Origin of the sequence: Hephaestia caeni, assembly GCF_003550065.1 — a bacterium.
GTDB classification, from domain to species: Bacteria; Pseudomonadota; Alphaproteobacteria; order Sphingomonadales; family Sphingomonadaceae; genus Sphingomonas; species Sphingomonas caeni_A.
The window spans coordinates 1,616,676-1,732,018 of sequence record NZ_QXDC01000002.1 but is presented as its reverse complement, the minus strand read 5'-3'; the positions used below and the strand labels follow the sequence as shown (position 1 = coordinate 1,732,018).

The window sequence follows — 115,343 nt, the reverse complement described above, 5'->3', positions numbered from 1 at the left end:
GCGGCTGATCGTGATGAAGGGAACCGGGCGCAAGGGCGATGCGCCGGGCTTCCGCGTCGGCGCGAAGACCGGGACCGCCGAGATGGCCGATGTCGGCGGCTATTCCCGCCACCGCAACGTCTCGACCTTCGCCGCGGCGTTCCCGATGGACAATCCGCGCTATGTCGTGGTCGCCACGCTGGTCGCGCCGCACGGGCTTCCCGAAACCTATGGTCGGTCCACGGCCGCCTGGAACGCGGCGCCCGCGGTGGCGCGGGTCATCCAGCGCATCGGGCCGCAACTCGGTGTGATCCCCGACATGAGCAAGGACATCGACGTTTCCGAACTGCTGCCGCTGCTATGGCAATCGCCCGCCGAGAAGGCGGCGGCAGGCCAGTGAGGCTCGGCGCGCTCACCGGCACTGGCGACGCCGCCACCGTCACCGGTTTCGCGATCGATCACCGAAAGGTGGCGCCGGGCACGGTGTTCGGCGCGTTCCAGGGCACGCGCGTCAACGGCGAGGATTTCATTCCCGCGGCGATCGCGGGCGGCGCGATCGCGGTGGTCGCGCGACCCGAAGCGCACGTCGAGGGCGCGATCCACATCGCCGACCACAATCCGCGCGCGGCGTTCGCCCGGCTTGCCGCGCGCTTCTTCGCACCGTTCCCGGAGACGACAATTGCCGTCACCGGCACCAACGGCAAGACCTCCACGGTTGAGATGGCGCGGCAATTGTGGCGGATGGCGGGGCATCACGCCGCCTCGATCGGAACGCTCGGTGTCGCCACTGCCAACGACAGCGTCTCGACCGGGCTGACCACGCCCGACATCGTCACTTTCCTGTCGAATGTCGCCGGGCTGGCGCGCGAGGGGGTGACGCATCTCGCGTTCGAAGCATCGAGCCACGGCCTGTCGCAATATCGCACCGAGGGCCTGCCCGTGCGCGCGGCGGCGTTCACCAACCTCAGCCGCGACCATCTCGATTACCACAAGGATATGGCGGAATATTTCACCGCCAAGCTGCGCCTGTTTTCCGAAGTGCTCGATCCCGACGGCACCGCGGTGGTGTGGGCCGACGATCCCCAGTCGGCGCGGGTGATCGATCTGGCGCGCGAACGGCGCAACCCGATCATCAGCGTCGGGGTCCACGGCGAGACGCTGAGGCTCGTCTCACGCGCGCCCACGCTGCTGGGGCAAGGGCTGATCGTCGAGGCCGCGGGGTGCGAGCACAAGATCAACCTGCCGCTGATCGGGGCCTATCAGGCGGCGAACGCGCTGACGGCGGCGGGGCTGGTGATCGCGACCGGCGGCGAGGTCGCGCCGACGCTGGCCAGTCTCGCCCGGTTGCAGCCGGTGCGTGGGCGGCTCGAGCGCGCGGTGATCGCGCGCAGCGGCGCGCCCGTCTATGTCGATTATGCGCATACACCCGACGCGATCGAAGCCGCGATCGCCGCGCTCAAACCCCATGCGACCGGCCGGCTGATCGTCATGTTCGGCGCAGGCGGGGACCGCGATGTCGGCAAGCGCGAGGCGATGGGGCGCGTGGCCGCGGCGCATGCCGATCTCGTGATCGTCACCGATGACAATCCGCGCACCGAGGCGCCGGCGGCGATCCGCGCCGATATCCTGAAGGGCGCGCCCGGCGCGATCGAGATCGGCGGCCGGCGCGCGGCGATCGTCGAGGCGATCCGGCTGGCCGGGCCCGACGACATCGTCCTGCTCGCCGGCAAGGGGCACGAACAGGGGCAGATCGTCGGCGATCTCGTGTTGCCCTTCGACGACGTGACCGTTGCGCGCGAGGCGGCGCGATGAGCCTCTGGACCTCCGCCGAGATCGCCGCCGCGACGGGGGGCACCGCTTCCTTGGATTTCGCCGCGAACGGTGTCACCTTCGATTCGCGCGAAGTGGGCAAGGGCGACCTGTTCGTCGCGCTCAAGGGCGAGACGACCGACGGACACAAATATCTCGATTCGGCCTCCGAGCGGGGAGCAGCGGGTGCGGTGGTCGGCAGGACGACCCCGCACCCGCATGTGCTGGTGGCGGACACCGTTGCGGCGCTCGACGATCTCGGCCGCGCGGGCCGCGCGCGCACCGGGGCGACGATCATCGGCGTCACCGGCTCGGTCGGCAAGACCGGGACCAAGGAGGCGTTGTTCGCCGCGCTCGATCGGCCCATGCCGGGCTGCGCGCACCGGTCGCTCAAGAGCTACAACAACCACGTCGGCGTGCCGCTCAGTCTCGCGCGGATGCCGCGTGAGACGCGGTTCGGCGTGTTCGAGATGGGGATGAACCATGCCGGCGAGCTTGCCGCGCTGACCCGGCTCGTGCGCCCCCACATCGCCATCGTCACCGCGATCGCGCCCGCGCACACGGCGTTCTTCCCCGACGAAGCCGCGATCGCCGATGCCAAGGGCGAGATCTTTGCGGGGCTAGAGCCGGGCGGCACCGCGATCATTCCCTATGACAGCCCGCATCGCGACCGCCTGATCGGCGCGGCGACGCCCCATGCCGCGCGCATCGTGACGTTCGGGCTGACACGCGGCGCCGACGTGCAGGCGATCGAGACGATGCGCACGGCGACCGGCGGCACCTTCGTCACCGCACGGCTGGGCGACGAGGAACTGAGCTATACGCTGGCGCAGCCCGGCGCGCATTGGGTGTCGAACAGCCTCGCGGTGCTGGCGGCGGTGCAGGCCGCGGGCGGCGACCTTGCGATGGCGGGGCTCGCGCTGGCCGAACTCGGCGGTCTGCCGGGGCGCGGCGCCCGTTTTGCCGCCAGCGTCGACGGCGGCGAGATATTGGTGATCGACGAGAGCTATAACGCCAACCCGGCCTCGATGCGGGCGGCGCTGGCGGTGCTGGCTGCCGAACCGGCGGCGCGCAAGCTCGCGGTGCTGGGCGAGATGCGCGAACTGGGCGACAAAAGCGATGCCTACCATGCCGACCTGGTCGAGCCGGTACTGGCGTCGGGCGCCCAATCGGTGCTGCTCGTCGGCGAGGCGATGGCGAGCCTTGCAAACGCGCTTGAGGGCCGCATCGAATTCGTCCATGTCGCCGACGCCGCAACCGCGCGCGATCGGCTGGCGACAATGCTGGCGCCCGGCGACACGGTGCTCGTCAAGGGATCGAACGGGGTGGGGCTCGCCAGCGTGATCGACGCGCTCGCGGGTGGGAAACTGTAATGCTGTATCTGATCGCGGAACATCTCGGCTTTCCGGGTGTCCTCAACCTCATTCGCTATTTGAGCTTCCGTTCGGGCGGGGCGGTGGCGACCGCCTTGTTCATCGGCCTGATCATCGGGCCGCGGTTCATCGGCTGGCTGCGCGTGCGCCAGGGCAAGGGGCAGCCGATCCGCAGCGACGGCCCGCAATCGCACCTCGCCAAGCGCGGCACGCCGACGATGGGCGGGCTGATGATCCTCACCAGCCTGACGCTCTCGATCCTGCTGTGGATGGATCTCAAGAATCCCTACGTCTGGGCGTGCCTGTGCGTGACGCTCGGCTTCGGCGCGATCGGCTTCCTCGACGATTACGACAAGGTCAGGAAGGCGAGCAGCGCGGGGGTTTCCGGCAAGATGCGGCTGCTGGGCGAATTCGCCGTCGCCGGTATCGCCAGCTATCTGATCGTGCTCCAGAACGGCACGCATCTCTATCTACCGTTCGTCACCGGTGTGTCGATCGATCTCGGCTGGTTCTACGTCGCCTTCGCGGCGTTCGTGATCGTCTCGTTCGGCAATGCGGTGAATCTCACCGACGGGCTCGACGGGCTGGCGACGATGCCGGTCATCATCGCGTCGGTCGCGTTCATGATCATCGTCTACCTCGTCGGCAACGTGAAGTTCGCCACCTATCTCGGCATCCCGCATGTGGCGGGCGCGGGCGAGCTGGCGATCTTCTGCGGCGCGATGGTGGGCGGGGGACTCGCCTTCCTGTGGTTCAACGCGCCGCCAGCGGCGGTGTTCATGGGCGATACCGGCAGCCTCGCGCTGGGCGGCGCGCTCGGCGCGATCGCGGTGACGGCGCACCACGAGATCGTGCTCGCGATCATCGGCGGGCTGTTCGTCGTCGAGGCGCTGAGCGTCATCATCCAGGTGTTCTTCTACAAGCGCACCGGCAAGCGCGTGTTCAAGATGGCGCCGATCCACCACCATTTCGAACAGCTCGGCTGGAGCGAGCCTACGGTCGTGATCCGGTTCTGGATCATCGCGCTGGTGCTCGCGCTCGCCGGGCTCTCGACGCTCAAGTTGAGATGATCACCAGCCCCGCCTGGCGCGGCAGAGGCTATGCGGTGCTCGGGCTGGCGCGGTCGGGGCAGGCGAGCGTACGGGCGCTGCTGGCAGCGGGCGCCGAAGTGGTGGCGTGGGACAGCGACGCGGCGCGGCGCGGTGCTCTTTCTCCCTCTCCCCTTCAGGGGAGAGGGCCGGGGAGAGGGGAAGCTACAAACGCATCGTCCGGTATTTCCCCTCTCCCAACCCTCTCCCCTGAAGGGGAGAGGGCTTTTGCGTTTGCCGACCTCGAAACGATCGACCTTGCAGGCTTCGACGCGCTGGTGGTGTCGCCCGGCGTGCCCATCAACCGCCATCCGCTCGCGGCGAAGGCGCGTGCGGCCGGCGTGCCGATCATCGGCGATATCGAGCTGTTCGCCGAGGCGCGCGCCGGACTGCCGCCGCACAAGGTGGTCGGGATCACCGGCACCAACGGCAAGTCGACGACGACCGCGCTGATCCACCATATCCTCGAGACGGCGGGTATCCCCAGCCTGATGGGCGGCAATATCGGGCTGCCGATCCTCGAACAGCAGCCGTTGCCCGAAGGCGGCGTCTACGTGCTCGAACTGTCGAGCTACCAGATCGATCTGACGCGGAGCCTCGATTGCGATGTCGCGGTGTTGCTCAACATCACGCCGGACCATCTCGACCGGTATAAGGATTTCAGCGCCTATCGCGCATCCAAGTTGCGGTTGTTCAAAATGATGCGTCCGCCGCACATCGGCGTGCTGAATTGGCATGTGCCGGTTGGTGAAGCGCTATATCGTACGCTGTTTGAAACCCATCCATGCGAGTTCTGGTCCAATTACGACGATAATGTGGAGGACCCCTACGACCTGTGGGGCGCCTTCGATGAGCACGGGCAGACCGCTTCCCGCGATCATTTGAGCACACAACAGGATTGGCCAACCCTGCAAGGGCCGCACAATGCGCAAAATGCGATCTCGGCCATTCTGGCGTGCGAAGCTCTCGGCGTTCCCGAGGAGGTGATCAGCGAGGCGTTGAAGACCTTCACCGGCCTGCCGCACCGGATGCAGCGTGTCGGCGTGGTGGCGGGCGTCACTTATGTCGACGACAGCAAGGCGACCAACCCCGAGAGCGTCGCGCCCGCGCTGGGCGCGTTCGACCGTATCCACTGGATTTTGGGGGGGCGCGCCAAAACGGACGATCTCGACGCCTGCGCGCCTTATTTCGATCGCATCGCGCGCGCCTATACGATAGGCGAGGCGGGGCCGCGCTTCGCCGAGATCCTGCGCCCGCACATGGCGGTGGACGAAAGCGGCACGCTCGACGTCGCGGTCGCGCGCGCGCATCGGGCCGCGATGCCGGGCGATACGGTATTGCTGTCGCCCGCCTGTGCCTCGTTCGATCAGTTTCGCGATTACGAAGCGCGTGGGGACGCGTTTCGTGACGCCGTGGAGGGGCTGACATGACCGATGGTCGCGTGACGCGCGCAGGGCTGTGGACGCGGATGAAGCCGCGCGCGGGGCGCGGCGATGCCACCCCGCTCGCGATGTGGTTCTGGGATATCGACCGCGTGCTGCTGCTGATCGCGCTGTGCCTGATGGCGATCGGGCTGATCGCGGTCGCGGCGGCGTCGCCGGCGAGCGCGGTGCGCTATTCGGGCGACACCCATCATATCGCGCCGCTTTACTATTTCTGGCGCCAGCTCGCCTGGGTCGCGATCTCGCTGCCGGTCATGTTCTTCGTCTCGATGCTGCCCGTCCAGACCGCCAAGCGCCTCGCGCTGATCGGCTGCGCGGTGTGCGTGGCGCTGCTAATGGCGGTGCCGTTCATCGGCGCCGAGGTGAACGGCGCGCGGCGCTGGTTTTCGGTCGGGATCGGGCAGTTCCAGCCGTCCGAATTCCTCAAGCCGTTCTTCATCGTCACGATCGCCTGGCTGCTCTCGCTGCGCGCGCGCGAAAAGGACTTGCCGGTGCTGCCGCTGACGCTGCTGCTGACCGGCGGCATCGGGTTCCTACTGATGCTCGAACCCGATTTCGGCCAGACGATCATCTTCGGGGCGGTGTGGCTGGCGCTGCTGATGATCGCGGGCACGCCGATGCGGCTGCTGGGGGCGCTGATCGGCTGCGTACCCGTGGGGCTGGTCGCGGCGTATATGTTCTACGATACCGCGCGGCTCAGGATCGACGCCTTTCTGTTCCCGAGCGCCGACCCCAACCAGATGATCGATCATTACCAGACCGACATGGCGCACGCGACGCTGACCGGCGGCGGCGTGTTCGGGACGGGGCCGGGTGGCGGGATCATGAAATTCCGCCTGCCCGAGGCACACACCGACTACATCTTCTCGGTGATCGGCGAGGAATTCGGGCTGATAAGCTGTGCGATCGTCGCGCTGCTGTTCGTCGCGCTGGTGGCGCGGGTGTTCGTCAAGCTGCTCGACGAACAGGACGAGTTCCGGTTGCTCGCGGCCGCGGGGCTCGCGATCCAGTTCGGCGCACAGGCGATGATCAACATGCTCGTCAATACCGGCATGGCGCCCTCGAAGGGCATGACGTTGCCCTTCATCAGCTATGGCGGATCGTCGATGATCGCGCTGTCGATCGGCATGGGATTGCTGCTCGCGTTCACGCGGCGCAATCCGTTCTTGACGCGATCGCCCTATAGCGTGCGATGGAGTGGGGCATGACACGCGAACGCCATTTCGTCCTCGCCGCCGGCGGCACCGGCGGCCATATGGTCCCCGCCGCCGCCCTCGCCGCCGAACTCGCCCGGCGTGGCCACCGCGTCGCGCTGGTGAGCGACGAACGTGGGGTGCGCTTTCCGGGCCTGTTCGAAGGCGTGCAGACGCACGTTCTGCCAGCGGGACGGTTGACGGGCGGGCCGATCGGCTGGATCAAGGCGGGGCGGAATATTCTCGCCGGGCGCGCAATGGCGCGCGAACTCTATCGCACCTTCAAGCCCGAGGCGGTGATCGGCTTCGGTGGCTATCCCGCGCTTCCGGCGCTGCTGGCGGCGTTCAAGGCCGGCATTCCGACCGCGATTCATGAGCAGAATGCGGTGCTGGGCCGGGTCAACCGCCTGGTCGCGCGCAAGGTCGATGCGGTCGCGACCTCTTATGCCGAGGTCGATCGGCTCGACGCCAAATATGCCGACAAGGTGCGCCTCGTCGGCAATCCGGTGCGCGAGGCGGTGCTGGCGCTGCGCGATCGGCCCTATCCGGTGATCGAGGAGGACGGCATCTTCCGCGTGCTCGTGACCGGCGGCAGCCAGGGCGCGAGCGTGCTGAGCAAGGTCGTCCCCGATGGGCTGTCGATGCTCCCGGTTGCGTTCCGCCGCCGGTTGCAGGTGACGCATCAGGCGCGGATCGAGGATATCGACAACGCGCGCGCCAAATATGCCGAACTGTCGATCGCCGCCGAACTCGCGACCTATCTTCCCGACATGCCCGAGCAACTCGCCTGGGCGCATCTGGTGATCGCGCGCGCGGGCGCCTCGACGATCGCGGAGTTGACCGCGGCGGGGCGGCCCGCGATCCTGGTGCCGCTGCCCTCAGCGACCGATGATCACCAGACCGCCAATGCCGAGGAGATCACGCAGGCGGGCGGCGCGCGCACGATCCGGCAAGACCAGTTCACGCCCGTCGAACTCGCCAAGCAGATGCAGAAGCTCGGGCTCGATCCGGTGGCGCTGACCAATGCGGCGGCGCGCGCGCGCGATTGTGGGCGGCCCGACGCCGCGCGCGACCTCGCCGATCTGGTCGAAACGCTGGGCGGGCCCGTGCGGGCGAGCGAGATCGGCGTGCCGCTGCCGACCGGCGCCGACGGAAAGCCGGCCTACGCATGAGGGGCGTCGCGATCGATATCGGCACGATCCATTTCGTCGGCATCGGCGGGATCGGCATGTCGGGCATCGCCGAGGTGATGCACAATCTCGGCTATCGCGTGCAGGGATCGGACGTAGCCGAGGGCTATGTCGTCCAGGGCTTGCGCGATCACGGCATCGCGGTCGAGATCGGCCACAGACCTGAGAATGTCGACGGCGCGGCGGTGGTGGTGGTCTCGACCGCGGTCAAGCGCGGTAACCCCGAAGTCGAAGCCGCGCTCGAACGCCGCATCCCTGTGGTCCGGCGCGCCGAGATGCTGGCCGAACTGATGCGTCTCAAATCGACCGTCGCGGTGGCGGGGACGCACGGCAAGACGACGACGACATCGATGATCGCGGCGCTGCTCGATGCCGGCGGGGTCGACCCGACGGTGATCAACGGCGGGATCATCAACAGCTATGGCTCGAACGCCCGGCTCGGCGCGTCGGACTGGATGGTAGTCGAGGCCGACGAGAGCGACGGCAGCTTCCTGCGGCTCGACGGGACGATCGCGGTCGTCACCAATATCGATCCCGAGCATCTCGATCATTACGGCGACTTCGATCACGTCAAGGCGGCCTATGTCGAGTTTGTCGAGAACGTGCCCTTCTATGGCGCGGCGCTGCTGTGCCTCGATCATGCCGAAGTGCAGGGGATCGTACCGCGCATCCGCGATCGGCGCATCGTGACCTATGGTTTCGCGGCGCAGGCCGATGTGCGCGGGATCAACGTGACCCCCGAAGGCGGCGCGAACCGCTTCGATGTCGCGGTGCGCGATCGCGACGGCAACGTGCGCACGATCGACGGGATCGAGCTGCCGATGCCGGGGCGCCACAACGTCCAGAACGCGCTCGCCGCGATCGGCGTCGCGCTCGAACTCGGCATCGACGATGCGAAGATCCGACAGGGCTTTGCCGGGTTCGGCGGGGTCAAGCGCCGTTTCACCAAGGTGGGCGAGGTGGCGATCGGCGGCGGCACGGTGCCGGTGATCGACGATTACGGTCATCATCCGGTGGAGATTCGCGCGGTGCTTTCGGCGGCGCGTGAAGGGGCGAAGAACCGGGTGATCGCGGTCGTCCAGCCGCATCGCTATTCGCGGCTCCACGACCTGATGGGCGAATTCCAGACCGCGTTCAATGATGCCGATATCGTGCTGGTGGCGCCGGTCTACGCGGCGGGCGAGGCGCCGATCGAAGGGATCGATGCGCAGGCGCTGGTCGACGGGCTCAAGCGGCGCGGGCATCGCTCGGCGGCGGGCGTGACCGATGCCGACGCGCTGGCGGTGCGGCTCGCCGAGATGATCCAGCCGGGCGATATGGTGATCTGCCTCGGGGCGGGCGACATCACCAAATGGGCCGCCGGTCTTGCGTCGGCGATCGAGGCGGCGCGCGCCGAGGTGGCGGCATGAGCGTCTGTTACGCCCTGCCGCCGCTGCGCGGTTCGGCCGAGCATCAGGGCAGCCTCGCCGATTTCATCTGGTTCCGCACCGGCGGGCCGGCGGAATGGCTGGTGCGGCCCGAAGATAGCCGCGATCTCGCGGTGTTCATGGCCGGGCTTGCGTCCGATACGCCGGTGCTGCCGGTGGGGGTCGGCTCCAACTTGATCGTGCGCGACGGCGGCGTGCCGGGCGTGGTGGTGCGGCTGCCCAAGGCGATGGCGAAAGTGTCGGTCGAGCCCGACAATCGCGTCCGCGCGGGCGCCGGGGCGATGGGGATCACCGTCGCCAGCGCCGCGCGCGATGCCGGGATCGCGGGCCTCGAATTTTTACGCGGGATACCGGGCACGGTCGGCGGCGCGGTGCGGATGAACGCGGGGGCCTATGGCCGCGACACGAGCGACATATTGATTGAAGCGACCGTGGTAACGCGCGACGGCGCGGTCGAGACGTGGCCCGCCGAGCGGTTGGGCTATACCTATCGCCATTCGGCCTTGCCCGCGGGCGCGGTGGTGGTCGAGGCACTGTTCGCGGGCGTGCCCGGCGACAAGGCCGTGATCGCCGCCGAGATGGATCGGATCGCTGCCGAACGCGAAGCCTCGCAGCCGCTGCGCAGCCGCACCGGGGGCTCGACCTTCAAGAATCCCGAGGGCCACAAGGCGTGGGCGCTGATCGATGCCGCGGGGTGTCGCGGGCTGCGGCGCGGCGACGCGCAGGTGAGCGAGAAACATTGCAACTTCCTGCTCAACCTCGGCGGCGCGTCGAGCGCCGATATCGAGGCGCTGGGCGAGGAAGTGCGCGCGACGGTCTTGGCGCATTCGGGGATCAGTCTCGAATGGGAAATCCAGCGCGTGGGGGTGCCGGCATGAGCCTTTCCCTCGCCATCGCGATCCTTACCGTCCCGGCCTTCACCGGGATGGAAGGGGCATTGTCATGACCCCCCGCCATATCGCGGTCCTCATGGGCGGCTGGTCGGCCGAGCGCGAGGTGTCGCTGATGTCGGGCGCGGGTATCGCCGATGCGCTCGAAAGCCTCGGGCATCGCGTCACGCGGATCGATATGGATCGCGAGGTCGCGCTTCGCCTGGCCGAGGCAAAGCCCGATCTGGTGTTCAACGCCCTCCACGGCACGCCCGGTGAGGATGGATCGGTGCAGGGGATGCTCGATCTGATGGGGCTCGCCTACACCCATTCGGGGCTCGCCACCTCGGTGGTCGCGATCGACAAGCAACTCACCAAACAGACGCTGGTGCCGCACGGCATTCCCATGCCGGGCGGGCGGATCGTCAAGAGCGCGGATCTGTACGAAGCCGATCCGCTGGCGCGGCCCTATGTGTTGAAGCCGGTCAACGAAGGCTCGTCGGTGGGCGTCGCGATCGTGACCGACGACGGTAATTACGGCAACCCGATCGGCCATGATGTGAAGGGTCCGTGGCAGGAATTCGATGAGTTGCTCGCCGAACCGTTCATCCGCGGGCGCGAACTGACGACGGCGGTGCTGGGCGATCAGGCGCTGGGCGTCACCGAACTTCGCCCCAAGAGCGGCTTCTACGATTACGACGCCAAATATACCGACGGCCTCACCGATCATCTCTTCCCCGCCGATATTCCCGATGAGATCGCCGCGGCGTGCAAGCGGATCGCGCTCGAGGCGCACCGGCTGCTCGGCTGCAAGGGGTGCTCGCGCGCCGATTTCCGCTGGGATGACAGCCAGGGTGAGGACGGGCTGTTCCTGCTCGAGGTGAATACCCAGCCGGGGATGACGCCGCTCAGCCTCGTGCCCGAGCAGGCACGGCATCTTGGCATCTCCTACACCGACCTCGTCCAGCGCATCGTCGACGACGCACTGTCGGAGGTGGCGCGGTGAGCCGGACGATCAGGCGCGGATCGCCACCCCGGCGTGGTGGGGCGAAGCGGCGCGTGCAGAAACCGCCGCGGCGCTCGTTCGGCGATCGCATCCTCGAATGGCTCCAGATCAGCGAGGAGACGCTGCGGCGGACGGTAACATGGGCGATCGTGCTCGCCGCGAGCGCGGTGCTGATCGTCGCGGCGACGTGGATCGGCGTTCCGGGCATGGTCGGCGCCGCGATCGCCGAGGGCGTTGGGCGCGCGGGCTTCCGTGTCGAGCAGGTCGAGGTCACCGGGCTCAAGCGGATGGACAAGATGACGGTCTATGCGGTCGCGCTCGACCAGCAATCGCGCGCGATGCCGCTCGTCGATCTCGAGGACGTGCGCCAGAAGCTGCTGCGCTACGGCTGGATCGAGGACGCGCACGTCTCGCGACGGCTGCCCGACACGCTGCTGATCCAGATCGACGAACGTACGCCCGCCGCGGTCTGGCAGGATAATGGGCAGTTGACGCTGATCGACGCGAACGGCGTGCTGCTGGAACCGGTGTCGCCTGCGGCGATGCCGCCGCTGCCGCTGCTGATCGGCGAGGGCGCCGCCGGGCAGGCGCCCGCCTATCAGGCGCTGATCGATGCGGCGCCCGCGCTGCGCCCGCGCATCCGCGCCGCGACGTGGATCGGCAACCGGCGCTGGAACCTGCTGTTCGACAGCGGCGAGACGCTCGCGCTGCCCGAGGAGGATGCCGCGCGCGCGCTCGTCAAGTTCGCCGAGCTTGATGGCGCCGACCGGCTGCTCGGCAAGGGATTTCTGCGGTTTGATATGCGCGATCCGACGAAACTGGTCGCGCGCAAGCCGGGAGAGGTGGTACGGCACGATGTCGCGCCGGCCGCGTCGCCGAGGCCCATTGCCTCCGACGCGCCCGTGGGCGGCGAGGACGGCTGAACGTGTTGCGTCAGGGGGAAGTCGAATGGCGAAGGCAGCGCCCGAGGATCTGATCACAACGCTCGACATCGGGTCGTCGAAAGTGTCGGCGATGATCGCGCAGAAGGCCGATGGCGGCGAACTGATCGTGCTCGGTACCGGCCAGCGCGAGAGCCGCGGTGTCAAGCGCGGCTATATCGCGGATATGGCCGCGACCGAGATCGCGGTGCGTGAGGCGGTCGAGCAGGCGGAGCGGATCGCGGGGATCAATATCGAGAACGTTTGGGTCGGCTTCTCCGCGGGCGGGCTGGTGTCCGACGTTGCCTCCGTCGAGGTCGAACTGGGCGGGCACCGGATCGAGCAGGCGGATATCGACGAACTGCTCCATGCCGGGCGCGAATCGATCGATCCGGGTGGCCGCATGGTGCTCCACGCCCAGCCGACGCTCTACACGCTCGACGGTCTCACCGGCGTCAAGAAACCGCTCGGGCTCCACGCGGATCGCCTCGGCGTGCATATCCATGTCGTCGCGGCGGACGGATCGCCGGTCCGCAATCTCGATCTGTGCGTCCGCTCGGCGCATCTCGAGGTGAAGTCGATCATCGCCGCGCCGCTCGCGACCGGCCTGGCGTGTCTTTCGGACGAGGAGCGCGAACTGGGCGTCGCGCTGGTCGAAATGGGGGCGGGCATCACCAACGTCTCGCTGTTCGCGGGCGGGATGCTGGTGGGGCTCCAATCGATCCCGATCGGCGCGGCCGACATCACCGACGACATCGCCTCCGCGTTCGGCACGCGGCGCGCGCAGGCCGAGCGGATGAAATGCTTCTACGGTTCGGCCAATATGAGCCCGCGCGACAATCACGACATGATCGACGTCGCGCCGATCTCGGCCGAGGACGAAGGCGAGGGATCGCGGATCACGCGCGCACAACTGATCGCGGTCATCCGCCAGCGGCTCGAAGTGTTGACCGGCGAGATCCAGAAAGCGCTCAAGGCGTTGGGTTTCGATGGGCCGGTCGGCCGGCAGGTCGTGCTGACGGGCGGCGGCGCCGAGTTGAAGGGCATTGCCGATTACGTCCAGCAGGCGCTGGGCCGCGCGGTGCGGGTCGGCCGTCCGCGCGGGCTGACGGCGCTGCCCGATGCGCATTCGGGGCCGGCCTTTTCGACGCTGGCGGGACTCGCCTTCTTCGCCGCGAGCGACCCGATCGACCTGCGATCGGCGGTGCCGGCGGACCAGATGATCCACAAACCGCGCGGGTTGGGTGCGGTGAGGCGGTTGATGGCTGCGGTTAAAGCGAATTATTAAGGATTTGTGTTCCGGCGCCCCTGTTTTCACTAGAGTCCCTGAAACGCATAGTGCAAAAGGCGTCGGGCATGTTGAATCCCCTGAGTAGCCGGGGAAGGGCGGAGAACACCGATGAGCATCGAATTCCTCACTCCTGAGGCCGACGAGTTGACCCCTCGTATCGCCGTGATCGGCGTTGGCGGCGCGGGCGGCAACGCGATCGCGAACATGATGCGCGCCGAGGTCCAGGGGGTGGATTTCCTGGTCGCGAACACCGACGCGCAGGCGCTCAAGCAATCGAGCGCGTCGAGCAAGATCCAGCTTGGCGCCAAGATCACCCAGGGGCTGGGCGCGGGCTCGCGGCCCGAAATCGGGCGCGCGGCTGCCGAAGAGACGATCGACGACGTCACCAAGATGCTCGAAGGCGCGCATATGTGCTTCATCGCCGCCGGCATGGGCGGCGGCACCGGCACGGGGGCGGCGCCCGTCATCGCCAAGGCGGCGCGTGACATGGGCATCCTGACGGTCGGCGTGGTCACCAAGCCGTTCTCGTTCGAGGGTAGCCGCCGGGCCAAATCGGCCGATGCGGGCATCGAGGAATTGCAGAAGTTCGTCGATACGTTGATCGTCATCCCCAACCAGAATCTGTTCCTGATCGCCAACGCGAACACGACCTTCAAGGAAGCGTTCCAGATGGCGGACGAGGTGCTCCAGCAGGGCGTGCGCGGCATCACCGACCTGATGGTGATGCCCGGCCTGATCAACCTCGACTTCGCCGACGTCCGTTCGGTGATGCAGGAAATGGGCAAGGCGATGATGGGTACCGGCGAGGCCGACGGCGACGCCCGCGCGCTCGAAGCCGCGCAGAAGGCGATCGCCAACCCGCTGCTCGACGGCGTGTCGATGCAAGGCGCCAAGGGCGTGATCATCTCGATCACCGGCGGCGAGGACATGCGCCTGCTCGAGGTTGACGAGGCGGCGAACCACATCCGCGAGCTGGTCGATCCCGACGCCAACATCATCTGGGGCTCGGCGTTCAATCCCGATCTCGACGGCAAGATCCGCGTTTCGGTGGTTGCCACCGGGATCGACGCCGACGCCGCGCTCCAGCCGCCCGCGCAGGATAGCGCGCGCGTCTTCTCCTTCTCGACGCCGAAGAAGACGGCGCCGGCCCCCGCGCCCGATCCGGTGGCGGACGAACCGGCGGCCGAAGCGATCGACTCGCCGGTCGAGGAGGCTCCGATCACCGAGGAAGCGCCGATTGCCGCCGAGGCCGCGGCGGAGGAGCCGGTGCGCGATGGCGACGCTGATACGGCGGCCGATCCGCTGTCCGACACCGCGGATATCACGGCGGCTGACGACGAACTGGTGCTCGGTAGCGATACGATCGTCCCGGAAGCGCCCAAGAGCGGCAGCGAGGCCGATGCGTTGGCGAACGAGCGGCCCAACAACCGCCGCCGCTGGCTCTCGGCCGGCTCGGCGGCGGGCGAGAGCGTGGCCACGGCGAGCGAGGGCAACAGCCCGGTCGTCGAAAAAGGGGAGGCAGCGACATCGCCTGCCCCCAAGGTGAAGCTCGGCGGCACATTGTTCGAGCGCATGTCGAGCGTCAGCCGCGGGACGCGCGGCGAGGATGCCGCCGAGGACAAGGATGCGCTGGATATTCCGCGTTTCCTCCACCGCCAGAACAATCAATAATCGCGTCCGCGCCGGTCGATCGCCGGCGCGGCTCGCTTCGTCGCGGCTGCGGCCGTGGGTCAGTGCATGTTAAGCATCGTCGGACCCTAGCTGGGACTTCATGAAGCTTCCGCCTCTCGTTTCCGAAATCGCCCTGCTGGCGGGAATGTCGGCAGCGGTGGTGGTGCCCGCGGTCGCGCAGACGACGCACCCGACGGGGCGCACCGCGACCGGGCTGGCAACGATCGCGCCGCCGACCCCCGATGCCGACGAACTCGCCGATCAGATGCGCGCGCTCGCCAAGAATCCGAAAGACGTTGGGGCGCTGATCCGTGCCGGCGAACTGACGCTGGTGCTGGGCGATCCGACCGCCGCGGCGGTCTTGTTCTCGCGCGCCGAGAAGATCGCGCCCGACAATGCCCGGATGAAGGCGGGCATGGCGACGACCCTGGTGCGGATGGAGCGGCCCGCGGAGGCGTTGCGGCTGTTCGCGGAGGCCGAGCGTGGCGGTTATGGCGTCGAGAAATTCGCGGCAGAACGCGGCCTCGCATACGATCTGATCGGCGCCCAGGCCTATGCGCAGCGCGATTATCGGCTGGCGCTGGATCAGGGCAAGAGCGACGAGACGGCGCGGCGCTACGCGCTCTCGCTCGGCATTTCGGGGCAGAAGGACGCCGCGATCGCGGTGCTCGATCCGCTGCTGCGCAAGCAGGACAGGGCGGCATGGCGCGACCGGGCCTTCATCCTGGCGATGAACGGCGAGGCCGACGAAGCGGAGAAGATCGCGACCGCGATGATGCCGGGGCCGGTCTCCGAAGGGTTGCGGCCCTTCTTCGAGCAGCTTGCGGGCCTGTCCGCGGTCAATCGCGCGTTCGCAGTTCATTTCGGGGAATTGCGGCCCACGGCGGCCCGGATCGCCGACGCGAAACTTGCCCCGACATTGCCCGCGCTGACGGCCGAGGCAGCGCCGACGCGGCTGGCTTCGGCCGAGCCGTCACCCGTCGCACGATCGACGCGGCACGACCGGTCGGCGACAGAACAACGCAAACCGCCCGCAACCGCGCGACTCCGGCCGGGGCGGACCGCGCTGGCGGCGACACCGACGCGGGCCCCGGCGGCGACCTCAACGCCGGAGGCGAGTGCACCGGTGACGGTGGCCGCGCGCGAACCGGGGGATGATCGCGCTACGGTGCGTGCCGCAACGCCCGAACCCTGGCCCGCTCCGATCCGCATGGCGGCCAACGACGCCGCAGCGCCAATTGCGAATCGCCCGAGCGCTCCATCGACGGCGTCGTCTCCTTCGTCCCGGACGGCCGCTGCGCCGACACGGGCTGAGGTTGATTCGGCGGCATCGGCGACGCCGTCGGTGATCGGTGGTGAGGATTCGATCCTCGCGAAGATCATCGCCGGCATCCACGTTCCCGAGAGCGAGCTTGGCACCGCACCGACGCCGGGCGCGCCCGCGCCCGCGCCCGTATCCGCGTCTGCGCCGAACAACGAAGGCAGCGCGGTCGCCAAGGCACAGGCCGCGCTCGATGCCACGGCGGCAAAGGCCGAGGCCGATCGTCTCGCCGCGATCAAGGAAGCCGCAGACCGCAAGGCCGAGCGCGCAGCGAAGGCGGAGGCCGATCGCAAGGCGGCGGCGAAGAAGGCCGCGGAGGAAAAGGTCGCGGCAGACAAAAAGGCGGCCGCGGAAAAGATCGCGGCGGCCAAGAAGGCGGCCGAAGCGAAAAAGGCCAGGGCCGAGCCGGCGCGGTTCTGGGTTCAGGTCGCGGGCGGCGCCAACGAAGCCATGCTGGCGCGCGCTTTTTCCCGGGTCGTCGACAAGGCGCCCGCGCTGATGAAGGGCAAGCAAGGCTGGTGGACGCCGCTCAACGCCACCAATCGCGTGCTCACGGGGCCGTTCAAATCGAGCGCCGAAGCGCAGGGGTTCGTTAACAAGCTTGCAGGCGCCGGCGTGTCGGCCTTCTCGTTCACGAGCAAGGACGGGCAGAAAGTGACGAGATTGTCGGCCAAATGATCCGGCGGCGCGCATGACGCCGGCGCCCTGGGCCTCGCACCCCGATGCCAGCCGCGGTCGTCTTCATGGGGAACGTGTGGAGACGCGCGGCCCGCGCGATGCCTTCCAGCGCGATCGCGATCGGATCATCCATTCGATCAGTTTCCGCCGGCTGCGGCACAAGACGCAGGTGTTCCTGTCGCCCGACGGCGATCATTTCCGCGTCCGGTTGACGCACAGCCTCGAAGTCGCGCAGATCGGGCGGACGATCGCGCGGGCGCTTGGGCTCAACGAGGATCTGACCGAGGCATTGTGCCTCGCACACGATATCGGCCATCCACCCTTCGGCCACGCCGGCGAGGATGCGTTGCAGGCGGCGATGGCGGGCGAGGGTGGCTTCGACCACAACGGGCACACGCTGCGCACGCTGATGGTGATCGAGCAGCCCTATCCGCTGTGGGACGGGCTCAATCTGACCTGGGAGACGCTGGAAGGGCTCGCCAAGCACAATGGCCCGGTGGGCGATCCCGGCTGGGCGCTGGCGGCGGCGGATGCGATGGTGCCGCTCGAGCTTTCGACGCATGCCTCGCTCGAGGCGCAGGTTGCCGCGATCGCCGACGACATCGCCTATGACAATCACGATATCGACGACGGGCTGCGTGCCGGGCTGCTGACGCTCGATCAATTGCTCGACGTGCCGTTTGTCGCGCGCGGCTGGGAGAGGGTGCGCGCACGCTATCCGCAGGTCGAGGAAACGCGGCTGGTGCGCGAGTTGGTCCGCTCGCAGATCGGCACGATGGTCAACGATGTGATCGAGGAAACCCGCCGGCGTATCGGCGCCGCGAAGGTCGAAACGGTAGCGGACGTGCGTGCCGCCGGGATGACGCTCGCCTGTTTCTCGGCGGCGATGCGCGACGAGGAGCGCGACCTCAAGCGCTTTATGTATGCCAGCCTCTACCATCACCCCCGCCAGCTTGCCGCCGCCGCATCGGCGCGGGTGATCGTCGCTGGGCTGTTCGAGGCGTATCGCGAGGCACCGACGCGGATGGCGACGGGCTGGCACGAACGCATCGAGGGCGCCGAGCCGTGGCGCAGCCGGCACATCGCCGACTATATCGCTGGCATGACGGACCGCTATGCGATCGCCCGGTATCGCGAGGTCGTCGGCCCGATCGACCTGCCCGAAGGGTTCTGATCGCGGTCATCAGGAAGGAAGGCGGAGCCGGATACGGCGCCGGGCTTTGCGCCCGGTGCGCGCATGAGGTAAGGCGCGCGCTTTCCCGACGCTGGATGGATTATGACACTCTACACGCGCTTCGCCGCGCATCTCGATGCGGCGCTGGATTCGCTCGTCTCTGAAGGCGCTTTGCCGGCGGGGCTGGAGCGACGCGCGGTGACCGTGGAGCCGCCGCGCGATCCCACGCACGGCGATCTCGCCACCAACGCGGCGATGGTGCTCGCCAAGCCCGCGGGCACCAATCCGCGCGCACTGGCGGAGCGCATCGCGGCCGAACTCGATGCGCTGGAGGAGGTCGCATCGGTGGCGGTTGCGGGGCCGGGGTTCATCAACCTGCGGCTGACCGACGATACGTGGCGCGCCGAGCTCTCGGCGATCCTCGATGCCGGTGACGATTACGGCCGGATCACGAGCGCGGCGCCGACGACAGTGAACGTCGAATATGTGTCCGCCAACCCGACCGGGCCGATGCACATGGGGCATTGCCGGGGCGCGGTGGTGGGCGACGCGCTCGCCAATCTGCTCGAATTCGCAGGCCACAAGGTAATCCGCGAATATTATGTCAACGACGCCGGCGGGCAGGTCGATGTGCTCGCGCGGTCGGTGCATATGCGCTACCGCGAGGCGCTGGGCGAGGATGTCGGCGCGATCCCCGAGGGGCTCTATCCGGGCGACTATCTTGTGCCGGTGGGACAAGAGCTTGCGCGCGAATTCGGTGACGCGTTCGCAGATAAGCCCGAGGCCGATTGGCTGGTGTTGTTCCGCACCCGCGCGGTGGCGGCGATGATGGCGATGATCCGCGCCGATCTGGCGCTTCTCGGCATCCACCATGGCGTCTTCGCGTCCGAGGCCGCGTTGCAGGCGGCGGGCAAGCCCGAGGCGGCGGAGGCCGATCTGCGCGCCCGCGATCTGGTGTACGACGGCGTGCTCGAGGCGCCCAAGGGCGAGACGCCCGAGGATTGGGAGCCGGTCGAACTGCCGCTGTTCCGATCGACGCGGTTCGGCGACGATCAGGATCGGCCGATCCGCAAGTCGAACGGGCAATGGACCTATTTCGGCGCCGACCTCGCCTATCATTACCAGAAGGCCGAGAATGCCGACGCGCTGATCGACATCTGGGGGGCGGACCATGCCGGCACGGTCAAGCGGATCGTCGCCGCGGTGCAGGCGCTGACCGGGGGGCGGACGCGCTTCGACGTCAAGCTGGTGCAGATGGTGCGGCTGCTGCGCAACGGCGAACCGGTGAAGATGTCCAAGCGTTCCGGTAACTTCGTGACGCTTGCCGATGTCGTGCGCGAAGTCGGCAAGGATGTCGTCCGCTTCACGATGCTGACGCGCAAGGCCGATGCGCAGATGGATTTCGACTTCGCCAAGGTGGTCGAGGCGTCGAAGGATAATCCGGTGTTCTACGTCAACTACGCGCATGCGCGGATCGCGTCGCTGCATCGGCGCGCCGAGGAGGCCGGGATCGACTGTCCGGGCGCCGATCTGTCCCATCTCGATACGCAGGAACTGGCGCTGGTGAAGCTGGCGGCGCAGTTTCCGCGCATCGTTGAGACTGCCGCCACCGCGCGGGAGCCGCATAGAATAGCATTTTATCTCTACGACTTGTCGGCAATGTTTCATGCGCTATGGAATGTCGGCAACGATGCCCCCGAACGGCGCTTCCTGATCGTCGATAATGCCGCGCTGACGTGTGCGCGTCTTTTCTTGGCCGATGCGATCGGGCAGATTATCAGGAATGGCCTCGCCATCATGGGGGTAGAGGCGGTTCGGGAGATGAACTGATGGCCACCAATGGCGACCTGACCGACGAGGACCGGCTGCCCTGGCTGGAAACCGTGGACGAGGAATATGAGGCAGGACCGTCGGTGCTGCGCATCGCGGCGCTGGTGATCCTCGGCCTCGCGTTGATCGCGGGCGTCGTCTACGCCGTCTACTGGTTTCAGAACCGGCCGTCGGGCGCGTCGGGCAGCGGCGCCCTCATCCGCGCGCAGGAAGGCGACTACAAGGTCAAGCCCGACCAGCCGGGCGGCATGAAGCTCGACGGTGAGAACTCGCAGGCGCTGGCGACCAGCGAGGGCGCCAATACCGGCGACGGCGCGATCGACCTGAACGCGGTGCCCGAGGCGCCCGTCACGGGGAGCGCGGCGAGCAAGACGCAGCCGGCGGCACGCGACGGCAAGGCGATCGCAGTGCCCGAATCGGGTGGGAAGTTGCAGGCGAAGGCACCGGTGACGGCGCCCAGGGCGGCGGCTGGCGGTGGTGCGGGCAGCGCGCTCGTCCAGCTCGGTTCGTTCCCGACCGAAGGGCAGGCCAAGACGGCGTGGACACGCGTGTCGAAGCGCTTCGCCTATCTCGCGCCGCTCGGCCAGTCGATCGAGAAGGCGACCGTCAACGGCAACACCGTCTATCGCCTGCGCGTCAACGCCGGGAGCGCCGACCAGGCCAAATCGGTGTGCGGCAAGCTCAAGGTCGCGGGCGAGGCTTGTTTCATTCCCAGGGACTGAGTAGCCCGCAGGGCCATGAAGCCCGTGATCTTCGGCCTTGCGGGGCCGGCCCTTACCGACGACGAGCGCGCCTTCTTTCGCGAGGCCGCGCCCGCCGGCTACATTCTGTTCAAGCGTAATATTGAGAACCGGGCCCAGGTGCGCGCGCTGACCGACAGCCTGCGCGATCTGGCGGGGCGCGACGATCTGGCGATCCTGATCGATCAGGAAGGCGGCCGCGTCGCGCGGATGCAGCCGCCCGAATGGCCCGCTTTTCCGGCCGGCCCCGCGTTCGACAAACTCTATGAGATCGCGCCGGTTTCGGGGATCGAGGCGGCGCGGGCCAACGCGCGAGCGATCGCGCTGACGCTCGCCGAGGTGGGGATCGCGGTCGATTGCCTGCCGCTGCTCGACGTCGCGCATGCCGACACGACCGACGCGATCGCGAGCCGGGTGCTGGGGCACGAGCCGATGCGCGTCGCGGCGATGGGCCGCGCGACGCTTGAGGGGCTGCGCGACGGCGGCGTGGTCGGAATCGTCAAGCATATGCCGGGGCACGGGCGCGCGAAGGTGGACAGCCATTTCGACCTGCCCGTCGTCGAGGCGAGCGCGGAAGAACTGGAGACGGACCTCGCGCCGTTCCGCACGCTGGCATGGGCGCCGATGGCGATGACCAGCCACATCGTCTACACGGCATGGGATGCCGAGCGCCCGGCGACGCTGAGCCCGATCGTGATCGAGGAGGTGATCCGCGGCCGGATCGGCTTCGACGGCCTGCTGATGACCGACGATATCGACATGAAGGCGCTTTCGGGCAGCGCGGGCGAAAAGGCGGCGGCGGCGGTGGCCGCCGGATGCGACGTCGCGCTGGATTGCTGGGGGCGGATGGACGAGATGGTCGAGATCGCCGAGCGGCTGGGCGACATCTCCGACCGATCGCGCGCACGGCTCGACGCGGCGATGGCGACGCGTGGGGCGGGGGTCGATGATCTGGAGGCGCTGATCGCCCAGCGCGACGCATTGCTGGCGCTGGCGTAACGCCGATTCGCCCGATCACACCGTTCAGCTTACTTCCCCGGCGAAGGCCGGGGTCCAGATGCGACCGACCCGATACTAGGCCCCGGCCTTCGCCGGGGAAGTGCTGATGATGGGAGGAGGAGAGAGACGGGGTGAAGGGGACGGTGCCGGCGTATATGAAGCGCTTCTGTCCGGCCGAAGTCTGTTCTACCATCGCCGCGATGGATGACGACACGCTGACGATCGATATCGACGGCTGGGAGGGGCCGCTCGATCTGCTGCTTGCGCTCGCGCGGGCGCAGAAGGTCGATTTGCGGCAGCTTTCGATCCTCGATCTCGTCCAGCAATATCTCGATTTCGTCGAGCAGGCGAAGCGGCTCAAGCTCGAACTCGCGGCCGATTATCTGGTGATGGCGGCGTGGCTCGCGTTCCTCAAATCGGCGCTGCTGCTGCCGCGCGACCCCGAGCAGGAGCCGAGCCCGGAGGAACTTGCGCTCCGCCTGCAATTGCGGCTCGAACGGCTTCAGGCGATGCGTGAGGCGGGCGCGCGGCTGATGGCGCACGACCGGGTGGGGCGCGACGTGTTCGCGCGCGCCGCGCCCGAGGGGCTGCGCACGGTGCGCAAATCGGTGTGGCAGGCCGAAATCTACGATCTGATCGCGGCATACGGCCGGGTGAGTGCGCGCACGCGGCCGGTGATGCATATCGTCGCCGAGCGCCCGGTGATGACGCTGGAGGCCGCGATCGAGCGTGTGTCGCGGCTGGTCGGCCAGCGGATCGACTGGGCGACGATCGAGAGTTTCCTGCCCGAAGACGCAACCGGCGGGTTCCGCAAGTCGGCGCTGGCGTCGAGCTTCCTCGCGGCGCTAGAACTGGCGCGGCGGGGGAAGGTGGAATTGCGGCAGCAACAGGCGTTCGCGCCGCTCTATGTCCGGGGGACGGCATGAACCCGCCCGACGATGGGGTGCGCGCGGTCGAGGCGGTGCTGTTCGCGAGCGAGGCGCCGCTGACGCTCGACGCGATCCGGGCGCATGTCGGCGACGGTATCGATGTGCGCGCGGCGCTGGCCGCGCTCGAAGCCGATTATGCCGGGCGCGGCATCGAACTCGTCCGGCGCGGCGAGCGCTGGCATTTCCAGACCGCGGGCGACATGGCGCACGTGCTGCGGCGCGATCGCGAGGAAGCGCGCAAGCTCTCCCGCGCCGGCATCGAGACGCTGGCGATCATCGCCTATCATGAGCCGGTGACGCGCGCCGAGATCGAATCGATTCGCGGCGTCCAGATCTCGAAAGGCACGCTCGACGTGCTGATGGAGGCGGCCTGGATCCGCCCGGCGGGGCGGCGCGAGGTTCCCGGACGCCCGCTGACCTATGCGACGACGGCGGAATTCCTCAGCCATTTCGGGCTCGCGAGCCGCCGCGACCTGCCCGGAATCGACGATTTGCGCGCGGCGGGGTTGCTCGATCTGGTCGATCTTGCTTTTGAGCAAGCCGAGGTAGCGCCCGAGGACGATGCCCCCTAGATAGGAACGGCGTTTAGGAGACGAATCATGGGTAGTTTTAGCCCGATCCATCTGCTGGTACTCGCCGTGGTGGCGATTTTGCTGCTGGGTGGTGGCCGCTTTTCGAGCCTGATGGGCGATGTTGCCAAGGGCGTGAAGAATTTCAAGAAGGGCATGGCCGAAGAGGATGACGATACGCGGAAAGACCGTGGCCGTGACCGTATCGCGACCAAGAAAGCCGCCGACCCCGCCTTCGAGCGTGACGGCGAGACGCTGCACGAAGATCGCTGAACCTTCCGCCCGCGCGCCGATCGGCGCGCGGACTAGCCAGGCTCGCTGAATGTTCGATGTCGCGCCCACCGAATTGCTGTTGGTCGCGTTCGTCGCGATCATCGTCATCGGCCCCAAGGATCTGCCGAAGGCGATGCGCTTCGTCGGCCATTGGGTCGGGCGGGCGCGCGGTGTCGCGCGCCAGTTCCGCTCAGGCTTCGACGCGATGGTGCGCGAGGCCGAACTCGAGGAAATGGAAAAGCGCTGGAAGGAAGAGAATGAGCGCATCATGCGCGAACATCCGTCGCCCGACCCCGCCTTGCCGGCGCCCGACACGACCGAGGGTTCCGGCGACGATCCTGCCGGGGCCGGGGAAGGCAGGACCGGCGGGGATGGAGCCGGCGAGGAGGATGGTGCGCCGGTGATGGTCGAGAAGCCGCTCGTCCACCCGAGCGAGGACGATGCGACGCCCGCCGATAAGGCCGCGCAGTGAGTACCGAATCCGTGACCGATGAGCCGCTGAGCGACGAGGACGAACTGGAAGATTCGCGCGCGCCGTTGCTCGATCATTTGATCGAGCTGCGCCGGCGGCTGCTCTATTGTATCGCCGCGCTGATCGTTACCTTCGGTGTGTGTTTCTATTTTTCCGAAGCGATTTTCGGCTTCCTGCTCCAGCCGCTGCTCAAGGCGGGGCAAGGCAAGGTGATCTACACCCAGATTTTCGAGGCGTTCTTCGTTCAGGTGAAGGTGGGGTTCTTCGCCGCGATGATGGTGTCGTTCCCGGTGATCGCCAACCAATTGTGGCAGTTCGTGGCGCCGGGGCTCTATCGCAAGGAAAAGCGCGCGCTGCTGCCGTTTTTGCTGGCGACGCCGGTGCTGTTCATCGCGGGTGCGGCGCTGGCCTATTTCATCGCGGTGCCGATCGCGCTCCATTTCCTGCTGAGCTTCCAAGGCGATGTCGGCGGCGTCCAGCGCGAGGCGTTGCCGGCGGTGGGCAATTACCTGTCGTTCATCATGCAGTTCCTGTTCGCGTTCGGGCTCGCTTTCCTGCTGCCGGTGCTGCTGATGTTGCTCGAACGCGCGGGGATCGTGACGCGCAAGCAACTGGTGAGCGCGCGGCGCTATGCGATCGTGGGCGCCTTCGCGGTGTCGGCGGTGCTGACGCCGCCCGACGTCGGATCGCAACTGTTGCTCGCGGTGCCGCTGTGCGGGCTCTACGAACTCGGGCTGATCGGGATCTGGTTCACCGAACGGCGGCGCAAGCGCGAAAAAGAAGCCGAGTCGGCGGCCTGATTTTTTGATCCGCTCACGCGGACGCGTCACCGGCCCGCTGATTTTTTGATCCACTAACGTGGATAGCGGCGCCGGCCCGCTCCCCCACCCGGCCACCCACAGGATCATGCTGGATGGGTGGCCGGGTGGGGGAGCGGGCCGGCGCCGCTATCGGGTTCGGCGACGCCGAACCCGATTCGAGCAAATGGCTTATTTGGCGTCGTTGGCGGTGCCGGCGACGGTATCGCCGGCCGAGGACACGTCCTTGCCCATGCCTTCGACGGTATTGCACGCGCTTACCATGAACATCGTGGCCAAAAACGCGAGCCCAGCGATCTTACGCATATCAGTCTCTCCTGACCCCAAGGGCACCAACGCCCTCTGCGACCAAAAAAGCGCGGCACGGCGAGAATCGTTCCATCATGCCAACGGAATAGTCCGTCGCCCGGTCGACGCGATACGATGTTGGCGGGGGCCTTGATGCAATTCGGGCTCGGACATGGCTACCGGGGGGAGGTGCATGTCCGAGCCCATTGACTTGGATAGCGAGAGCGGGGGGGGGCATATAGTCACTATCCGAAGTGTAGAACGCCCACCCCATCGCCCGGTTCCCCGCGTGACGCATTATTTTTTATCGGCGCTTTCATCTGCCTGGAACGAGGCGATTTTCAATCGCGGCCCAGGATCGCGATCGAGATTTCGAACGCCCCCGACATCTCTTCATGGTGGAGTTGCGAGCGCAACTGGCGCGACAGGCCTTCGAGCACGCGGCCGTAGCGCTCGTCGATCGCGGCCTGGAGTGCGTCGCAGGCGATCAGCGCGGGGGAACTGACGCGCAAGATCGCGCGGCCCTCGGCGTCGTCGTCGGCGCGCGCGGAGATGCGGATCTGCGCGTCGGGCATGCACAGCATCGCCAGTTCGACGATCTCGGTGATGATGAAGGCGACGGCGATCGCGGCGTCCTGGCCGATCAGGAACGGCTCGACATCGAGCACGATCCCCATGCGCGCCGATTCGTCGGGGGCGGTAGCGCGGATATTCGACGCCAGCTCGCCGATCACCGATCGCAGGCTGAGTCCGCGATTCTCCTCCATCTCGGCGAAATGGTTGCGGTGGACGACCGCGAGCGCATCGACGCGCCGCTGGATCGAGGCATAAGCGGTGACGACCTCCGCCGAGCGCGCGCCGCGGGCGTGGAAATTGATCAGGCTGGAGATGACCTGAAGGTTGTTCTTGACGCGATGATGCACCTCGCGCGTGAGCTTGGTCTGGCGGATCAGCCCTTCGGCGAGATCGGCTTCATGCAGCGCCACGGTGCGGCTGATGGTGCGGAAGGCTTCGCCGAGTTCGCGAATCTCCTGCGAGGGGATCGAGCGGATCACGTCCATGTCGATCGTCTCGCCGGGCCGGTAGGCCGAGACGTTCGCGCGCAGCCGCCGCAGCGGATAGACCATCAACCGATCGACGACGAGCCAGGTGATCCCCGCGGCCGCGATCCACATCACGATCGGCAGCAGCATCGCGATCAGCAGCGGCGAGGAAATCGGCGCGTTGCGCACCGACATTTGCAGGAACAGGTCGCCGATCCCGATTGAGGCCCGCACCCGCTCACGCCGGTCGAGCGGACCGCGCTGGGCGAGGTCCTGAAGCACCAGCGCGGGGCCGCCGTGATCGAGCGCGGCGGCATAAGGCGGGGTGAACCCCGTCGGCCGCCCGATCGATGCGAGCATCCCGGTCGGAAAGAAGGCGCTCGCGGTCGTCGTCCCGCTGGTGCCCGCCATCGACATCACGAGCCCGCGATCGGGGATGATGCGGGTCGAGATCGGCCCCGCGGCGGCGGGGGCGGCGATCGCGAGATCCTCGCCGAGATTGCTGCCGCACAGCACGCGGCCCAACCGGTCGACGATCATGAAGCGCCCGCCCGCGGCGAGCTGCTGCGCGAACACGCCCTGCGCGCGCGCGCAACTGGGCGCGTCGCCCGAATCGGTGTCGAGCGCGTTGAGCGCGACGCGCAGCGCGGTCATGTCGCCGATCAGTTCGATGCCGAGCGCGCGCGCGCTTTCCGCCGCTGCGACGCGCAATTGCGCGCGCACTTCCTCGTCGGCGGTGCGATTCGTCTGAAGCGTGGCGACGACGGCGATGATCGCCAGCGGCAGCAGCGCCGCGCTCAGGATCAGGAAGAGCTTGGCGCCGGTCGGCAATCCGGCGAGACGCGACGCGACGGCGAAGCGTTCGCGCCCGTCTCTGGAAGCGCGCATTGCCCCGGAGTTTATCCCAGTTTGGCCAGCAGGTCGAGCATCTCGGACGGAATCTCTTCGTCGATCGTGCGCCGATAAACCGAGCGCAGTGCCGCGCCCATATCCTGTTTCTTCGTCTGCACCCTGGATTTCGATACCGGCTTGTCCGGTTTTCCTTTCGGCGCGCTACGGTCCGAACCCAACGTCATCCCCCTCAGGCTGCCGGCGCCATGCCGGCCCAATCATTGATCAATGTGAATCATGACGAACACAACGAACACGACGACGCCGTCATGGTATGCACGCGGAAAACCATTGAAACCAAAAACGGCCTCGTTGGTTCCCGAACAGGCGCAAGTTTCATACCTATATCATCAACCGCGCGTTCGAAACCGATTGCATTGGGGGGTGGTCACTCCCACAACAGCAATGCTTTTGCTAGGAGATTCCGCAGATCATGTCGCTTGGACAGCAACTCGCACCGCATCTTCCCTTTCTGCGGCGCTACGCCCGTGCGCTCACGGGCAGCCAGAGCCACGGTGACAAATATGTCCGCGCCACGCTTGAGGCGATCGTCGCGGCCCCCGAGCAGTTCCCGCAAGAGGTCGATCCGCGGCTCGGGCTCTATCGCACCTTCCAGGCGATCTGGGGCTCGGCCAATATGGATGACGGCGCCGCCGATACGGCCGGCGAGGGTGACGCCGCCGAGGCCGTGGCGCGCGCGCGACTGGCCCGGATGACTCCGCGATCCCGGCAGGCGCTGCTGCTGACCGCGATGGAGGGCTTCACCCCCGAAGACACCGCCTATCTGGTCGATGTCGACGCCGACGAGGTGGAAACGCTGGTGGGCGAGGCGCTTACCGAGATCGAGAAGCAGACGCGCGCGCGCGTGCTGATCATCGAGGACGAGCCGATCATCGCGATGGATATCGAAACGATCGTCCGCGATCTCGGCCACGACGTGACCGGCGTTGCGGTGACGCGCGACGAAGCGGTGGCGCTGGCGATGGAGGACCGGCCGGGGCTGGTGCTCGCCGACATCCAGCTTGCCGACGACAGTTCGGGGATCGACGCGGTGAAGGACATCCTGAGCGAATTCGCGGTGCCGGTGATCTTCATCACTGCCTTTCCCGAGCGACTGCTCACCGGCGAACGGCCCGAGCCGACCTTCCTCATCACCAAGCCGTTCCAGCGATCGACCGTCAAGGCGGCGATCAGCCAGGCGCTGTTCTTCGACCAGGCGACCGTGCCGGCGGGATAATCTTGCCGAACCGGTACGGAGCCTAAACGAGTTTCGGGAGTTGGTGGTGCATGGCTGACGAAAACGACCACATCCATCTCGACGGTGAAGAAGCGCGTGCGGGGGCCACGCCGCACGTGACGCGCTACGTCCTCGGCATCTCGCTGGTGCTGTTGATCGTGATCTACGCCTGGATCGTGCTCGCCTGACCGCGCATCCCGCCTGGCACGTGCCGCTGGCATTCGCTGCGGCATCATCCTACCCTTCATCGCCGGATCACCGGCGGCGCACCGCAACGAACGGACCTAGATGACTGATTCCGACAAGCGTGAGCCAAAACCGGGGGAGGGCGAGCATGTCGCGCTGTCCGATCCCGAGTTCAAGGACCAGCTTGCGTTGGTGATCCCGCATCTGCGGGCCTTCGGGCGGTCGCTGTCGGGCAATCGCGACGTTGCCGACGATCTGGTGCAGGAAACGCTGATGAAGGCCTGGGCGGCGCGCAAGCGTTTCCAGGCCGGCACCAACATGCGCGCCTGGACGTTCATCATCCTGCGCAACCTCTATCTCTCGCAGATGCGCCGCGCGCGCTTCAAGGGCGAATGGGACGATCTCGTTGCCGATCGCATCCTTGCCGCCCCCGCGAGCCAGGACCGGCATGTCGAGCTGGGCGACATGCAGCGCGCGCTGCTGCACCTGCCCCAGCCGCAGCGTGAGGCGCTTATCCTCGTCGGCGCGGGCGGATTCGCTTACGAGGAAGCGGCGGAGATTTGCGGGGTCGCGGTCGGCACGATCAAGAGCCGGGTCGCACGCGGCCGGGTCGCACTCGAGACGATCCTCACCGACGGATCGCTGTCGTCGCGCCGCGATTATGAAAATGTGGGCGGCCGGAGCGCGCTCGACACGATCATGGGGGAGGTCGACGATCTCAGCCGCGATCGCGGCTGAGACTCGGCAAGAGCGGCGGTTGGAGTGGTGGCGAGATCGGCGGTCAGGCAGGCCGGTTGTGGGCGCCGCCGCATTCGAGCGCGCGCAGCAATGCCTTCATATCGGCCGGAAGATTGCCCGCCTCGGTGCCGAACGCATTGCGCAACGCATCACCGACGCCGTCGCCCGCGCGCGGCCGTCGCACAGGCAATCCTCGCGAAACGATCGGCTTGCGATTAAGGGCGGCCATCTTGGTCATGATGATAAAAACGGTCAAATCGACCGTTGGTTTCTTGGTTTTTCTTGGAAATCGGCCAAATGGGCGCGGAGTGTGGCATGAAGGCATCGCCAGCGATCGTCGACGCCGTCGGCCGGGCGCGCACGCACGCGCCCTTTCTATCGCTGCTGCTCGATCGTGAGCCGGCGCTGGCGGCGATCCTCGGCGAGGGCGGGTGGCCGGGGCTGGAGGCCGCACGGGCCGAGGATGACGGCCAGCCGGTGGGGACGCGGCTGCGGATCGCGCGGCGCCGGCTCGCGCTGCTGGTCGCGATCGGCGACCTCGCCGGACACTTCGATCTTTCGGCGGTTACCGGCGCGCTGACGGGCTTTGCCGATCACGCGCTCGACCTCGCGATCCGGACCGCGATCGCCGAGCGCACCCCCGGCGCCGAGCCGGTTGGCTTCGCCGCGATCGCGCTCGGCAAACAGGGCAGCCACGAACTCAATTATTCGTCGGACATCGATCCGATCCTGCTGTTCGACCCCGAGACGTTGCCGCACCGCGCGCGCGAGGAACCGGGCGAGGCGGCGGTGCGGATCGCGCGGCGCGCGCTCGAACTGCTCCAGGCGCGCGACGCCGACGGCTATGTGCTGCGCGTCGACCTCAGGCTGCGGCCGTCGCCCGAGGCGACGCCGATCGCGCTGCCGATCGGGGCGGCGCTGAGCTATTACGAATCGCAGGCGCTGGCGTGGGAACGTGCCGCCTTCATCCGTGCACGCGCCTGCGCCGGGGATATCGTGCTCGGCGAGCGCTTCCTCGACGGCGTGCGCCCGTTCGTGTGGCGCCGCGCGCTCGATTTCGGAGCGATCGGCGAGATCATGGCAATCTCGCGTCGCATCCGCGATCACCATGCGCAGGGCCAAGCGTTCGGCCCCGGTTACGATCTCAAGCGTGGGCGCGGGGGGATTCGCGAGTGCGAATTCTTCGCGCAGATCCATCAATTGATCCACGGTGGCCGCGATCCCGCGCTGCGCGTGCCCGCGACGCGCGATGCGCTCGCAGCGCTCGCCGGGGCGGGCCGGATCGGTGCCGACCAGGCGCGGGCGCTGATCGATTCCTACACGCTGTTCCGCACGATCGAACACCGCGTCCAGATGGTCGATGATCGCCAGACGCACAGCCTGCCCACCGGCGACGCGCTGGACCGCGTCGCGCGGCTGCATGGGCTGCCCGATGGCGAGGCGCTGCTCGATCTGCTGCGGCCGCATGTCGAGGCGACCGCGCGCATCTACGATACGCTCGAAGCCGATGACGACCGGGTGATTTCGCGCGATCCGGCGCGGGTCGCCGAGCGGCTCGGCGCGTTGGGCTATCCCGATCCGCCCGAGGCGGCGGCGCGGATCGAGCGCTGGCGGGCGGGCACCTATCCGGCGTTGCGCAGCCCGGCGGCGCGCAAGGCGCTGGAGGACGTGCTCGGCGGGCTGGTCGAGGCGCTGGGCGAGGCGCCCGACGCCAATGCGGCGCTGGCGCGGCTCGACACGATCCTGTCGCGGCTGTCGAGCGCGATCAATTTCTTCCGGTTGCTCGAAGCGCAGCCCGCGCTGGCGCGGTTGCTGGGCGCGATCCTGTGCCACGCGCCGCCGCTTGCCGAGGCGTTGGGGCGCCGCCCCGAATTGTTCGACGGGCTGCTCGATGCGTCCGCGCTCGATCCGCTGCCCGACGTGCCCGCGCTCGCTGCCGAGATGACCGCGCGCGAGGCCGGCGACGATTATCAGGTGCTGCTCGATCGGATCCGGCGCGTGGTCGGCGAACGGCGTTTCGCGCTCGGGACGCAGATCGTGGCGGGGGTGAGCGATCCGATCGAGGTGTCGGCGGGGTATGCGCGCGTCGCCGAGGCGGCGATCGAGGTCGGGGCGGCCGCCACCGTCGCCGAATTCGTCGCGCGCCACGGCCGTGTGCCCGACAGCGAACTCGTCATCCTCTCACTCGGGCGGTTGGGTGGCGCGGCGTTGACGCACGCGTCCGACCTCGATCTGATCTATGTCTTCACCGGCGATTATGCCGCCGAATCGGATGGCCCCAAGCCGCTCGGCGCGGTTCATTATTATAACCGGCTGGCGCAGCGCGTGTCGGGGGCGCTGTCGGTGCCGACCGCGGCGGGGCCGCTCTACGAGATCGACACGCGGCTGCGGCCATCGGGCAACCAGGGGCCGCTCACGGTCTCGCTCGATGGCTTCGCGCGCTACCAGCGCGAGAGCGCGTGGACGTGGGAGCATATGGCGCTGACGCGGGTGCGGCCGGTGTTCGGATCGCAGGGCGCGCGCGCGGCGGTGATGGCGGTGGTCGCCGACGTGCTGGCGGGCGACCGGCCGCCGCGCGACATCGTCGCCGACGCAAAGGCGATGCGCGACGACATGGCCGCGCACAAGCCGCCGGCCGGGCCGCTCGATGCCAAGCTGCTGCCCGGCGGGCTGGTCGATCTCGAATTCGCGGTCCATGTACAGCAACTCGTCCATCGCACCGGGTTCGATCCGCATCTCGGGCGCGCGATCGATGCGCTGGCGGCGGCCGGGCTGATGCCGCCGGCGATGCGCGCCGCGCACGATTTCCTCTCGCGCCTGCTCGTGACGACGCGGCTGCTTTCGCCCGACGCGCAGCCGCCGGCGCCGGCCACGCGGGCGCTGATCACGCGCACGCTGCGGCTCGATAGCTGGGACGCGGTGGTTGCGACACTCGACGCGACACGGCAGGAGGTACGCTCCTGCTGGCAACAGATCATTGGAGACGCCTGATGGCCCTCGACCCCGGCGCGCAGATTCCTGACGTCACGCTGACGATGCCCGATGGCGGGCCGGTGCGCTTGCGCAATTTCGTCGGCGCGCCCTTCGTCCTCTATTTCTACCCCAAGGACGATACCAGCGGCTGCACGCGCGAGGCGCAGGAATTCAGCGCGCGGCTCGATGCGTTCAAAGAGGCGGGCGCGGTTCTTCTCGGCGTGTCGAAAGATAAGCCTGCAAAGCACCAGAAATTCATCGAAAAATATGATCTGGCGGTGCCGCTGGCGTCCGACGAGGAAGGGGTGGCGCTGGCGGCGTTCGGCACCTGGGTTGAGAAGTCGATGTACGGCCGCACCTATATGGGAATCGATCGCTCGACCTTCCTGTTCGACGCCGACGGCAAGCTGGTGCGCGCGTGGCGCAAGGTGCGCGTGCCGGGGCATGTCGAGGAAGTGCTGGAAGCGGTGCGCGCGCTGGCGCGATGACGCAGTCGATCGCGCACGCCGCGCGGGCGGTGCTGTTGACCGCCGATCCCGCGGCCAAGGTACGGGTCGCGCGCGCGACGGCGCGGGCATGGCGGCTGGGGCGGGTGCGCCACGATTTCGATGCGCCGATGCCCGCGATGCCGGCGCGGCCCGCCGAGCCCGAATTGCTGCCGCCAAACCGGATGCCCAAGCGCGGCCGCGGCGGCTCCGAACGCGGGCGGATCGCGCTGCTCCACGCGCTGGCGCATATCGAATTCGTCGCGATCGATCTCGCGTTCGACATGGCGGGGCGGTTCGGTGGCGGATTGCCGCGCAGCTTCGTCGACGACTGGATCGGGGTGGGCGCCGACGAGGCGATGCATTTCGCGCTGCTCGACCGGCGGCTGCGGGCGCTGGGCAGCCGGTACGGCGCGCTGCCCGCGCATGACGGTTTGTGGGATGCGGCGCGCGAGACGGCGCACGACGTGCTGGCGCGGCTGGCGGTGGTGCCGATGGTGCTCGAGGCGCGCGGGCTCGACGTGACTCCGGCGACGGTCGATCGCTTTCGCGCCGCCGGCGACGAGGCGAGCGCACGCATCCTCGAACGCATCGTGCGCGACGAGATCCGGCACGTCGCGGCGGGCACAAGATGGTTCGAATCGGGATGCGCGGAAAATCGATTCGCTCCCGAAACGCACTGGCAAATGCTTGTGGCGCGACACTTTCGCGGGTCGCTGAAGCCGCCGTTCAACGACTCGGCGCGCAGTGCTGCCGGTCTGACGCGAGATTATTATCTGCCTATTGCGGATTTATAGCGCTATCGCCCACAACTCGCCGTTGTTCACGGCAGGGCGGGGATACCGGTCGGAACGAAGGAGCGGGTGCATCTCACCGCAGCCGCAACACACGGTCGCCGGGGAATAATGAACACGATCTCGATTTCGTCCAACGCGGGCTGGCGCGCCAGGTTCCGGACTTTTTTCACCACACGCGATTTTATCCTGCACGACGGGCGCGATCTGCGCCGGTTCAGCATCGGCGGCAAGACGCAGGCGGCGCTCGCCTCGGTGCTCGCCGTGACGCTGGGCTTTTCGGCTTATGGGGTCGCACAGGCGGGGATGTCGGCGGCGACCGCGGCGGGGCTCGGTGATCCGACCTCGCCCGAGGAGCGGGTCGCCGCGCTTCAGGCCGAACTCGCCGAGGTGAAGACCGCGGCGAAGGCGCATGTCGGCAAGGTCGAGCAGCGCCAGGATCTGATCGCGGCGGTGCTCGCCGGCAGGTCGAGCCCCGAGGAGATCGAGGCCGCGATGGCGGACAACGAGGAGCTTGCGGTGCTGACGCCCGAGCTTCGCGCCTCGCTCGGCCGCGTCGAGCAGCGCCAGGCGGCGCTCGCGGCGAAAGCGCAGGAGGTCGCCGAGCTGCGCTACAAGACGACCGCTGCCAAGCTTCGCAAGCTCGGCCTCAATCCGCAGCGCTTCACCCCCAGGGCAGAGGGCATGGGCGGGCCGTACGAACCGATCGACGGCAAGGCCGCGACCGCCGAGGCGCGATCGGATGCGCAGTTCCGGTCGCTGTTCATGACGTGGAAGAAGCTCGATTCGCTCGAACATGGCGTGATCGCGATTCCCTCGGTCCACCCGATCAGCGCCGATCTTCGCTATTCCAGCACCTTCGGGGTGCGCAGCGACCCCTTCCGCGGCAGCGCGGCGATGCACGCCGGTGTCGATATTCCCGGCCCGATCGGCACGCCGATCTATGCGACCGCCGACGGCATCGTCGAGCGCGCGGGGCGTGCCGGCGGCTACGGCAATCTGGTCGAGATCGATCACGGCAAGGGCATCGAGACGCGCTACGGCCACCTGTCCAAGATCCTCGTCCAGCCGAACCAGCGCGTGAAGCGTGGGCAGGTCGTGGCGCTGATGGGATCGACCGGGCGCTCGACTGGCAGCCATCTGCACTATGAGGTCCGCATCGACGGCCGCGCCGTCAACCCGATCCCCTTCCTCCAGACCGCCGATTACCTGACGGCGTTGCAGGACAAATCGGTGCAGGCAGTGCCGACGCTGGCGAGCGCCGTCGAGGTCGAAGACTGAGGATCGTTTTTGAGGAATCGCGAAAGGGCGATTTCAGAAGCGGCACCAGCCCGCTCCCCCGCCCGGCCACCCATAGAATACTGCCGTTGGGTGGCCGGGCGGGGGAGCGGGCTGATGCCGTAATGCGCCAAGAGGTGCATCGCAAACCAACCCCGGGATCGGTTGCCGATCGCCCCGCGGCGCCCTATCTCCGGGGTATGACCAACGCATCCGATATCGCGCTCACCCCCGCCGCTGCGGCGCGCGTCGCCGCGATCGCCGAACGGCAGGGCAAGCCGGCGATCCTCAGGCTTTCGGTCGAGGGCGGCGGCTGTTCGGGCTTTCAATACCGGTTCGGGCTGGCCGAGGGGATCGACGACGACGATATCCGCGTGGATACTGACGGCGCGACGCTGGTGGTCGATTCGATCAGCCTTGATCTGGTGCGCGGCTGCTCGGTCGATTTCGTCGATTCGCTGGGGGGCACGGCTTTTCGTGTCGAGAATCCCAACGCGGCGAGCGGGTGCGGCTGCGGCACCAGTTTCGCGGTTTGAGTTTTTGATCGCCGCACCTGGCCGGTGCGGCCAACGGGGCAAAAACCTTGAAGCTGGTCACCTATAACGTCAACGGCATCAAGGCGCGGCTGCCGCGGCTGCTCGAGTATCTGGCCGAGCAGAAGCCCGACATCGTCTGCCTCCAGGAATTGAAATCGAGCGACGAGACCTTTCCCGAGGCCGATATTCGCGGCGCCGGCTATGGGGCGGTGTGGCACGGGCAGAAGGGGTTCAACGGTGTCGCGGTGCTCGCGAAGGGCATGGATCCGGTCGAGCGCCAGCGCGGCCTCGCGGGCGATCCCGAGGATGCGCATAGCCGCTATCTCGAGGTCGATGTCGACGGATTGACGGTCGCGTCGATCTATCTGCCCAACGGCAATCCGCAGCCCGGCCCCAAATTCGACTACAAGCTCAAATGGATCGATCGGTTGCGTGATCGCGCGCGGGCGCTGCTCGCCGAGGAACGGCCGGCGGTGCTGGCGGGCGATTACAACGTCATCCCCAATGACGACGATACCTATTCGGTCAGCGCTATGCAGGACGACGCGCTGATGCAGCCCGAAAGCCGCGCGGGTTATCGCGCGCTGGTGGCTGAGGGGTGGACCGACGCGCTCAGGACGCGGCATCCGGGCGGCGGGGTGTGGACCTTCTGGGATTATCAGGCGGGCGCGTGGCAGCGCGACGCCGGCTTCCGCATCGATCACTTGCTGCTGAGCCCACAGGCGGCGGACCGCCTGAGCGATGCCGGGGTCGACAAGGAATATCGCGGCCGCGAGAAAGCGAGCGATCACGCGCCGACCTGGGTCCGGCTGCGGTAGCGCTGATCGAGCATCTTACCTGAAGGCCATCGTCATGCCGGACGTGTTCCGGCATCCAACTATCCACGAGCGTCGGCTTTCGAGGCACGTTGGACCCCGGAACAAGTCCGGGGTGACGGAACGCAGGTTTCGAGCGCGGTGTAACGGACGCGCGGCTCGGCGTTAGCGCGGTGCGCGACCGATCCCGAGGTCGGCAGGGCCGAAGGCGTGAGGAAGCAGATCCGACAATTTGTGCGTCTCGATCACGTCGCCGGTCATGCCGGCGCAATGGACGAGCACGTCGCGGCCGCCCATCTGCGCGGCTTCGTTGAGGATCTGGCGGCAGCGGCCGCACGGACGGATCGGTGCCTCGCCGGTCGCGCCGCCTTCGCCGATGACGCCGCCGACCACGCCGATTTCGACCACGTCGGCGAGCCGCCCTTGGGCGTTGGCGCTCGCCAGCGCGACCGTCTCGGCGCACAGCGACAGGCCGTAGCTCGCATTCTCGAAATTGGCGCCGGTGATGATGCTGCCGTCGGTGAGGCGCAGCGCCGCGCCGACCGCGAAGCGCGAATAGGGCGCGTGGGCGTGGCCCGCGGCGGCGCGCGCTGCGGCGATCAGCATGTCGATGTCGCTCATGGCGCCACCACGTCCCAGGCGACCGGCCCTTCCACGCCTTCGACCCGGCGGATGTCGGATGCCTGCCAGACGCGCCAAGGACGGGTGGCGTAATCGGGAGCGAAGAAATTGCGCGCGCTCCAGATCGGGCGCGCGAACGAGCGGGCGGGCTGATAGGCCTTGGCGACCGCCTTGGAAATCTTGAGCAGCATCGGCTCGCCTGTATGCGTTTCGGCGATGCGAAGGAAGGTTTCGAACGCGGCGATCGCGGTGGCGCGATCGGGGCGGGTCGCGCATTCGTCGGTAAAGGCGATGTCGAGCACCGCCGGCAGCGCGTCGGCGCTGCGCGGCACGGTGGTGACGAAGGCGTTGGCCTGCGCGCGCGCGGGCGTGCAGAACGACCAGCGATGGATCGCGCCGCGGCGTAGCCCCGCCGCGGCGGCGCCGCGCCAGTTGGCGGCGAAGCGCGGATCGCGCACCGCGCCGTCGGTCGCGCGGACATAGGCGAAATCGGCATCGCGCGCGGCGACGGTGTTCCACGCGATCTCGCCTTGTGCCGCCGAGACGTGGAGCCCCTGGATCGGGTAGGTCGCCGGGTTGGGGCGCCAGTGGATCGCCTTGGTCCACAGCGCGGCGGCGCCGATCGCCAGCACGATCACCACCATGCCGATGACCCCAACTCGGCTTTTGAGCACGCGCATCACCCCCTGATGTGCAGCACGCACAGCAACGTGAACAGCCGCCGCGCGGTATCGAAATCGACCCCGATCTTGCCGTCGAGCCGCTCCCGGAGCAGTTCGGCGGCCTCGTTGTGGATCGCGCGGCGGGCCATGTCCACCGTCTCGATCTGCTGCGGGGTCGCGGCACGGATCGCCTGGTAATAACTGTCGCAGATCGCGAAATAATCGCGGATTGGGCGCTTGAAGCGACCAAGCGCGATGACGTGCGTTTCGAGATGGCTGCGATCCTCGCGATCTATCTTGAGCGCAAGACGCCCTTCCTCGACCGCGAGCGTGAGCCGATAGGGGCCGGCATAGCCGTCAACCTGCGGTCGCTGCGGCGCGAAATGATTGCCTTCGAGCAGATCGTAGATCGCGATCCGGCGCTCCTGTTCGACATCCGCGCTGCGCCACAGAATGGTACGCTCGTCGAGTTGCACGTCGATGATCCGGGGATCGGCCATGCTGTCGCCTATCGGCGAGCGGACGAGGGGAATCAATCGGTTCCACATTATCCACAGCATGGCGCCGTCATCTCGGCCTTGAGAGCCCAGCCAATCGGACTACAAGGACGGCATGGCCACCATTGCTCTTGCTCATCCGGCGCCCGCCGCCGACGGCCCCGCGCTGCCGCAGAATGTCGAGGCGGAGGCTGCGTTGCTCGGCGCGATGATGATCGACAACCGCGTCGCCGACGATGTGCTCGACCGCATCGAGGAAGAACATTTCTACGAGCCCGTCCACGGCCGTATCTTCGGTGCGATCCGCACGCTGCGCGCCGGCGACATGCTCGCGACCCCGGTGACGCTCCGGCCGATGTTCGAGGCCGACGAGGGGATGAAGGAGCTGGGCGGCCCTGCGTATCTCGCGCAGCTCACCGGATCGGGTGCAGGGCTGATCGGCGCCAAGCAGTTCGCGCAGCAGATCTACGATCTCGCGATGCTGCGCGCGTTGGTGTCGGTGGGGCGGACGCTGGTCGATCGCGCGCTCGATACCTCCGAGGAGGTCAATCCGCGCGCGCAGATCGAGGCCGCCGAGGAGGAATTGTTCAAGGTCGCGGCTGATGGCGGCGCGGCGAACGCGGTCAAGACCTTCGCACAGGCGACGACGCTGGCGGTCAAGATGGCGGAACGCGCGCTCGATTCGGGCGGCAACGTTTCGGGGATCACCACCGGGCTCGATTCGGTCAACGCCAAGATCGGCGGGTTGCATCGTTCCGATCTGCTGATCCTCGCCGGCCGCCCCGGCATGGGCAAGACGTCGCTGGCCACCAACATCGCCTTCAACGCCGCGCGCCGCTGGATGCGCGACATGGAGGACGGGATCGCGCCCGAGAAATCGGTGGGCGCCAAGGTCGCGTTCTTCAGCCTCGAAATGTCGGCCGATCAGCTCGCGACGCGCATCCTGGCCGAGCAATCGCGGATCAGTTCCGAGGCGCTGCGCATGGGCAAGATCAGCCGTAGCGAATTCGGCCAGCTCGCCGCGGCGGCGGCGCAGCTCGAAAGCCTGCCGCTGTTCATCGACGATACCGCCGGCATCTCGATCGGCGCGCTCCACACGCGGATGCGGCGGCTCCAGCGGCGGCACAACCATGAGATCGGGCTGGTGGTGGTCGATTACCTCCAGTTGCTCTCGGGCTCGGGGCGCGGCGGCAGCGACAATCGCGTGCAGGAAATCTCCGAGATCAGCCGCGGATTGAAGACGCTGGCCAAGGATCTCAACGTGCCGGTGCTGGCGCTGTCGCAGCTCAGCCGCGCGGTCGAGCAGCGCGAAGACAAGCGCCCGCAGCTTTCGGACCTGCGCGAATCGGGCTCGATCGAGCAGGACGCGGACATGGTGCTGTTCGTGTTCCGCGAGGATTATTATGTCGGCTCGAAAGAGCCCAAGCGCCCGACCGAAGGCGACGACGCCAAGATTTTCGAGGATCACGCGCGCTGGGCGACCGACATGGAACGCGTGTTCGGCCTCGCCGAGTTGATCGTCGCCAAGCAGCGCCACGGCGCAACCGGCAAGGTGACGCTCAAGTTCGAGCCCGAAGTGACGCGGTTCAGCGATCTCGCGGTGAGCGACTACCGCAATTCGGCGAGCTATTGAGAGGGACGACGCCAACTCGTCATGCCAGCGCAGGCTGGCATCCATGCCTGTTGCGGTTCAAGCTGCCAATTATGAGGCGTGGCTACGTTTACATCGTGACCAACGAGCCAAGTGGCACGCTGTATATTGGCGTGACGAGCAACATTGCAGCACGCGTCCACCAGCATAGATCGGGCACTGGATCTGACTTTTGCAAGAAATATAGGCTGACGCGGCTCGTTTTGGTTGAGCCTTACGACACGATTGAGGAAGCGATCGCTCGTGAGAGAGCGCTGAAGGCGTGGAAGCGGAGTTGGAAGCTCAACCTGATTGGGCGATCCAATCCGGACTGGTCGGACTTGTATCCGACATTGCACCTCGATTGAGAGAGACATGGACCCCAGCCTTCGCTGGGGTGACTGCGAATTAGAGGAACGGTTCCTCGCCCGGTTTGTCGGGGACGTGGATGCCGCATTCGACCTTGTCCCAGCCGCGCCAGCGGCCCGCGCGCGGGTCTTCGCCGGGTTGGACCTTGCTCGTGCACGGCGCGCAACCGATCGAGGGATAGCCATCGGCCACCAGCGGGTGCGCAGGTAGCGCGTGCGTCTCGAAATAGGCGGCGATGTCTTGCCGTGCCCAGCTCGCGAGCGGGTTGATCTTGAGCCGCCCGACATCGTCGGTGGTGTCGATCTCGAAGCGGGGCAGGCCGGCCCGCGTCGTCGACTGGAAGCCCTTGCGGCCGGTGAAGCTCGCGTCGAACCCGGCGAGCGCGCGGGCGAGCGGCTTTACCTTGCGGATCTCGCAGCAGCCGTCGGGATCGTACGACCAGCGCAGCCCGGTTTCGTCGCGCGCGCCAAGGTCGGCCGGGTCGGGCGTGAGGTTGACAAGGTTGAGGCCGAGCCGATCGGCGAGCAGGTCGCGATAGGCGAGCGTTTCCGCGAAATGCTTGCCGGTGTCGAGGAACAGCACCGGCAAATCGGGCGCGGCCCGCGTCACCAGATGCAGCAGCACGGCCGATTCGGCGCCGAACGACGAGACGATCGCGGCGCTGCCGACGAGGCCGTCGGCGATCACCGCCGCGAGCATCTCGCCCGCGTCGTTGCCGCGGAACAGATTGTTGAGCCGGATCGCATCGGCCTGGCTGAAACGCGGGCCGGTGTCGATCACGTCGCGCGCGCGACTAGCCATGCCGCAATTTCCACACCGGCACCGCATCGTCGGCGGCGTGCTGATAGACGTGCGGGTAGATCGTCAGCAGCCGTTCGACGGTGTCGGGATCGAGCGGGGCATCGGGGGCGAAACTGTCGAAGCCGCAGCGGCGCATGAACAGCAATTCGTCGACCAGCACGTCACCGGTCGCCTTGATCTCGCCGGTATAGCCCGATTCGCGCAGGATCCGCGCCGAGGAATAGCCGCGCCCGTCGCGGAAGCGCGGGAAATCCACTTCGACCAGCCGAACGCGATCGAGGACGGGGAGCAGGCGGCGCACGTCGTCGCCCGCCTCGATGCGGACCGAGGCGGAATCGTCCTGATCGAGGAATGAATCGAGCGACACGGCGGGCTCGTCGGCCGGGGTGTCGGTGCGAAAACGCAAGGCGTCAGCCATACAACACCTCCGTCATGCCAGCGAAGGCTGGCATCCATGTCTGTATCGATCGGCGATTCAGTTGATCCCTCTCGCGATAGAGATGGGCTCCAGCCTTCGCTGGGGTGACGATGGACGGCTTACCCATAAATCGCCTCCTTGAACGGCTCCATGCCGACGCGGCGGTAGGTGTCGAGGAAGCGCTCGCCGTCGGTGCGCAGGCCGCGATAGGTCTCGATCGCCTTCTCGACCGCGTCGACTACGCCGTCCTCGTCGAAACCGGGGCCGGTGATCTTGGCGAGCGTGGTATCCTCCGCGCCCGATCCGCCGAGCAGGAGCTGGTAGTTTTCGGTGCCTTTCCGATCGACGCCGAGGATGCCGATATGCCCGGCATGGTGATGCCCGCAGGCGTTGATGCAGCCCGAGATCTTGATCTTCAGCTCACCCAGATCCTGCTGCCGCTCGAGATCGGCGAAGCGCCGGGCGATCTTCTGCGCGACCGGAATCGAGCGCGCATTGGCGAGGCTGCAATAATCGAGGCCGGGGCAGGCGATGATATCGGTGACGAGATCGAGATTGACGTCCGCCAGTCCCGCCGCGACGAGCGCCTGCCATACCGCGTAGAGATCGGCCTTGCGGACGTGGGGCAGCACCACATTCTGCGCGTGGGTGACGCGGGTTTCGCCGAAGCTGTAGCGTTCGGCCAAGTCGGCGACCACGTCCATCTGATCGGCGGTGATGTCGCCGCCGATGCCGCCGATCGCCTTGAGGCTGATGTTGGCGATCGCATAGCCGGGCGCCTTGTGCGCGGCGGTCTGGCGATCGACCCAGAGCGCGAAATCGGGGTCCGATCGATCGATCTCGTCGGAGAGCCCGGTCTCGAACGGCGGCGGCGCAAAATACGCGGCGATGCGATCGAATTCGGCGCGCGGGGGATCGTTGCCGAGCGTCGCGATATGCGCGAATTCCTCTTCCACCTGCCGCGTGAATTCCTCGACGCCGAGATCGTGGACGAGGATCTTCATCCGCTGCTTGTGGATGTTGTCGCGCCGCGCGTGCCGGTTCCACACGCGCAGGATCGCCTGGCAATAGCTGAACAACCTGTCCGCCGGGCAGAACGCGCGGATCAGCTCGGCGATGAAGGGGGTGCGCCCCATCCCGCCGCCGGCATACACTTCGAACCCATCCTCGCCCGCGTCGTTGCGTACGAGGCGAAGCCCCACGTCGTGCCAGCGGATCGCCGCGCGGTCGCCCGGCGCGGCAGTGAAAGCGAATTTGAACTTGCGCGGCAGATAGCTGAATTCGGGGTGGAAGGTCGTCACCTGGCGGAGCAGTTCGGCCCAGGGGCGCGGATCGGCGATCTCGTCGGCGGCCGCGCCCGCATATTGATCCGCCGAGATGTTGCGGATGCTCTCACCCGAGGTCTGGATCGCGTGAAGCTGGACCTTGGCGAAATCGGCAAGGATGTCGGGCACCTGCTCGAGCTTGATCCAGTGGAACTGCATGTTCTGGCGCGTGGTGAAATGCGCATAGCCGCGATCATAGGTGCGCGCGACATGCGCCAGCATCCGCACCTGTGCGGGGTTTAGCGTGCCATACGGAATCGCGATCCGCAGCATATAGGCGTGAAGCTGGAGATAGAGCCCGTTCTTCAGCCGCAGCGGCTTGAACTGGTCTTCGGTCATATGGCCGGCGATGCGGCGCTTCACCTGATCGCGGAATTCCTCGACGCGCGCGTCGACGATCTGCTGGTCGTATTGGTCGTAGCGGTACATGTCAGATCACCCAGTTGCCGGCCTGCGGGTCGGCGGGCTTGAGCGTGAGATCGGGGCGCACGGTCGGCCCCAATGCGCGGATGCGGTGCTTGATATGCGCGGGGCGCGGCCCGTCGGCGGTCGCCTCGGCGTCGATGACGACGGGGCCGTTGACGCGGCGCGCGCCTTCCTCGGCCGATCCGATCGCATCGCCTTCCTCGCCGACATCGACGGCGTCCTCGATGTGGATCGACCAGTCGCGGCCGGTCCACCACGTCACCGCGCCGGTCTTGAGATCGTTGCCGGTGAGGAGCTTCACGCCACGGTCTCCGCGATTCGCGCCCAGCGGGCGAGCTTGTCCTCGGCGTCGGACAGGTCGACGACCTCGCCGACGATGATGATCGCCGGGCTCTGGACGGCCTCGCGCGTCACCATCGCGCCGAGATCGGCGAGCAATGTCCTGAGCGCGCGCGCGCCGTCGAGCGTGCCCTTTTCGAGCACCGCGACGGGCATGTCGGGGGCGACGCCGTCGGCCATCAATTTGTCGGCGATGTCGCTCGCGGTGGCGACGCCCATGTAGATGACGAGGGTGCGGCCCCGCCCGGCGAGCCCCGACCAATCCTGATCGGTGAGCCCCTTGCACTGCCCCGCGACGAAGCTGACCGCCGAGCTGTAATCGCGATGCGTGAGCGGCAGCATCGCCTCCGCCGCGCAGCCGAGCGCCGCCGACACGCCGGGGATGACTTCGACGGGCAGGCCGGCGGCGCGAACCGCCTCGACTTCCTCGCCACCGCGACCGAAGATGAAGGGATCGCCGCCCTTCAATCGCACCACGATCGAGCCGACCTTGACGTGCGCGACGATCAGCGCGTTGATTGCGTCCTGCGGCACGGTGTGGCGCGCACGCTGCTTCGCGACCGAGATGCGTTGCGCGGAGACCGGCGCGAGATCGAGCACGCGCGGATCGATCAACCCATCATGAACGACGACATCGGCCGACCGCAGCGCCTCGACGGCACGCACGGTGAGCAGGCCGGGATCGCCCGGACCGGCACCGACAAGAATGACGCGCCCACGCGCGCCAGGATCGAGAAGACTTGGCATGGCGGCGAATCTGGCGTGCGCGGCGCCGCGTGCCAATTCATGCTTGCTTGGGGGAGAGGTAGCGGAGCTTTCGACGCCAACATTCGTGCTCCTGCTTCCGCAGAAGCGCCGCCTGCCTCACTCGGCCAGCACGCGATCGTCGAACAGGCCGAAGGCGAGCGTCGAAGCGTACAGCGCGACCGCGCGGTCGCGGGGCATCGTCGAGGCCCATTTGCGCATGTCGAACGCGGCGTTTTGCAGCGCCATCAGCGTCTGCGCGGCGATCAGTGGATCGATCGCGCGCACCGATCCGCCCGCGATGCCGTCGGCGATCGTGCCCGCATAGCGGCGCGCGATCCGGTTCGATCGGTCGACCATCGCCTGCCGCACGCCGGGCGGCAGGCCGTGGAGCGCGGTGGTGCGCAGCAGCGGCCCGCGTTCCGAGAACTGGACGTCGAGCAGCGTCGCGATGATGCTCGACAGCCGCCGCCAATGGGTGCCGCCGCGTTCGTCGGCAAGGCGTTGCGCCTCGGCGATCGTGTCGAAGCTGCGCTTGTAACAGGCGATGACGAGATCGTCCTTGGCGTCGAGATGGTGGTAGAAGCTGCCCTTGGTGACGTTCAATTCGCTCGCGATCCGCTGCACCGAGGCGCCGCGATAGCCGAGTTCGTTGATCAGCCGCGTGGCGGCGCGCAGGAATTGCTCGCGCCCCGGCTCGGCCTGATCGTGTTCGAGATCGATCAGGTCGGGCGCCCAGTGCTCGCCCGATGCGGCGATGCCGTGCGCGAACACCTCCATCAGCCGCATTTCGACGCGATCGTATTGATCGAGATCGTAGCGGACCAGCCAGACCGGCAGCCAGAAGGTGTTCTCGAGCAGGACGTGCGCGCGCGCGCCGAACAGATCGTGGCGCGCCTTGTCGGTGTCGTCGCCCCACAGCGCGCGCGTCTTGCGGAACACCTCGCGCCAGCCCGCGAGCAGCGGGTCGCGATACGGTTCCTCCATCGCGCGCAGATCGGAAAGCACCGCGAACGCGGTCTCCTCGCCGCGCTCGATCCGGGCGAAGCGCTCCATGTTGATCGCGAGATAGCGCGAGACGCGGGCCTCGGGGGTCGGCTCTTGCTGCGCCTCGTCGAGCATCGCCATCAGCGTATCGAGCGTGTGCTCGAAACAGGCAGCGGCGAGATCGTCCTTGCGCTTGAAATAATACGTGACGCTGGTGGTGTTCAACCCGACCCGCCGCGCGACATCGGCGAAGGTCATGCCCTTCGCGCCCCCTTCGTCGCTCTGCGTTACCGGTTGCGCCCCCTGCATCACGCCAGATTACCAGCTTCGTTTCGAAGAAACAGTAGCTTTTTGCACCCCGCCTATATTGGCACGCTCGAACACCTCAGGCGACGCTGGGGGCCGGTAAGGCGACTTTACCGAATATCGGGTATGGACTAGGCTGCGGCTGAGGCGACACGGGATAGGGACGGCGGTATGGATTTCACGCTTTCGGATCGCGAGACGCACTGGCGTGATCGCGTGCGCGATTTCATCGATCGCGAAATCCGTCCGCGCCAGGCCGAGCACGATGCCGAGGCGCATGAAGGTGCGCGCTGGAAAGTGCTCGGTGTCATCGAGGAGGTCAAGGCCAAGGCAAAGGCGGCGGGGTTGTGGAATTTCTTCATGCCGCCGCAATCGGGCCGCGCGCATGTTGACGATTCGTTCGTGTTCGAGGGCGAGCAACTCACCAATCTCGAATATGCGTTATGCGCCGAGGAGATGGGCAAGATCGGCTGGGCGAGCGAGTGCTTCAACTGCTCGGCGCCCGATACCGGCAATATGGAAGTGTTCCATCGCTACGGCACGCGCGCGCAGAAGGAACGCTGGCTGCGGCCGCTGATGAACGGCGAGATCCGTTCCGCCTTCCTGATGACCGAGCCCGCGGTCGCCTCGTCCGACGCGACCAATATCCAGACCAGCATGGTGCGGGCCAAGGATTCCGGGGGCGACCATTATGTCGTCAACGGCCGCAAATGGTGGTCGAGCGGGGTCGGCGATCCGCGCTGCAAGGTCGCGATCCTGATGGGCAAGACCGATACGGCGGCCAACCGCCACACCCAGCAATCGATGCTGATCCTCGATATGGAGACGCCGGGTGTCGCGATCGAGCGGATGCTGTCGGTCTATGGCTATGATCACGCGCCGCACGGGCATGGCGAAGTGCTGCTCAAGGACGTGCGCGTGCCCGCCGAGAACGTGCTGCTCGGCGAAGGACGCGGGTTCGAGATCGCGCAAGGTCGGCTGGGGCCGGGGCGCATCCACCATTGCATGCGCACGATCGGGGTCGCCGAAACCGCGATCGAGGCGATGGCCAAAAGGCTGCTGACGCGCGTCGCCTTCGGCAAGCGCATCGCCGATCATTCGGTGTGGGAACAGCGGATCGCCAAGGCACGGATCGATATCGAGATGACGCGGCTGTTGTGCCTCAAGGCCGCCGACATGATGGACAAGGCCGGCAACAAGGCGGCGCAGCAGGAGATCGCGATGATCAAGGTGGCGGCGCCGATGATGGCGCTCCAGATCCTCGACGATGCGATCCAGGCGCATGGCGGCGGTGGGGTGAGCCAGGATTTCGGCCTCGCGCACGCCTGGGCCGCGATGCGGACGCTGCGTTTCGCCGACGGGCCCGACGAGGTCCACAACCGCGCGATCGCGCGGCACGAGTTCGGGAAATATGCCGCATTGCCCGATGCGGTGGCCGCGAAGGACATGGCGCGGCGGTGATCCGTCACCCCAGCGAAGGCTGGGGTCTATTTCTGATCGAAGTGCCGCCCGCGAAAGACAGGGACCCCAGCCTCCGCTGGGGTGACGAGGTAGGTGATGAAAGCAGCCGTTCTTTTTGAAGCCGGGCAACCTCTTCGCATCGAAGACGTGGCGATCGCCAAACCCGGCCCGCACGAGGTGCTGATCCGCACCGCCGCGGTCGGCGTATGCCGGTCGGACCTCCATTTCGTCGATGGCGCCTATCCGCATCCGATGCCGACGATCCCGGGACACGAGGCGGCCGGCGTGGTCGAGGCGGTGGGCGACGAGGTGCGCACGGTCAAGCCCGGCGATCATGTCGTTTCTTGCCTGTCGGCTTATTGCGGGCATTGCGAATTTTGCGTCACCGGGCGGATGTCGCTGTGCATCGCGCCCGACACCAAGCGCGCCAAGGGCCAACCGCCGCGGCTGAGCATGGGCGACCAGATCGTCCACCAGATGCTCAACCTGTCGGCTTATGCCGAACAGATGCTGATCCACGAACATGCGTGCGTGGCGATCGATCGCGACATGCCGCTCGATCGCGCCGCGATCCTCGGCTGCGCGGTGACGACGGGCGCGGGCGCGGTGTTCAACGCGACCGACGTGACGCCGGGCGAAAGCGTGTGCGTCGTCGGCTGCGGCGGCGTCGGGCTGGCGGCGATCAACGCGGCGAAAATCGCGGGTGCGGGCAAGATCATCGCGGTCGATCCGGTCGCCGACAAGCGCGCGCTGGCGGAGAAACTGGGCGCGACGCACGTCGTCGATGCGCTGTCCGAGACAGCGGCCGACGAGGTGATCGAGATCACGCACGGCGGCGTCGATCACGCGATCGAGGCGGTCGGGCGACCGCAATCGGCGGCGACCGCGGTCAAGGTGCTGCGGCGCGGGGGCACCGCGACGATCCTCGGGATGATGCCGCTGGCCGAAACGGTGGGCCTGTCCGCGCTCGATCTGTTGTCGGGCAAGAGGCTGCAAGGCGCGCTGATGGGGGCGAACCGCTTTCCGGTCGAGATCCCGCGGCTGGTCGATTTCTATCTGCGTGGTGCGCTCGATCTCGACACGATCATTGCCGAGCGGCTGCCGCTCGAGCAGATCAACCACGCGTTCGACGAATTGCGTAAGGGCGACGCCACCCGATCGGTGGTGGTGTTCTGATGGACCCGCTTCTTCATCGTCATTCCCGCGAAAGCGGGAACCCATCTCCCGATGGTCACGCCAGGCGTCGACGGCAGGAGATGGGCCCCCGCTTTCGCGGGAATGACGGGATATGACGGGCGAGATCGACACCGTCGCGGTTGCCGAAAAGGATCGACTCGACGAAGCGGCGCTCACCGCGTGGATGGAAGCGCACGTCGCGGGTTTCCGCGGGCCGCTCACCTATGCCAAGTTCGCCGGCGGGCAATCGAACCCGACCTATCGCCTCGACACCCCCTCGGGCCGCTATGTGCTGCGGCGCAAGCCGTTCGGGCCGCTGCTGCCCTCGGCCCACGCGGTCGATCGCGAATATCGGCTGATCGCGGGGCTGCACCCGACCGGCTTCCCGGTCGCGCGGCCCTATGGGTTGTGCACCGACGAGAGCGTGATCGGCGCGGTGTTCTACGTCATGGGCTATGCCGACGGGCGCAACCTGTGGGACGGGACGTTGCCCGATTATGGCCCCGCCGAGCGCACCGCGCTCTACCATGCGATGTGCGATACGCTGGCGGCGCTGCACGGCACCGATTTCGTCCGCGCGGGGCTCGGCGATTACGGCAAGCCGGGCAATTATTTCGAACGCCAGGTCGCGCGCTGGACCAGGCAATATCGCATGAGCGAAACCGAGCACATGCCCGAGGTCGAGCGGCTGATCGACTTTCTCGCCGCGACGATCCCGCCGCAGACGCGGACGTCGATCGTCCACGGCGATTACCGCATCGACAATATGATCTTCGATAAGGTTGAGCCGCACGTCATCGCGGTGCTCGACTGGGAATTGTCGACGCTGGGCGATCCGCTTGCCGATTTCTCCTATTTCCTGATGAGCTGGGTGACCGATCCCGAGGGCCGTTCGGGGGTCAGGGGGCGGACGGGGGCGGAGACCGGCATCCCGACGATCGAGGCGATGACCGAGCGCTATTGCGTGGCGACGGGGCGCGACGGCGTGCCCGATCTCGATTGGTATTTCAGCTATAACCTGTTCCGGCTGACGGGGATCGTCCAGGGGATCAAGAAACGGATCGTCGACGGTACCGCCTCGAGCGCGCAGGCCGAGAAATCGGCGGGGCAGGTCTATCGGCTGGCGAAGGCGAGCTGGGATTTCGCGGTGAAGGCGGGGGCGGAATAGCAACCGTCACCCCAGCGCAGGCTGGGGACCATGTCTGTTGCGACGGCTCGCAACGGCGCGGCAGATCGAAAGAGACATGAATGCCAGCCTGCGCTGGCATGACGGAGGTGCAAATGCGGTTTACCGGAAAATCGATCATCGTCACCGGCGCGGGGTCGGGGATCGGGCGGGCGACCGCGCGGCTGTTCGCGGGCGAGGGCGGGCAGGTGGTCTGCGCCGACAAGACCGACGGCGCCGACGAGACGGCCGCGATGATCGTGCAGGATGGCGGCACCGCGCAGGCGATTCGGATCGACGCGGGCAATGAGGATGATGTGGCGCGCGCCGTCGCGCTGGCGTGCGAGCGGTTCGGCGGGCTCGACATCGTCTACGCCAATGCCGGGATCGGCGGCGGCATTCCCGGTCTGTTCGAGGATACGCCCGAGACCTGGGCCGAGGTATTGCGAGTCAATCTGATTGGCCCGTTCCTCGCGATCAAGCACGCAGCACCCCGGATCGTCGCGCGCGGCAAGGGAGCGATCGTGTGTACGGCAAGCGTCGCGGGCCTGCGTTCGGGGGCGGGCGGCCCGGCCTATTCGGCCTCGAAGGCGGGCGTCATCAACCTCGTCCAGCTTGCGGCGCAGCAATTGTCGGGCTCCAATGTCCGCGTCAACGCGATCTGCCCCGGCCTGATCGAGACCGGGATGACCAAACGCGCCTATGATTACGCGCGCGAGCACGGCAAGGAGGATCGGATCGGCGGCCTCAACCCGCTGCGGCGCGGTGGCGAGCCCGAGGAGATCGGCCGGGTCGCGCTGTTCCTGGCCTCGGACGAGGCAAGCTATATCAACGGACAGGCGATCGTCGTCGATGGCGGGCTGTCATCGAGCCATCCGGTGACGCGGCAGGAATTCGGCAAGACTGCGATATGACCACGCGGCTGCACGCGATGTCCGAACGGGATGACGCGGCGAGCGAATCCCGCTAAGCGCGCCACCCGACATGCCGGTGCACATCCTTCACCTCCATTCGGCCTTCGACCTCGGCGGCAAGGAAGCGCGCGCGGTGCGGCTGATGAACGCATTCGGCGATGCGGCGCGGCACACGATCGTGTCGGGGGTGCCCGACGCGCTGTCGGCGCGCGACGCGATCGCGCCCGGCATCAAATACGAGATCGCGCAGGATCCGCCGCCGCTCACCGGCCGGCCCTCGGTCAAGCGGTTCGAGGCGCTGACGCGCTACATGCGGCGGTTCGATTTGATACTGACCTATAATTGGGGTGCGGTCGATGCCGTGATGGCGCGCTGCACCTTCACCAAGGGGATGCCGCCGCTGATCCATCACGAGGACGGCTTCAACGCCGACGAGGCCGATCACCTCAAGGTCGAACGCAACATGTATCGCCGGATCGCGCTGGGCGCGGCGGCGGCGCTGGTCGTGCCCTCCGATCTGCTCGAACGGATCGCGATCCAATATTGGAAGCAGCCCGCCGCGAAGCTGCACCGCATCCCCAACGGCATCCCGACCGCGCTTTATGCAGTAAAGCCCGATCCCCGGGCGATCCCCGGCTTCCGCCGCAAGCCGGGTGAACTGGTGGTGGGCTCGCTCGCGGGGCTGCGCGCGGTGAAGAACCTGCCGATGCTGCTGCGCGCATGCGCGGGGGTGCCGGGCAAGCTCAGGATCGTGATCGTCGGCGAAGGCCCGGAACGCGCGGCGATCGAAAGTGCCGCCGCCTTGCTCGGGCTCGGCGATCGCGTGCATTTGCCCGGTTTCCTGCCCGAACCGCATCGCTTCGTCGGGTTGTTCGATATCTTCGCCTTGTCGTCCAAAAGCGAGCAATTCCCGATCTCGGTGATCGAGGCGATGGCGGCCGGGCTGCCGGTCGCGGCGCCCTCGGTCGGCGATGTCGGGCAGATGGTGGCGGAGGCGAACTGGCCGTATATCGCGCCGCATGTCGATGCGGTCGAGTTGCGCGACATGATCACCATGCTCGCGCGCGACAAGGCGGTGCGCAAGACGGTGGGGGCGCATAATCAAGCGAAGGCGCAGGCGACGTTCGACGAGGACGTGATGATCGCGCGCTACGCCGCGTTGTACGCCGGCGCGATCGGCCGGCCGGGTGTTTTCGGCTGAACGTCGAATCAAACTCTGACCCGTGAAAGTATTCGCGTCCCGGCGGCGCGCCGTTATAAGCGTCGGCAGTTTCATTTGGAGGTATGCGTGTTCAAAGGCGTGAAGCCCATCATCTACAACGGTCGTGAAGTCTGGCCGCTGATCGAGGGGGGCAAGGGCGTTTCCGCGACGAATCACGCCAGCGCGGGCGCCTGGGCGGCGGCGGGCGGCATCGGCACCGTCTCGGCCGTCAACGCCGACAGCTACGATCCCGACGGCAAGATCATCCCCCAGGTCTACAAGGCGCTGACGCGGCGCGAACGGCATGAGGAACTGATCGATTTTGCCGTCGAAGGCGCCGTCCAGCAGGTGCAGCGCGCGCATGAGATCGCGGGCGGCGAGGGCGCGATCAATATCAACGTGCTGTGGGAGATGGGCGGCGCGCAGCGGGTGCTCCACGGCGTGCTCGAACGCACGCGCGGGCTGGTCGCGGGCGTGACCTGTGGGGCGGGCATGCCCTATAAGCTTTCCGAGATCGCGGCGTCGTACAACGTCAATTACCTGCCGATCGTCAGCTCGGCGCGCGCCTTTCGCGCGCTGTGGAAGCGCGCCTATTCGAAGGCGTCCGAATGGCTGGCGGCGGTCGTCTACGAAGACCCGTGGCTCGCTGGCGGACACAACGGCTTGTCCAACGCCGAAGACCCGCTGAAGCCGGAAGACCCGTACCCGCGCGTCAAGGCGCTGCGCGAGACGATGCGCGAGGGCGGCATTTCGGACGACGTGCCGATCGTGATGGCGGGCGGCGTCTGGTACTTGCGCGACTGGAACAACTGGATCGACAATCCCGAACTGGGCACGATCGCGTTCCAGTTCGGCACCCGGCCGTTGCTCACCAAGGAAAGTCCGATCCCGCAGGGGTGGAAGGATAAACTGCTCGACATCGACGATGACGAGGTGCTGCTGCACCGCTTCTCGCCGACCGGCTTCTATTCGAGCGCGGTGCGCACCCCGTTCCTACGCAATCTCGAGGCGCGATCGGAACGGCAGATCCCGTTCTCGACGCAGGAAGCGGGCGACCATACGTTCCAGCTCGACGTCGGCGTGAAGGGCAAGAATTTCTGGGTGACGCGCAACGATCTGCTGCGCGCGCGGACATGGTTCGGCGAAGGCTTTACCGAGGCGCTCAAGACGCCCGACAACACGCTCGTCTTCGTGACCGATGCCGAGAAGAAGGAAATCCGCAAGGATCAGGCCGATTGCATGGGCTGCCTCAGCCAGTGTCTGTTCTCGTCATGGGCGGATACCGACACCAATTCGACCGGCCGCCTCGCCGATCCGCGCAGCTTCTGCATCCAGAAGACGTTGCAGGATATCGCGCACGGTGGCCCGATCGAGAACAACCTGATGTTCGCCGGCCACGCCGCGTCGAACTTCAAGCGTGACCCCTTCTATTCGAACGGGTTCGTGCCGACGGTGAAGCAGCTCGTCGATCGCATCCTGACCGGGGATTGATGCCTGTTTGAGAGTTGGCACCGAGGAAAAACCGCTGTTCAGTCGGTGGCCGTGCCGACCACCGCACCCGCGACGCCACCGACGGCCGCGCCCTTTTCGACGCTGTGGCCGGTCGCCGCGCTGACTGCGGCACCGCCGGCGGCGCCGATCGCCGCGCCGCGCGCTGTCGCGCATCCGGCGAGCACCACCGCCGACAGCAGGATCACGCTCACGTTCCGATTGAATCGCATCATTGGTCTCCCTTGATCTCGATCAGAACAATGTCGCGGGCGCGGCATGGGTTCCGCTTCCCGTCGATCGGTTCTACCGGCTCAGCAGCTTGGCGAGCGTTTGGCTGGTGCTGGCGCGGACGGCCTCGTTCTCGCTCTCTTTTTCGAGGGCATCGCGGATCTTCTCGACCTCGGTATCGGTCTTGTGCTCGATCCCGATGAAGCCGTTGCGTGCGCCGTCGAGCGTGCGGATAAGCTCGTCGAGCTTGGCCTGCATCGCCGCGGCGTCGCGATTCTGCGAATTCTGGATCAGGAATACCATCAGAAAGGTGACGATCGTCGTCGCCGTGTTCACGACGAGTTGCCAGGTGTCCGAATACGCGAAGATCGGCCCCGTGACGGCCCACACGAAGATGAAGACGGTCGCGAGGATAAAGGCCGCCGGCCGGCCGGCGAACCCGGCGATCCTGCTTGCGATGACGGTGAAGAAGCGATCGAACATGGCGTGTGGCCGAAGGCCCCCTCCCGCTGCCGGAAATGGCACAGCACCGTAACGATGTAGCGGGATGTTGGTTGCGCGTGGCTTGTCGTCAGATCCAGCCTTCGAGCACCTGATCGGGGGGGCGATGGCCGTCGACCCAGACGCGGATGTTGGCAATGACCTTGTCGCCCATCGCCGCGCGGCCCTCGATCGTCGCCGAGCCCATGTGCGGCAGCAGCGTCACGTTGGGGAGCGCGAGCAGCCGCGGATCGACCGCGGGTTCGCGTTCGTAGACGTCGAGCCCGGCCCCCGCGAGCCGCCCCTGTTCGAGCGCCTCGATCAGCGCGGCCTCGTCGATGATCTCGCCGCGCGCGGTGTTGATCAGATAGGCGTGGCTGCCCAGCAGCGCGAGGCGCCGCGCGTCGATCAGATGCTGGGTCTGTTCGGTATGCGGTGCGTTGATCGAGACGATGTCGGCGATGCGCAGCATGTCGTCGAGATCGGCATGCCAGATCGCGCCCAATTGCGCCTCGAGCACCTGCGGCAGCCGGTGGCGGTTGTGGTAATGGACCGAGAGCCCGAACGCGCGCGCGCGCGCGGCGACCGCCTGGCCGATCCGGCCCATGCCGACGATCGCGAGTCTTTTGCCGCCGATCCGCCGCCCGAGCATCCCGCCCGGGCTCCAGCCCCTCCAGTCGCCGGATCGGATCAGTTTCTCGCCATCGACGAGCCGGCGCGGCACCGCGAGGATCAGCGCCATCGTCATGTCGGCGGTGTCCTCGGTGAGGACGCCGGGGGTGTGGGTGACGATGATGTCGCGCGCGCGCGCCGCCTGCAAGGCGATGTGATCGATCCCCGCGCCGTAATTGGCGATGAGGCGCAGCCGTTCGCCCGCGCCTTCGATCAGCCCGGCGTCGATCACGTCGGTGACGGTGGGGACGAGGACGTCGCACGTCGCCATCGCCTCGGCGAGTTGGTCGCGCGTCATCGGCACGTCGGCGCGGTTGTTGGTGGCGTCGAACAGCGCCTCCATCCGCTCCATCACCGCGTCGGTGAGTTCGCGTGTGACCACTACCCTTGGCCTGGCTTGTCTCGTTTCGGGCATGGCATCGGCTTGGCGCGAGTAAGCGCGTGCGTCAACGGTGGTTGAAGGCGGGTCGGGCTTCGTCCTAGGGTCGGCGCGACGCGTGCATCAGGGGACAGTGAATGCGATTGTGGGCCTGGTTCGTTTTTCTCGTGACGGTGCTGGGCCTTGCAGTGATCGCGACCCAGGATGTCGCGGCGCAGAAGCGCGAGCCGCCTTATTATGCGTCGATCGCTGCGAGCAAGGCGCGGATGCGCACCGGCCCCGCACGCACCTATCCGGCGACCTGGCTCTATGTGCGTGCCGATCTGCCGATCAAGGTGGTCGCGGTCTATCGCGACTGGCGCAAGGTGGAGGATCCCGACGGCACGCAAGGATGGATGCTCGTCAACCTGCTGTCGTCGCAGCGCACCGCGATCGTCCGCGATGCGATCGCCGAACTGCGGGCGGCGCCAAACGCCGGCGCCGCGGTCAACTGGCGCGCCGAGCCGGGCGTGGTCGGGCGGATCAGCAAATGTTCGGCGAGCTGGTGCTGGTTCACTGTTGGCCGTCGCGGCGGGTTCGTGGAGAAGAGTCACCTCTGGGGTGTCGATGAGGGCGAGGCGGTGGACTGATAGCGCACCGCGCGATTGTTCTCCTCCCCGGCGAAGGTCGGCGTGCAGACCCTAGCTCACCAGTTCCACCGCGATCGCGGTCGCTTCGCCGCCGCCGATGCACAGCGAAGCGAGGCCGCGCTTGCCGCCGGTGGTCTCCAGCGCGGAAAGCAGCGTCGCCATGATGCGCGCGCCCGACGCGCCGATCGGATGGCCCAGCGCGCAGGCGCCGCCGTGGATGTTGAGCACGTCGTGCGCGATGCCGAGATCGCGCATGGCGATCATCGCGACGCACGCGAACGCCTCGTTGACCTCGAACAGGTCGACATCGCCGACTTGCCAGCCGGCCTTGTCGAGCGCCTTCTGCATCGCAGAGACGGGGGCGGTGGTGAATTTGGCGGGCGCGTGCGCGTGGGCGGCGTGGCTGATGATGCGGGCGACGGGCTTGATCCCCAACCGATCGGCGACCGACTGGCGTGTCATCACCAGCGCCGCCGCGCCGTCCGAGATCGAGGAGGCGTTGGCGGCGGTGATCGTGCCGTCCTTGGCAAAGGCGGGCTTGAGCGTCGGGATCTTGGCGGCGTCGGCCTTGGCGGGCTGCTCGTCGAGTGTAATCGTGGTGCCGCCCTTGCGCGTCGCCACCTCGACGGGGACGATCTCGCGGTCGAACGCGCCCGATTTCTGCGCCTGCTGCGCGCGCTCCAGACTGGCGATCGCGAACGCATCCTGATCGGCGCGGGTGAACTGATATTCGGCGGCGGTTTCCTCGGCGAAGCTGCCCATCAGCCGGCCGGGCTCATAGGCGTCCTCGAGTCCGTCGAGGAACATATGATCCTTGAGCACATCATGCCCCAGCCGCGCGCCCGAGCGGTGCTTCATCGAGAGATAGGGCGCGTTGGTCATGCTCTCCATGCCGCCTGCGATCAGCAGATCGACCGAGCCCGCCGCGAGCGCATCGGCGGCCATGATCGCGGCCTGCATCCCCGATCCGCACATCTTGTTGACCGTCGTTGCCTCGACATGCTGCGGCAGCCCGGCGCCTAGCGCCGCCTGCCGCGCGGGCGCCTGGCCGAGCCCGGCGGGGAGCACGCAGCCCATGTAGATGCGCTCGATCGCCTGTGTGTCTACGCCCGCGCGTGCCACCGCCGCGCCCACCGCCGCCGCGCCGAGATCGGTCGCCGACGCGCCGGCAAGGCTGCCCTGGAAACTACCCATCGGGGTGCGCGCGTAGGACAGGATGACGATCGGATCGGTGGGCATCGGCGGCTCCGTTTATGATCTGCTGTGCGCGATTTAGGGGTGTACGGCAGCGTTTACAAAGGTTCCTCGTTCGTCATGCCGGACTTGTTCCGGCATCCAACCCTCCACGAGCGCCAGCGCTTGAGGCGCGTTGGACCCCGGAACGAGTCCGGGTGGCGGAAACAGCGTCCTTGAGGTGGGTTTTGACGCGAGAAACCAGCCTGACCGAAGGTCGATCTCGTGCTAACATCAATGTCAACAAGCGCGCGAGAGGATGCGGCGATGATCGAGATGCACGACCTTTTGGCACGGCAACGCGCGGCGTTCATGGACGAACTGCCGGTGGGAATCGCGGTGCGCAAGGATCGGTTGCGGCGTGCTGCGGCGATGATCGCGGATCATGCGACGCGCTTTTGCGACGCGCTCTCCGAGGATTTCGGGCATCGCAGCCGCGAGCAATCCTTGGTGACCGACATCGCGGGCTCGGTGGCGCCGATCAACCACGCGATCAAGCATGTCGACGCCTGGGCGGCGCGCGAAAAGCGGAAGGTGCAATTCCCGCTCGGGCTGCTCGGCGCGCGCGCGTGGGTCGAATACCAACCCAAGGGGGTGGTGGGCGTGATCGCGCCGTGGAATTTCCCGGTCAATCTGGTGATGAGCCCGCTTGCCGGGGTGCTCGCGGCGGGCAACCGCGCGATGGTCAAGACCAGCGAATATACCCCGCGCGTCGCCGCCTTGTTCGAGGAACTGGCGGCGCAGTATTTCGCGCCCGAGGAACTGGCGTTCGTGTCGGGCGGGCCGGAGGTCGGCAAGGCGTTTTCCGAACTGCCGTTCGATCATCTGCTGTTCACCGGCGCGACCGGGATCGGTCGGCACATCCTCCACGCGGCGGCCGACAATCTGACCCCGGTGACGCTCGAACTCGGGGGCAAATCGCCGGTGATCGTCGGGCGTTCGGCCGATTTGAAGCAAGCCACCGAGCGCGTGGCGCTGGGCAAGATGCTCAACGCCGGGCAGATCTGCCTCGCGCCCGATTATATGCTCGTGCCCGCCGAGGAGGAGCCGCGCGTGATCGAGGGGATCAAGACGGCGGCGTCGGCGATGTATCCCACATTGCTGGCCAATCCCGACTATACGTCGATCGTCAACGACCGGCATTTCGAGCGGCTGTCGTCGTGGCTCGAAGATGCGCGTGCCAAGGGCGCGACGATCGAGACCGTCAACCCGGCGGGCGAGGATTTCGGCGGCACCAACGCGCGCAAGATGCCGCTCCATATCGTCCGCGATGCGACCGACGACATGATCCTGATGCAGGAGGAGATTTTCGGGCCCATCCTGCCGGTCAGGCGCTACGACACGATCGACGGCGCGATCGGCGAGGTGAACCGGCGCGCGCGGCCACTGGGCCTCTATTATTTCGGGCGTGATGAGAAGGAACGCCGCCAGGTGCTCGATCGCACGATCTCGGGCGGGGTGACGCTCGACGACGTGGTGTTCCACGTCTCGATGGAGGATCTGCCGTTCGGGGGCGTCGGGCCGTCGGGCATGGGCGCGTATCACGGGCGCGACGGCTTTCGGACGTTCAGCCATGCCAAGGCGGTGTTCAAACAGGCGAAGCTCGACGTCGCCAAACTCGCCGGGATCAAGCCGCCTTACGGGCCGGGAACGATCAAGGCGGCGCGGCGACAGATGAAGGGGTGAGCGTCAAAACGCTTCTCCCGTCATGCCGGACTTGTTCCGGCATCCAGCCCTCCACGCACGCAGACCTTTGAGGGGCGTTGGACCCCGGAACAAGTCCGGGGTGACGGAGGGGCTATAGGGCGCGACCTGTCCGCTCGATCCGGTAGTCGATCGGTTTGAAGCTGCCGCCGTTGCTGGCGAGCGCCGCTTTGGTGTCGACGCAGGGAAAGGTGGCCGCCTCGACCTGCGCGAACAGCCGGGCCTCAAGGTCGCGCTGTGCTTTGTGTTGCCAGGGATAGATCGATGAGAACGGCATGAGCATCGCACGACGCGCAAGCCCCTGAGCGGTTCCGTGCACGCTGCGGCGGGAGGAGCCGATTTCAACGTTTTGCGCTTGCCTGAGGAGCGAAAACACGCTTCGCTCGTTGCAGGTGCGAACAGGGATCGGTCGCGCGCGTGCTGGCGCCGCGACGGCAAAACGGAGTATTCGTGGGGTATAGGGGTTTCGCGATTTCGGCTTTGGCGGGCGTGTCGATGGTCCCGCTGGCGGCGTTCGCGCAGGTCACCCCCGATCCGGTCGAGCCCGGCCAAGCGGCCCCCGCCATGCAGACCGCGCCCGAGGACGGCACCACCGAGGCCGCCGCCCCGATCATCCCCGACGCCACGTTCGAAGACGCGCTGCCGCCGCTGTCGGACGATCTGAACGCGCCGCTCGAGGCGATGCCGACACTCGATCAGCCGCAGACGACGCCGCCCGGCGAGATGGTGCAGCAGGTGCCCGGCACGCCCGAGGCCGCCGCTTCCGACGCGCTCGGTGCGGCGCCGGCGCAGGATCCCGAACTCGCGCAGCCATTGCCGCCGCTCTCGACCTTCGATGCGACGCCGCCGGCCGAGGTCGCCGACGAAGGCGCGAACCAGAAAGCGGTGGAAATCCGCTACGGCGTGGTGGTGAAGGGCCTCGACGAGATCGATGCCGAGGATCAGTTCCGCTCGCTCTCCGCGCTCGAGGAAGGTGACGGCAAGGCGGCGAACGCGGCGATGATCGCGGCGCGCGCGCGCGAGGACGAGGCGCTCGCGGTGCGCATCATGAAGGCGCGCGGCTATTACGATGCGAGCGCGATCTCGACGATCGACCAAGTGCCGAACCAGCCCGGCCGCGTCAGCGTGACGCTGTCGGCGACGCCGGGACATCTCTACAAGCTGGGCGAGATCGCGGTGAAGGCGGCGCCGACCGTGCCGCCCGATCTGATCCGCACCAACCTGCCGCTCAAGGCCGGCGACCCGATCGAGGCCGATCGTATTCAGGGCGCCGAGGCCAATGTCAGCCTCACGCTGCCGCAGATGGGCTATCCGTTCGTCAAGCTCGGCACGCGCGACATCCTGCTCGACGGCGAGACTTATGTCGGCGATTACACGCTCCCGGTCGATACCGGGCCACGATCGTCGTTCGGGACGATCTCGACGCGCGGCGATCTCGCCTTCGATGCCGAGCATGTCGACGTGCTCAAGCGGTTCGAGGCGGGCGACCTCTACGACAGCCGCAAGGTCGATGACCTGCGCGACGCGTTGGTGGCGACGGGGCTGTTCTCGACCGTGTCGGTGATCCCGCGGCGCAGCCACGAGCCCGGGCCGGACGATACCGAACGCGTCGATTTCGTCGTGCGGCAGAACGCCGGGCCGCCGCGCACGCTGGCGGGCGCGATCGGCTACAACACCGGCGAAGGCGCGCAGGTGCGCGGAAGCTGGACGCATCGCAACCTGTTCCCGCCTGAGGGCGCGCTGATCGTCGATGGCATCCTGGGCACGCAGCAGCAGGGCGCGGGCGTGACCTTCCGGCGATCCAATGCGGGGCGGCGCGACAAGACCTTCTCGCTGATCGCGCGCGCGGATCATTCCAATTACGACGCGTTCGATGCCTTCACCGGCACGCTCTCGGCGCGGTGGAGCTACGATTCGACGCCGATCTGGCAGAAGAAGTTCACCTATTCCTACGGCGTCGACCTGATCGGCACCAACGAAAGCGTCTACGATTTCGCCGCCGGCGAACGGAAACGCGGCACCTACGGCATCCTCGCGCTGCCGGGGCAGGTGCAGTTCGATACCTCGGACGATCTGATGAACCCCACGACGGGTTACCGGCTCAAGCTGGTGCTGAGCCCGGAGACGTCGGTGCGCGGGGCGGTGCGCCCCTATGCGCGCACGCTGGTCGAGGCGAGCGCTTATTATCCGGTGTCGGACAGCCTGACGATCGCCGGGCGCGTGCGCGCAGGCTCGATCTTCGGGATCGACCGCGACGATCTGGCGCCCTCGCGGCGCTATTACGGCGGCGGCGGCGGATCGGTGCGCGGCTACGGCTATCAACGGCTGGGGCCGTTCGATCCCAACGGCGATCCGGTCGGCGGGCGCAGCATCAACGAATTCGCGCTCGAGGCGCGCTATCGGTTCGGCAATTTCGGGATCGTGCCGTTTGTCGATGCCGGCAATGCGTACGAAAGCACCTTCCCCAAAGGCTCCGACCTCAGGTTCGGCGCGGGGATCGGCGCGCGCTATTATACCAATTTCGGGCCGCTTCGGATCGACGTGGCAACGCCACTCAATCCGCGGCCGGGTGACGGGCGGATCGCGCTCTATATCTCGATCGGGCAGGCGTTCTGATGGCCGGGGACGACGCGATCGGCGATAGTGAAGGCGCGACCGAGACGGTGGTCGTAGAGAAGCGGCCGCTGTGGTTCCGCCTGCTCAAATGGATCGGCGTCGCGATCCTGGGGTTGCTGGTGCTGGCGGCCGCGATCCTGCTCGGGCTCAATACCGGGCCGGGCAAGCGCTTCCTGGTCAACCAGATCGGCGCCTATACCACCGCGACCGGGCTCAACGTGCAGGTGGGGCGGATCGAGGGATCGATCTACGGGAAGATGGAGCTGCGCGACGTGCGCGTGCGCGACCCCAAGGGCGTGTTCCTGACCACGCCGCAGCTCGCGATCGACTGGCGGCCGTTCGAATATCTGAACAACCATATCGACGTGCGCGCGCTCACCAGCCCGCTGGTAACGTTGCAGCGCTCGCCCGAGTTCATCGTGCAGCCGACCCAGGAAAACGCGCCGCTGCTTCCCGACATCGATATCGACGTCAACCAGCTCAAGATCGATCGCTTCATACTCGCCCCGAGCTTCACCGGCGCCAAGCGCATCATCCGCATCGCCGGCGACGCGCATATCGCCGATCGGCGCGCGCAATTGAATGTCGACGCCGCCACGCTCAATGCCGCCGATGCGGTGGGCGGTGATCGGCTCAAGCTCGTGCTCGATGCGGTGCCCGACGACAACCGGCTCGCCGCCGACGTGCGGCTGGTGGCGCCCGCCAACGGCGCGGTCGCGGGCTATACCGGGGTCAAGAAGCCGCTGACGTTCACGCTCGCCGGGCGCGGCGACTGGAAGGCATGGGCCGGCAAGGCCAGCGCCACGCTCGGCGGCGCGTCGCTGCTCGACCTCGATCTCGCCGCGCATGAGGGCGCGATCAAGGTGCGCGGCAATGCGCATCCGGGGCTTTACATGGCCGGGCCGGTCGAGCGGCTGACCGCGCCGCAGCTCGACATCGCGCTCGATACCACGCTCAACGAACGCAAGGCAGACAGCCAGCTTCGGCTGCGGTCGGCCGCGCTGGCGGTCGCGGCGCAGGGGCTGATCGATTTCGGCAATAGCCGGTTCGACAATTTCCGTGTCGATGCGCGGCTGCTGACCCCCGGCGCGATCGCCGAAAACCTGAATGGCCGCGACGTGATGGCGAGCCTCGCGCTCGATGGGTCGATGGCGACACCGACGGTCAATTATGTCGTGCGCGCCGCCGCGATCGGCTTCGGCGATACGGTGGTCGAGCAAGTCTATGCGAGCGGGCTGGCGCGGGTCGATGCCGATCGCATCCTGATCCCGATCGACGCGCGCGCGCGCCGCGTGAGCGGGCTCAACGCGGCGGCCGGCGGGCTGCTCACCAACGTGCGGATCAACGGCGATCTCGCGATCACGGGGCCGCAGATCCTCTCCGACAATCTCAAGATCCGCTCCGACAAGATCGACGCGACCGCGATCATCGCCGCCAATGTCTCGACCGGGCGTTATACCGGCGCGCTAAAGGGGCGGGTCAACGATTACCGGATCGAGAGCATCGGGATCGTCAACCTGACGACCGACGCGCATCTGGTGCCGGGCGCGAAGGGCGGGTTCGGGATCGCGGGGCATGTCGTCGCGCGCACGTCGCAGATCTTCAATTCGGGCGTGCGGAGTTTCCTGGGCGGCAACGCCCTGGTCTCGACCGACGTGGGCTACAGCCCCGAAGGGATCGTCACCTTTGAACGGCTGCGGCTGAGCGCGCCGCAATTCCGCATCACCTCGGGCAGCGGGCGCTACGATCCGGCGGGCGGCATCCTGTTCAACGCCAATGCCACGTCGACCCAATACGGCCCGATCACCGCGCGGGTGACGGGCACGACGACATCGCCGCAGGTGGTGTTGCGCGCGCCGCGACCGGGCGTGGGCGTGGGGCTGGTCGATCTCGAGGCGCGGGTGCGTGGGCGCGATGGTGCCTATGCGGTACTCGCGACCGGCGGCACCAATTACGGGCCGTTCAGCGCCGACGTGCTGGTGCGGCCGGGGAACGCGCTGACCGTGGACGTCAACAAGTTGCTGTTCGCGGGCGTGGACTTCCACGGACGGGTGCAACAGACCGCGGCCGGACCATTCGCGGGCGCGCTCGATTTCGCAGGCTCGGGGCTGAACGGTCGGGTGCAGCTTGCCGCGGCGGGCGACGTCCAGCGCGCCGATGTCAACGCGCGCGCTTTTGCCGCCAAAATCCCCGGCGCGGTCGATTTTACGATTGGCCGCGCGATCATCACGGGAACCGCGATCCTCTACCCCGCCGCGCCGTCGATCGTTGCCGACGCGCAGGTGGCGGACCTGCGCTACGGCGTGACGACGATCGCCGAGGCGCGCGCCAAGGTGAACTACAAAGGCGGAAACGGCACCGCGCAGCTCGTCGCCAACGGATCGAACGGCGTGCCTTTCCGCATCGCCGCCAACGCGCGGCTCAACCCCAACGATTATCTCGTCGCGCTCAAGGGCATGGCAAGCGGGATCAATTTCGCGACCGCCAATCCTGCACACATCACCGCCGCCGACGACACCTATCGGCTGGCGCCGACGCGGATCGATTTCGACAAGGGATCGCTGCGGTTAGCGGGCAGCTACGGCAGCGGGATGGCGGTGCAATCGCGGCTCGACAAGCTCGATCTGTCGATCCTCAACGCCTTCGTGCCCGATCTCAACATCGGCGGCGCGGCGACGGGCAGCTTGGATTTCAGCCAGCCCGATGCGGCCACCTTCCCGCAGATGGATGCGCGGCTCAACATCGCGAACTTCACGCGATCGGGGATCGCGGCGGTGTCGACCCCGGTCGACGTGGTGCTCAACGGCCGACTGTTGCCCGACGGCGGCGATGCGCGCGCGCTGTTCAAGCGCGGCCCGACCACGATCGGGCGGATGGTCGCGCGGCTGTCGCCGCTGCCGCCAGGCGCGGGATCGTGGAGCGAACGGCTGATGGGCGCGCCCCTATCCGGTGGCATCCGCTACAGCGGCCCCTCTGCGGTGCTGTTCAGCCTTGCCGCGCTGCCGGGCCAGCAACTGACGGGGCCGATCGCGGTCGGGGTCGATTTCTCCGGGCGGCTACGCGCGCCCGATTTCAACGGCGTGGTGCGCGCGGACAACCTCACCTACACCAACGAGACCTACGGCACGCGGCTGACGAATATGAAGCTGCAAGGCCGTTTCACCTCGAGCCGGTTCGAGATCACGACGCTGCAGGCGCGCGCGGGCGAGGGCAGCGTCTCGGCGCAGGGATCGGTGGGCTTCGCCGCCGACAGCGGCTTCCCCATCGACATCACCGCGCAGCTCGACAATGCGCAACTCGCCAAGAGCGATGCGCTGGGCGCGACCGCGAGTGGCACGCTGCGCGTCACCAACGGCGCCGAACGCGGCGGGCTGATCGCGGGTGACCTGACGATTCCGGAGGCGCGCTACAAGATCATCTGGCAAGGCGCGGCGGACGTGCCTGAACTCCAGGGCGTGCGCCGCAAGGGTGCCGCGCCGCAGCAGGAATCGGCGCAAGGCGGCGTGCCGAGCCGTTTCCGCCTGCGCATCAACGTCAAGGCGGACAACCGCATCTTCGTCTCGGGCATGGGGCTCGAATCCGAATGGAAGAGCGACCTGCGCGTGCGCGGCACCACCAGCGACCCGCGGATCAGCGGCACGCTCGAAATGGTGCGCGGCACCTATTCGTTTGCGGGCAAGCGGTTCGATGTCGATCACGGGATCGTGCGTTTCGAGGGCGGCGCGCTCACCAACCCGCAGATCGACATTGCCGCGACCACCGAGCAGGAAGACATCAAGGCGACGATCGCGATCACCGGCAGCGCGCAGGATCCGCACATTGCCTTTTCCTCGACGCCGGAAATGCCGCAGGACGAGGTGCTGAGCCGGCTGCTGTTCGGCAACTCGCCGGAGAATCTGTCCGCGACCGAGGCGATCCAGCTTGCCGCCGCACTCAATTCGCTGCGTGGCGGCGGGGGTGGGCTCAACCCGCTCGGCACGCTGCGCTCGGCGACCGGGATCGATCGGCTGCGCATCCTCGGCGCCGATGAGGCGGGCGGGCGCGGCACCGCGCTGGCGGCGGGCAAGTATCTGACCGACGATATCTATATCGAGATCATCACCGACGCGCGCGGTTTCACCGCGACCCAGCTCGAGATCGCGCTGTCGAAGGCGCTGAGCGTGCTGTCGCAGACGGGCTCGTTCGGCGGCTCGAACGTCACGCTGCGCTACAAGAAGGATTATTGAGGCTACGTCACCCCGGACTTGTTCCGGGGGCCAACGCGCCCCAATCGGTAACGCTCGCGGATGGTTGGATGCCGGAACGAGTCCGGCATGACGAGGAGCCAATTATCTTTGCGTTGCACATCAAAACTGAATATACGGTATGGATGGCTAGCGAGCATGTCGATGTGATCATTGTCGGCGCCGGGCTTTCGGGCATCGGCGCGGCGCGCCATTTGCAGACCGAATGCCCCGATCGCAGCTATCGCATCCTCGAAAGCCGCAGCGCGAGCGGCGGGACGTGGGATCTGTTTCGGTATCCGGGTATCCGATCCGATTCGGATATGTACACGCTCGGCTATGCCTTCAAACCGTGGACCGAGGCGAAGGCGATCGCTGACGGGCCGTCGATCCTCAACTATATCCGCGAGACCGCGCGCGAGAACGGGATCGATCGGCACATACGTTATGATACGCATGTCGAGGCGGCGTCGTGGTCGAGTGCGGACGCGCGCTGGACGGTGAAGGCGCGCGGGACAGGCGGCGAGGCGATCGAGATCACCTGCAATTTCCTTTTCATGTGCGCGGGCTATTACAATTACGCGCGCGGCCATGCGCCCGAGCTTGCGGGTGCCGATCGCTTCCACGGCCGCATCGTCCATCCGCAATTCTGGCCCGACGACCTCGATTACGCGGGCAAGAAGGTCGTCGTGATCGGATCGGGCGCGACCGCGGTGACGCTGGTGCCCGAATTGGCGAAGCAGGCCGCGCAGGTGACGATGCTCCAGCGCTCGCCGACCTATGTGGTGTCGCGCCCCGCCGAGGATGGGCTCGCCAACTGGCTGCGCGCCAAATTGCCCGCCAAACTCGCCTATGGGCTGGTGCGCTGGCGCAACGTGCTGTTCGGCATGTATTTCTACAAGCTCGCGCGGCGCAAGCCCGCCAAGGTGAAGGCGCGCATCATCGATATGGTGCAGGCCGAGCTTGGCCCCGAATACGATGTCGGCACGCATTTCACGCCGCGCTATAATCCGTGGGACCAGCGGTTGTGCCTCGTGCCCGACGCCGATCTGTTCGTCGCGATTCGCGAAGGCCGCGCCGCGGTCGTGACCGACACGATCGACACCTTCACCGAAACCGGGATCAAATTGACCTCGGGCACCGAGATCGCGGCCGATATCGTCGTCACCGCGACAGGGCTCGAAATGCAGTTGCTCAGCGATGTCGTCTTCACGATCGACGGCGTGGCGACCGATATCGCCAAGACGCTCAACTACAAGGGCATGATGTTCTCGGATGTGCCCAACCTGGCGTCGTCGTTCGGTTATACCAATGCCTCGTGGACGCTGAAGGCGGATCTGACGGCGGGCTATGTCTGCCGGCTGCTCAACACGATGAAGGCGCGGGGCATGCGGCAGGCGACGCCGCGGATCGGCGACGAGGTGGGGGAGGAGCCGTTCCTCGATTTCACCTCGGGCTACGTCCAGCGCGCGCTTCACAAACTGCCCAAGCAGGGCGATCGCAAGCCGTGGAAGCTGCACCAGAATTATGCGCTCGATCTGATGGCGCTCAAATTCGGATCGATCGACGATTCGATGGAATTCTCCAACCCAGACCCGGCCTCCGCGCGCGCCGCCTGACCGGGCGGTGATTCGAGCGTTCCGGCGTGCGTTCCGGCTGTCGCACGGGGCGCTTCGGCGCGATCCGTTACACCAAATACTTGCCTTGTTCGTTCGAACGAACTAACGGCCGCCGCCATGATTCAGAACAGGCTCCTCGAAACGGCGGTGCGCGAGTTCGGGCGCAAGGGGCTGGACGGCGCGAGCACGCGCGGGATCGCCAAGGCGGCGGGCACCGCGATGTCGTCGATCACCTATCATTACGGCGGCAAGGAAGGGCTCTATCTGGCCGCGGCCGATTATATCGTCTCGCAGATGGACGATGGCGTGTCGATCGAGGGGGGTAGCCGGCCGAAGACGCCCGACGAGGCGCGGTTGGCGATCCACAAGGCGTTCGCCGGCTTTATCGATAAACTCGCCGGCCCGCGCAGCGAAGCCTGGGCGCCGTTCATCGTGCGCGAACAGATGAATCCCACCGCCGCGTTCGATCGGCTTTGGGCGGGGCCGATGGGGCGCAATCTGGGCACGCTCGTCACGCTCGTCCGCATCGCCACCGGCGCGCCGGACGATGCGGCCGCGCGGCTGGCGGTGGTGACGCTGTTCGGCCAGGTGATCGTGATCCGCGCCGCGCGCGCGATGTGCGGGCGCCTGCTCGGCGGGCCGCTCGACGATCCCGATTTCATCCCGTCCTTCAAGGCGCGCATCGCCGCCAACACCGACGCCGTTCTCGACCGGCTGATTTCCGAACAGGGGCAATCATGAGTGACGATGCGCAACTGCACGATGGCGACCGCCGCGACGATGGGGCGGAAGGCGAGGGCGCGAAGAAGCCGTCGCTGTTCAGGCGGCCGCTGTTCTGGATTATCCTGATCGTGGTGGTCGCCGCGATCGTGATCGGCGGGCTGCTCTATTATCTCAACGCGAGGCAATATGAATCGACCGACGACGCCTATGTCGATGCGCACATCGTACGGCTGGCGCCGACGGTGGGGGGCACGCTGAAGGCGGTCGCCGATCTCGACAATCGCCATGTCGAGGCGGGGCGGCTGCTCGCGGTGATCGAGCCCTCCGGCCCCGAAGCGCAGCTCACCGAAGCCGAGGCGGGCGTCCAGCAGGCGATCGCGCAGGCCGAGCAGGCCAAGGCGCAGGTGATCGCCGCCAGGGCGGCACGCGATCGCGCGACGGCGCAGGCCCGCGCACCGGTCGCCAGCGCGCAGAAGGCGGCGAACGATCTGACGCGCTATCAGGCGTTGCAGAAGCTCGATCCCGCCGCGGTCGCCGGGCAGCAACTCGATCAGGCGCGCGCGCAGGCCCGCACCACCGCGGCCGAGGCGGCGGCGGCGCGGCAGGCGATCGAGAGCGCGGGCGCCGATGTCGCGGTCGCCGAGCGGCAGGTAAAGGCCGCCGAAGCGGTCGTTGCGGCGCGGCGTGCGCAGGTCGAACAAGCCAAAGTGACGCTGGGCGATCTCAAGCTGACGGCGCCGGTCTCGGGGCAGGTCGTCAACCGGCAGGTTAATGTTGGCAGCTATGTCGCACCCGGATCGCAGTTGATGGCGATCGTGCCCGACAAAATGTGGGTGACCGCCAATTTCAAGGAGACGCAGCTCACCCTGATGCGCGTCGGCCAGCCGGTATCGATCAAGATCGACGCCTTCCCCGATGTCGCGTTCGAAGGGCATGTCGATTCGGTGCAGCGCGGCGCGGGGCAGGCGTTCGCGATCCTGCCGTCGCAGAACGCGACCGGAAATTTCGTCAAGGTCGTGCAGCGCGTGCCGGTGCGGATCGTGTTCGACACCAAAGACGCGCCCGATCCGCGCGATTATCCGATCGGCCCCGGCATGTCGGCGATCCCGACCGTCAAGGTGCGCTGATCGGTGGCGAGCGCCGCGGTGCATCAATGGACGCCGACGCGTTCCGCGGCGGGGCCGTACAGCCCGTGGCTGATCGTCTCGATCATCAGCCTGCCGACCTTCATGGAGGTGCTCGACACCTCGATCGCCAATGTCAGCCTGGCCCATATCGCGGGCGGGCTTTCGATCACCAACGATCAGGCGACATGGGTGCTGACGAGCTATCTCGTCGCCAATGCGGTGGTGATCCCGATCAGCGGCTGGTTGAGCGACGCGATCGGCCGCAAGCGCTATTTCATGATCTCGATCGCGCTGTTCACGATCTCGTCGCTGCTCTGCGGGCTTGCGCCCAACCTGACGACCCTGGTGTTGGCGCGGGTGTTCCAGGGGATCGGCGGGGGCGGGCTGGCGCCCGTCGAACAATCGATCCTTGCCGATACCTTCCCGCCCGAAAAGCGCGGCATGGCGTTCGCGGCGTTCGCGATCGTGGTCGTGGTGGGGCCGGTGTTCGGGCCGACGCTGGGCGGCTACATCACCGAATATTCGAGCTGGCACTGGATCTTCCTGATCAACGTGCCTGTCGGCATCGCCGCGCTGGTGCTCGTCGAGATTTTCGTCGACGAGCCCGAGCAGATCAGGAAAGACCGCGCGAACCTGCTCAAACGGGGTCTCAGGATCGATTATATCGGCGTGCTCCTGATCTTTCTGGGGCTGGGCTTCCTCGAGATCACGATGGATCGCGGCGAGCGTGAGGGCTGGTTCACCAGCGGGCTGATCGTCTCCACCGCGACGATCTCGGTCGTCTCGCTGCTCGCGCTCGTGGTGTGGGAGCTTAATCACGACGATCCGGTGATCGATCTGAAGCTGCTCAAAAACCGCAATTTCGGGCTGACGTGCCTCGTGATGGCGACGACGGGCATGATCCTGTTCGGCACCACGCAGTTGATCCCGCAGATGTTGCAGCAGGTGCTGGGCTACAGCGCGCTCGATGCCGGGCTGGCGCTGACGGCGGGCGGGCTGGCGACGCTGGTCGCGGTGCCGTTCGCAGGCAGGCTCTCGGACAAGGTCGACGTGCGATACCTGCTGTTCCCCGCGCTGCTCGTGCAGGCGGGGGCGTTGTGGAACATGGCGCATCTCACCGCCGATATCTCGTTCGCCGACGCGGCGATGGCGCGGCTCTATCAATCGGTCGGGCTGCCGTTCCTGTTCGTGCCGATCAACGCGATCGCCTATGTCGGGCTGGCGCAGACCAAGACCGCGCAGGCATCGAGCCTGCTCAACGTCTTTCGCAATCTGGGCGGCACGTTCGGCATTTCGGTGTCGCAGACGCTGCTCGCCGGATACCAGCAGGTGCATCAATCGTATCTGGTCGAACGGCTCAATCCGCTCGACCCAAATTATACCCAGTGGCTCGGCAACGCGCAGGGCATGTTCGGCGACGCGATGACGCCACTGGCCGTGCTCTATCAGCAGGTCCAGCGGCAGGCGACGATGCTCGCCTTTCTCGACGTGTTCCATGTGCTGATGATCGTCGTGCTGGTCGTCGCGCCGGTCGCGCTGTTGATGCGCAGCCCGAAGCGCGGCGGGGGCGGTGGAGGAGGAATGGCGCATTGACCTGGAAACTCGCCCTAGGCCTGATCCCGGCGCTGCTCGTCGGCGCGTGTACGGTCGGCCCCGATTATCATGCGCCCGAAATCGCGGTGCCGCTCGCCTATCAGGAGGCGCCCGCCGCGGCCGGCGCGAGCGCGCAGATCGATCCGGCCCATTGGTGGAAGGCGTTCGGCGATCCCGAACTCGACGCGCTGATCACCCGCGCGCTTGCCGACAATCCGACGATCGCGGTTGCGGCGTCGCGCGTGCGCCAGGCGCGGTTGCAGGAGATCGCCGCCGGCGCGCGCGGCTTGCCGACCGTCGATGCGAGCGGCAACGCGACCCATGTCCATTTCAGCAAGAACGCCGGTTTCTCGTCGCTGGCGCGCCAGTTCGGCGGCGGGGATTCGGGGAATGGCGGCGGGATCGCGCTGCCCGGCGACGGCATCACCACTTATGCGCTCGGTTTCGACGCGAGCTGGGAACTCGATCTGTTCGGCGGCGCGCGGCGCGGCAGGGAAGCCGCGGCAGCGCGGGTCGATGCGGCGGTCTGGAACCGGCGCGATGCGGCGGTGACGCTCGCCGCCGAGGTCGCCGACGCCTATTTCGCGCTTCGGCTCGATCAGGAGCAGGTGCGGATCGTCGAACAGGAACTGGCGCATCAGCGCCGCGCGCTAGAGATTGCAGGGCATACCGCCAAGGTCGGGCTGGTGCCCGATATCGACGTCACCCGCCAGCGCGGCAGCCTGACCGCGACCGAGGCGCGGCTCGAGCCGCTGCGCGCCGATATCCGGGTGCGGATGCACGCGCTCGGTATCCTGACCGGGCAGGTGCCCGGCGCGCTGACCGCGGAGCTGGCGGCGGCGCCCGATGCGCTCGCGGCGGCGCCCGTCGTGCCCGCCGGGCTGCCGTCGGACCTGCTGCGCCGGCGCCCCGACATTCGTGCCGCCGAGCGCCAGCTCGCCGCCGCGACCGCGGATATCGGCGTCGCGGTCGCCGATCTCTATCCGAAATTCAGCCTGACGGGAGCGGCGCAACTGATCTCGACCTCGCTCGCCTCGCTGTTCGAAAGCGACAGTATCCAGGCGACGGGCTCGGGCGCGGTCAGCTTCCCGCTGCTCGATTGGGGGAAGCGCAAGGCCAATGTCGGTATCCGGCGCGAGGATCGCGAACAGGCCTATCAGATGTATCGCACGACGGTGTTGCAGGCGCTAAGCGACGTGGAAGACCCGCTGGCCCGGATCGCGGCCGAGCGCAATCGCGGGGCCGCACTGCGCCGCGCGCTGAGCGACAAGCAGGCGGCGGAACACGCCACGCAGGCGCGCTATCGCACCGGCTTCGTGGCGCAGGACGCCTTGCTCGACGCGCAGACCGACATCCTGGCGACGCGCGAGCAGATCGCGGCAAGCGACGCCAAATTGCGGCAGGACACCGCGTCGCTGTTCAAGGCGCTGGGCGGCGGCTGGAGCATGGGCGGCGACGAACGGGCGCAGGCACCGCCCGATACCCACGTGAACTGACGCCCGGCGCGGGTTCCGTGATCGGCCCGGCGGCGGTCAGTCGCGGGCGCAGACTGCAAAATACATAAAAAAACCTCTCGAAATCGAGAGGAACGAATCGGCGACATCCGGCTTAGGGCAACGCGCTCCCGCAGTGCCTGGAGGTGGCGGCGATGGGTGCCCTGACGGCGCGAGAAATATGATCCGGGAGCGGCCGATTTGCTGAGAAATCAGCGGAAATCAGCCTCTTCCCGGATCAGAACGGGTTACCAGGGGCGGATTTCCTCGCCGTGGGTGACCACGAAAAACATGCTCGCCATTATGATTTCTCCCTCAGATTCACGCTCAACAGAGCGTTAGGAATTATTACCTGAATCTTAAGGATAAAGCAATCGATCCGCCGTGTCGCGGGCATCCCCGGACGGGGGTTCGTTTTTCGGGTGGTCATTTTTGCGGTTAAAGGTTCCTTCAGGGGTGTGCCGCTAGGCCCGCAGGATGATCCGCTCGCACGCCCGCGAATCGACCATCGCCGGAACGGCGCATCGCAAACACGCTTTGCTGGCGTCGGCGGCCCCGACGCCGGTGGAGCTGGAAGCCGCGACCGCGCACGCCGGGCACGCACCACGTCCTCGTTATTCGGGCATCTGCCTGTCGCCGTCGCGCGGTGCGGTGCGGGACAAGGCGATCGATCTGCCGTTCGTGGGCTGGCGGCTGCTGTGCCTTGGGGAGATCACCAATTTTGCCGCCATCCGCCGGCTGGTGGGCGCCCCGCGCGCCGATCATCTGATCGACGATCTCGTCGCGCGGGTCGCGATCCGCATCGACGGAGCGCACGCCGTGCCGGTCGGCAGAACGTTGATGGAAGTCACGGTCGACGTCTGCGGGCTCGCCGAGGCGGAAGCCGTTCTTGCGGACCTGGCCGCGGCGTTCGAGGTGCCGGTCGTCGTCGACGGCGAGCCGCATCGCATCGATCTGCTGTGGGGCGCGGCGATGGGGCAGGTGCGCCATCTCGAAGAGACGCGCCTGATCGAGGAAGCCGAAGAGGCGATCGCGGTGGCGCGCGCGGAGCAGCGCACGGTGCTGCGCGATCTGTCGCGGGGCACGCCGGCGTTCGACCGGCTGACGCTGACCCGCGATTTCAAGGATGCGCTCGCGCGTGGCGAGATGTTCCTGCAATATCAGCCCAAGCTGCATTTGCGCCGCCAGCAGGTCGCGGGCGCCGAGGCACTGGTGCGCTGGCAGCACCCGACCCGTGGGTTGATCCTGCCCGGCGATTTCATCGAAGTGGCGGAGGAAGCGCGCGAGATCGGGCCGCTGACGCTGTGGACGCTGCGGCAGGTGATCGAGGACCAGCAGCGGTTGGCGCGCCACGGGCACGATATCGTGCTGTCGATCAACATTTCTGGCCAGTTGCTCGCCGATACCGCGTTCGTCGAGGAAGCGTGCCAATTGGTGTCCGAATCGGGCGCCAGGATCGGCTTCGAGATCACCGAAACCTCGGTCATCCGCGATCCCGATACCGCGATCGGCCATTTGCGCCGCTTCGCCGAGATCGGCATCCCGATCGCGATCGACGATTATGGCGCGGGGCTGTCGTCGCTTGCCTATCTCAAGCAATTGCCTGCGCGCGAGTTGAAGATCGACAAGATGTTCGTGCTGCAACTCACCAGCAGCAACCGCGATCCGCTGATCGTGCGCTCGACGATCGATCTCGCGCACGCGCTCGAGATGGAGGTGACCGCCGAAGGGGTCGAATCGCAGGCGGCGCTGGCGCTGCTGTCGGTGATGGGGTGCGACATCGCGCAAGGGTTCCTGATCAGCCGGCCGATTTGCTTCGATGCGCTGCGCCAGTTCCTCGACGGCGGCAACGATCCCGAGCGGCTGGTCGATCCGCGCGATACTTTCGTCCGCCCGGCGAGCTTCTGGAAGCGGGCCTGACGGGCGCTTTAGCGAGGTCTTAACGCCCCTGTGCGACGATGGCGCCATGATCGGCGCGTCTTTACGGGCATTGCTCGCACTTTTCGCAATATTGACGGCAACGGTCGTGATCGCGCCCGCTTATGCCGAGCGGGTCGCCGCGCCGTCGCGGCCCGACCCCGCGGGTGCCGCCGTGGAGACGCTGATCGCCTCGGCAAAGGGAGAGATGCTCGCCAATCCCGAGCAGGCTGCCGTGCAGGCACTGGCGGCCGAAAAGCGCATCCGCAGCGATCCTGCCGTTCCCGATCGGGCGATCGCGCTTGCGACGGCGCAATGGTTGCAGGGGGAGGCCTATGTCCGCCTCAACGAGATCGATCGCGCCAGGCCGTTGATCGATCGCGCCTGGGGCACCGTCAGCAAGCGCGCGCCCTCGTCCAAGCTCGCCGGTGACATCATGCTGTCGCGCGGCGGCGTGCATTCGGCGATTCCAGACGTGGCGGCGGCGCTTGCCGACTATCACAAGGCGTTCGAAATCTATCGTGCGATCGACGATCGCCGCGCGGAAGCGGTCGCGCTGCTCCAGATCGCCTCGCTCTATGTCCAGGCAAGCGATCATGCCACCGCGCTGCGCTATTACGATCAGGTTCTCGACATCTATCAGGGCGATCCCAACCTGCTGCTCGCGCTCTACAACAGCCGGGGGAACGCGCTGAAGCAGATGGAGCGGGGCGCCGACGCGCTGGTCCAGTTCCAGCAGGCGCTGGCACTCGCCGAGAAGATGGGCAGCCGGTCGCAGCAGGGGCGCATTCTGCGCAACATGGCGCGCACCGAGATCGAACTTGGCGATCTGAATGCGGCCGCGCGCGCGATCGATCGCGGGCTGGCGCTGGCGGGTTCCGACGGCGACACCACCGCACGCGCGCAATTCCTGGGCATTTCGGCGACGCTCGCGCAGCGGCAGGGCCATGTCGAGCGCGCGCGGCGGCTGATCGACCGGGCGCTCGCCGATGTCGATATCGACACCTCGACGCTCGCCTATCGCGACCTTCATGAGACCGCGTACCAGATCTACAAGGCGAGCGGCGACGAGCAGGAGGCGCTCGAACATCTCGAAGCGCTCAAGCGGCTCGACGACCAGACCGCGCAACTCGCGGCCTCGACCAACACCGCGCTGATGGCGGCGCGGTTCGATTATACCAACCAGAACCTGAGGATCGCGCAGCTCAAGGCCGAGGAGCTTCGCCGCAGCGTGAAATACGAGCGCGAAAGCGCGCGCTTTCAGCGGATCATCTTCGTCGGCGTCGCGGTGGCGACGCTGATCCTGGTGACCTTGCTCACCATCGGCCTGTTCACAATCCGCCGGAGCCGCAACCAGGTGCGCGCGGCCAATGTCGACCTCGGCGCATCGAATACCGCGCTTGCCAAGGCGCTCGCGGCGAAAACCGAATTCCTGGCGACGACCAGCCACGAGATCCGCACCCCGCTCAACGGCATCCTCGGCATGACCCAGGTAATGCTTGCCGATCGTCGGCTTGCCGCCGAGACGCGCGACCGGATCGAAATCGTCCACGGCGCCGGGATCACGATGCGCGCGCTGGTCGACGATATCCTCGATGTCGCCAAGATCGAGACCGGCAATATGACGATCGAGCACGCCGAGATGGATGTGCGTGCGGAACTGCGCGATGTCGCGCGGATGTGGGAGGAGCAGGCGCGCGCGAAGGGGATCGATTTCGTGATCGATCTGAACGATTGCCCGGTGCGCGTGATGGGTGATGCCGCGCGGCTGCGCCAGATCGTGTTCAATCTGCTCGCCAACGCGCTCAAATTCACCGCCCGGGGCCGGATCACTCTCGCCGCGCGCGCCACGGATGGCGATGCCGGGCGCCGCACGCTGATCAGCGTCGGCGATACCGGGATCGGGATCGAGGCCGACAAGCTCGATACGATCTTCGAATCGTTCCACCAGGCCGATACGTCGACCACGCGGCGCTTCGGCGGCACCGGGCTGGGGCTGGCGATTTGCCGCAGCCTCGCGCGCGCGATGGACGGCGACGTCCGGGTCGAGAGCGTGCCCGGCGAGGGATCGACCTTCACGGTCGATCTGCCGCTGGTCGAGGCGGAGGGCGATACGGCCGAGGCGCAGTCCGACGCCGACGATCGCGGCTTGCTGATCGTCGAGCGCAACCCGATCACGCGCAGCATGATGCGCGCCTTGTTCGAACCGTGCGTGCCGTGGATCGAGGTCGCGGGCTCGATCGCCGATGCCGAGCGGTTGCTCGCGACGCGCCCGATCGGCCTCGCGATCGTCGATGACGATACCGCCGCAGAGGCCGGTCCGCTGGCGACGGTGATGGCCGGTTTCAACGCCACCGCGATGTCGTATCGCACCAAGACGGTGCTGCTCTGGCGTGCTAGCGATGCACAGGATATGGCGGTCGGCGAGATTGGTGTTGATACAATCATTGACAAGCCGATCGCCGGAACCGCACTGCGCGATCGGCTGTTTCCCATATCGGGGCGGCATGAAACAGAATTTCGTGACGGGGCTGTTGTATCCCACGCGGCATGAGAAGATAACCTCGCAGGAATGAGTTCAGTACCGAAACAACCCGCCCGTACCTTGGACGGACGCGCGTGAACGTCCTCTTCATCGAAGATGACGCGATGAACCGTCGCGTCGTCAAGGACATGCTCGACGTGGCCGGTGCCGCGATGGTCGGTGCCGAGGATGCCGAACAGGGCCTCGCGCTGGTCGAACAACAGGATTTCGACGTCGCGCTCGTCGATCTGCGGATGCCGGGCATGGACGGGCTGAGCGCGATTCGCCACATCCGGGCGCGCGGAGACGCCAAGGCGGCGATGCCGATCATCGTCGTCACCGCCGATACCGCCCACGATCTGCGCGCGCGCTGCCTGGAGGCGGGCGCGGATGAGGTGCTGTTCAAGCCGGTCGCGATGGATTCGCTGTTCGACGCGATCGGCCGGCTGATGGCGCGCGGCGCACCCGACGGCGGCGTGATCGGCTGAGCGGGGTGAAATTTGCTCCGCTGACATGGAGGCCACCCCGGCCCGCTTCCCAAACCCGTTCGTCCCCGGACTTGATCCGGGGTTGTCGAAGCACCGTCCTCCGCGCCGCAAGCGATCAGCGGGCCCATCGCAGAACGGCCCCCTTCGACTGCCTGCTAAGGCAGGCGCTCAGGACAGGCTTCGACAAGCTCAGGGCGAACGGATCAAGGTAAAGTCATCGCACTCTAAAATACCTGCGCGCCCTTGCGGTGGGCGAGCGCGCGGGTGACCTCGGCGACGCCGGCGAACAGGAAGCTCAGCCCCAGGATATAGCCCGGCAAGGTCATCGACGACCATGAGATCGTCGCCAGCACCAGCAGCGCGAGCAACAGGTTGAGGATGCCGAGCGCGATCATCCAGCCGCGATGCACCGGCGAGTGGATCGCCCAGGCGAGTTCGAGCAGGCCGCGCAAGCCCAGCCAGAAGACGACGAGCAAGGTGAGCGACAGCGCCCCTGTCATCGGCTCGAACGCCATGATCGCGCCGATGATCACCGAGACGGCGCCGAAGGCGATCGCATAGCCGCGCCCCTCGCGGATGCCGCCGAAAATCCCGGCGCCGATCGAGACGAGCCCCGTCGCGATGAAGAACGCGCCGATGATCAAGGTCGCGGCGATCGTTGCGGAGAAGGGCCAGACGAACGCCGCCACGCCGAGGATCAACGAGAGGATGCCGTAGGCGAGCAGCCAGCCCCAGCCGGCGCCCATCGGCGGCGCGTCGTGTGTCATCGTGTCGTCCATCGATCGTCCCCTCCCTGTTACGACGCCAACGACGCGGATCATCCACAGGTTCCACGGGGGGCGGGTGGCCGAACACGGTTCCCCGAATCGGCATCAGCCTGCATAGTGCCGGCCATGCCCCATTCCGCCTTCGTCCCGCTTCGCATCTTTTCGTCCTATACGATGCTCGACGGGGCGATCGAGCCGAAGCAGATCGCCAAGCGCGCGCAGGAAATGGGTTTCCCGGCGGCCGCGCTGACCGATCGCAACGGGCTCTATGCGGCGATGGCGTTTTCCGACGCGTGCAAGGCGTCGGGGGTTCAGCCGATCATCGGCACGATGCTGGGCGTGTGCCGGCCCGACATGCCCGAGGGCGTCGAGGCGCCGCTCGACTGGCTCGCGCTCTACGCGCAGGACAAGACCGGATACGACAATCTCTGCGCGCTCGTCAGCCGCGCGCATCTCGACCGGCCGATCGAGCAGCCCGCGCATGTGTCGTTCGACGACCTGCAAGGGCACACCCAAGGGCTGATCGCGCTCACCGCGGGTCGGGAAGGTGCGCTTGCCCGCCTGTTCGCCGAGGAACAGCACGATCGCGCGCTGGCCTATGCCGATCGGTTGCAGGCGTTGTTCGGCGACCGGCTCTATGTCGAGCTGACCCGCCGGCTCGATGAGATCGAAGGCCGCGCCGAGCCGCTGCTGCTCGATCTCGCCTATGATCGCGGCCTGCCGCTGGTCGCGACCAATCCATGCTGTTTCGCCGACAAGGATTTCAGCGAGGCGCATGATGCGCTGCTGTGCATCGCCAGTTCGAGTTACGTCGCGAGCGACGATCGGCCTCGGTCCTCGCCCGATGCGTGGATGAAGCCCGCGCGTGAGATGCGCGAGCTGTTCGCCGATCTGCCCGAGGCGATCGCCAATACGATGGTCGTTGCGCAACGCTGCGCGGTGGCGGCGCCCCGGCGCAAACCGATCCTGCCGAGCCTCGCGGGCGATCGCGAGGGCGAGGCGGCCAAGTTGCGCGAGGATGCGCGCGCCGGGCTCGAGATGCGGCTCGCCAAGATCGAGGCGCTCGCGGGCCAGCCGCTCACGCCCGAGGAACGTGAGGCCTATTTCACGCGCCTGGAATTCGAGGTCGGGATCATCATTCAGATGGGCTTTCCCGGCTATTTCCTGATCGTTGCCGATTTCATCAAATGGGCGAAGGATCACGATATTCCGGTGGGGCCGGGGCGTGGCTCCGGCGCGGGGTCGGTGGTTGCCTGGTCGCTCACGATCACCGATCTCGATCCCTTGAAGCTCGGGCTGCTGTTCGAGCGCTTCCTCAACCCCGAGCGCGTGTCGATGCCCGATTTCGACATCGATTTCTGCGAAACCCGGCGTGGCGAGGTGATCCGCTACGTCCAGGAGAAATACGGCCGCGATCAGGTCGCGCAGATCATCACCTTCGGAAAGCTGAAGGCGCGCGCGGTGCTCAAGGATACCGGCCGCGTGCTTCAGATGAGCTACGGCCAGGTCGATCGGCTCGCCAAACTGGTCCCCAATCTACCCGCGGATCCGTGGACACTCGAACGCGCGCTCAACGGGGTGAGCGAACTGGCGGCCGAATATAAGGGCGACGAAGGCGTCCGGCACCTGCTCGATCTCGCGATGAAGCTCGAAGGCCTGCCGCGCCACAGCTCGACCCATGCCGCGGGCGTCGTCATCGGCGATCGCCCGCTGAGCGAGCTGGTGCCGCTCTATCGCGATCCGCGGTCGGACATGCCGGTGACGCAGTTCGACATGAAATATGTCGAGGGCGCGGGGCTGGTGAAGTTCGACTTCCTCGGGCTCAAGACGCTGTCGGTGCTCAAGATGGCGGTCGAGCTGCTTGCCAAACGCGGGATCGCTGTCGATCTCGAAGCGCTGTCGTGGGACGATCCCAAGGTGTTCGCGCTGCTCCAGCGCGGCGATACGGTGGGGGTGTTCCAGGTCGAATCGGAAGGGATGCGCCGTACGCTCTCGGCGGTGAAGCCGACGGTGTTCGAGGATATCATCGCGCTCAACGCGCTCTATCGGCCGGGGCCGATGGACAATATCCCGATGTTCGGCCGCCGCAAGAACGGCCATGAGGAGATCGAATACCCGCACCCGCTGCTCGAAGGCATCCTCAAGGAAACCTACGGCATCTTCGTCTATCAGGAACAGGTGATGCAGGCCGCGCAGATCCTGGCGGGCTATTCGCTCGGCGGCGCCGATCTGCTGCGCCGCGCGATGGGCAAGAAGATCAAGGCCGAGATGGACGCGCAGCGCGCGATCTTCGTCGAAGGGTGCGCGAAAACCAACGATATTCCCGAGGCCAAGGCCAACGAATTGTTCGATTTGATCGACAAGTTCGCCGGTTACGGTTTCAACAAGTCGCACGCCGCCGCCTACGCGCTGCTCACCTACCAGACGGCGTGGCTCAAGGCGCATCACGCGCCCGAATTCTACGCCGCGTCGATGAGCTTCGACATGGCGCTGACCGACAAATTGAGCGTGTTCGTGGACGATATGCGGCGCCTCGGCGTCGCCTGCCTCGCCCCCGATCTCAACGCGAGCGAGGCGGATTTTTCGGTGGAGGCGACCACTGCTTCAAGCCCCTCTCCTTCAGGGGAGGGGTTGGGGAGGGGGAGTGCCGCAGGCGATGCGCTCGGTGAGACATCCCCCACCCCCAACCCCTCCCCTGAAGGGGAGGGGCAAACATTTACCGTCCGCTACGCCCTCGCCGCGCTCAAGGGCGTGGGCGAGCGGGCGATGGAGGAACTCGTCGCCGAACGCCGCGCGGGCGGCCCGTTCACCTCGCTCAGCGATCTCGCGCGGCGCGTCGACCCAAGGCTGCTCAACAAACGCCAGCTCGAAACGCTGGCGGCGGGCGGGGCGTTCGATTCGATCGATCCCAACCGGCCGGGCATCGCCGCGGTCGCCGAGACGGTGCTCGCCACCGCTGCGCGGCTCCACGAACAGCGCGCAAGCGGGCAGGGCGGCCTGTTCGGCGGCGAAGGCGCGGTCGCGGAAGCCGAGATCAGGCCGCTGGCCACCGCGCGCTGGACGCTGGCCGAGCGGATGGAGCAGGAGAAGGAGGCGTTCGGCTTCTACTTCTCGGCGCATCCGGTCGATCGGCACCGGCTGCTCGCCAAAATGCACGGCGCGCGCAATTATGCCGCGCTGGGCGAATTGCCGATCGCCGAGGGGCAGCGCACCGGCGCGACGATGGCGGCGCTGGTCGAGGACGCGCGCTGGCGCACCTCGGCGCGCGGCCGGCGCTATCTGATGGCGACGCTGTCCGACGCGACCGGGCAGTTCATCGCGACCTGTTTCGACGATGCGGTCGCCGCCGATCTGGAGGCGGCGGCGAAGAGCGGCGGCTGCGGCCTGCTGACGGTCGAACTCGATCGCCGCGCAGGTGAAGAAACCCCGCGCGTGACGGTGAAGCGCCTCCAGCCGTTCGCCAGCCTGGCGACGACGGCGCGGATGACGATCGAGTGCGTGATCGATGACCCGGCGGTGATCCGCCAGCTTGCCGAGTTGGTGGCGGGTGCTCGCGGTGGGCGCGGCGAAATCCGGGTACGCACCTCGCTGCCCGGCGGCGGATCGGCCACCGTGCTGCTCGGCCGCGATTTCCTGCTCGATACGGAACTTGCGGGCGACCTCGAAGCAATGCACGGTATCGCGGCGCTGGTGTTCAAGACCTCCGAAGCGAGGCTTGCGCTGGCGGGCTGACCCCTCGCCGTCGAGGGGCGGGAGGGGAGGATATGCTGGGAGCCATGCAGGATTTCGAGCTGCGCGTGCCGCGTCTGCTCGATCATGCCGCGCGCGAACATGCGCATCGCGAAATCGTGACGCGCTGGGCCGATGGACGCGAAAGCCGGACCGATTGGGCCGGGATCGCGTCCGATGCAAGGAAGCTCGCGCAAGCGCTTGAAAGGCTGGGGTGCAAGCCCGGCGACCGGATCGCGACGCTGGCGATGAACCACGGCCATCACCTCGCCGCCTGGTATGGGGCGATCGGCATGGGCGGGATCATCCACACGATCAATCCGCGGCTGTTCGACGATCAGCTCGCCTATATCGCCAACCATGCCGAGGATCGCGTGCTGCTCTACGATCGCGCCTTCCAGCCGATCGTCGACCGGCTGCGCGCGCGCTGGACCTCGATCGAACATTATATCGTCATGGATGATGACGGCGCCGCCGGCTTCCGCGCGCTCGTCGATGCCGAGGACGGCGATTACGCCTGGGTCGAGGGCGACGAACGCGATCCGTGCATGCTCTGCTACACCAGCGGCACCACGGGCAATCCCAAGGGCGTGCTCTATTCGCACCGATCGTCGGTGCTCCACGCGCTCGCCGAGATCCAGCCCGCGGTGTTCGATCTCGATACCCGATCGGTGGTACTGCCCGTGGTGCCGATGTTCCACGCCGCCGCCTGGGGGCTGCCCTTTGCCGGCGCGGTAGTGGGCGTGAAGTTCGTGTTCTCGGCGGTCAACGACGCGCAGGTGCTGTGCGACCTTATGAATGACGAGAAGGTTACGCATTCGGCGGGCGTGCCGACGGTGTGGATGGCGATGTTCCAGCATATCGATGCCACCGGCCGCGCGCCGGCGCATCTCGATCTGGTGACGATCGGCGGATCGGCCGCGCCGCGTGCAATGATCGAACGGCTGATGCGGATGGGCGTGCGCGTCAACCATGCCTGGGGAATGACCGAGACGTCGCCGATCGGCACGATGGGCGCGCGCAGCCCCGATTGGGACGATCTCTCGTTCGAACAGCAGCTCGATCAGGTGTCGAAACAGGGACGGGTGCCGTTCGGGGTCGAATTGCGCATCGTCGACGACGCGGGCGTCGTGCTGCCCCGCGACGGCGTGAGCGCGGGCCGGCTGGAGGTGCGCGGGCCGTGGGTCGTCAAACGCTATTTCCAGGACGACAGCGGCGATTGCCTCGACGATGAAGGCTGGTTCGACACCGGCGACGTCGCCGTGCTGCATCCCGACGGCACGATGCAGATCACCGATCGATCGAAGGACGTGATCAAATCGGGCGGCGAATGGATCAGTTCGGTCGAGCTTGAAAATGTCGCGGTCGGGTGTCCCGGCGTCGCCGAGGCCGCGGCGATCGGCATCGCACATCCCAAATGGGACGAACGGCCGCTGCTGGTCGTCGTCCGCGCCAAGGGCAGCGAGGTGACGGCCGCGCAGATCCGCGAGCATCTGGCCGCGCGCGTCGCCAAATGGTGGTTGCCGGACGAGATCGTCTTCGTCGACGATCTGCCGCATACGGCGACGGGAAAGCTGCTCAAGACCGCGCTGCGCGCGCAGTTCAAGGACTATAGCCTGCCTGTGGCGTGAGGCAGCAATGCGCGCTGTCCTACAGACGGATGTTCTGCTATCGTTCCTGTCTGCTCGTGCTCACGCGCGATGGTGCGCACCGCTCTCCCGGTTCGATGAGAGGACGATGACGTTAACGTTGATCCGTTCGCCCTGAGCTTGTCGAAGCCTGTCCTGAGCGCCTGCCTTAGCAGGCAGTCGAAGGGGGCCGTTCTGCGATAGGCCCGGTGGTCGCTTGCGGTGCTTCGACAACCCCGGTCAAGTCCGGGAACGAACGGGTCTGGAACACGGATGGATCGATGTAAGGTGTCAGGCTCCGGGTGAGCGTTTTGGCCTAACCTTCGCCTAACCTTTGGCTGCTTTTTTGCGCGCTGCGGCACCGGCCTGCTCCCCCACCCGGCCACCCAACGCTAGTATCCTATGGGTGGCCGGGTGGGGGAGCGGGCCGGTGCCGCAACCGGAAATCGCCCCTTCCACGATTTCTCAAACAGCCTCTCAACCCAGCGGCCAGCGCGCCACGGCGGTGTAGCGGGCACCTTCCTGGCCCAGCCGGCTTTCGAACAGCGTCAGGTGGGTGAGGGTGAACGACGGGCTCGCGAGCCCGGCGCGATCGGCGAGGAAACGCTCGACCTCGTGCTCGCTGCCGCTGGCGCGCGGCAGGCGGGCAAGCGTGATGTGGGGCAGATAGGCGCGGCGTTCGGGCTCGAGCCCCAGCCGGACGAGCGCGCGATCGACCTTGGCGTGAAGTGCGGCAAGCGCATCGCCGGGCGCAACACCCGCCCACATCGCGTCGGTGCGCCCGCGCTTCTCGAAGCGGCCGACGCCGGCGATCGCGGCGGTGATCGGCGGCGCATGGACGCTGCCCAGCGCGGCGGCCACGTCCTCGGCGATCGGGCGATCGACCTCGCCGATGAAGCGCAAGGTCAGGTGAAGCTGCTCGTCGTCCTGCCACCGCGCTGCGCGCACGCCGCCCACCGCCGCGAGTAGCACGGCACGAATCTCGGGAGGCGGTCGGAGGCCGACGAAGAGGCGGTGCATGGCGTATCGAAGCATAGGTCGGGTGGATTTCGACACAACCGGTTTTGCTTGAAAAGCGGCGGCCGACCGACGATATTCGGCTTATCCGGCATTAATGCCGGGCAAAGGAGTTTTACGAATGGCAAACTGGTCCGACCCCCGGCAGAGCGCCGCGCCCTACCGGACGGCCGCCGGTATCCAGACCGAAGCGTATGACGCGGGCCTGCGTTCGTACATGCTGTCGGTCTATAACTACATGACCTCGGGCGTGCTGCTGACGGGCATCGTCGCGATGCTGTTCGCCCGCGGTGGCGTGGATTCGCCGGCCGCGAATATCATCATGAGCGGCGGGCCGCTGGCTTGGGTCATCATGCTCGCGCCGCTCGGCTTCGTGTTCGCGATGAGCTTCGGCCAGGCGCGCATGAAGACGAGCACCTTGCAGCTCATGTTCTGGGGCTTCGCGGTCTTCATGGGCCTGTCGCTCTCGACCGTGTTCCTTCAGTATTCGGGCACCTCGATCGCGCAGGCGTTCTTCGCCACCGCCGCGGCGTTCGCCGGGCTGAGCCTCTATGGTTACACGACCAAGAAGGATCTGTCCGCGATGGGGACCTTCCTCATCATGGGCGTGGTCGGCCTGATCGTCGCCATGCTCGTCAACCTGTTCCTCCAATCGAGCGCACTCGATCTGGTGGTGAGCTTCATCGGCGTGCTGCTGTTTGCGGGCCTGACGGCGTATGACACGCAGCGCACCAAGAGCATGTACGCGCAGGTCGCCGGTACCGAGTTGGAAGGCCGTGTCGTCATCATGGCGGCGCTGAGCCTGTACCTCGACTTCATCAATATGTTCCTGTTCCTCCTGCGCCTGTTCGGCAGCAATCGCGGCTGATCCGGCTTGGGAATACATCGGGAAAGGCCCGGCAGGCGACTGCCGGGCCTTTTTCATGCGTGCAGCCCCGAGGAACGCCGGTGGGTGTCGCTCGTTCTTCTTCGACAACCAGGAGAGCAGTGATGAGCGACGATACGACCGGCAAGAAGGCGACGAGCGGCAAGGCGGGAACGCGCGCCGATCCCGATGCGGCCGCGAACGCTCGCCACGGGCGCGAGCGCGACGCCGGGCAGGACGAATCGATCGCCCGCCGCCTCGAACGCAATCCCGAGAGCAAGGAGGCGCGGCTCGATACCGCGCTCGACCAGTCGATGGATGCCTCCGATCCGCCGTCCTCGACGCAGCCGGTCCACCGGCACGAGCCGGCGCCGTCGTCGGGCTACGACGAGGAGGCCGAGCGCAAGCGCGCCAAGGGCAAATGACTCTGTCGCCGCGCCGGCGCGATGGGGCGGCCGGCACGGCTTGTTGCGTCGGGGCCGCAGCGATCCGCAAATCCCGGCTTCGATCCACCGTTCATCGCAACGCTTGTTGCCATGCCCCGGCTTCTGTGATTCCTTCCTGAATATCGGCCGACGCGTGCGTTAAGGGCCACGTTAACCATGAACGCGCATACTCTGCCGGTATCTGATCGGGCGGGGTGACGCTATGGGATCACGGATGAAGCAGGCCAGAGGCGCGATGGCGCTGGCCGAAATGAAAGAGTTCGCGAGCTTCAGCGCGGCGACGCAGCGTTATGTGCGGCGCGCGCTCGACATCGGGCTCGATCGCGAGGACGCGCTGGCACGCTGGTCGCGCGACGTCGTCGAGGCGGCAAGCATCCGGGCGCAGGCGCGGCTCTACGATCGTCTACCCGAACTGCGCGTGATGATCCCCGACGACAGCGGCCTCGATGCGGTCGAACCGTTCATGGCGCCGCTGGTGACGGTAAGCGCGTTCGATCTGGGGCAGGGGCGCCTGACGAGCTTTTCGGCCTATCGCTTCCTTTACGAGCGCCTGTTGGGCGCCGATGCGCGGCCGTGGCTGCCCGCGGCGTTCTGCGCGGCGGCGGCGTTGCCGCATCTCCACCCCGATCTGCGACGCGTCCTGCTCCAGTCGATCAGCGAGGCAGCCGCAACTGCATCGGGATGGTCGACGCGCGAACCCGCGTTCTTCCCGAGCTGGGTCGAAAAGATCGATACCGCGCCGCTCGCCAACTAGAGCGTGATCATCCGCGCATCGCGCTCGCCAGCGGTTCGGCGGTGACCGGATAGCCGAGATCGTCGGGAATGCAGAGATGCGGGTCGCCATCGCGTGTCTCGGTCCACGGCGCGACGGTGCGGACCGGGAAAGCGCGTGCATTCGCCACCGCATCGCCGAAGCTCGCAAACCCGGCCAGCCGCTCGAGATTCCGGCGCGTGGGGAAGATCGCGCGCGCGGCGCCGGCGGCGACATCGTCGAGCATGTCGGCGGCGCCACGCCAAAAGGCGCGAACATTTTCGGTCGCATCGACGACAGGATCGGGGGCGCCGTCGGGCAGGCGCGCCACATAGAAGCGCGTATCGAAGATCCGGACGTGCGCGAGGCGCGGGCACCAGCGCGCGAAGGGAATGAGCGCCTCGGGATCGAGCGCTAGCCCCTCGTCGGCGAGCAGATCGGCGAAGGAACCGTGCGCGTTCAGGCCCGAACGCAGCCGGTCGAGCGCATCGGGATCGGGCAGCCGATCGAGGCCGACCGCGATCCCCGCCTCCTCGATAGTCTCGCGAACCGCCGCGATGCGCGCGGCCATGTCGTCCGCGTCGCCGCCGAGCGCGTGCGCGAGGTCACGGTCGCCCGGATCGACGCGCCCGCCGGGAAAGACGATCGCGCCGGCAGCGAACGCCATCGTGCGGGCGCGCTCGACGAACAGCAGATCGGGCGGTGCGGCGCCGGTCTCGCGAAACAGCACCAGCGTGGCGGCGGGGATCGGATCGGGCAACGGATCGGCCATGCCGGTGATGTAGGCGGTGGCACGGATGATTGATACCCGGCGATGTCAATACTGACTGACTCATCTGTCAGTATTGACATCGCCGGCGCGATGGTGCGACTATCGCCACCGATCGCAGGACGGCGTCATCAAGACGCGGCAGCGACAAGGAGGGGATATGAACCGCTTGGCTTGCACGTCATCGTTGGTTGCATTGATCGTCGCGGCCGCACCTGCCGCCGCCCAGACCATTACCGCGCCTGCCGATGAGAATCGTCCCGCAGACGCCGCGCCTGCACGGAACACCGACCCCGCAGACATCGTCGTCACCGCTACCCGCCGCAGCGAGCGGCTCCAGGATGTGCCGCTCAGCATCACCGCCTTCACGCAGGCGGACCTGACCGAGAAGGGCATCGTCAGCTATGAGGGGATCGCGCGCCAGACGCCGGGCGTGGTGCTCGACCGGCGCAGCGACAACAATCTCAGCATCACCACTCGCGGCATTTCGACCAACGGCTATCAGGCCGGGTTGCAGAGCACGACCACCGTCTATCTCGACGAGCTGCCGCTCACCACGATCGGCAATTCGGTGACGCTCGATCCCAATCTTTACGATGTCGAGCGGGTGGAATTCCTGCGCGGGCCGCAGGGCACGCTGTTCGGCTCGGGATCGCTGTCGGGCGCGCTGCGTATCTTGACGAAAAGTCCAGACCTGACGGGCTTCGATGCGTCCGGGCTGGCCGATATCGGCGTGACGCCCGACGGCGGCGGCGTTCGGCAGCGCTATAACGGGATGATCAACGTTCCGCTGGCAAGCGACACGCTCGGCCTGCGCGTCGTCGGCTTCTATCGGAACGAGGAAGGCTATGTCGACAACATCGGCACCGGCGTCAAGAATTCCAACACGCTGAAGGACTGGGGCGGGCGGGCGATCCTGCTGTGGAAACCCACCGATCGGCTGAGCATCCGGCTGATGGCGCTCTATGAGAACAGCCACCCGGAAGACGCGTCGCTGATCACGCCTGAACTGGGGGACCGCAAGCGCTACACCACGATTCCCGATCTCTACACGTCGAAGACGCAGCTTTATAACGCGACTCTCGATTATCAGTTCGACGGCGCGCATCTGACCAGCTCGTCGAGCTACGGGTATCAGGACGGGCTATTCGAAGTCGATCTGGGCGGGACGTTCGGCCTGGCGGTTCCCTTCAATCTTTTCGATCACGGTGTCTGGAAAACCTTCGTCCAGGAAACGCGGCTCGTCTCCGATCCGGGGGGGCGGTTCGACTGGACGGTCGGCGGCTATTATCTGCACCGCAACATGTTTCTCGAGGGGCGCCAGGCATCGACGCCTGACTTCCTCGCCGCAAGGGGGCTCACCGGGTTGCCTGCCGACGCGACCTTCTATCAGTTCGGTAGCGACGCACGGTCGTACGAACTCGCGGGCTTCGGGGAGCTTACCTATCATTTGACCGACAAGCTGTCGGTGACGGGCGGCCTTCGCTACGGTAAATACGACACGACGGTGGACGTCCATGCCGGGTTCAACTCGCTGTATTTCGCCTATGTGCTGGGAGGGTTTTCCGGCGAACTCGCGCAGACGCCGATCGCAGCATCGACGACCGACTATCCGTCGGCGGCGAAGGCATCATGGAAGGCGAGCCTGAGCTACAAGCCGTCGAACAGCCTGACGACCTACGCCACCGTTTCGACCGGCTATCGCACGCCGGTCTACAACGCGCGCGCCGGCGTCGCGAGCACCGTCGACCCGAGCGACCTCATCATTCCCGAAGGCGCCGGCTCGGACAGCCTGACCAATTATGAAATCGGCGCGAAGGGGCGCTGGTTCGGCGGCAAGCTGACCGCGAACCTCGCTGCTTATTATATCGATTGGCGCAACATCCAGGTTCAGGCCAACCGGCAATCGGATTCGATCCAGTTCGCCACCAATATCGGACGGGCCGTCAGCAAGGGGCTGGAGGCGGAAATCACCGTCACCCCGATCGACCGGCTGGTGCTGGGGCTCAACGGCTCACTGAACGACGCCCAGGTGACCAAGCTGACGGCATCGGAGGCCGCGATTTCGGGGGCGGTGAAGAACGCGCGCCTGGCATCACCGCACTTGCAGGGGTCTTTCTTCGGCAGCTACGGCTATGATCTGCCCAGCGGCGCCACAGGTTTCACCAGCTTTCAGGTGCAGCATGTGGGGTCGTTTCCCAACGGCTTTCCCAACACGCCGGGACAGCCGGGCACGCCGAGCCCGCTCACCGATTACACCGATACCTATACCAACATCAACATACAGACCGGTGTCCGCATCGGCCGGCTGAGCACGACCTTCTACATGGAGAATGTCACCAACAGCCGGGCGGTGACCTACATCCATCCCGAAGCCTTCACGTACAGCCGCTATTCGATCCTGCGACCGCGGACCTTCGGTGTGCGCTTGGGGTATAATCTGTGAATTCGACGCGCGCGAGCAGGCGGCTGGCGCGGCGGACGCGTATATGGAGTGCGATCGCGGGCCTGTGCCTCGCGGTTGCGCCGGCCGTCGGATCGCCGACCGATACGCGGGCCGCCTCGCCCCAGGTCCATATCGCCCAGGGGTCGTTGCGAGGCGTTGCCGAGCCGGGCGGCGGCATCGTCGCCTATAAGGGGATTCCTTATGCCGAACCGCCGACGGGGAACCTGCGCTGGCGCGCGCCCGTTCCGGCGAGCGGCTGGAAGGGCGTGCGCGATGCAAGCGTGTTCGGCCATGCGTGCCCGCAGCCGCCATCGCCGTCGACGAGCATCTATGCCGGCAGCATGGCCTCGTCCAGCGAGGATTGCCTGACTCTCAACGTCTGGGCGCCCGCCGATGCGCGCAAGCTGCCGGTCATGGTCTGGATCCACGGCGGCGCGCTGGTGGGGGGCAGCAGTTCGGAACCGATGTACGACGGCGCGGCGCTCGCGAAGCGGGGCATCGTCGTCGTTTCGATCAATTATCGGCTCGGGTTGCTGGGGTTTCTGGCGCACCCGGCGTTGAGCGCCGAATCGCCGCAGCATGTGTCGGGCAATTACGGGCTGCTCGACCAGATCGAAGCGCTGCGCTGGGTACGAAGCAACATTGCGGCGTTCGGGGGCGATCCCGGACAGGTTACGATCGCCGGGGAATCGGCCGGAGGATTGAGCGTCATCGCGCTGCTCGCCAGCCCGATGGCGCGCGGATTGTTTGACAGGGCGATCACCCAGAGCGGCTACATGCCGTCGTATCGCGCGCTGCACGAAGCGACGCTCGGCCTGCCATCCGCCGAGACGGCAGGCGCGGCGCTGGCCGAGGCAGCGGGCATCTCGACCGCCGCCGGGCTGCGCGCCGCCGATCCGGTGGCGCTGTTCAAGGCGGGGCTCGCGACCGGATGGCAACCCGAACCGGTGATCGACGGCGTGGTGCTCACGCGGCAGCTTGCCGAGACATTCGCGCGCGAGGAGCAAGCCAGAGTGCCGGTCCTCGCCGGTTTCAACGAGGGCGAGATCCGATCGCTTCCGTTCCTGATGCCCAAGGCGCCCGAAAGCGAGGCGGCCTATGTCGCCGATGTGCGGCGGCGCTTCGGTGCGCAGGCCGATGCCTATCTCAACGTCTATCCCGGCGCCGATCCGAAGGCCGACGTGATGGCCTCGATCCGTGACGGCCTCTACGGCTGGGCCGCGCAATATGTGGTGCGGCAGCAGGCGGCGGCGGGGCAGAATGCCTATCTCTACTATTTCCGCCACAGTACGCCGGCGCAGCGCGCGCGCGATCTGGCGGCGTTTCATGCCAGCGAACTGCCATATGTGTTCGGCCAGGTCGGCGCGTCGGCGGTACTCGGCCCGAACTGGCCGCGCCCGCCGCTGACGCCCGCCGAATCGCAGCTTTCGGACGCCATGATGGGGTATTGGACCTCGTTCGTCCGCACCGGCGACCCGGTGGCGGCGGGCGAGCCCGATTGGCCGCGCTTCACCGCGGACGAGTGGGGCTATCTCGACATCGGCGATCACCCGTCCCCGCGGCGCGACTTCCAGCCGGCTGCGTTCGGCTGGGCCGATGCGCTGGTCGCGGCGCGGCGCCGGGCGGGACGCGGGTGGCGGCTCGATATCGGCTTCTCCGCTTTTTCCGCGACGATGCCCGATGGCGGCGTTGACGCGCCCGCCGCAACACGGCAGCCCGAGACGCCATGAGCACCACCGATCCTGCCGCCCCGACGCAAGCGCCGGCCCCCAAACGCCCGCGCGCGCGCAACCACAAGGCGCGTGTCCGCGAAGCCTCGATTGAACGCATCCTCGATGCCGCCGAACAATTGTTCGCCGAATACGGCTATCACGGCGTCACGCTGAAGGATGTCGCCGCGCGCGTCGGCGTCAGCTCGACGCTGATCCATTATCATTTCAACGGCAAGGAAAGCATCTACGAGGCGATCTGGGCGCGCAAGGCGCCGATTTCGGTGCACAACCGGCTCGAGGCGATGCGGCTCTATGCCGAGAAGGTGGGCGACGCCATCACCGTGGAGGGCGCGCTGCACGCATGGATCGATGCCGATCTCAATGTGCAGATCGAAGACCCGGCGCAATGGGCCGCGTTCGGCAAGATCGCCGCGCAGGCGAACAGCGCCGCGGGCTGGGGCGCCGAGAAGATGACCAATTACTTCAACCCCGTCGTGCTGGCGCTGATCGACCTGCTGAAGAAGGCGATGCCCGATTGCGACGAGCAGACGATCTTCTGGGCGTATCATTTCGTGTCGGGCGCGATGACGCACAACATGTCGCGCACCGGCCGGCTCGACGAGCTGTCGCATGGCCTGTGCTCGTCGGATGATTTCGTATCGATCAAACGGCACATGGCGACCTTCATGGCCGCCGGCATCCAGGCAATCTGCAAGGGTTCGGCTGACGAAGGTTAGCCGGGCTTCACCCACCGGAAGTGCACCACGCCCCTCGGCCGGCCGGGGGTGCGGCGCCCACCGTCCCAATCGAGGTGCATGACGACATGGCGACCGACCAGGCATCGATGCGGACCCCCGGCGGGCGGAGCGAGCGCTATGCGTTCGCCGTGCTGGCGCTGCTCTGCTTCGTCTACGTGCTCAATTTCCTCGACCGGCAATTGCTGTCGATCCTGGCGAAGCCGATCCAGGACGATCTCGGGATCAGCGACGGCCAACTCGGATTGTTGGGCGGGCTCTATTTTGCGTTGTTCTACTGCATCCTAGCGGTGCCGGTCGCGTGGCTGGCCGATCGCAGCAACCGGGTGCGCGTGCTGACGATCGCCTGCGCCTTGTGGAGCGCGGCGACGATCGCCTGCGGCATGGCGCATACCTATCCCCAACTCGCGATCGCGCGGATGAGCGTTGGCATCGGCGAGGCGGGCGGCGTGCCGCCCTCCTATTCGATCATTTCGGATTATTTCCCCGCGTCGCGCCGCGGAACGGCGCTGGGCCTGTTCAACCTTGGCCCGCCGATCGGGCAGGCGCTGGGCGTGGCGTTCGGCGCGATGATCGCCGCTGCTTATGATTGGCGGCTTGCTTTCCTGCTGCTCGGCGGTGCCGGGCTGGTCGCGGCCGCAGCGGTGTGGGCGCTGGTTCGCGAGCCGAAGCGCGGGGCCACCGACGCGCCGGTGCTGCACGCTGCGACCGCCGATCCTGCCGAAGAAGCGGTGAGTTTCTGGACGACGCTGCGGATGTTCGCGACGCGGCCGACGCTCGCGCTCGTCTCGCTCGCGGCAGCGGCCACCCAGTTCGTCACCTACGGGACGATGGGGTTCACCACCTTGTTCCTGATGCGCGAGAAGGCGATGACGCTTGACGAAATCGCGATCTGGTATGCGCTGGTGCTCGGGGTGGGGGTCAGCGCGGGCATCTTCCTGTCGGGGCGGCTGACCGATCGCTTCGCGGCCCGCGCGCCGCAGGTTTTCGGCCTGCTGCCGGGGCTGGCGCTCGCGCTGGCGGTGCCGTTCTTCATCGGCTTCGTCCACGCGCCGACCTGGCCGGTGGCGCTCGCTTTCCTCGCGGTGCCGACCTTCCTCAATTATTTCTACCTGACGCCCGCGGTGACGCTGGTGCAGAATTCGGTCTCCGCGCGGCAGCGCACGCTGGCGGGCGCGGTGCTGTTGCTGGTGATGAACCTGGTCGGGCTCGGGCTCGGCCCCACCTGGGTGGGGGCGGCGAGCGACTGGTTTCATCCGGCCCACCCGCACAATTCGCTCCAGCTCGCTTTCTACAGTCTCATCCCGTTCTATCTGATTGCGATCGCCCTGCATCTCGCGCTCGCCCGCCGGCTCAAGCGCGATGGAATCGTCCAGCCGCTCCAGCCATGACCGACCATCACCGCCAGATATCCGTCGCCGATCGTGCCGGCGCGATGCAGCATTACGCGCTCACGCTCGATCGCTTCATCGATCACGCGGCCAAGTGGCATGGCGCCACCGAGGTCGTCACCGGTGGCGAAGGCGCCAGCACGCGCATCGGTTATGCTGCGCTGCGTGAGCGCAGCAATCGGCTGTCGGGTGCGTTTCGTTCGCTTGGGCTTACGCCCGGCGACAATCTCGGCATCATTGCCTGGAACACCCAGGCGCAGATGGAATGCTGGTACGGTGCGATGGGGATCGGCATCGTCTGCCACACGCTCAACCCGCGCCTGTCGCCCGCGCATCTCGCCGGCATGATCGCGCAGGCGGCCAACCGTGTGCTCGTCGTCAGCCCTGATCTGGTGGAACTGGCCGAGGCGCTGGTGCCGCTTTGCGCCACGATCGAGCACATCGTGGTGCTCGACGAGCCGGGTGCCGCAGCGCGTTTGCCGAACGGCGGCCGGGTTCGCGTGTGGCGCTACGGCAATCTCCTCGAACGACATGGCGAGGCGACGACCTGGGGCGGGTTCGACGAAGCCGCGCCGGCGGGTCTGTGCTTCACGTCGGGCACCACCGGCGCGCCCAAGGGTGTCACCTACACGCACCGGTCGAATTATCTGCACACGCTGCACCAGCTTCAGACCGACGTGCTGGGCGTGACCGCGCGCGACGTGCTGCTGGTGGCGGTGCCGATGTTCCATGCCAACGGCTGGGGGTTGCCGTTCGCGGGGCCGGCGGTGGGCGCGACGCTGGTGCTGCCCGGCCGGCATCAGGACGGCGCCAGCCTCGCCAGGCTGATCAATGCGGAGCGCGTCAGCATCGCGGTCGGTGTCGCGACCGTGTGGCTCGGGCTCGCCGATCATCTCGATGAAACGGGCGGCGAGGTGCCGTCGCTCGAACGGATCATGCTCGGCGGATCGCCGGTGCCGCAGGCGCTGATGGATCGGCTCGAGCGCCGGCTGGGAGTCACGATCCAGACCAGTTGGGGGATGACCGAATTGTCGCCTTTGGGCACCGTCACCCCGCCGACGGCCCCGGTGCGGCGATCGTCGCAATCGGGTCGGCCGCCGATCGGGGTCGATCTGTTGCTCACCGATGCCGACGGCGCGCCGTTGCCCGATCAGCGCGGCCGCGAGGGGCGGCTGCGCGCGCGCGGCGCGAGCGTCGTCGACCGCTATTTCGGCCATGACGAGCCGGCCGCCGATGCCGATGGCTGGTTCGACACCGGCGATCTCGCGGTCATCGATCGCGACGGCATGGTCAGCATCACCGGCCGCGTGAAGGATCTCATCAAATCGGGCGGCGAATGGATCAACCCGGGTGAGATCGAGGCGATCGTCGGCGCGCTGCCCGAGGTGGCGCTGGCGGCGGTCGTCGGCCGCGCGGACGCCAAATGGGGCGAGCGGCCGGTGCTGGTGATCGAGCCGCGCAAGGGCGTCGACATCAGCGATGCCGCGTTGCTCGGCGCGCTGCGAGGGCGTGTCGCCAAATGGTGGTTGCCCGATGCGATCGTGCGCGTCGCCGCGATGCCGCTCGCGGTCACCGGCAAAATCGACAAGGCACTTTTGCGGGCTGGATTGGCCGATTCCGAGCCCGCGCGCGCAGCAGCAGGAGGAAGCTGCTGACGACGCGACGCGCTGTGCCGGCGGGACGCGCCAGCGGCGACGACGATGGGTGACTCTCCCGGATATGTTGCGCAGCATCGCGCGCGAGCCGACGCCGAGCGTGCAGCATTTCGCGGAGTTCGCTCGCGCGTCCCCATAACCGCTGAGCGGCCGTCTGGCGCGGACCAGAACGTTATCCACACCCGATCGTGAACGGACTCGATGTCGAGCACCTGCCCAGCCTGTCGCCGGCGCGCTTTTATATTCACACGCACGATAGTGAATGTTGACTCCCGACGATTCTTGATCCATCACCCGCACCATGCCGGCGATCATGACCGGCACGTGGGAGGGAGAGAATTGCATGAAGGTTCGACTTCTTGCGTCCGCATCGGCGGCCGCCTTCATCCTGTTATCGGGCACCGCGCTGGCGCAGACTGCATCTTCTCAGACCGCACAGGATTCCGACGCTTCGGCGTCATCCGACGCGCAGGACCGCAGCGGGGCGGGGACGGGTGCGAATGACATCATCGTCACCGCGACGCGCCGCAACGAACGCCTTCAGGATGTGCCGCTCAGCGTCACCGCCTTCTCGCAGGCGGACCTGACCGAGAAGGGCATCGTCGGCTATGAAGGGCTGGCGCAGAACACGCCGGGCGTGGTGATCAACAAGCCGACCGCAAACTTCAACAATTTCACCGCGCGCGGCATCGCGACCAACGGTTATGGCGCGAATCTGCAAGGCACCGTTGCGATCTATATCGACGAGCTGCCGATTTCGGCGAACGGCAACTCGACGATCATCGATCCCAATCTGTTCGATGTCGAGCGCGTCGAGTTCCTGCGCGGGCCGCAGGGCACGCTGTTCGGTTCCGGCTCGCTTGCGGGCGCGGTGCGGATCATCACCAAGAAGCCCGATCTGACCAAATTCGACGTGGCGGGGCTGGCCGATCTCGGGCTGACCGGATCGGATTCGTTTCGACAGCGCTATAACGCGATGGTCAACGTACCGCTGGTCGCGGATCAGCTCGCGCTGCGCGTGGTCGGTTTCTATCGCCACGAGGAAGGCTATCTCGATAATATCGGCACCGGCGTTCACAATTCGAACACGCTGAAGGATTGGGGTGGCCGCGCGGCCTTGCTCTGGGAGCCGACCGATCGCCTCGCGGTCAAGCTGCTTGCCTCGTATGAGGACAGCTATCCCGAGGACTCGTCGCTTACCGCGCCGCAACTCGGTCGCGAGAAGCGGATTTCGGACCGGCCCGACATCTTTTCGGGTAAGCTCGCGATCTACAACGGCACGCTCGATTATCAGTTCAACGGGGCACATCTCACCAGCTCGACGACCGTGTCGCGGTTCAACCAGAAGTTCTTCGTCGATCTTGCGAACACCTTTGCGTTCACGGTCCCCTTCCGGCTCGACGCATCGGCATATGACAAGCTGTTCGTCCAGGAAGCGCGGCTCGTTTCCGATCCCGGCGGGCGGTTCGATTGGGTGGTCGGCGGCTTCTATTATTACAAGCGCCGCGATGTCGATTATGCCTATCGCTCCTCCGATACGTATCTCACCGCGCGCGGCTTCACGGGCTTGCCGAACGACACCTATCAATGGTTCGGCGCGCACGCGATATCGCACGAACTCGCCGGGTTCGGTGAGCTGACCTACCGGTTTGCAGACGATGTCTGGCTGACGGGTGGTCTGCGCTACGGCAGCACCGACGCGCAGGCCTTCACCGAGGATTGGGGCTATAACAGCAACTATCTCGCGGCGGCGCTCAACCCCCTTTACACAGGGCCGCTCGCGGTGACGGAGGTGGTGCCCGCGACGGGTGACAAGGTGTCGGCCAACAAGCTGTCGTACAAGATCAGTGCGTCGTATAAGCCGTCATCCTCGTTGACGACCTATGCGACCGTCGCGACCGGTTTCCGCACACCGATCGTGAACGCGCGCGCCGGGCTCGCCAGCGTCGTCGATCCGAGCGATATCGTCATCCCCTATGGCGCGAATTCGGACAAGATCGTCAACTATGAGGTCGGTCTCAAGGGAAGCTGGCTGAACGGCAAGCTGACCGCCAATCTCGCCGCCTATCTGATCGACTGGACCGACATCCAGGTCCAGGCCAACCGCGTGTCCGATTCGGTCCAGTTCGCGACCAATATCGGCGGTGCGCGCAGCCGCGGCTTCGAATTCGAGATCACCGCGGTGCCGACCAGCGGGCTGACGATCGGGGTCAACGGATCGATCAACGATGCCAAGGTGACCAAGTTGACGCCGCAGGAGGCGGCAATTTCGGGCGCGGTGCTGCGTGCGCGGCTCGCCTCACCGCATTTCCAGGGGTCGGCCTATGCGCGCTATGCGCTCGATCTCGGCAACGGCACGCAAGGTTGGGTAGCTGCCAACGTGGCGCATGTCGGCTCCTTTCCCGGACTGTTCGAATATGTCGCGGGCAAGCCGGGGGTGGTCAACCCGACCTATGACTATACCGATACGTACAACAACGTGACGTTGAACGCCGGCATCACGCGCGGCAAGCTTTCCGCGACCGCTTATGTCGAGAATCTGTTCGACGATCATTCGGTCACCTATGTCCATCCCGAGGCCTTCCTCGCCAGCCGCTACGGCACGCTCAGGCCGCGCACGGTCGGCATCCGGCTGGGCTATAATCTGTAAGCGGGAAGCGATGATGCCGATCCACAAGCTGAGACGCGCCACGGGCGGGCTTCTGGCGGGCGCCGTCCTGGTTGCTGCCGGTGCGTTCGTACCGATGGCGGTGGCGGGCGATCGACCGGTCGTCCATGCGCCGGCGGGCACCGTCAGCGGCGAAACGCGTGGCGGCATCCGCGTGTTCAAGGGGCTTCCCTATGCCCGGCCGCCGGTTGGCGATGCGCGGTGGAAACCGCCCGCGCCGCCGGCGCCGTGGCAGGGGGTTCGCGATGCCCGGTCGTTCGGGCCTGCGTGCGTTCAACCCAAGTCGCGTCCGGGCAGCATCTATGCCGAAGACTATCCGGCGATGAGCGAGGATTGCCTGACGCTCAACGTCTGGGCGCCCGAACACGCCAACGCCGCACCGGTTTTCGTGTGGATCCACGGCGGCTCGCTCGTCACCGGATCGGGCAGCGAGGCGATGTACGACGGTACGAAGCTCGCCAAAGAGGGCATGATCGTCGTGACGATCAATTATCGCCTCGGCGTGCTCGGCTATCTGGCGCATCCGGGGCTGAGCGCGGAATCGCCCGATCATGTGTCGGGCAATTACGGGCTGCTCGACCAGATCGAAGCGCTGAAATGGGTCAAGGCCAATATCGGCGCGTTCGGCGGCGATCCCGACAATGTCACGATCGCGGGCGAATCTGCCGGGGCGCTCAGCGTCATGTATCTGTTGGCGTCGCCGGCCGCGCGCGGGCTGTTCGCCAAGGCGATCGCCGAAAGCGCGTACATGATCACGACTCCCGATTTGCGCGAGAAGCGTTTCGGCGTCGATTCCGCCGAAGCGGCGGGTGAAGCGCTGGCGACGAAGCTCGGCGCCGCCGATGTCGCCGCGCTGCGGGCGATGGATGCCGAGACGCTGATCAACGAGGCGCCGAAGACGGGCTATCTGCCGTGGGGCACGATCGACGGCCGCATCCTGCCGCGCCAGCTTGTCGATACGTTCGATCGTGGCGAACAGGCGCGGGTGCCGTTGATCGCCGGGTTCAACAGCGGCGAGATCCGCTCGTTGCGCTTCCTGCTGCCGCCAAAGCCAGCCAGCGCGGCCGAGTATGAGGCCAAGATTCGTACCGGCTACGGCGATCTGGCCGACACCTTTCTCGGATTCTATCCCGCCGCCTCGCTCGACGAGAGCATGCTCGCGACCACGCGCGATGCGATGTACGGCTGGACGGCCGAACGCCTGGTTCGCAAGCAGGCCGCCCTGGGCGTTCCCGCCTATCTCTATATCTTCGACCACGGCTATCCCGCGGCCGACAACCTCGGGCTGCACGCCTTCCACGCCAGCGAGCTTCCTTATGTGTTCGGTACTACCGACCGCATGCCGCCACGTTGGCCGAAGGTGCCGCGCTATTCGGCCGACCTGAAGCTGTCCGAGGCGATGCGCGGATATTGGGCCTCGTTCGCGCGCTCGTCGGTGCCGAAGGCTGCGGACCAGCCCGACTGGACGGCCTTCGCGCCCGCGAAAGCCTATATGTATTTCGCAGGCGCGCCCAGCATTGCGACCGGCCTGCTGCCGGGCCATTACGAGCTTCACGAACAGGTTATGTGCCGCCGCCATGCGGCGGGCGATGTTGCGTGGAACTGGAATGTCGGCGTGGCCGCGCCGCCGTTGCCGGCGCAGGCATCGGAGTGCCGATGATCCACGGGGCCATGCAGCCATTCGCACTGACGCTCGACAAATTCATCGACCACGCCGCCAAATGGCATCCCGATGCCGAGGTGGTGACGGCGTGTGGCGAGGGTGGGGTCGATAGAATCGGGTATGCGGCGTTGCGTGCGCGCGCGCAGCGCGTGTCGGGCGTGCTCGTCGATCTTGGGGTGGCGAGCGGTGAGCATGTCGCGACGCTTGCCTGGAACACGCAGGCGCATGTCGAGGCCTGGTACGCCATCATGGGCATGGGGGCGGTGTGCCACACGCTCAACCCGCGCCTGATGGCGTCGCAACTCGCCGCGATGCTGGTGCAATCACAAGCACGGGTGCTGATCGCGAGCGCGGACCTTGCGCCGCTGGTGCAGCAGGTGCTCGCGCAGGCGCCGCGCGTGGTGCACGTGCTCATGATCGACGGGGCGGCGACCGTGCAACCTCTGCAACGCGGATGTTCGATCGCCGCGCTCAAGCCCGCGATCGCTGCGGCACGCACCGATGTCGTCTGGGGCGATTTCGACGAGACCGCGCCCAGCGGTCTGTGTTTCACGTCGGGTACCACGGGGGCGCCCAAAGGGGTCACCTACTCGCACCGGTCGAGCTATCTGCACACGCTGCGATTGCTCCAGGCCGATGTGATGGGCCTCACCGCAGCGGACGCGGTGCTGGCAGTGGTGCCGATGTTCCACGCCAATGCCTGGGGGCTGCCCTTCGCGGCGCCCGCCGTCGGCGCCAGGCTGGTGCTGCCGGGCCGCCACGCCGATGGCGAACGGCTGGCGCGACTTATCCGGGATGAAGGCGTGACAGTCGCGGTCGGCGTGCCGACGGTCTGGCTCGGATTGCTCGAGCATCTCGAGGCGACCGGGAGCGCCGTGCCGTCGCTACGGCGGATTCTGGTAGGTGGTGCGCCGATGCCGCCGGCGTTGATGGAGCGGCTTGAGCAGCGGCTCGGCGTGACCGTGCAGACGAGTTGGGGCATGACCGAATTGTCGCCGCTCGGCACGGCGGCTTCGCCTGCCGATCCGGGGCGCGACGCTTCGCTTTCGGGCCGGCCGGCGGTGGGGGTCGACCTGCTCCTTACCGATAGCGGCGGGCGGGCGTTGCCCGAACAACGTGGGCTCGAAGGCCATCTCAAGGTGCGGGGCGCAGCGGTCGTCGAGCGTTATTTCGGCGACAGCGAGAACGCGACCGACGATGGTTGGTTCGATACCGGGGACCTCGCGCGCATCGATGCGCGCGGCAACGTCACCATCACCGGCCGCGCCAAGGACCTGATCAAATCGGGAGGCGAGTGGATCAACCCCGCGGAGATCGAAGCGATCATCGCTGCCCTGCCGCAAGTTGCGCTGGTCGCGGTGATCGGGCGCGCCGACCCCAAATGGGGGGAACGGCCGATCCTGGTGGCCGAGATGCGCGGCGACGATCCGATCGCCGACGATGATCTGCTGGGGGCGCTCCGCGGGCGTGTCGCGCCGTGGTGGATTCCCGATGCCGTCGTCCGCATTCCCAATATGCCGCTGGCATCGACGGGCAAGATCGACAAAATGCGGTTGAGATCGGAATATGGCCGCGGATGAGCCCGAGCGGGATGAACCGGGCCTGGTTTGTAGTGCGTAGAGAAGGGGTTGCACGTGTCGACAGTCGAAAAGCCGCGGAGTAAGCGCCTGTCCAAGGCGGAACGCCGCGCGGAAACGACCGAGCAGATCCTCGATGCCGCCGAATATCTGTTCTCGCGGCATGGCCTGTACGGCGTGACACTCAAGGACGTCGCCAAGCGCGTCGGCGTCCATCACACGCTGCTCAATTATTATTTCGACGACAAGCAGAAGCTGTTCGATGCGGTGTTCGCCCGCCGCGCGGCGGTGACGAGCGAGCGCCGGATGAAGGTGCTCAACGATTACGACAAGGCGACCGGGGGCAAGCCGACCGTTGAAGGCGCGCTCCATGCTTTCCTCGATACCGACCTCGATCTCTATATCGAAGGCGGCGAAGGCTGGAAGAATTACGCCGCGTTGAGCGCCCAGGTCGCGAATACCCCCGAATGGGGCGCCAAGATGATGGACCAGCATTTCGATCCCGTCGTGCTGCGGTTGATCGGCTTGCTCAAACGGGCGCTTCCCGACAGCGCGGAGGAGGACATCTTCTGGGGCTATCACTTCGTCACCGGCGCGCTGATGCTCACGCTCGCGCGGACCGGGCGCATCGACAAGCTGTCGGGTGGACTGTGCCAGTCCGGCGACTACGCAGCGGTCAAGCAGCGGATGGCGCGGTTCATGGCGGCGGGCTTTCACGCGATTTGCGCCGAGCGCCGCAGTGAACGATCCGGCTGAACCGGAAACGGGCTCCTTTATTTGACCAAGTCATTAACTCGCTAGATAGTGAAATAAGAAAGCAGCATCGGGAGGTAAGGGCGATGAAATTGCGTAATCGGGTCGCGATCGTCACGGGCGCCGGCGGTGGATTGGGGCGATGCCACGCACTGCTGCTGGCCCGGCTGGGCGCCAGGCTCATCGTCAACGATATGAACGCTGCCGCCGCCGATGCGGTCGCCGGGGAAATCCGGGCGGCGGGCGGTGACGCGATTGGGGTCGCGGCGTCGGTCACCGACAGCGATCAGGTCGCGGCGATGGTTGAGCGCGCGACGGCCGAATGGGGCCGGATCGACATCCTGGTGAACAATGCCGGCATCCTACGCGACAGAAGCTTCGCCAAGATGGCGATCGACGATTTCCGGCTGGTGGTCGACGTGCATCTGATGGGCGCGGCGATCTGCACCAAGGCGGTCTGGGAGATCATGCGCGAGCAGCGCCACGGCCGCGTCGTGATGACGACGTCATCGTCGGGCCTCTACGGCAATTTCGGGCAGGCGAATTACGGGGCCGCCAAGATGGCGCTCGTCGGCCTGATGCAGACGCTAAGCATCGAGGGGGAGAAATACGGCATCCGCGTCAACTGCCTCGCCCCCACCGCGGCGACGCAGATGACCGACGGCGTGCTCTCGCCCGATGCGCTTGCCGCGCTCGATCCGGCGCTGGTCAGCCCCGGCCTGCTCGCGTTGGTGGGTGACGACGCGCCGACGCGCGCGATCCTGTGTGCGGGCGGGGGGCATTTCGCGCGCGCCAACGTGACGTTGACCGAGGGCGCTTATGTTGGCGGCACCGATGCCGCCGCCGCCGATCGTGTCGCCGCCGCGTGGGACGAGATCGGCGCGCGCGCGGGCGAGATCGTGCCCGCCTACGGCTTCACGCAGGCCGAGCGCGAGCTTGCGAGCGCCGGCTGCGACCGGCCGGCAATGGCGGTGGCGCGCTAGGCGAAGCAAACGGCGCGACCGCGAACCATAAGGCGGCACGCCTCTACCCGGACAGGAGAGGACCATCATGACTGTCAGCGACGAGATATCGCCGAGGAGTCCCGCGACGAAGCAGAGCGAAAAGCTCGTCATCATCGCATCGTCGCTGGGCACGATGTTCGAATGGTACGATTTCTACCTCTACGGGCTGCTCGCAACCTATATTTCGAGCCAGTTCTTCTCCGGGGTCAATGACACCACGGCGTTCATCCTTGCCCTCGCCGCGTTCGCCGCTGGGTTCGCGGTACGGCCGTTCGGGTCGATCTTCTTCGGTCGCATCGGCGATCTCGTCGGGCGCAAGAACACCTTTCTCGTCACGATGGGGCTGATGGGCCTTTCCACCTTCGCGGTCGGCTTCCTGCCCAGCTATGCCTCGATCGGCATCGCCGCGCCGATCATCCTGGTGACGCTCCGGCTGTTGCAGGGGCTCGCAGTGGGCGGCGAATATGGCGGCGCGGCAACCTATGTCGCCGAGCACGCCCCCGACGGCAAGCGCGGGTTCTTCACCAGCTTCATCCAGACGACGGCGACGATCGGCCTGTTCGCCGCGCTGTTGCTGGTGATCGGCCTGCGCACGGCGATGGGCGAGGAAGCCTTTGCCGCCTGGGGCTGGCGCGTGCCGTTCCTGCTGTCGATCGTGTTGCTCGCGATCTCGCTGTGGATTCGCCTCCAGCTTGCCGAAAGTCCTGTCTTCCAGCGGATGAAGGAAGAAGGGGCGACCTCCAAGGCGCCGCTCAAGGAAGCGTTCGGCAATTGGCGCAACCTGCGGATGATCCTGATCGCGCTGCTGGGTGCTGCGGCGGGGCAGGGCGTGATCGGCTATACCGGCCAATTCTACACGCTTTTCTATCTCGAGAAGATCGCCAAGGTCGACGGCGCGACCGCCAACATCCTGCTTGTCATCGCGCTAATCATCTCGACGCCGACCTTCGTCTTCTTCGGCTGGCTGAGCGACAAGATCGGACGCAAGCCGATCATCATCACCTCGTGCCTGATCGCGACGGTGACGCTGTTCCCGATGTTCAAGGCGCTCACCCACGCGGCCAACCCGGCACTCGCCGCCGCTGTCGAGAACGCACCCGTCACCGTGGTGGCGCACGATGACGAATGTTCGTTCCAGTTCGATCCGATCGGCAAAAACAGGTTCGACACATCGAGTTGCGACATCGCCAAGGCCTATCTGGCGCGCAAAGGCGTGAACTACGACAATGTCGGTGCGCCCGCCGGCACGATCGCCCAGATCCGAATCGGCGATACCGCCATTACCGCGCCCGATCCCGCGCGGATCGACGGTGAAGCGAAGAATGCCGCGATCGCGGCATTCCAGCAGACGGTGGAAGCCGATCTTCGGGCCGCCGGCTATCCCCTTTCCGCCGATCGCGATCAGATCGACAAGCCGATGGTGGTGATCATCATCATCGCGATCATGATGCTGGTGACGTCGGCCTATGCCCCGCTCGCGGCGATGCTCGTCGAACTGTTCCCCGCGCGCATCCGCTACACGTCGATGTCGTTGCCCTATCATATCGGCAACGGCTGGTTCGGCGGGTTCCTGCCGACGACCGCGTTCGCGATGGTCGCGGCGACCGGGGATATCTATTACGGCCTCTGGTATCCTGTGGTCGTCGCCGCGATGACGGTGGTGGTGGGGCTGTTATTCCTGCCCGAGACCTTCCGCCGCAAGATCGACGCGTAGCGCGCGCCTCAACCGCCTTTCAGCGCGTGTTCGACGAGGCGCTGGAAGGCGGCGGTGGTTTCGGTGACGGCCTTGGTGGAGAGGCAGCGTGCGTCGTCTTCGGCAACGTGGTGGAAGCGGTGGATGCCGAAGACGCCCGCGACCGAACGATAGCCGGCGGCGATGATGCCGGTCAGTTCACCGGCGGAAATCCGGTCGCTGCTGTACGGCGATTCCAGCCCCGCCAACCCCGCGAACGCAATGCGCGTTTCGGGTAGCAGCGCAGGGCTGACGACGAGGTAGCGCTGCGAATCGGTGCCGGAAAGCGGGGTCATCTCGCCGACGGCGTCGTGCCAGTCGCGCGCTGCCAGGTTGGCGCCGAGATGCAGCCAGAATGCGGTCTCTTGCGGTTTGGGCGCCATCTCCTTGAGCGATTCTTCCGCGCCCAGATATTCATATTCGTGGCCGGTGTTGCAGACGAAGGCGAGGTTGTGATCGGGCGCGTTGCGGCTTGCCCAGCGCGCGAGGTGCAGCCACGCCGCAATCCCGCCACCGCGCTCGCCCGCGCAGGTGAACCAGCCCGATCGCGGCGTCGAGACGACCAGCCAGCGACGCTTGCCCCGATCGATGCGACCGACGAAATTGAACGCGGGCCGCCGCCCGCTTGTGCCGGTGAGGTGCAAGGTCGCGCGCACGCCGCGCATCGCCCCGGCGAAGAACGGGGCGGCATCGCCGGGTGCCATGAGCGTGACCGGCCCCGCGAACATCGGCTGGCGGCCATCGGTGTTGAGCGCGATGATCTTGCCGGTCGGCCCGTTGGTGACGGCAACCACCGCGCGCGCGCCGCCCGCGAACGCCGCCTCGATCGGCGTGCGGATCGGCTTGGCCAGCGCGGTCGACCAGCGGCCGAACGGCAGATCGACCAGGGCGATCGCGCCCTTGAGCGGGGCCGCGGCATTGCCTGCCGCATCGACGCGCACCAGCGGGCCCGAAAGGCCGTCCGCGCCGGTCAACCGTACGATCGGTTGCGGCCACAGCGTTGTGCGCGCGCCATCCACAGCAATCTCGCAGCGATCCGGCGCGAACCAGGGCACCGATACCGCCTGTCGCTCGATAGCGAACCCCGCTTGCTCGAGCGCCGAAGCGAGCCAATCGCCGCAATCATTGTCTCCCGTGCCGCCGGCCTGCTTGTTGCCGAAGCCGACATAATGGTGAAGATCGCTCTCGATCGATGCCGCGATAGTGGCTCCGGCCGATGCGGGTAGGGAAAGGAGAGGCAGGGTAGCGGAACCCATCACGAATTGCCGCCGGTTGGCCTGTGGCATTGTCATAATCCCTCTCCCGCCGCCAATCGATCCGGCGTTGATATTAACTCGCATGAGAGTTTATGTTCAGACCGGACGGCTGGCAACCGAGCCGATGATCAGGACGAGGAATGCGCGATGATAATGCGATCGATCAGCTCGTTTGCCCGCGCCGTGCTGACGAGCACGGTTGTCGCCTTCCTGATCTTCACGCCGGCCCGCGCTTCTGGTCCGCCCCTTGTGACGATCGCACAGGGGACGCTTTCAGGGGCTGTCGAACCGGGACTCCACATCTTCAAGGGCATCCCCTACGCGTCGCCGCCGGTCGGCGAGCGCCGCTGGAAACTGCCCGCGCCGCCCGTGCGCTGGCGGGGCAGGCGTGATGCCACCCGCTTCGGACCGAGTTGTCTGCAACCGCCGGTGCCCGCGACGAGCCTCTACGCCGATCCGCCGGCGGCGATGAGCGAGGATTGCCTGACCCTCAACGTCTGGGCGCCCGAGCATGCGGAGAAAGCCCCGGTCATCGTCTGGATTCATGGCGGCTCACTGCGGATCGGGGGCAGTGCCGAGCCGATCTACGACGGCGCGACTTTCGCGCGGCGCGGCATCGTCTTCGTCTCTATCAATTATCGGCTGGGCGTGCTCGGCTGGCTCGCGCATCCGGCGTTGACCGCCGAATCGCCCGATCACGCGTCGGGCAATTACGGGCTGCTCGATCAGATCGCCGCGCTGCATTGGGTACGCGACAATATCGCGGCGTTCGGGGGCGATGCCGCCAACGTGACGGTGATGGGTGAATCGGCCGGCGCGCTCAGCGTGACTTATTTGCTGACCAGCCCGCTCGCGCGGGGGCTGTTCGACAAGGCGATCATGGAAAGCGCCAACACGCGCGCGGTGCCCGAACTCGGTCACAGCGTATATGGCCTGCCTTCCGCCGAGACGATCGGCAGCGACCTTGCGCGGCGGTTGGGAGCGTTGGACCTGGGCGCGCTGCGGGCGATGGACGGCGAGACGCTGACGGTTGCCGCAACCAAGGCCGGTTTTGCCCCACAAGGGACGATCGATGGCCATGTGCTGCCGCGCCAGGTGATCGATACGTTCGATCGCGGCGAACAGGCGCGCGTGCCGCTGCTCGCGGGCTTCAACAGCGGCGAGCTTCGCTCGCAGCGCGTGTTCCTGCCCAAGCCACCCGCGAGCGCCGCCGAATATGAGGCCGCGATCACCCGGCGCTACGGCGATCTCGCACCTGAATTCCTGCGTCTCTATCCTGCATCGGACATCGAGGAGAGCATGCTGGCGACGTTGCGCGATGCGATCTACGGCTGGGCGACCGAGCGCATGATCCGCAAGCAGAGCGAGGCCGGAATGCCCGCCTATCTCTATCTGTTCGACCATTGCGCCCCCGCAACGAAGGCGCGCGATCTCTGCGCGTTTCATGCCAGCGAGCTACCCTATGTTTTCGGGCAGATCGGTAGCGATGCGGCGCTCCCCCCGAACTGGCCGCGGCCCGAGGGCCCGCACGAGCAGCGATTGTCGCACGTGATGATGGATTATTGGGTGGCTTTCGCCCGGGATGGAGCGCCAGCCGCTCCTGACGCGCCAATGTGGCAGGCCTATTCGGAGAGCCAAGCGTACATGCGCTTCGCGAAAAGCGCGACGCCGGCCAGAGACCTTTTGCCGGGGATGTTCGAAATGCAGGAACACGTGGTGCAGCAGCGCCGCGCGGCCAACCGGCAGTGGTTCGTCAATGTCGGTATCGCAGCGCCGGTCATCACCGACGCCCGGTAGCGGCTGGCGGAACCGGGGGATCGCTTTCCGCGATCACCTTCAAGGGCGGGCAATCAAGCGGTGTCGGCCTGATTGGTGGAGCCGAGGGGAATCGAACCCCTGACCTCTGCAGTGCGATTGCAGCGCTCTCCCATCTGAGCTACGGCCCCGCCCCTCAAGCGCCCCGGCCGGGCCGGGGACGCTCGCCTGTAGCTTCATGTGCCGGGCGATGCAACACGCCTTCTGCGATCATTGTGACGACGCGACATCGGGCACGGCAAGCAAGTTGCACAATGCAACTAATGAGCCTAGATCGGAGCCGAAACATTACGGGAGAGAGCCGATGGCGAAGGCGTGGGCGTTGGCGTCGCGGCCGCAGGGAATGCCGGTCGAAGCGAATTTCGAACTGATCGATCTGCCGCATCGCGCGCTTGCCGATGGCGAGGTTCGCGTCGCCAATCGCTGGCTGTCGGTCGATCCCTACATGCGCGGACGGATGAACGACGTGAAGAGCTACGTCCCGCCCTATGCGCTGGGCGAGCCGATGCAGGGCGGCGCGGTGGGCGAAGTCATCGAAAGCCGCGCCGATGGCATCGCCGCGGGCGATCGGGTGCTGCACATGGAGGGCTGGCGCGACGAAGCGGTGGTGGCTGCCGCCGCGCTCCAGAAGCTGCCCCAACTCGGAGTGTCTGACCAAGCGTTTCTCGGCCAGCTCGGGATGCCAGGGATGACGGCTTATTTCGGGCTGCTCGCGGTGGCCGAGGCCAAAGCGGGCGATACCGTGTTCGTCTCCGCCGCGGCGGGCGCGGTGGGTTCCACCGTGGTGCAGATCGCCAAAGCCAAGGGAATGACGGTGATCGGCTCGGCGGGCGGCGCGGAAAAAGGCGCCTGGGTCACATCGCTCGGGGCCGATGCGGTGGTCGATTACAAGGCCGAAAAGGATCTGGTGCGGGCGCTGGGCAAGGCGGCGCCGAACGGGATCGACGTCTATTTCGACAATGTCGGCGGCGATCATCTCGATGCCGCGCTCGCCGTCGCGAACGAACGCGCGCGCTTCGCCCTGTGCGGTATGATCGACATCTACAACGACACGCGGCCGACCGGATTGCGCTATCTCGCGCGGGCGATCGGCGCGCGGATCCGGATGCAGGGCTTCATCGTGATCGATTTCTTTCCGCGCATGGACGAGTTCTATCGCGACATGGCGGGGCTGCTCCAGGCGGGCAAGCTCGATGCGCGCGAGACTATCCATGACGGGCTGGAGGCGATGCCGCGGGCATTCCTCGATCTGTTCAGCGGCGGCAATACGGGCAAGATGCTCATCCGGCTCTGAATGTCTGATCCGACATTCCGTCGAAGGCGGATTTTCGGATCATTCGGCGCCGGCCCGCTCTCCCACCCGGCCACCCATAGAATACTGCCGTTGGGTGGCCGGGTGGGGGAGTGGGCCAGGGCCGAACTTCGAATCAGCCTCTGAGGCCGGCGTTCATCATCGCGATTGCGTGCGAGGCGGCGGGATCATCATGCTCGTATAGGGCGCGAGGGGTTTCCAGCCGAGCGCTTCATAGAGCGCTCGCCCGGGCTCGGTCGCGACCAGCAGGCCGCGCTGTGCGCCGCGCTCGGCTGCCGCGAGGTCGAGCGCCGCCATCAGCGCCCGTCCAAGCCCGAGGCGGCGATGCTCCTCCTGCGTGATGACACGGTCGTAGATCGCGCTATGGTCGATGACGACGACATGGCCGGCGGCGGCAATGCTGCCGTCGGGAGCGAGAATGCGGGCATTGTCGATGTCGTCAACGGTGTCCCGTTCCAACCGATAGCCGTCGGGCAATGTCGCGGGCGCCGGCGCGATCGTTTCGCGGCGCATGAAGGTGCGCGGCGCATCGAGGCGCCAACGCCGCGGTATGAGCACGCGCACCGTCTCCGGCGGCGCGCAGACCTTGAGATGGATGGCGGGAAGCCGGATGTCCTCGGCCAGCCGCGTCAGCGTCGCCGAGACCGTAGGGAAGACATAGCGCGTGCGCTGATCGGGGGCGCCGACCTCGACGCGGAAGCCGTCGCGATGCCGCTCGGGCGGAGGGGTGCCCCGCGCCCGTGCCCAGCCGCTGACCCAGGTTTCGACAAGATGAGGTGGTACGCCGGCCATAACGAGGCCGTATCGTTCGGGCCGCGCGCAGGCAACCGCCGCGTTCACTGCCGAGTCGCCGGGGGTGCGTTCCCGATCGTTGGCGCGTTTGGCGCGACATGAAAAAGGGCGGCGCCGTTGCCGGCACCGCCCTCTTTTCGATCTCGATCGGCTTAGCGCTTCGCTAAATCGGGCCTAAAATTTCTTACTATTTATCAGCACATTAGAATGAATGGGAATTTTGCGTGCAAGAAACGTGTAACGGCCTAGCCCGCCGCTGCACTCGCCTCCAAACGCAAAACTGGCAAGCAAATCCGTTCAATCGTCGCCACAGCAACTTCCATTGCTTCCGTGACCTCATTAACCTCGCCTGCTGGTGGATTGATCGCATACATTCCACGACGAAGCTTCTTCGTAAATTCAGCGTCTGTGCCGCCTTCGTCGTCAACGTAGCTGTCGACATCAACCTGCACCATCCAAAATTGATGGTTCAGCTTCTCAATCGCCTGCTCAAGTTCCTCGCTGAATAGCGCTCGTGCCATTGGAAGACACTGGTCAAGCGCCTCGCGCTCATCCTTTGTGCGATTGATCCTGTTGTAGAAAGCTTGAGCAGTTACCAGACGCTTTTGCCGCGCTTCAGTTTGCGTTCCCCAGCCATCCTTTTCCTTCATCTGCTCCTGAGCCGCGTGCAATTCGTGCCCCCACATCATTACGCCACGCACATACCCCAGCGCACGACGCCCCTTGTATGCTGCTGTCAGAATTCGCTCAGCTTGGTCTAGCTTGCGCTCTACAAGCTTTTGCCTACGCCACGTATCAAATGTGTTGGCGCCTTTGATCGCAGCCCATACGACTGCACCTACACCGCCAACAGTGCCAATGCCTTGCAGCATCGTTCCCGTCGCTGCCCAATCAACAGCCGCATTGCATATTGCGTAAGGCACTCAATTTTCCTTTGCAGCAACTTCGCCATCCCCATCGCCCCCACTTTCATCAGCGATGTATGACTTCATTCTACTGATAAGATGAAACATAAAGTCCGTCATCATCAAAGCGTTTAAACTCGTTTGCCTGCTGCTATATGATATTATGCCGTGCAACGATGCGTGACGATTAGGCACTGGATCATTCGCAAATTTGGAAATCTCCGCTGCATCCTCTCCAACGCGCGCGTAGAGATGCTCTTCCATTTTGGTAAATAAGTTCATCCCAAACTCGTAAGACAGCAACTCGCCTGCTGGCAGACCACGTGCCGCCTCACTGACGCATGGCAAACTCGTTATACCAAACGCCTTCAGCTTTCCTCTGGGCGTCTGTTCAGTAATCGTCCGCTTGCCGCCGTATATTTCGTTGCTTGCCACCCTTTCAATCTCTGGGAAAAGCGTCCTTGGGACAGCACGATATAGACCGTGACGATGCGCGCTCAGCGCCTCTCTGAACGTTGCCTTGGCTTCATTATCAATCTGATAGCTATCCAGATTTTCTAAAAACTGGTCCTCGACCTCATCCCAAGCCTCAGCATAATGCTTTGCGATCGCCTCATTAGCTGCCGCTATGTCGCTCTCTTGCACATCGATCAGATGGAACGGCGTCGTATAATGCGGCAACCAGCCCGTTTGCTCAACAAGCTCAGCCTTCTTCCGCTCCTCCGCAATGCGTGCAAATACTTGCTGAAACGGTGCTAAACTTGATTGCACCGTAGCCTGCCAAACTTTTCCTATTGACTGGACGCTCTCAGCAATCGCCTGACTATTCCGCTGCCAATCAGAAATCACAGTTGTAAACGATGGCAGCAAAAATGGCCGCACGACCATTGTATCTTGAATGCCTTTCAGCACTTGCGGCTCGACAAATGTAGATCGCAAACGCTGCGTTGCCTCCGTGATCGCATCAAGATTGAGAGATTTCGTGAGCTTCGCAGCTTCCTGCGCCTGCTTAACAATCCCCAAATCAAGCGATTTTTGTATGTTCGCGGCCTGCTTCGCAATCTCTCCAAGCTTCAAAGATATTGCCCGTTCAGCATCGTTCATATCGCCCCCAGAATTCAGTAGATGCCAAAACACAGCACCAGATCACCGTTGCATATAAATACGATATGAGATTTTACGAATTCAATACTATCAAGCCACGCAAGCCCAAGCAGACACGCAAACCGCTAACACCTGAGCAATCTCTCGTAGCAGCAAAGAAACGCCAAGTGGATGTTGCCAAGCGAGCTCTACAGAACGTCAAGGACCGTCAGAAAGCGCGAAAAAAGCAACAGGAGCGCCATAACGCCACCTACACTGCCGCCTCTCAGAAACGCGGAACTGCATAAACTTCGCCGTCCAAGACAACGAAAGTCACGTCGCCATCCTTACGAAAATTTACCTGCCTGCCACACCACTCAAATCTGCCTTGGTACGAATTCCAAAATCGATCGTCTAAATCTAGAAATTCCGCGACGTGATCCAGCAAATCTTGCACGGAAATTTCGCATCTCATATTTGAAATTTACGGATTCTCTGTATTGCGTCGAATTGATTTTTTACGATGTTAGTTGGAAAGATGATAGCTTGCGCTACGCTATCGCTTACGCAACCTAACGTCCTCACAATTTACAGCACCAAGCGCTGTGCGTTCGCGCTCTGCGCCAACGCTTGCGTCTTGATGCTGATATTTTTGCTCGACGTTCCTTGATGCGTTGATGAATGCCTTCGCTAGATTAACTGGGTTTCAATCGCTTTTTACCCCCCGCTCTGCTCTGCAGAACGAAGAGTAAAATTTGCAACGCCTTTCGCTGAGTTGAACTTGGGACTGCACGCATTTTGGAAGCATCGCTGCTGTTACGCAGCCAAGTGGTTAGTATTGACTTGTTTTCAGATGTTTTACCGCGTCATCGCTGACGCCCTAACGGTGCCACACAACGAACTTCCAAAATTTCGCTGTATGGGTGCAAGTTGACAATGGAACAGCCAGAGCTTGCATCTTGGGATTGCATTTTTACGTGTGCCATTGAGCCTTGTTCCAAGGCCTAGAAAAATTCGCATTTCTAAATTCGTATGATTGCTACCGCCGTCATATGACCAATTCGTCTTCACGTTCGCGTGCTGCGCGCTCATCCATCTGGTCTTAGTCCCAGCAAGTGTTTTCTCAAAAGCAGCATATGTTGTGTGCAACGCTGTGCGCTTCACGAATATATTTAGCTCTCTCGAAATTTAATTATCTGCGCCGAAAACCCATCTGGAAAAATTATTTACATAGTAAATTGCATCACGCTTTCGCTAAACGGTAAACCGTTTGACGATGACAACCTAACTGCCGCGCAATCTCACTGATCGCTGTGCCGCTCGCTATCAAATCCTTCACGCGTTCAGCACTAACCGTTGCTCTACGTCCTTTGTAAATTCCGTTGGATTTCGCTTTTGCAATGCCTTCGCGCTGTCGCTCGCGTCGTAGATCGTTTTCAAACTCTGCCACGGCGCCCAGGATAGCCAACGTCAGCTTTCCCGTGCTGCTGCTCGTATCTATGTTCTGATGCACGCATTGAAACGCAACGCCTTTGACCGCAAGCTGATCTAGCAACTGGAACAGATCGCTCAGCGACCGCGCAAAACGGTCAAGCCTGCTGACGATGATCGTATCACCCTCACGCACAAAGCCCATCATCTCTATCAACCCAGCGCGTTCGCAATTTGTGCCTGTCGCCTTGTCTTCAAAGATGCGTTCGCATCCCTGTGCAGCAAGTTCGCTCAACTGCACATCCAAGCATTGGCCTGTTGTGCTGACACGCGCATAGCCTACGATCATGTTCCACCGTCACTATAGGTTCTAAGACCCAACCCGTCTGATGTCGCAAAAGCTGAAAATCGACCTAAATGTGACATTCGCTGCACGGTTTTTCGCCGTCACGTTAGTGTTTACCCGTTTACGACTTTCGCGCCCACAACCTTTCTAATCGCCGCTGCATATCGTCCTGCAACTCATCATCTGAAACTGGATTTTCAATTCGATCGATTTCGTGCTCAATGGCCGCAATTTTGGTATCGCGCTTGCTGCGTATCCCGCTTGCATAACCGCTGCCACTCTTTGCCGTGACAACTCGTGGAGCATCAATTGATGACAGGTCTGAAGCATTTGACGCATCACGCCCCACCTCACGGTCAAACCAACCACTCAGTCCACGATCTGCGCTGATAATCTCGTCCAACTTTTCATATAGCTGCTCAAATGCCGTTTCCGCAGTTCGTGCAAGTTTGCTCGCACCCTGCGAACCTTTGCCACGTAATGCTTTCGCCCTGTTCTCAAAAAAGATCGCCCGCTTAAGCTTCGCCTCATAATCGCGAATTTCGTCTGGCTTATCCTTAAGCTGTTTTCGCAATTCCAATTGCTCACGGCATGCGCTTTCAAATTCCGCATATGCGCTATCGCCCAATGCCTTACGCATCTCGCGGTTTTGAACGTGCTGCCCGTCTTGCAGCCGTCCTAACAGAACACGAAGCTTTGCTGCGCGTGCATCACTCTCACCGCTCACGCAATAAACGCCTTCAAACTGCGCTGCTGTTTGCCGCTGCCTTGCCGCCCCGCTTTGCGCGCTGCTTTGTCATATGTGGTTTGAGGTCAGCATATTTGATACCGTAGCGCTCACACATTGCGACGACTTCCAAAATGCTTTTCGCACGCTCTGCGCTGCGTGCCGCCTCAATCTTCTTATCAAGGTCGTCTTTCTGCTTAAGCAGCTCATCCAGCGTCGCCATATATGCTCCTCTCCTGCTTGTAGCCATAAATTTAATCAGAATTAACGAAACGAACTGCCTTGCGAAAAATCCATATCAGAAGTGATATTAATAAGAAGGCATATATGAATAATGGATACATTATAATTCTGTATAGAAAATAATCACCCTCTCTTTCCGAGATAATTTTTTCTATTGCCGATTTTAGTTCGTCCATTTTGGGTCTATCTAAATCTGATACATGATATACTATTGGACCTCCCCATCCATTACCATAGCATTGCGACATATACAGACCAGGAGCATCTTCGAAATTCAGATTGTTGCAGTATAGAGAGCTAATTCCGTTATCGATTATTACCGATCTCTCATTCCCTGGAATTCCAAGCTGCAATATCGCCTTTTTTCCCGTCAGGGATTTCATATATCCAGCAACGTCTTTTCCGTATCCAAAGAACGGACTCGCATCAACAATCTCTATCTGATTTATTATTCTTTGTGATCCTGCAATGAAGTTATGCAGCGGCGCATCCGCATCATAGCGTGGCTCCATGATATCAAACCACGATGGATGCTCGCTACGTACGCTTTTGTGGAGAGGATCATCTGGGTCTCCCACGCTCCTGCAATTTTCATCTAGAGTTACACCAGACAACTGGAATGGCGCACAAGTTATATATGCATATGGATCGTAAGTAGCGACCGTTTTTGCGAAAACAAATCCCAAAATGAGTAGGGGAATAAAGGAAACAATAAAAATCCTGATGAATTTTTTTCTCGTCACTTACATTCCCCCAAGGTTTACAGAATTAAGAATCTATGCAGCAGTGATGCCAATCGCAATAAAAATATATCGGCCTGAACTTTACACAAATGACATATTTGCGTCTCACGCAAATTTGGCGGTGCAAAATTGGCACTGAACCCGTTCATTCTGAAAAAATCTGATGAGCGACCTAGTTTTAAAAAATCGTTGCAGGCCAGTGCGAAAATGGCCCTGCGCATTCGCAAATCCAATGTTACCTGACGATCAGCGTGGCCAGCATATCGCCTCTGCCTACAAGCCTACCTGCTTGATCCCTCGTCTCGTTTGTCACTGTATCATACCAGCCAATCAACGCACCCGTATGAATATGACCACAAACGCGCCTAGCTGATTGAATTCGCCAGCCAAGCAGCTTGCCCGTTCTGTCCCTATATTCCTGTCGCACGTCCAATCTCTACCGTTGCCGTTTTCGTCGAATGCACTGCGCGCAATCAGTCAATCCTAAGCCGCAAGCCGTGTCTGATTTTTCGCTTCTGAGATCGACATAATGAACGACGAAAATAGATCGTTGCTCAGTGCTAAAGATTGGAAAGAGAAATGTTATGGCCGTGAATTGGAAGACCGCTATAAAGCCTGCCGCTCAGAGCATGGAATTCAAGTCCGCTGCTGTCCAGATGAACCCCGCTGAACGTATCGCAAACGGAATGGACGTTGCACTTGCCGCCTTCAAGAATGATGAAAGCATCAAGAAGCGCCCTGCAATCGTTCAGAAAGGTAGCGAAGTTCGCTTCTGCGTCCGCTATGGCAATCGCGCCCTCAGACTTGTTGGCAGCGACACGCAATTCGTCGCTGCCGCTGACAAGTTTGAAAGCGT

General features: G+C 65.9%; 99 protein-coding genes, 1 tRNA gene and 1 pseudogene (2 of these 101 cut by a window edge). 71 read left to right on the top strand and 30 right to left on the bottom strand.

From position 1 onward, the window contains the following. The 23 genes from DFR49_RS08005 to tatC form a co-directional block, all read left to right on the top strand. A protein-coding gene (locus DFR49_RS08005; protein WP_211325821.1) for a peptidoglycan D,D-transpeptidase FtsI family protein crosses the window boundary here: on the top strand, positions 1-379 show its 3' end. Its footprint begins 1,343 nt before the window's first position; 379 of the gene's 1,722 nt are visible here — the last part of the coding sequence; its start codon lies off the left edge, out of view; it ends in the stop codon at positions 377-379. Continuing rightward, on the top strand, positions 376-1,791 hold the full coding sequence (locus DFR49_RS08000) for a UDP-N-acetylmuramoyl-L-alanyl-D-glutamate--2,6-diaminopimelate ligase (protein WP_119035083.1): 1,416 nt from the start codon (positions 376-378) through the stop codon (positions 1,789-1,791). The genes DFR49_RS08005 and DFR49_RS08000 overlap by 4 nt, the downstream gene beginning before the upstream one ends. Continuing rightward, positions 1,788-3,161 carry a UDP-N-acetylmuramoyl-tripeptide--D-alanyl-D-alanine ligase gene (locus DFR49_RS07995; protein ID WP_119035082.1) on the top strand — a complete coding sequence of 458 codons (1,374 nt, stop codon included), beginning with the start codon at positions 1,788-1,790 and terminating at the stop codon, positions 3,159-3,161. The genes DFR49_RS08000 and DFR49_RS07995 overlap by 4 nt, the downstream gene beginning before the upstream one ends. Beyond that, positions 3,161-4,231 carry a phospho-N-acetylmuramoyl-pentapeptide-transferase gene (gene mraY / locus DFR49_RS07990; protein ID WP_119035081.1) on the top strand — a complete coding sequence of 357 codons (1,071 nt, stop codon included), beginning with the start codon at positions 3,161-3,163 and terminating at the stop codon, positions 4,229-4,231. The genes DFR49_RS07995 and mraY overlap by 1 nt, the downstream gene beginning before the upstream one ends. Continuing rightward, the gene (gene murD, locus DFR49_RS07985) at positions 4,228-5,679 is read left to right on the top strand and encodes a UDP-N-acetylmuramoyl-L-alanine--D-glutamate ligase (protein ID WP_119035080.1); all 1,452 of its coding nucleotides are present in this window, start codon (positions 4,228-4,230) and stop codon (positions 5,677-5,679) included. The genes mraY and murD overlap by 4 nt, the downstream gene beginning before the upstream one ends. Beyond that, on the top strand, positions 5,676-6,899 hold the full coding sequence (gene ftsW / locus DFR49_RS07980) for a putative lipid II flippase FtsW (RefSeq protein WP_119035079.1): 1,224 nt from the start codon (positions 5,676-5,678) through the stop codon (positions 6,897-6,899). Before murD ends, ftsW begins: the two co-directional genes overlap by 4 nt. Further along, a complete protein-coding gene (gene murG / locus DFR49_RS07975) occupies positions 6,896-8,056 on the top strand; it encodes an undecaprenyldiphospho-muramoylpentapeptide beta-N-acetylglucosaminyltransferase (protein WP_119035078.1) in 1,161 nt (386 codons plus the stop codon). The genes ftsW and murG overlap by 4 nt, the downstream gene beginning before the upstream one ends. Beyond that, positions 8,053-9,483, top strand: coding sequence for a UDP-N-acetylmuramate--L-alanine ligase (gene murC, locus DFR49_RS07970; RefSeq protein ID WP_119035077.1), 1,431 nt, complete (start codon positions 8,053-8,055; stop codon positions 9,481-9,483). Before murG ends, murC begins: the two co-directional genes overlap by 4 nt. Beyond that, complete coding sequence (gene murB / locus DFR49_RS07965) at positions 9,480-10,379, top strand: UDP-N-acetylmuramate dehydrogenase (protein WP_119035076.1); 900 nt, start codon at positions 9,480-9,482, stop codon at positions 10,377-10,379. Before murC ends, murB begins: the two co-directional genes overlap by 4 nt. A 64-nt stretch (positions 10,380-10,443) precedes the next feature. Beyond that, positions 10,444-11,376, top strand: a complete 933-nt coding sequence (locus DFR49_RS07960; RefSeq protein WP_119035075.1) for a D-alanine--D-alanine ligase — start codon at positions 10,444-10,446, stop codon at positions 11,374-11,376. Between the two features lie 53 nt (positions 11,377-11,429). Continuing rightward, positions 11,430-12,299, top strand: a complete 870-nt coding sequence (locus DFR49_RS07955; RefSeq protein ID WP_245968289.1) for a cell division protein FtsQ/DivIB — start codon at positions 11,430-11,432, stop codon at positions 12,297-12,299. Positions 12,300-12,324: 25 nt separating this feature from the next. Next, positions 12,325-13,584: a cell division protein FtsA gene (ftsA, locus tag DFR49_RS07950; protein ID WP_119035073.1), complete on the top strand. Its 1,260-nt coding sequence runs from the start codon at positions 12,325-12,327 to the stop codon at positions 13,582-13,584. A 111-nt stretch (positions 13,585-13,695) separates the two neighbouring features. Next, on the top strand, positions 13,696-15,258 hold the full coding sequence (ftsZ, locus tag DFR49_RS07945; protein WP_119035072.1) for a cell division protein FtsZ: 1,563 nt from the start codon (positions 13,696-13,698) through the stop codon (positions 15,256-15,258). A gap of 100 nt (positions 15,259-15,358) precedes the next feature. After that, positions 15,359-17,257: an SPOR domain-containing protein gene (locus DFR49_RS07940; protein ID WP_119035071.1), complete on the top strand. Its 1,899-nt coding sequence runs from the start codon at positions 15,359-15,361 to the stop codon at positions 17,255-17,257. Positions 17,258-17,270: 13 nt separating this feature from the next. After that, positions 17,271-18,431, top strand: a complete 1,161-nt coding sequence (locus tag DFR49_RS07935) for a deoxyguanosinetriphosphate triphosphohydrolase (RefSeq protein WP_119035070.1) — start codon at positions 17,271-17,273, stop codon at positions 18,429-18,431. 102 nt (positions 18,432-18,533) lie between these two features. Further along, positions 18,534-20,261 (top strand): arginine--tRNA ligase, encoded by a 1,728-nt coding sequence (gene argS, locus DFR49_RS07930; protein WP_119035069.1) that lies wholly within the window; start codon positions 18,534-18,536, stop codon positions 20,259-20,261. Continuing rightward, entirely contained in the window at positions 20,261-20,983 is a 723-nt protein-coding gene (locus tag DFR49_RS07925; RefSeq protein ID WP_119035068.1) for an SPOR domain-containing protein, read from the top strand. The genes argS and DFR49_RS07925 overlap by 1 nt, the downstream gene beginning before the upstream one ends. Positions 20,984-20,998: 15 nt before the next feature. Next, positions 20,999-22,000, top strand: a complete 1,002-nt coding sequence (gene nagZ / locus DFR49_RS07920) for a beta-N-acetylhexosaminidase (RefSeq protein WP_119035067.1) — start codon at positions 20,999-21,001, stop codon at positions 21,998-22,000. Between the two features lie 200 nt (positions 22,001-22,200). Then, positions 22,201-22,926, top strand: a complete 726-nt coding sequence (locus DFR49_RS07915; RefSeq protein WP_119035066.1) for a segregation and condensation protein A — start codon at positions 22,201-22,203, stop codon at positions 22,924-22,926. Then, the gene (gene scpB / locus DFR49_RS07910) at positions 22,923-23,501 is read left to right on the top strand and encodes an SMC-Scp complex subunit ScpB (RefSeq protein ID WP_119035065.1); all 579 of its coding nucleotides are present in this window, start codon (positions 22,923-22,925) and stop codon (positions 23,499-23,501) included. Before DFR49_RS07915 ends, scpB begins: the two co-directional genes overlap by 4 nt. A gap of 27 nt (positions 23,502-23,528) precedes the next feature. Then, positions 23,529-23,771, top strand: coding sequence for a twin-arginine translocase TatA/TatE family subunit (locus DFR49_RS07905; protein ID WP_119035064.1), 243 nt, complete (start codon positions 23,529-23,531; stop codon positions 23,769-23,771). A gap of 49 nt (positions 23,772-23,820) precedes the next feature. After that, positions 23,821-24,243 carry a Sec-independent protein translocase protein TatB gene (tatB, locus tag DFR49_RS07900; RefSeq protein WP_119035063.1) on the top strand — a complete coding sequence of 141 codons (423 nt, stop codon included), beginning with the start codon at positions 23,821-23,823 and terminating at the stop codon, positions 24,241-24,243. Continuing rightward, entirely contained in the window at positions 24,240-25,043 is an 804-nt protein-coding gene (tatC, locus tag DFR49_RS07895; RefSeq protein WP_425454921.1) for a twin-arginine translocase subunit TatC, read from the top strand. Before tatB ends, tatC begins: the two co-directional genes overlap by 4 nt. Before the next feature lie 189 nt (positions 25,044-25,232). Here the strand turns inward: tatC and DFR49_RS07890 are convergent, their stop codons facing one another. The 3 genes from DFR49_RS07890 to DFR49_RS21940 form a co-directional block, all read right to left on the bottom strand. Continuing rightward, positions 25,233-25,367, bottom strand: coding sequence for an entericidin A/B family lipoprotein (locus DFR49_RS07890; RefSeq protein ID WP_119035062.1), 135 nt, complete (start codon positions 25,365-25,367; stop codon positions 25,233-25,235). A gap of 323 nt (positions 25,368-25,690) precedes the next feature. After that, on the bottom strand, positions 25,691-27,280 hold the full coding sequence (locus tag DFR49_RS07885; RefSeq protein ID WP_119035061.1) for a sensor histidine kinase: 1,590 nt from the start codon (positions 27,278-27,280) through the stop codon (positions 25,691-25,693). An 11-nt stretch (positions 27,281-27,291) separates the two neighbouring features. Beyond that, a complete protein-coding gene (locus DFR49_RS21940; protein WP_170150959.1) occupies positions 27,292-27,468 on the bottom strand; it encodes a NepR family anti-sigma factor in 177 nt (58 codons plus the stop codon). A gap of 248 nt (positions 27,469-27,716) precedes the next feature. On the opposite strand from DFR49_RS21940, the gene DFR49_RS07880 reads away from it, so the two are divergent. The 3 genes from DFR49_RS07880 (at position 27,717) to DFR49_RS07875 (ending at position 29,444) form a co-directional block, all read left to right on the top strand. Continuing rightward, positions 27,717-28,520 carry a response regulator gene (locus DFR49_RS07880; RefSeq protein WP_119035060.1) on the top strand — a complete coding sequence of 268 codons (804 nt, stop codon included), beginning with the start codon at positions 27,717-27,719 and terminating at the stop codon, positions 28,518-28,520. 50 nt (positions 28,521-28,570) lie between these two features. Continuing rightward, positions 28,571-28,708, top strand: coding sequence for a hypothetical protein (locus tag DFR49_RS21935; protein WP_170150958.1), 138 nt, complete (start codon positions 28,571-28,573; stop codon positions 28,706-28,708). A gap of 100 nt (positions 28,709-28,808) precedes the next feature. Beyond that, a complete protein-coding gene (locus tag DFR49_RS07875) occupies positions 28,809-29,444 on the top strand; it encodes a sigma-70 family RNA polymerase sigma factor (protein WP_119035059.1) in 636 nt (211 codons plus the stop codon). Between the two features lie 43 nt (positions 29,445-29,487). On the opposite strand, the gene DFR49_RS21930 is transcribed toward DFR49_RS07875, so the two are convergent. Next, a complete protein-coding gene (locus tag DFR49_RS21930) occupies positions 29,488-29,628 on the bottom strand; it encodes a hypothetical protein (RefSeq protein WP_170150957.1) in 141 nt (46 codons plus the stop codon). Positions 29,629-29,759: 131 nt separating this feature from the next. Between DFR49_RS21930 and DFR49_RS07865 the strand changes: the two genes are divergently transcribed. The 6 genes from DFR49_RS07865 to xth all read left to right on the top strand — a co-directional run bounded on the left by DFR49_RS07865 (position 29,760) and on the right by xth (position 36,328). After that, complete coding sequence (locus tag DFR49_RS07865; protein ID WP_119035057.1) at positions 29,760-32,435, top strand: bifunctional [glutamine synthetase] adenylyltransferase/[glutamine synthetase]-adenylyl-L-tyrosine phosphorylase; 2,676 nt, start codon at positions 29,760-29,762, stop codon at positions 32,433-32,435. Beyond that, positions 32,432-32,905 (top strand): peroxiredoxin, encoded by a 474-nt coding sequence (locus DFR49_RS07860; RefSeq protein WP_119035056.1) that lies wholly within the window; start codon positions 32,432-32,434, stop codon positions 32,903-32,905. The genes DFR49_RS07865 and DFR49_RS07860 overlap by 4 nt, the downstream gene beginning before the upstream one ends. Then, entirely contained in the window at positions 32,902-33,699 is a 798-nt protein-coding gene (locus DFR49_RS07855; protein ID WP_119035055.1) for a ferritin-like domain-containing protein, read from the top strand. Before DFR49_RS07860 ends, DFR49_RS07855 begins: the two co-directional genes overlap by 4 nt. Positions 33,700-33,807: 108 nt before the next feature. Further along, positions 33,808-34,977 (top strand): M23 family metallopeptidase, encoded by a 1,170-nt coding sequence (locus DFR49_RS07850; RefSeq protein WP_119035054.1) that lies wholly within the window; start codon positions 33,808-33,810, stop codon positions 34,975-34,977. 197 nt (positions 34,978-35,174) lie between these two features. After that, complete coding sequence (gene erpA / locus DFR49_RS07845) at positions 35,175-35,510, top strand: iron-sulfur cluster insertion protein ErpA (RefSeq protein ID WP_119035053.1); 336 nt, start codon at positions 35,175-35,177, stop codon at positions 35,508-35,510. A 47-nt stretch (positions 35,511-35,557) separates the two neighbouring features. Continuing rightward, on the top strand, positions 35,558-36,328 hold the full coding sequence (gene xth / locus DFR49_RS07840; protein ID WP_119035052.1) for an exodeoxyribonuclease III: 771 nt from the start codon (positions 35,558-35,560) through the stop codon (positions 36,326-36,328). A gap of 162 nt (positions 36,329-36,490) precedes the next feature. Here the strand turns inward: xth and DFR49_RS07835 are convergent, their stop codons facing one another. The 3 genes from DFR49_RS07835 to DFR49_RS07825 are packed head-to-tail and all read right to left on the bottom strand — an operon-like array spanning position 36,491 to position 38,108. Beyond that, positions 36,491-36,946, bottom strand: coding sequence for a cytidine deaminase (locus DFR49_RS07835; protein ID WP_119035051.1), 456 nt, complete (start codon positions 36,944-36,946; stop codon positions 36,491-36,493). Then, a complete protein-coding gene (locus DFR49_RS07830) occupies positions 36,943-37,626 on the bottom strand; it encodes a GH25 family lysozyme (RefSeq protein WP_119035050.1) in 684 nt (227 codons plus the stop codon). Before DFR49_RS07830 ends, DFR49_RS07835 begins: the two co-directional genes overlap by 4 nt. Then, positions 37,626-38,108 carry a UPF0262 family protein gene (locus DFR49_RS07825; RefSeq protein WP_119035049.1) on the bottom strand — a complete coding sequence of 161 codons (483 nt, stop codon included), beginning with the start codon at positions 38,106-38,108 and terminating at the stop codon, positions 37,626-37,628. Before DFR49_RS07825 ends, DFR49_RS07830 begins: the two co-directional genes overlap by 1 nt. Before the next feature lie 112 nt (positions 38,109-38,220). Between DFR49_RS07825 and DFR49_RS07820 the strand changes: the two genes are divergently transcribed. Continuing rightward, on the top strand, positions 38,221-39,738 hold the full coding sequence (locus tag DFR49_RS07820; RefSeq protein WP_119035048.1) for a replicative DNA helicase: 1,518 nt from the start codon (positions 38,221-38,223) through the stop codon (positions 39,736-39,738). 71 nt (positions 39,739-39,809) lie between these two features. After that, positions 39,810-40,103: a GIY-YIG nuclease family protein gene (locus tag DFR49_RS07815; RefSeq protein WP_119035047.1), complete on the top strand. Its 294-nt coding sequence runs from the start codon at positions 39,810-39,812 to the stop codon at positions 40,101-40,103. A 40-nt stretch (positions 40,104-40,143) separates the two neighbouring features. On the opposite strand, the gene DFR49_RS07810 is transcribed toward DFR49_RS07815, so the two are convergent. The 6 genes and pseudogenes from DFR49_RS07810 to DFR49_RS07785 all read right to left on the bottom strand — a co-directional run. Further along, entirely contained in the window at positions 40,144-40,905 is a 762-nt protein-coding gene (locus DFR49_RS07810) for a phosphoadenylyl-sulfate reductase (RefSeq protein ID WP_119035046.1), read from the bottom strand. Beyond that, positions 40,898-41,323 carry a DUF934 domain-containing protein gene (locus DFR49_RS07805; RefSeq protein WP_119035045.1) on the bottom strand — a complete coding sequence of 142 codons (426 nt, stop codon included), beginning with the start codon at positions 41,321-41,323 and terminating at the stop codon, positions 40,898-40,900. Before DFR49_RS07805 ends, DFR49_RS07810 begins: the two co-directional genes overlap by 8 nt. 119 nt (positions 41,324-41,442) lie before the next feature. Continuing rightward, positions 41,443-43,077, bottom strand: a complete 1,635-nt coding sequence (locus tag DFR49_RS07800; RefSeq protein WP_119035044.1) for a nitrite/sulfite reductase — start codon at positions 43,075-43,077, stop codon at positions 41,443-41,445. A 1-nt stretch (position 43,078) separates the two neighbouring features. Beyond that, entirely contained in the window at positions 43,079-43,375 is a 297-nt protein-coding gene (locus tag DFR49_RS07795) for a DUF2849 domain-containing protein (RefSeq protein ID WP_119035043.1), read from the bottom strand. Further along, positions 43,372-44,160, bottom strand: a complete 789-nt coding sequence (gene cobA, locus DFR49_RS07790; RefSeq protein ID WP_119035042.1) for a uroporphyrinogen-III C-methyltransferase — start codon at positions 44,158-44,160, stop codon at positions 43,372-43,374. The genes DFR49_RS07795 and cobA overlap by 4 nt, the downstream gene beginning before the upstream one ends. Positions 44,161-44,277: 117 nt before the next feature. Further along, positions 44,278-45,423 (bottom strand): annotated as a pseudogene (locus DFR49_RS07785) (TetR/AcrR family transcriptional regulator); the annotation flags it as partial. A 198-nt stretch (positions 45,424-45,621) separates the two neighbouring features. Here DFR49_RS07785 and DFR49_RS07780 point away from each other — a divergent pair. The 6 genes from DFR49_RS07780 to DFR49_RS07755 all read left to right on the top strand — a co-directional run bounded on the left by DFR49_RS07780 (position 45,622) and on the right by DFR49_RS07755 (position 52,858). Beyond that, positions 45,622-46,911: an acyl-CoA dehydrogenase family protein gene (locus tag DFR49_RS07780; RefSeq protein WP_119035040.1), complete on the top strand. Its 1,290-nt coding sequence runs from the start codon at positions 45,622-45,624 to the stop codon at positions 46,909-46,911. A gap of 96 nt (positions 46,912-47,007) precedes the next feature. Beyond that, complete coding sequence (locus DFR49_RS07775) at positions 47,008-48,087, top strand: Zn-dependent alcohol dehydrogenase (RefSeq protein ID WP_119035039.1); 1,080 nt, start codon at positions 47,008-47,010, stop codon at positions 48,085-48,087. 112 nt (positions 48,088-48,199) lie between these two features. Continuing rightward, entirely contained in the window at positions 48,200-49,255 is a 1,056-nt protein-coding gene (locus tag DFR49_RS07770; RefSeq protein WP_119035038.1) for a phosphotransferase family protein, read from the top strand. Positions 49,256-49,368: 113 nt separating this feature from the next. Further along, positions 49,369-50,166 carry an SDR family NAD(P)-dependent oxidoreductase gene (locus tag DFR49_RS07765; protein WP_245968288.1) on the top strand — a complete coding sequence of 266 codons (798 nt, stop codon included), beginning with the start codon at positions 49,369-49,371 and terminating at the stop codon, positions 50,164-50,166. Positions 50,167-50,236: 70 nt separating this feature from the next. After that, entirely contained in the window at positions 50,237-51,367 is a 1,131-nt protein-coding gene (locus tag DFR49_RS07760) for a glycosyltransferase family 4 protein (RefSeq protein WP_119035036.1), read from the top strand. Between the two features lie 87 nt (positions 51,368-51,454). Next, the gene (locus DFR49_RS07755) at positions 51,455-52,858 is read left to right on the top strand and encodes an NAD(P)H-dependent flavin oxidoreductase (protein ID WP_119035035.1); all 1,404 of its coding nucleotides are present in this window, start codon (positions 51,455-51,457) and stop codon (positions 52,856-52,858) included. 38 nt (positions 52,859-52,896) lie between these two features. On the opposite strand, the gene DFR49_RS07750 is transcribed toward DFR49_RS07755, so the two are convergent. The 3 genes from DFR49_RS07750 to DFR49_RS07740 form a co-directional block, all read right to left on the bottom strand. Beyond that, positions 52,897-53,088, bottom strand: coding sequence for a YMGG-like glycine zipper-containing protein (locus DFR49_RS07750; protein WP_119035353.1), 192 nt, complete (start codon positions 53,086-53,088; stop codon positions 52,897-52,899). Between the two features lie 73 nt (positions 53,089-53,161). Continuing rightward, on the bottom strand, positions 53,162-53,569 hold the full coding sequence (locus tag DFR49_RS07745; protein ID WP_119035034.1) for a low affinity iron permease family protein: 408 nt from the start codon (positions 53,567-53,569) through the stop codon (positions 53,162-53,164). An 88-nt stretch (positions 53,570-53,657) separates the two neighbouring features. Further along, entirely contained in the window at positions 53,658-54,653 is a 996-nt protein-coding gene (locus DFR49_RS07740; RefSeq protein ID WP_119035033.1) for a 2-hydroxyacid dehydrogenase, read from the bottom strand. A gap of 101 nt (positions 54,654-54,754) precedes the next feature. On the opposite strand from DFR49_RS07740, the gene DFR49_RS07735 reads away from it, so the two are divergent. Beyond that, positions 54,755-55,246 (top strand): SH3 domain-containing protein, encoded by a 492-nt coding sequence (locus DFR49_RS07735; protein ID WP_119035032.1) that lies wholly within the window; start codon positions 54,755-54,757, stop codon positions 55,244-55,246. Positions 55,247-55,297: 51 nt separating this feature from the next. On the opposite strand, the gene DFR49_RS07730 is transcribed toward DFR49_RS07735, so the two are convergent. Continuing rightward, positions 55,298-56,485: an acetyl-CoA C-acyltransferase gene (locus DFR49_RS07730; RefSeq protein WP_119035031.1), complete on the bottom strand. Its 1,188-nt coding sequence runs from the start codon at positions 56,483-56,485 to the stop codon at positions 55,298-55,300. A 270-nt stretch (positions 56,486-56,755) separates the two neighbouring features. Here DFR49_RS07730 and DFR49_RS07725 point away from each other — a divergent pair, with 270 nt between their 5' ends. Next, on the top strand, positions 56,756-58,165 hold the full coding sequence (locus tag DFR49_RS07725; RefSeq protein WP_342768467.1) for a coniferyl aldehyde dehydrogenase: 1,410 nt from the start codon (positions 56,756-56,758) through the stop codon (positions 58,163-58,165). 112 nt (positions 58,166-58,277) lie between these two features. Here the strand turns inward: DFR49_RS07725 and DFR49_RS07720 are convergent, their stop codons facing one another. After that, positions 58,278-58,559, bottom strand: a complete 282-nt coding sequence (locus DFR49_RS07720) for a hypothetical protein (protein ID WP_147373670.1) — start codon at positions 58,557-58,559, stop codon at positions 58,278-58,280. A 119-nt stretch (positions 58,560-58,678) separates the two neighbouring features. Here DFR49_RS07720 and DFR49_RS07715 point away from each other — a divergent pair, with 119 nt between their 5' ends. The 10 genes from DFR49_RS07715 to DFR49_RS07670 all read left to right on the top strand — a co-directional run bounded on the left by DFR49_RS07715 (position 58,679) and on the right by DFR49_RS07670 (position 76,506). Next, on the top strand, positions 58,679-60,799 hold the full coding sequence (locus DFR49_RS07715; RefSeq protein WP_119035028.1) for an autotransporter assembly complex protein TamA: 2,121 nt from the start codon (positions 58,679-58,681) through the stop codon (positions 60,797-60,799). Next, positions 60,799-65,025 carry a translocation/assembly module TamB domain-containing protein gene (locus DFR49_RS07710; protein ID WP_119035027.1) on the top strand — a complete coding sequence of 1,409 codons (4,227 nt, stop codon included), beginning with the start codon at positions 60,799-60,801 and terminating at the stop codon, positions 65,023-65,025. The genes DFR49_RS07715 and DFR49_RS07710 overlap by 1 nt, the downstream gene beginning before the upstream one ends. A 143-nt stretch (positions 65,026-65,168) precedes the next feature. Continuing rightward, complete coding sequence (locus DFR49_RS07705) at positions 65,169-66,641, top strand: flavin-containing monooxygenase (RefSeq protein ID WP_119035026.1); 1,473 nt, start codon at positions 65,169-65,171, stop codon at positions 66,639-66,641. Between the two features lie 117 nt (positions 66,642-66,758). Next, on the top strand, positions 66,759-67,382 hold the full coding sequence (locus tag DFR49_RS07700; protein ID WP_119035025.1) for a CerR family C-terminal domain-containing protein: 624 nt from the start codon (positions 66,759-66,761) through the stop codon (positions 67,380-67,382). Continuing rightward, positions 67,379-68,491 (top strand): HlyD family secretion protein, encoded by a 1,113-nt coding sequence (locus DFR49_RS07695; RefSeq protein ID WP_119035024.1) that lies wholly within the window; start codon positions 67,379-67,381, stop codon positions 68,489-68,491. The genes DFR49_RS07700 and DFR49_RS07695 overlap by 4 nt, the downstream gene beginning before the upstream one ends. Before the next feature lie 3 nt (positions 68,492-68,494). Further along, a complete protein-coding gene (locus DFR49_RS07690; RefSeq protein ID WP_119035023.1) occupies positions 68,495-70,084 on the top strand; it encodes a DHA2 family efflux MFS transporter permease subunit in 1,590 nt (529 codons plus the stop codon). Next, positions 70,081-71,580, top strand: coding sequence for an efflux transporter outer membrane subunit (locus DFR49_RS07685; RefSeq protein ID WP_119035022.1), 1,500 nt, complete (start codon positions 70,081-70,083; stop codon positions 71,578-71,580). The genes DFR49_RS07690 and DFR49_RS07685 overlap by 4 nt, the downstream gene beginning before the upstream one ends. 474 nt (positions 71,581-72,054) lie before the next feature. Beyond that, complete coding sequence (locus DFR49_RS07680; protein ID WP_119035021.1) at positions 72,055-73,497, top strand: EAL domain-containing protein; 1,443 nt, start codon at positions 72,055-72,057, stop codon at positions 73,495-73,497. 46 nt (positions 73,498-73,543) lie between these two features. Further along, positions 73,544-76,048 carry a tetratricopeptide repeat-containing sensor histidine kinase gene (locus DFR49_RS07675; protein WP_170150956.1) on the top strand — a complete coding sequence of 835 codons (2,505 nt, stop codon included), beginning with the start codon at positions 73,544-73,546 and terminating at the stop codon, positions 76,046-76,048. 65 nt (positions 76,049-76,113) lie between these two features. Then, on the top strand, positions 76,114-76,506 hold the full coding sequence (locus tag DFR49_RS07670) for a response regulator (RefSeq protein WP_119035019.1): 393 nt from the start codon (positions 76,114-76,116) through the stop codon (positions 76,504-76,506). Between the two features lie 224 nt (positions 76,507-76,730). Here DFR49_RS07670 and DFR49_RS07665 read toward each other — a convergent pair whose 3' ends face one another. After that, positions 76,731-77,285: an HdeD family acid-resistance protein gene (locus tag DFR49_RS07665; protein ID WP_119035018.1), complete on the bottom strand. Its 555-nt coding sequence runs from the start codon at positions 77,283-77,285 to the stop codon at positions 76,731-76,733. A 114-nt stretch (positions 77,286-77,399) separates the two neighbouring features. Here DFR49_RS07665 and dnaE point away from each other — a divergent pair, with 114 nt between their 5' ends. Beyond that, complete coding sequence (dnaE, locus tag DFR49_RS07660; RefSeq protein WP_119035017.1) at positions 77,400-81,005, top strand: DNA polymerase III subunit alpha; 3,606 nt, start codon at positions 77,400-77,402, stop codon at positions 81,003-81,005. A gap of 32 nt (positions 81,006-81,037) precedes the next feature. Next, positions 81,038-82,633 carry a long-chain fatty acid--CoA ligase gene (locus DFR49_RS07655; protein ID WP_119035016.1) on the top strand — a complete coding sequence of 532 codons (1,596 nt, stop codon included), beginning with the start codon at positions 81,038-81,040 and terminating at the stop codon, positions 82,631-82,633. A gap of 474 nt (positions 82,634-83,107) precedes the next feature. Here DFR49_RS07655 and thpR read toward each other — a convergent pair whose 3' ends face one another. Continuing rightward, a complete protein-coding gene (gene thpR, locus DFR49_RS07650; RefSeq protein ID WP_119035015.1) occupies positions 83,108-83,650 on the bottom strand; it encodes an RNA 2',3'-cyclic phosphodiesterase in 543 nt (180 codons plus the stop codon). 118 nt (positions 83,651-83,768) lie between these two features. Between thpR and DFR49_RS07645 the strand changes: the two genes are divergently transcribed. The 3 genes from DFR49_RS07645 to DFR49_RS07635 all read left to right on the top strand — a co-directional run bounded on the left by DFR49_RS07645 (position 83,769) and on the right by DFR49_RS07635 (position 85,712). Then, positions 83,769-84,515, top strand: coding sequence for a Bax inhibitor-1/YccA family protein (locus DFR49_RS07645; protein WP_119035014.1), 747 nt, complete (start codon positions 83,769-83,771; stop codon positions 84,513-84,515). Positions 84,516-84,637: 122 nt separating this feature from the next. Continuing rightward, the gene (locus tag DFR49_RS07640; RefSeq protein WP_119035013.1) at positions 84,638-84,937 is read left to right on the top strand and encodes a hypothetical protein; all 300 of its coding nucleotides are present in this window, start codon (positions 84,638-84,640) and stop codon (positions 84,935-84,937) included. Positions 84,938-85,160: 223 nt separating this feature from the next. Further along, positions 85,161-85,712 (top strand): hypothetical protein, encoded by a 552-nt coding sequence (locus DFR49_RS07635; protein WP_119035012.1) that lies wholly within the window; start codon positions 85,161-85,163, stop codon positions 85,710-85,712. A gap of 7 nt (positions 85,713-85,719) precedes the next feature. On the opposite strand, the gene DFR49_RS07630 is transcribed toward DFR49_RS07635, so the two are convergent. After that, on the bottom strand, positions 85,720-86,481 hold the full coding sequence (locus tag DFR49_RS07630) for an NUDIX hydrolase (RefSeq protein ID WP_119035011.1): 762 nt from the start codon (positions 86,479-86,481) through the stop codon (positions 85,720-85,722). A gap of 157 nt (positions 86,482-86,638) precedes the next feature. Between DFR49_RS07630 and DFR49_RS07625 the strand changes: the two genes are divergently transcribed. The 11 genes from DFR49_RS07625 (at position 86,639) to DFR49_RS07575 (ending at position 103,816) form a co-directional block, all read left to right on the top strand. Then, a complete protein-coding gene (locus tag DFR49_RS07625; protein ID WP_119035010.1) occupies positions 86,639-88,924 on the top strand; it encodes a TonB-dependent receptor in 2,286 nt (761 codons plus the stop codon). Next, positions 88,921-90,654 (top strand): carboxylesterase/lipase family protein, encoded by a 1,734-nt coding sequence (locus DFR49_RS07620; protein ID WP_211325818.1) that lies wholly within the window; start codon positions 88,921-88,923, stop codon positions 90,652-90,654. Before DFR49_RS07625 ends, DFR49_RS07620 begins: the two co-directional genes overlap by 4 nt. Continuing rightward, positions 90,651-91,373 carry a TetR/AcrR family transcriptional regulator gene (locus tag DFR49_RS07615; RefSeq protein ID WP_119035009.1) on the top strand — a complete coding sequence of 241 codons (723 nt, stop codon included), beginning with the start codon at positions 90,651-90,653 and terminating at the stop codon, positions 91,371-91,373. Before DFR49_RS07620 ends, DFR49_RS07615 begins: the two co-directional genes overlap by 4 nt. Positions 91,374-91,459: 86 nt before the next feature. After that, the gene (locus DFR49_RS07610) at positions 91,460-92,782 is read left to right on the top strand and encodes a spinster family MFS transporter (RefSeq protein WP_119035008.1); all 1,323 of its coding nucleotides are present in this window, start codon (positions 91,460-91,462) and stop codon (positions 92,780-92,782) included. Next, on the top strand, positions 92,779-94,437 hold the full coding sequence (locus DFR49_RS07605; protein ID WP_245968286.1) for an AMP-binding protein: 1,659 nt from the start codon (positions 92,779-92,781) through the stop codon (positions 94,435-94,437). The genes DFR49_RS07610 and DFR49_RS07605 overlap by 4 nt, the downstream gene beginning before the upstream one ends. A 343-nt stretch (positions 94,438-94,780) precedes the next feature. Then, on the top strand, positions 94,781-97,087 hold the full coding sequence (locus DFR49_RS07600) for a TonB-dependent receptor (protein WP_119035350.1): 2,307 nt from the start codon (positions 94,781-94,783) through the stop codon (positions 97,085-97,087). Between the two features lie 10 nt (positions 97,088-97,097). After that, a complete protein-coding gene (locus DFR49_RS07595) occupies positions 97,098-98,765 on the top strand; it encodes a carboxylesterase/lipase family protein (RefSeq protein ID WP_245968285.1) in 1,668 nt (555 codons plus the stop codon). After that, a complete protein-coding gene (locus DFR49_RS07590) occupies positions 98,762-100,348 on the top strand; it encodes an AMP-binding protein (protein WP_119035348.1) in 1,587 nt (528 codons plus the stop codon). Before DFR49_RS07595 ends, DFR49_RS07590 begins: the two co-directional genes overlap by 4 nt. Positions 100,349-100,402: 54 nt before the next feature. Next, on the top strand, positions 100,403-101,101 hold the full coding sequence (locus DFR49_RS07585) for a TetR/AcrR family transcriptional regulator (protein WP_119035347.1): 699 nt from the start codon (positions 100,403-100,405) through the stop codon (positions 101,099-101,101). 83 nt (positions 101,102-101,184) lie between these two features. Further along, on the top strand, positions 101,185-102,081 hold the full coding sequence (locus tag DFR49_RS07580) for an SDR family NAD(P)-dependent oxidoreductase (RefSeq protein WP_119035007.1): 897 nt from the start codon (positions 101,185-101,187) through the stop codon (positions 102,079-102,081). 67 nt (positions 102,082-102,148) lie between these two features. After that, the gene (locus DFR49_RS07575) at positions 102,149-103,816 is read left to right on the top strand and encodes an MFS transporter (RefSeq protein ID WP_119035006.1); all 1,668 of its coding nucleotides are present in this window, start codon (positions 102,149-102,151) and stop codon (positions 103,814-103,816) included. An 8-nt stretch (positions 103,817-103,824) separates the two neighbouring features. Here the strand turns inward: DFR49_RS07575 and DFR49_RS07570 are convergent, their stop codons facing one another. Beyond that, positions 103,825-105,126 (bottom strand): PA domain-containing protein, encoded by a 1,302-nt coding sequence (locus DFR49_RS07570; protein ID WP_245968284.1) that lies wholly within the window; start codon positions 105,124-105,126, stop codon positions 103,825-103,827. A gap of 111 nt (positions 105,127-105,237) precedes the next feature. Between DFR49_RS07570 and DFR49_RS07565 the strand changes: the two genes are divergently transcribed. Further along, entirely contained in the window at positions 105,238-106,887 is a 1,650-nt protein-coding gene (locus DFR49_RS07565; protein ID WP_245968283.1) for a carboxylesterase/lipase family protein, read from the top strand. Positions 106,888-106,960: 73 nt separating this feature from the next. On the opposite strand, the gene DFR49_RS07560 is transcribed toward DFR49_RS07565, so the two are convergent. Beyond that, positions 106,961-107,036, bottom strand: a tRNA-Ala gene (locus DFR49_RS07560). A gap of 173 nt (positions 107,037-107,209) precedes the next feature. Here DFR49_RS07560 and DFR49_RS07555 point away from each other — a divergent pair. Further along, positions 107,210-108,199: an NADP-dependent oxidoreductase gene (locus DFR49_RS07555; RefSeq protein ID WP_119035003.1), complete on the top strand. Its 990-nt coding sequence runs from the start codon at positions 107,210-107,212 to the stop codon at positions 108,197-108,199. A 156-nt stretch (positions 108,200-108,355) separates the two neighbouring features. Here the strand turns inward: DFR49_RS07555 and DFR49_RS07550 are convergent, their stop codons facing one another. From DFR49_RS07550 to DFR49_RS21690, 7 genes are all read right to left on the bottom strand, one after another. Next, positions 108,356-109,057: a GNAT family N-acetyltransferase gene (locus DFR49_RS07550; RefSeq protein WP_119035002.1), complete on the bottom strand. Its 702-nt coding sequence runs from the start codon at positions 109,055-109,057 to the stop codon at positions 108,356-108,358. Between the two features lie 197 nt (positions 109,058-109,254). Then, positions 109,255-109,881 (bottom strand): hypothetical protein, encoded by a 627-nt coding sequence (locus tag DFR49_RS07545; protein WP_147373669.1) that lies wholly within the window; start codon positions 109,879-109,881, stop codon positions 109,255-109,257. A gap of 51 nt (positions 109,882-109,932) precedes the next feature. Then, positions 109,933-111,018: a hypothetical protein gene (locus tag DFR49_RS07540; RefSeq protein ID WP_119035000.1), complete on the bottom strand. Its 1,086-nt coding sequence runs from the start codon at positions 111,016-111,018 to the stop codon at positions 109,933-109,935. A gap of 1,222 nt (positions 111,019-112,240) precedes the next feature. Then, on the bottom strand, positions 112,241-112,777 hold the full coding sequence (locus DFR49_RS07530; RefSeq protein ID WP_119034998.1) for a recombinase family protein: 537 nt from the start codon (positions 112,775-112,777) through the stop codon (positions 112,241-112,243). A gap of 118 nt (positions 112,778-112,895) precedes the next feature. After that, a complete protein-coding gene (locus tag DFR49_RS21695) occupies positions 112,896-113,501 on the bottom strand; it encodes a hypothetical protein (RefSeq protein ID WP_147373668.1) in 606 nt (201 codons plus the stop codon). A 13-nt stretch (positions 113,502-113,514) separates the two neighbouring features. Further along, positions 113,515-113,724 (bottom strand): H-NS family nucleoid-associated regulatory protein, encoded by a 210-nt coding sequence (locus tag DFR49_RS07525; RefSeq protein ID WP_170150955.1) that lies wholly within the window; start codon positions 113,722-113,724, stop codon positions 113,515-113,517. A gap of 31 nt (positions 113,725-113,755) precedes the next feature. Further along, positions 113,756-114,487: a hypothetical protein gene (locus DFR49_RS21690; protein ID WP_147373667.1), complete on the bottom strand. Its 732-nt coding sequence runs from the start codon at positions 114,485-114,487 to the stop codon at positions 113,756-113,758. Between the two features lie 584 nt (positions 114,488-115,071). Here DFR49_RS21690 and DFR49_RS07520 point away from each other — a divergent pair. Beyond that, a protein-coding gene (locus tag DFR49_RS07520; protein WP_245968282.1) for a hypothetical protein crosses the window boundary here: on the top strand, positions 115,072-115,343 show its 5' portion. The gene runs 133 nt beyond the window's last position; 272 of the gene's 405 nt are visible here — the first part of the coding sequence; its start codon is at positions 115,072-115,074; the stop codon falls past the right edge of the window.

What these genes read in the sequence shown, in the direction of transcription:
- DFR49_RS07995 (WP_119035082.1), top strand. Translation starts at nt 1,788, where the DNA reads ATGAGCCTCTGGACCTCCGCCGAGATCGCCGCCGCGACGGGGGGCACC.
- mraY (WP_119035081.1), top strand. Translation starts at nt 3,161, where the DNA reads ATGCTGTATCTGATCGCGGAACATCTCGGCTTTCCGGGTGTCCTCAAC.
- murD (WP_119035080.1), top strand. Translation starts at nt 4,228, where the DNA reads ATGATCACCAGCCCCGCCTGGCGCGGCAGAGGCTATGCGGTGCTCGGG.
- ftsW (WP_119035079.1), top strand. Translation starts at nt 5,676, where the DNA reads ATGACCGATGGTCGCGTGACGCGCGCAGGGCTGTGGACGCGGATGAAG.
- murG (WP_119035078.1), top strand. Translation starts at nt 6,896, where the DNA reads ATGACACGCGAACGCCATTTCGTCCTCGCCGCCGGCGGCACCGGCGGC.
- murC (WP_119035077.1), top strand. Translation starts at nt 8,053, where the DNA reads ATGAGGGGCGTCGCGATCGATATCGGCACGATCCATTTCGTCGGCATC.
- murB (WP_119035076.1), top strand. Translation starts at nt 9,480, where the DNA reads ATGAGCGTCTGTTACGCCCTGCCGCCGCTGCGCGGTTCGGCCGAGCAT.
- DFR49_RS07960 (WP_119035075.1), top strand. Translation starts at nt 10,444, where the DNA reads ATGACCCCCCGCCATATCGCGGTCCTCATGGGCGGCTGGTCGGCCGAG.
- ftsA (WP_119035073.1), top strand. Translation starts at nt 12,325, where the DNA reads ATGGCGAAGGCAGCGCCCGAGGATCTGATCACAACGCTCGACATCGGG.
- ftsZ (WP_119035072.1), top strand. Translation starts at nt 13,696, where the DNA reads ATGAGCATCGAATTCCTCACTCCTGAGGCCGACGAGTTGACCCCTCGT.
- DFR49_RS07940 (WP_119035071.1), top strand. Translation starts at nt 15,359, where the DNA reads ATGAAGCTTCCGCCTCTCGTTTCCGAAATCGCCCTGCTGGCGGGAATG.
- DFR49_RS07935 (WP_119035070.1), top strand. Translation starts at nt 17,271, where the DNA reads ATGACGCCGGCGCCCTGGGCCTCGCACCCCGATGCCAGCCGCGGTCGT.
- argS (WP_119035069.1), top strand. Translation starts at nt 18,534, where the DNA reads ATGACACTCTACACGCGCTTCGCCGCGCATCTCGATGCGGCGCTGGAT.
- DFR49_RS07925 (WP_119035068.1), top strand. Translation starts at nt 20,261, where the DNA reads ATGGCCACCAATGGCGACCTGACCGACGAGGACCGGCTGCCCTGGCTG.
- nagZ (WP_119035067.1), top strand. Translation starts at nt 20,999, where the DNA reads ATGAAGCCCGTGATCTTCGGCCTTGCGGGGCCGGCCCTTACCGACGAC.
- DFR49_RS07915 (WP_119035066.1), top strand. Translation starts at nt 22,201, where the DNA reads ATGGATGACGACACGCTGACGATCGATATCGACGGCTGGGAGGGGCCG.
- scpB (WP_119035065.1), top strand. Translation starts at nt 22,923, where the DNA reads ATGAACCCGCCCGACGATGGGGTGCGCGCGGTCGAGGCGGTGCTGTTC.
- DFR49_RS07905 (WP_119035064.1), top strand. Translation starts at nt 23,529, where the DNA reads ATGGGTAGTTTTAGCCCGATCCATCTGCTGGTACTCGCCGTGGTGGCG.
- tatB (WP_119035063.1), top strand. Translation starts at nt 23,821, where the DNA reads ATGTTCGATGTCGCGCCCACCGAATTGCTGTTGGTCGCGTTCGTCGCG.
- DFR49_RS07890 (WP_119035062.1), bottom strand. Translation starts at nt 25,367, where the DNA reads ATGCGTAAGATCGCTGGGCTCGCGTTTTTGGCCACGATGTTCATGGTA.
- DFR49_RS07885 (WP_119035061.1), bottom strand. Translation starts at nt 27,280, where the DNA reads ATGCGCGCTTCCAGAGACGGGCGCGAACGCTTCGCCGTCGCGTCGCGT.
- DFR49_RS21940 (WP_170150959.1), bottom strand. Translation starts at nt 27,468, where the DNA reads ATGACGTTGGGTTCGGACCGTAGCGCGCCGAAAGGAAAACCGGACAAG.
- DFR49_RS07880 (WP_119035060.1), top strand. Translation starts at nt 27,717, where the DNA reads ATGTCGCTTGGACAGCAACTCGCACCGCATCTTCCCTTTCTGCGGCGC.
- DFR49_RS21935 (WP_170150958.1), top strand. Translation starts at nt 28,571, where the DNA reads ATGGCTGACGAAAACGACCACATCCATCTCGACGGTGAAGAAGCGCGT.
- DFR49_RS07875 (WP_119035059.1), top strand. Translation starts at nt 28,809, where the DNA reads ATGACTGATTCCGACAAGCGTGAGCCAAAACCGGGGGAGGGCGAGCAT.
- DFR49_RS07865 (WP_119035057.1), top strand. Translation starts at nt 29,760, where the DNA reads ATGAAGGCATCGCCAGCGATCGTCGACGCCGTCGGCCGGGCGCGCACG.
- DFR49_RS07855 (WP_119035055.1), top strand. Translation starts at nt 32,902, where the DNA reads ATGACGCAGTCGATCGCGCACGCCGCGCGGGCGGTGCTGTTGACCGCC.
- DFR49_RS07850 (WP_119035054.1), top strand. Translation starts at nt 33,808, where the DNA reads ATGAACACGATCTCGATTTCGTCCAACGCGGGCTGGCGCGCCAGGTTC.
- erpA (WP_119035053.1), top strand. Translation starts at nt 35,175, where the DNA reads ATGACCAACGCATCCGATATCGCGCTCACCCCCGCCGCTGCGGCGCGC.
- DFR49_RS07835 (WP_119035051.1), bottom strand. Translation starts at nt 36,946, where the DNA reads ATGAGCGACATCGACATGCTGATCGCCGCAGCGCGCGCCGCCGCGGGC.
- DFR49_RS07830 (WP_119035050.1), bottom strand. Translation starts at nt 37,626, where the DNA reads ATGCGCGTGCTCAAAAGCCGAGTTGGGGTCATCGGCATGGTGGTGATC.
- DFR49_RS07825 (WP_119035049.1), bottom strand. Translation starts at nt 38,108, where the DNA reads ATGGCCGATCCCCGGATCATCGACGTGCAACTCGACGAGCGTACCATT.
- DFR49_RS07820 (WP_119035048.1), top strand. Translation starts at nt 38,221, where the DNA reads ATGGCCACCATTGCTCTTGCTCATCCGGCGCCCGCCGCCGACGGCCCC.
- DFR49_RS07815 (WP_119035047.1), top strand. Translation starts at nt 39,810, where the DNA reads ATGAGGCGTGGCTACGTTTACATCGTGACCAACGAGCCAAGTGGCACG.
- DFR49_RS07810 (WP_119035046.1), bottom strand. Translation starts at nt 40,905, where the DNA reads ATGGCTAGTCGCGCGCGCGACGTGATCGACACCGGCCCGCGTTTCAGC.
- DFR49_RS07805 (WP_119035045.1), bottom strand. Translation starts at nt 41,323, where the DNA reads ATGGCTGACGCCTTGCGTTTTCGCACCGACACCCCGGCCGACGAGCCC.
- DFR49_RS07800 (WP_119035044.1), bottom strand. Translation starts at nt 43,077, where the DNA reads ATGTACCGCTACGACCAATACGACCAGCAGATCGTCGACGCGCGCGTC.
- cobA (WP_119035042.1), bottom strand. Translation starts at nt 44,160, where the DNA reads ATGCCAAGTCTTCTCGATCCTGGCGCGCGTGGGCGCGTCATTCTTGTC.
- DFR49_RS07780 (WP_119035040.1), top strand. Translation starts at nt 45,622, where the DNA reads ATGGATTTCACGCTTTCGGATCGCGAGACGCACTGGCGTGATCGCGTG.
- DFR49_RS07775 (WP_119035039.1), top strand. Translation starts at nt 47,008, where the DNA reads ATGAAAGCAGCCGTTCTTTTTGAAGCCGGGCAACCTCTTCGCATCGAA.
- DFR49_RS07770 (WP_119035038.1), top strand. Translation starts at nt 48,200, where the DNA reads ATGACGGGCGAGATCGACACCGTCGCGGTTGCCGAAAAGGATCGACTC.
- DFR49_RS07765 (WP_245968288.1), top strand. Translation starts at nt 49,369, where the DNA reads ATGCGGTTTACCGGAAAATCGATCATCGTCACCGGCGCGGGGTCGGGG.
- DFR49_RS07760 (WP_119035036.1), top strand. Translation starts at nt 50,237, where the DNA reads ATGCCGGTGCACATCCTTCACCTCCATTCGGCCTTCGACCTCGGCGGC.
- DFR49_RS07750 (WP_119035353.1), bottom strand. Translation starts at nt 53,088, where the DNA reads ATGCGATTCAATCGGAACGTGAGCGTGATCCTGCTGTCGGCGGTGGTG.
- DFR49_RS07745 (WP_119035034.1), bottom strand. Translation starts at nt 53,569, where the DNA reads ATGTTCGATCGCTTCTTCACCGTCATCGCAAGCAGGATCGCCGGGTTC.
- DFR49_RS07740 (WP_119035033.1), bottom strand. Translation starts at nt 54,653, where the DNA reads ATGCCCGAAACGAGACAAGCCAGGCCAAGGGTAGTGGTCACACGCGAA.
- DFR49_RS07735 (WP_119035032.1), top strand. Translation starts at nt 54,755, where the DNA reads ATGCGATTGTGGGCCTGGTTCGTTTTTCTCGTGACGGTGCTGGGCCTT.
- DFR49_RS07730 (WP_119035031.1), bottom strand. Translation starts at nt 56,485, where the DNA reads ATGCCCACCGATCCGATCGTCATCCTGTCCTACGCGCGCACCCCGATG.
- DFR49_RS07725 (WP_342768467.1), top strand. Translation starts at nt 56,756, where the DNA reads ATGCACGACCTTTTGGCACGGCAACGCGCGGCGTTCATGGACGAACTG.
- DFR49_RS07715 (WP_119035028.1), top strand. Translation starts at nt 58,679, where the DNA reads ATGGTCCCGCTGGCGGCGTTCGCGCAGGTCACCCCCGATCCGGTCGAG.
- DFR49_RS07710 (WP_119035027.1), top strand. Translation starts at nt 60,799, where the DNA reads ATGGCCGGGGACGACGCGATCGGCGATAGTGAAGGCGCGACCGAGACG.
- DFR49_RS07705 (WP_119035026.1), top strand. Translation starts at nt 65,169, where the DNA reads ATGGCTAGCGAGCATGTCGATGTGATCATTGTCGGCGCCGGGCTTTCG.
- DFR49_RS07700 (WP_119035025.1), top strand. Translation starts at nt 66,759, where the DNA reads ATGATTCAGAACAGGCTCCTCGAAACGGCGGTGCGCGAGTTCGGGCGC.
- DFR49_RS07695 (WP_119035024.1), top strand. Translation starts at nt 67,379, where the DNA reads ATGAGTGACGATGCGCAACTGCACGATGGCGACCGCCGCGACGATGGG.
- DFR49_RS07680 (WP_119035021.1), top strand. Translation starts at nt 72,055, where the DNA reads ATGATCCGCTCGCACGCCCGCGAATCGACCATCGCCGGAACGGCGCAT.
- DFR49_RS07675 (WP_170150956.1), top strand. Translation starts at nt 73,544, where the DNA reads ATGATCGGCGCGTCTTTACGGGCATTGCTCGCACTTTTCGCAATATTG.
- DFR49_RS07665 (WP_119035018.1), bottom strand. Translation starts at nt 77,285, where the DNA reads ATGGACGACACGATGACACACGACGCGCCGCCGATGGGCGCCGGCTGG.
- dnaE (WP_119035017.1), top strand. Translation starts at nt 77,400, where the DNA reads ATGCCCCATTCCGCCTTCGTCCCGCTTCGCATCTTTTCGTCCTATACG.
- DFR49_RS07655 (WP_119035016.1), top strand. Translation starts at nt 81,038, where the DNA reads ATGCTGGGAGCCATGCAGGATTTCGAGCTGCGCGTGCCGCGTCTGCTC.
- thpR (WP_119035015.1), bottom strand. Translation starts at nt 83,650, where the DNA reads ATGCACCGCCTCTTCGTCGGCCTCCGACCGCCTCCCGAGATTCGTGCC.
- DFR49_RS07645 (WP_119035014.1), top strand. Translation starts at nt 83,769, where the DNA reads ATGGCAAACTGGTCCGACCCCCGGCAGAGCGCCGCGCCCTACCGGACG.
- DFR49_RS07640 (WP_119035013.1), top strand. Translation starts at nt 84,638, where the DNA reads ATGAGCGACGATACGACCGGCAAGAAGGCGACGAGCGGCAAGGCGGGA.
- DFR49_RS07635 (WP_119035012.1), top strand. Translation starts at nt 85,161, where the DNA reads ATGGGATCACGGATGAAGCAGGCCAGAGGCGCGATGGCGCTGGCCGAA.
- DFR49_RS07630 (WP_119035011.1), bottom strand. Translation starts at nt 86,481, where the DNA reads ATGGCCGATCCGTTGCCCGATCCGATCCCCGCCGCCACGCTGGTGCTG.
- DFR49_RS07625 (WP_119035010.1), top strand. Translation starts at nt 86,639, where the DNA reads ATGAACCGCTTGGCTTGCACGTCATCGTTGGTTGCATTGATCGTCGCG.
- DFR49_RS07615 (WP_119035009.1), top strand. Translation starts at nt 90,651, where the DNA reads ATGAGCACCACCGATCCTGCCGCCCCGACGCAAGCGCCGGCCCCCAAA.
- DFR49_RS07610 (WP_119035008.1), top strand. Translation starts at nt 91,460, where the DNA reads ATGGCGACCGACCAGGCATCGATGCGGACCCCCGGCGGGCGGAGCGAG.
- DFR49_RS07605 (WP_245968286.1), top strand. Translation starts at nt 92,779, where the DNA reads ATGACCGACCATCACCGCCAGATATCCGTCGCCGATCGTGCCGGCGCG.
- DFR49_RS07600 (WP_119035350.1), top strand. Translation starts at nt 94,781, where the DNA reads ATGAAGGTTCGACTTCTTGCGTCCGCATCGGCGGCCGCCTTCATCCTG.
- DFR49_RS07595 (WP_245968285.1), top strand. Translation starts at nt 97,098, where the DNA reads ATGATGCCGATCCACAAGCTGAGACGCGCCACGGGCGGGCTTCTGGCG.
- DFR49_RS07590 (WP_119035348.1), top strand. Translation starts at nt 98,762, where the DNA reads ATGATCCACGGGGCCATGCAGCCATTCGCACTGACGCTCGACAAATTC.
- DFR49_RS07580 (WP_119035007.1), top strand. Translation starts at nt 101,185, where the DNA reads ATGAAATTGCGTAATCGGGTCGCGATCGTCACGGGCGCCGGCGGTGGA.
- DFR49_RS07575 (WP_119035006.1), top strand. Translation starts at nt 102,149, where the DNA reads ATGACTGTCAGCGACGAGATATCGCCGAGGAGTCCCGCGACGAAGCAG.
- DFR49_RS07570 (WP_245968284.1), bottom strand. Translation starts at nt 105,126, where the DNA reads ATGACAATGCCACAGGCCAACCGGCGGCAATTCGTGATGGGTTCCGCT.
- DFR49_RS07565 (WP_245968283.1), top strand. Translation starts at nt 105,238, where the DNA reads ATGATAATGCGATCGATCAGCTCGTTTGCCCGCGCCGTGCTGACGAGC.
- DFR49_RS07555 (WP_119035003.1), top strand. Translation starts at nt 107,210, where the DNA reads ATGGCGAAGGCGTGGGCGTTGGCGTCGCGGCCGCAGGGAATGCCGGTC.
- DFR49_RS07545 (WP_147373669.1), bottom strand. Translation starts at nt 109,881, where the DNA reads ATGCTGCAAGGCATTGGCACTGTTGGCGGTGTAGGTGCAGTCGTATGG.
- DFR49_RS07540 (WP_119035000.1), bottom strand. Translation starts at nt 111,018, where the DNA reads ATGAACGATGCTGAACGGGCAATATCTTTGAAGCTTGGAGAGATTGCG.
- DFR49_RS07530 (WP_119034998.1), bottom strand. Translation starts at nt 112,777, where the DNA reads ATGATCGTAGGCTATGCGCGTGTCAGCACAACAGGCCAATGCTTGGAT.
- DFR49_RS07525 (WP_170150955.1), bottom strand. Translation starts at nt 113,724, where the DNA reads ATGGCGACGCTGGATGAGCTGCTTAAGCAGAAAGACGACCTTGATAAG.